General features: G+C 65.7%; 108 protein-coding genes (1 of these 108 only partly in view). 49 read left to right on the top strand and 59 right to left on the bottom strand.

From position 1 onward, the window contains the following. A protein-coding gene (locus tag CAL19_RS07770; RefSeq protein WP_026641294.1) for an acyl-CoA dehydrogenase family protein crosses the window boundary here: on the top strand, nt 1-131 show its final stretch. The gene continues 1,030 nt to the left of window position 1, outside the view; only the last 131 of its 1,161 coding nucleotides appear in the window; its start codon lies beyond the left edge, outside the window; it ends in the stop codon at nt 129-131. Further along, nucleotides 131-1,507, top strand: coding sequence for an MmgE/PrpD family protein (locus CAL19_RS07765; protein WP_094796479.1), 1,377 nt, complete (start codon nt 131-133; stop codon nt 1,505-1,507). Before CAL19_RS07770 ends, CAL19_RS07765 begins: the two co-directional genes overlap by 1 nt. A gap of 241 nt (nt 1,508-1,748) precedes the next feature. Here the strand turns inward: CAL19_RS07765 and rph are convergent, their stop codons facing one another. Beyond that, nucleotides 1,749-2,492 (bottom strand): ribonuclease PH, encoded by a 744-nt coding sequence (gene rph, locus CAL19_RS07760; RefSeq protein ID WP_094796478.1) that lies wholly within the window; start codon nt 2,490-2,492, stop codon nt 1,749-1,751. 120 nt (nt 2,493-2,612) lie between these two features. Between rph and CAL19_RS07755 the strand changes: the two genes are divergently transcribed. Both CAL19_RS07755 and CAL19_RS07750 read left to right on the top strand, forming a co-directional pair. After that, nucleotides 2,613-3,545 carry a YicC/YloC family endoribonuclease gene (locus CAL19_RS07755; RefSeq protein WP_026641291.1) on the top strand — a complete coding sequence of 311 codons (933 nt, stop codon included), beginning with the start codon at nt 2,613-2,615 and terminating at the stop codon, nt 3,543-3,545. A 128-nt stretch (nt 3,546-3,673) separates the two neighbouring features. Next, nucleotides 3,674-4,654: a Bug family tripartite tricarboxylate transporter substrate binding protein gene (locus CAL19_RS07750; RefSeq protein WP_170941510.1), complete on the top strand. Its 981-nt coding sequence runs from the start codon at nt 3,674-3,676 to the stop codon at nt 4,652-4,654. Nucleotides 4,655-4,725: 71 nt separating this feature from the next. Here CAL19_RS07750 and CAL19_RS07745 read toward each other — a convergent pair whose 3' ends face one another. Then, nucleotides 4,726-5,241, bottom strand: a complete 516-nt coding sequence (locus tag CAL19_RS07745) for a hemerythrin domain-containing protein (RefSeq protein WP_094796476.1) — start codon at nt 5,239-5,241, stop codon at nt 4,726-4,728. A 148-nt stretch (nt 5,242-5,389) separates the two neighbouring features. Here CAL19_RS07745 and norR point away from each other — a divergent pair, with 148 nt between their 5' ends. Next, nucleotides 5,390-6,910 (top strand): nitric oxide reductase transcriptional regulator NorR, encoded by a 1,521-nt coding sequence (norR, locus tag CAL19_RS07740; RefSeq protein ID WP_094796475.1) that lies wholly within the window; start codon nt 5,390-5,392, stop codon nt 6,908-6,910. A gap of 36 nt (nt 6,911-6,946) precedes the next feature. On the opposite strand, the gene CAL19_RS07735 is transcribed toward norR, so the two are convergent. The 8 genes from CAL19_RS07735 to galU all read right to left on the bottom strand — a co-directional run bounded on the left by CAL19_RS07735 (nt 6,947) and on the right by galU (nt 17,856). Further along, nucleotides 6,947-7,510 (bottom strand): SecDF P1 head subdomain-containing protein, encoded by a 564-nt coding sequence (locus tag CAL19_RS07735; RefSeq protein ID WP_141214365.1) that lies wholly within the window; start codon nt 7,508-7,510, stop codon nt 6,947-6,949. An 11-nt stretch (nt 7,511-7,521) separates the two neighbouring features. After that, the gene (gene bamE, locus CAL19_RS07730) at nt 7,522-8,061 is read right to left on the bottom strand and encodes an outer membrane protein assembly factor BamE (protein ID WP_081745780.1); all 540 of its coding nucleotides are present in this window, start codon (nt 8,059-8,061) and stop codon (nt 7,522-7,524) included. A 103-nt stretch (nt 8,062-8,164) separates the two neighbouring features. Continuing rightward, nucleotides 8,165-14,089: a YadA-like family protein gene (locus CAL19_RS07725; RefSeq protein WP_170941509.1), complete on the bottom strand. Its 5,925-nt coding sequence runs from the start codon at nt 14,087-14,089 to the stop codon at nt 8,165-8,167. Between the two features lie 385 nt (nt 14,090-14,474). Further along, nucleotides 14,475-15,182, bottom strand: a complete 708-nt coding sequence (locus tag CAL19_RS07720; protein WP_249276288.1) for a helix-turn-helix transcriptional regulator — start codon at nt 15,180-15,182, stop codon at nt 14,475-14,477. A 577-nt stretch (nt 15,183-15,759) separates the two neighbouring features. Beyond that, on the bottom strand, nt 15,760-15,957 hold the full coding sequence (locus CAL19_RS19585; RefSeq protein WP_141214363.1) for a hypothetical protein: 198 nt from the start codon (nt 15,955-15,957) through the stop codon (nt 15,760-15,762). 44 nt (nt 15,958-16,001) lie between these two features. Continuing rightward, a complete protein-coding gene (locus CAL19_RS07715) occupies nt 16,002-16,406 on the bottom strand; it encodes a hypothetical protein (protein ID WP_094796471.1) in 405 nt (134 codons plus the stop codon). A 44-nt stretch (nt 16,407-16,450) separates the two neighbouring features. Further along, the gene (locus CAL19_RS07710) at nt 16,451-16,930 is read right to left on the bottom strand and encodes a low affinity iron permease family protein (protein ID WP_094796470.1); all 480 of its coding nucleotides are present in this window, start codon (nt 16,928-16,930) and stop codon (nt 16,451-16,453) included. A 56-nt stretch (nt 16,931-16,986) separates the two neighbouring features. Then, on the bottom strand, nt 16,987-17,856 hold the full coding sequence (gene galU, locus CAL19_RS07705) for a UTP--glucose-1-phosphate uridylyltransferase GalU (protein WP_026641284.1): 870 nt from the start codon (nt 17,854-17,856) through the stop codon (nt 16,987-16,989). 201 nt (nt 17,857-18,057) lie between these two features. On the opposite strand from galU, the gene CAL19_RS07700 reads away from it, so the two are divergent. Both CAL19_RS07700 and CAL19_RS07695 read left to right on the top strand, forming a co-directional pair. Further along, entirely contained in the window at nt 18,058-19,023 is a 966-nt protein-coding gene (locus CAL19_RS07700) for a Bug family tripartite tricarboxylate transporter substrate binding protein (protein ID WP_094796469.1), read from the top strand. A 35-nt stretch (nt 19,024-19,058) separates the two neighbouring features. After that, nucleotides 19,059-19,964: an NAD(P)-dependent oxidoreductase gene (locus CAL19_RS07695; RefSeq protein WP_094796468.1), complete on the top strand. Its 906-nt coding sequence runs from the start codon at nt 19,059-19,061 to the stop codon at nt 19,962-19,964. A 40-nt stretch (nt 19,965-20,004) separates the two neighbouring features. Here the strand turns inward: CAL19_RS07695 and CAL19_RS07690 are convergent, their stop codons facing one another. Further along, a complete protein-coding gene (locus tag CAL19_RS07690) occupies nt 20,005-20,946 on the bottom strand; it encodes a LysR substrate-binding domain-containing protein (protein WP_094796744.1) in 942 nt (313 codons plus the stop codon). A 134-nt stretch (nt 20,947-21,080) separates the two neighbouring features. Here CAL19_RS07690 and CAL19_RS07685 point away from each other — a divergent pair, with 134 nt between their 5' ends. Next, nucleotides 21,081-21,956, top strand: coding sequence for a hypothetical protein (locus tag CAL19_RS07685; protein WP_094796467.1), 876 nt, complete (start codon nt 21,081-21,083; stop codon nt 21,954-21,956). A gap of 19 nt (nt 21,957-21,975) precedes the next feature. On the opposite strand, the gene CAL19_RS07680 is transcribed toward CAL19_RS07685, so the two are convergent. The 3 genes from CAL19_RS07680 to CAL19_RS07670 form a co-directional block, all read right to left on the bottom strand. Beyond that, nucleotides 21,976-23,340: a type II toxin-antitoxin system HipA family toxin gene (locus CAL19_RS07680; protein WP_094796466.1), complete on the bottom strand. Its 1,365-nt coding sequence runs from the start codon at nt 23,338-23,340 to the stop codon at nt 21,976-21,978. After that, a complete protein-coding gene (locus CAL19_RS07675; RefSeq protein ID WP_051423905.1) occupies nt 23,337-23,636 on the bottom strand; it encodes a helix-turn-helix domain-containing protein in 300 nt (99 codons plus the stop codon). Before CAL19_RS07675 ends, CAL19_RS07680 begins: the two co-directional genes overlap by 4 nt. 115 nt (nt 23,637-23,751) lie before the next feature. Then, on the bottom strand, nt 23,752-25,248 hold the full coding sequence (locus tag CAL19_RS07670) for an AMP nucleosidase (RefSeq protein WP_026641278.1): 1,497 nt from the start codon (nt 25,246-25,248) through the stop codon (nt 23,752-23,754). A 238-nt stretch (nt 25,249-25,486) separates the two neighbouring features. Between CAL19_RS07670 and CAL19_RS07665 the strand changes: the two genes are divergently transcribed. Next, nucleotides 25,487-26,089: a C40 family peptidase gene (locus CAL19_RS07665; protein ID WP_094796465.1), complete on the top strand. Its 603-nt coding sequence runs from the start codon at nt 25,487-25,489 to the stop codon at nt 26,087-26,089. Nucleotides 26,090-26,126: 37 nt separating this feature from the next. Here CAL19_RS07665 and CAL19_RS07660 read toward each other — a convergent pair whose 3' ends face one another. Then, on the bottom strand, nt 26,127-27,038 hold the full coding sequence (locus CAL19_RS07660; RefSeq protein ID WP_094796464.1) for a LysR family transcriptional regulator: 912 nt from the start codon (nt 27,036-27,038) through the stop codon (nt 26,127-26,129). Nucleotides 27,039-27,157: 119 nt separating this feature from the next. Between CAL19_RS07660 and CAL19_RS07655 the strand changes: the two genes are divergently transcribed. Together CAL19_RS07655 and CAL19_RS07650 are read left to right on the top strand one after the other, a co-directional pair. Next, nucleotides 27,158-30,601 carry a molybdopterin-dependent oxidoreductase gene (locus CAL19_RS07655; RefSeq protein ID WP_094796463.1) on the top strand — a complete coding sequence of 1,148 codons (3,444 nt, stop codon included), beginning with the start codon at nt 27,158-27,160 and terminating at the stop codon, nt 30,599-30,601. Nucleotides 30,602-30,767: 166 nt separating this feature from the next. Beyond that, entirely contained in the window at nt 30,768-32,138 is a 1,371-nt protein-coding gene (locus CAL19_RS07650) for a short-chain fatty acid transporter (RefSeq protein ID WP_212589893.1), read from the top strand. An 86-nt stretch (nt 32,139-32,224) separates the two neighbouring features. Here CAL19_RS07650 and CAL19_RS07645 read toward each other — a convergent pair whose 3' ends face one another. After that, complete coding sequence (locus CAL19_RS07645; protein ID WP_026641273.1) at nt 32,225-32,995, bottom strand: SDR family oxidoreductase; 771 nt, start codon at nt 32,993-32,995, stop codon at nt 32,225-32,227. A gap of 193 nt (nt 32,996-33,188) precedes the next feature. On the opposite strand from CAL19_RS07645, the gene gmk reads away from it, so the two are divergent. The 3 genes from gmk to CAL19_RS07630 are packed head-to-tail and all read left to right on the top strand — an operon-like array spanning nt 33,189 to nt 36,382. After that, complete coding sequence (gmk, locus tag CAL19_RS07640) at nt 33,189-33,821, top strand: guanylate kinase (protein ID WP_094796461.1); 633 nt, start codon at nt 33,189-33,191, stop codon at nt 33,819-33,821. Between the two features lie 41 nt (nt 33,822-33,862). After that, nucleotides 33,863-34,066 (top strand): DNA-directed RNA polymerase subunit omega, encoded by a 204-nt coding sequence (rpoZ, locus tag CAL19_RS07635; protein WP_026641271.1) that lies wholly within the window; start codon nt 33,863-33,865, stop codon nt 34,064-34,066. A 21-nt stretch (nt 34,067-34,087) separates the two neighbouring features. Further along, nucleotides 34,088-36,382, top strand: a complete 2,295-nt coding sequence (locus CAL19_RS07630) for a RelA/SpoT family protein (RefSeq protein WP_094796460.1) — start codon at nt 34,088-34,090, stop codon at nt 36,380-36,382. 26 nt (nt 36,383-36,408) lie between these two features. Here the strand turns inward: CAL19_RS07630 and glnQ are convergent, their stop codons facing one another. From glnQ to glnH, 3 genes are all read right to left on the bottom strand, one after another. Beyond that, on the bottom strand, nt 36,409-37,137 hold the full coding sequence (gene glnQ / locus CAL19_RS07625; RefSeq protein WP_026641269.1) for a glutamine ABC transporter ATP-binding protein GlnQ: 729 nt from the start codon (nt 37,135-37,137) through the stop codon (nt 36,409-36,411). After that, on the bottom strand, nt 37,134-37,793 hold the full coding sequence (gene glnP, locus CAL19_RS07620; RefSeq protein ID WP_026641268.1) for a glutamine ABC transporter permease GlnP: 660 nt from the start codon (nt 37,791-37,793) through the stop codon (nt 37,134-37,136). Before glnP ends, glnQ begins: the two co-directional genes overlap by 4 nt. A 103-nt stretch (nt 37,794-37,896) precedes the next feature. Continuing rightward, on the bottom strand, nt 37,897-38,643 hold the full coding sequence (gene glnH / locus CAL19_RS07615; protein ID WP_026641267.1) for a glutamine ABC transporter substrate-binding protein GlnH: 747 nt from the start codon (nt 38,641-38,643) through the stop codon (nt 37,897-37,899). Nucleotides 38,644-38,807: 164 nt separating this feature from the next. On the opposite strand from glnH, the gene CAL19_RS07610 reads away from it, so the two are divergent. Further along, nucleotides 38,808-39,830, top strand: a complete 1,023-nt coding sequence (locus CAL19_RS07610) for a C45 family autoproteolytic acyltransferase/hydolase (RefSeq protein ID WP_026641266.1) — start codon at nt 38,808-38,810, stop codon at nt 39,828-39,830. A 264-nt stretch (nt 39,831-40,094) separates the two neighbouring features. On the opposite strand, the gene CAL19_RS07605 is transcribed toward CAL19_RS07610, so the two are convergent. Both CAL19_RS07605 and CAL19_RS07600 read right to left on the bottom strand, forming a co-directional pair. Further along, nucleotides 40,095-43,718: a hydantoinase B/oxoprolinase family protein gene (locus CAL19_RS07605; protein WP_094796459.1), complete on the bottom strand. Its 3,624-nt coding sequence runs from the start codon at nt 43,716-43,718 to the stop codon at nt 40,095-40,097. A 61-nt stretch (nt 43,719-43,779) separates the two neighbouring features. Further along, the gene (locus CAL19_RS07600; RefSeq protein ID WP_094796458.1) at nt 43,780-44,289 is read right to left on the bottom strand and encodes a winged helix DNA-binding protein; all 510 of its coding nucleotides are present in this window, start codon (nt 44,287-44,289) and stop codon (nt 43,780-43,782) included. Between the two features lie 306 nt (nt 44,290-44,595). Between CAL19_RS07600 and CAL19_RS07595 the strand changes: the two genes are divergently transcribed. From CAL19_RS07595 to CAL19_RS07585, 3 genes are read left to right on the top strand one after another with little or no spacing between them, the layout of a single operon-like run. Continuing rightward, nucleotides 44,596-45,570: a TRAP transporter substrate-binding protein gene (locus CAL19_RS07595; RefSeq protein ID WP_094796457.1), complete on the top strand. Its 975-nt coding sequence runs from the start codon at nt 44,596-44,598 to the stop codon at nt 45,568-45,570. 6 nt (nt 45,571-45,576) lie between these two features. After that, a complete protein-coding gene (locus tag CAL19_RS07590) occupies nt 45,577-46,077 on the top strand; it encodes a TRAP transporter small permease (RefSeq protein WP_094796456.1) in 501 nt (166 codons plus the stop codon). Further along, on the top strand, nt 46,070-47,371 hold the full coding sequence (locus CAL19_RS07585; RefSeq protein WP_094796455.1) for a TRAP transporter large permease: 1,302 nt from the start codon (nt 46,070-46,072) through the stop codon (nt 47,369-47,371). The genes CAL19_RS07590 and CAL19_RS07585 overlap by 8 nt, the downstream gene beginning before the upstream one ends. Before the next feature lie 266 nt (nt 47,372-47,637). On the opposite strand, the gene CAL19_RS07580 is transcribed toward CAL19_RS07585, so the two are convergent. From CAL19_RS07580 to CAL19_RS07550, 7 genes are all read right to left on the bottom strand, one after another. Further along, nucleotides 47,638-48,432, bottom strand: coding sequence for a putative hydro-lyase (locus CAL19_RS07580; protein ID WP_094796454.1), 795 nt, complete (start codon nt 48,430-48,432; stop codon nt 47,638-47,640). A gap of 44 nt (nt 48,433-48,476) precedes the next feature. Further along, nucleotides 48,477-49,823: an amidase gene (locus tag CAL19_RS07575; protein ID WP_094796453.1), complete on the bottom strand. Its 1,347-nt coding sequence runs from the start codon at nt 49,821-49,823 to the stop codon at nt 48,477-48,479. 64 nt (nt 49,824-49,887) lie between these two features. Next, on the bottom strand, nt 49,888-50,571 hold the full coding sequence (locus CAL19_RS07570; protein ID WP_094796452.1) for a DUF2848 domain-containing protein: 684 nt from the start codon (nt 50,569-50,571) through the stop codon (nt 49,888-49,890). Nucleotides 50,572-50,614: 43 nt separating this feature from the next. Further along, on the bottom strand, nt 50,615-51,898 hold the full coding sequence (locus tag CAL19_RS07565; RefSeq protein WP_094796451.1) for a TRAP transporter large permease: 1,284 nt from the start codon (nt 51,896-51,898) through the stop codon (nt 50,615-50,617). Continuing rightward, nucleotides 51,895-52,515, bottom strand: coding sequence for a TRAP transporter small permease subunit (locus tag CAL19_RS07560; protein ID WP_094796450.1), 621 nt, complete (start codon nt 52,513-52,515; stop codon nt 51,895-51,897). The genes CAL19_RS07565 and CAL19_RS07560 overlap by 4 nt, the downstream gene beginning before the upstream one ends. A 75-nt stretch (nt 52,516-52,590) precedes the next feature. Then, a complete protein-coding gene (locus tag CAL19_RS07555; protein ID WP_026639617.1) occupies nt 52,591-53,631 on the bottom strand; it encodes a TRAP transporter substrate-binding protein in 1,041 nt (346 codons plus the stop codon). A gap of 339 nt (nt 53,632-53,970) precedes the next feature. Further along, nucleotides 53,971-54,882 (bottom strand): LysR family transcriptional regulator, encoded by a 912-nt coding sequence (locus CAL19_RS07550; RefSeq protein ID WP_094796449.1) that lies wholly within the window; start codon nt 54,880-54,882, stop codon nt 53,971-53,973. 93 nt (nt 54,883-54,975) lie between these two features. Between CAL19_RS07550 and CAL19_RS07545 the strand changes: the two genes are divergently transcribed. Beyond that, entirely contained in the window at nt 54,976-55,932 is a 957-nt protein-coding gene (locus CAL19_RS07545; RefSeq protein ID WP_026639619.1) for a DMT family transporter, read from the top strand. 53 nt (nt 55,933-55,985) lie between these two features. On the opposite strand, the gene CAL19_RS07540 is transcribed toward CAL19_RS07545, so the two are convergent. Further along, entirely contained in the window at nt 55,986-56,657 is a 672-nt protein-coding gene (locus CAL19_RS07540; RefSeq protein ID WP_038852327.1) for an ABC transporter ATP-binding protein, read from the bottom strand. On the opposite strand from CAL19_RS07540, the gene CAL19_RS07535 reads away from it, so the two are divergent. After that, nucleotides 56,656-57,324: an arylesterase gene (locus CAL19_RS07535; protein ID WP_094796743.1), complete on the top strand. Its 669-nt coding sequence runs from the start codon at nt 56,656-56,658 to the stop codon at nt 57,322-57,324. The two genes, CAL19_RS07540 and CAL19_RS07535, sit on opposite strands and share 2 nt — an antisense overlap. Here CAL19_RS07535 and CAL19_RS07530 read toward each other — a convergent pair. Then, entirely contained in the window at nt 57,309-59,270 is a 1,962-nt protein-coding gene (locus tag CAL19_RS07530) for a SurA N-terminal domain-containing protein (RefSeq protein WP_026639621.1), read from the bottom strand. The genes CAL19_RS07535 and CAL19_RS07530 overlap by 16 nt on opposite strands. 235 nt (nt 59,271-59,505) lie before the next feature. Here CAL19_RS07530 and ugpQ point away from each other — a divergent pair, with 235 nt between their 5' ends. After that, nucleotides 59,506-60,246 carry a glycerophosphodiester phosphodiesterase gene (gene ugpQ, locus CAL19_RS07525; protein ID WP_026639622.1) on the top strand — a complete coding sequence of 247 codons (741 nt, stop codon included), beginning with the start codon at nt 59,506-59,508 and terminating at the stop codon, nt 60,244-60,246. Between the two features lie 15 nt (nt 60,247-60,261). Further along, a complete protein-coding gene (locus tag CAL19_RS07520) occupies nt 60,262-61,119 on the top strand; it encodes a 23S rRNA (adenine(2030)-N(6))-methyltransferase RlmJ (RefSeq protein WP_094796448.1) in 858 nt (285 codons plus the stop codon). A 21-nt stretch (nt 61,120-61,140) separates the two neighbouring features. On the opposite strand, the gene CAL19_RS07515 is transcribed toward CAL19_RS07520, so the two are convergent. From CAL19_RS07515 to folC, 5 genes are all read right to left on the bottom strand, one after another. Next, complete coding sequence (locus tag CAL19_RS07515; RefSeq protein ID WP_094796447.1) at nt 61,141-61,611, bottom strand: disulfide bond formation protein B; 471 nt, start codon at nt 61,609-61,611, stop codon at nt 61,141-61,143. A gap of 73 nt (nt 61,612-61,684) precedes the next feature. Then, complete coding sequence (gene purF / locus CAL19_RS07510; protein ID WP_094796446.1) at nt 61,685-63,205, bottom strand: amidophosphoribosyltransferase; 1,521 nt, start codon at nt 63,203-63,205, stop codon at nt 61,685-61,687. A 23-nt stretch (nt 63,206-63,228) separates the two neighbouring features. Next, a complete protein-coding gene (locus CAL19_RS07505; RefSeq protein WP_026639626.1) occupies nt 63,229-63,717 on the bottom strand; it encodes a CvpA family protein in 489 nt (162 codons plus the stop codon). Beyond that, entirely contained in the window at nt 63,714-64,499 is a 786-nt protein-coding gene (locus tag CAL19_RS07500; protein WP_026639627.1) for an SPOR domain-containing protein, read from the bottom strand. The genes CAL19_RS07505 and CAL19_RS07500 overlap by 4 nt, the downstream gene beginning before the upstream one ends. A 51-nt stretch (nt 64,500-64,550) precedes the next feature. Continuing rightward, the gene (gene folC, locus CAL19_RS07495) at nt 64,551-65,858 is read right to left on the bottom strand and encodes a bifunctional tetrahydrofolate synthase/dihydrofolate synthase (protein ID WP_026639628.1); all 1,308 of its coding nucleotides are present in this window, start codon (nt 65,856-65,858) and stop codon (nt 64,551-64,553) included. Between the two features lie 160 nt (nt 65,859-66,018). Here folC and CAL19_RS07490 point away from each other — a divergent pair, with 160 nt between their 5' ends. Genes CAL19_RS07490 through CAL19_RS07475 form a run of 4 tightly spaced genes read left to right on the top strand, consistent with a single transcriptional unit; the run spans nt 66,019 to nt 69,837 of the window. Continuing rightward, complete coding sequence (locus CAL19_RS07490) at nt 66,019-66,429, top strand: cupin domain-containing protein (protein ID WP_094796445.1); 411 nt, start codon at nt 66,019-66,021, stop codon at nt 66,427-66,429. A gap of 59 nt (nt 66,430-66,488) precedes the next feature. Then, complete coding sequence (locus tag CAL19_RS07485; RefSeq protein WP_026639630.1) at nt 66,489-67,454, top strand: Bug family tripartite tricarboxylate transporter substrate binding protein; 966 nt, start codon at nt 66,489-66,491, stop codon at nt 67,452-67,454. Beyond that, nucleotides 67,451-68,671 (top strand): CaiB/BaiF CoA transferase family protein, encoded by a 1,221-nt coding sequence (locus CAL19_RS07480; protein ID WP_026639631.1) that lies wholly within the window; start codon nt 67,451-67,453, stop codon nt 68,669-68,671. Before CAL19_RS07485 ends, CAL19_RS07480 begins: the two co-directional genes overlap by 4 nt. Further along, entirely contained in the window at nt 68,671-69,837 is a 1,167-nt protein-coding gene (locus CAL19_RS07475) for an acyl-CoA dehydrogenase family protein (protein WP_026639632.1), read from the top strand. Before CAL19_RS07480 ends, CAL19_RS07475 begins: the two co-directional genes overlap by 1 nt. A 24-nt stretch (nt 69,838-69,861) precedes the next feature. On the opposite strand, the gene CAL19_RS07470 is transcribed toward CAL19_RS07475, so the two are convergent. After that, nucleotides 69,862-70,596, bottom strand: a complete 735-nt coding sequence (locus tag CAL19_RS07470; RefSeq protein WP_026639633.1) for an IclR family transcriptional regulator — start codon at nt 70,594-70,596, stop codon at nt 69,862-69,864. Between the two features lie 123 nt (nt 70,597-70,719). Between CAL19_RS07470 and CAL19_RS07465 the strand changes: the two genes are divergently transcribed. The 7 genes from CAL19_RS07465 to CAL19_RS07435 all read left to right on the top strand — a co-directional run bounded on the left by CAL19_RS07465 (nt 70,720) and on the right by CAL19_RS07435 (nt 75,419). Then, nucleotides 70,720-71,094, top strand: coding sequence for a flagellar protein FlaG (locus CAL19_RS07465; RefSeq protein WP_026639634.1), 375 nt, complete (start codon nt 70,720-70,722; stop codon nt 71,092-71,094). An 89-nt stretch (nt 71,095-71,183) separates the two neighbouring features. After that, the gene (gene fliD, locus CAL19_RS07460) at nt 71,184-72,563 is read left to right on the top strand and encodes a flagellar filament capping protein FliD (protein WP_026639635.1); all 1,380 of its coding nucleotides are present in this window, start codon (nt 71,184-71,186) and stop codon (nt 72,561-72,563) included. 18 nt (nt 72,564-72,581) lie between these two features. Then, nucleotides 72,582-73,007 (top strand): flagellar export chaperone FliS, encoded by a 426-nt coding sequence (gene fliS / locus CAL19_RS07455; RefSeq protein WP_026639636.1) that lies wholly within the window; start codon nt 72,582-72,584, stop codon nt 73,005-73,007. 49 nt (nt 73,008-73,056) lie between these two features. Next, nucleotides 73,057-73,404 (top strand): flagellar protein FliT, encoded by a 348-nt coding sequence (locus CAL19_RS07450; RefSeq protein WP_026639637.1) that lies wholly within the window; start codon nt 73,057-73,059, stop codon nt 73,402-73,404. Nucleotides 73,405-73,444: 40 nt separating this feature from the next. Then, nucleotides 73,445-74,680 (top strand): flagellar hook-length control protein FliK, encoded by a 1,236-nt coding sequence (locus tag CAL19_RS07445; RefSeq protein ID WP_026639638.1) that lies wholly within the window; start codon nt 73,445-73,447, stop codon nt 74,678-74,680. Next, on the top strand, nt 74,677-75,021 hold the full coding sequence (locus tag CAL19_RS07440; protein ID WP_094796444.1) for an EscU/YscU/HrcU family type III secretion system export apparatus switch protein: 345 nt from the start codon (nt 74,677-74,679) through the stop codon (nt 75,019-75,021). Before CAL19_RS07445 ends, CAL19_RS07440 begins: the two co-directional genes overlap by 4 nt. After that, nucleotides 75,018-75,419, top strand: a complete 402-nt coding sequence (locus CAL19_RS07435) for a hypothetical protein (protein WP_094796443.1) — start codon at nt 75,018-75,020, stop codon at nt 75,417-75,419. Before CAL19_RS07440 ends, CAL19_RS07435 begins: the two co-directional genes overlap by 4 nt. 14 nt (nt 75,420-75,433) lie before the next feature. Here CAL19_RS07435 and fliE read toward each other — a convergent pair whose 3' ends face one another. Beyond that, a complete protein-coding gene (gene fliE / locus CAL19_RS07430; protein ID WP_026639641.1) occupies nt 75,434-75,766 on the bottom strand; it encodes a flagellar hook-basal body complex protein FliE in 333 nt (110 codons plus the stop codon). 325 nt (nt 75,767-76,091) lie between these two features. On the opposite strand from fliE, the gene fliF reads away from it, so the two are divergent. The 13 genes from fliF to fliR all read left to right on the top strand — a co-directional run bounded on the left by fliF (nt 76,092) and on the right by fliR (nt 87,230). After that, nucleotides 76,092-77,747 carry a flagellar basal-body MS-ring/collar protein FliF gene (gene fliF / locus CAL19_RS07425; protein ID WP_094796442.1) on the top strand — a complete coding sequence of 552 codons (1,656 nt, stop codon included), beginning with the start codon at nt 76,092-76,094 and terminating at the stop codon, nt 77,745-77,747. Continuing rightward, nucleotides 77,737-78,747 (top strand): flagellar motor switch protein FliG, encoded by a 1,011-nt coding sequence (gene fliG, locus CAL19_RS07420; RefSeq protein WP_026639643.1) that lies wholly within the window; start codon nt 77,737-77,739, stop codon nt 78,745-78,747. Before fliF ends, fliG begins: the two co-directional genes overlap by 11 nt. Beyond that, a complete protein-coding gene (gene fliH, locus CAL19_RS07415) occupies nt 78,740-79,489 on the top strand; it encodes a flagellar assembly protein FliH (RefSeq protein WP_094796441.1) in 750 nt (249 codons plus the stop codon). The genes fliG and fliH overlap by 8 nt, the downstream gene beginning before the upstream one ends. After that, complete coding sequence (gene fliI / locus CAL19_RS07410; protein ID WP_170940294.1) at nt 79,486-80,940, top strand: flagellar protein export ATPase FliI; 1,455 nt, start codon at nt 79,486-79,488, stop codon at nt 80,938-80,940. Before fliH ends, fliI begins: the two co-directional genes overlap by 4 nt. Then, the gene (gene fliJ, locus CAL19_RS07405) at nt 80,933-81,379 is read left to right on the top strand and encodes a flagellar export protein FliJ (RefSeq protein ID WP_094796439.1); all 447 of its coding nucleotides are present in this window, start codon (nt 80,933-80,935) and stop codon (nt 81,377-81,379) included. Before fliI ends, fliJ begins: the two co-directional genes overlap by 8 nt. 24 nt (nt 81,380-81,403) lie before the next feature. Further along, entirely contained in the window at nt 81,404-82,702 is a 1,299-nt protein-coding gene (locus tag CAL19_RS07400; protein WP_094796438.1) for a flagellar hook-length control protein FliK, read from the top strand. Nucleotides 82,703-82,871: 169 nt separating this feature from the next. After that, nucleotides 82,872-83,456: a flagellar basal body-associated FliL family protein gene (locus tag CAL19_RS07395; RefSeq protein WP_094796437.1), complete on the top strand. Its 585-nt coding sequence runs from the start codon at nt 82,872-82,874 to the stop codon at nt 83,454-83,456. Between the two features lie 2 nt (nt 83,457-83,458). Continuing rightward, complete coding sequence (gene fliM, locus CAL19_RS07390) at nt 83,459-84,466, top strand: flagellar motor switch protein FliM (protein ID WP_026639649.1); 1,008 nt, start codon at nt 83,459-83,461, stop codon at nt 84,464-84,466. Then, entirely contained in the window at nt 84,459-85,004 is a 546-nt protein-coding gene (fliN, locus tag CAL19_RS07385) for a flagellar motor switch protein FliN (protein WP_026639650.1), read from the top strand. Before fliM ends, fliN begins: the two co-directional genes overlap by 8 nt. 5 nt (nt 85,005-85,009) lie before the next feature. Next, nucleotides 85,010-85,333, top strand: coding sequence for a flagellar biosynthetic protein FliO (gene fliO / locus CAL19_RS07380; RefSeq protein WP_026639651.1), 324 nt, complete (start codon nt 85,010-85,012; stop codon nt 85,331-85,333). Nucleotides 85,334-85,349: 16 nt separating this feature from the next. Next, nucleotides 85,350-86,129 carry a flagellar type III secretion system pore protein FliP gene (fliP, locus tag CAL19_RS07375; protein WP_094796436.1) on the top strand — a complete coding sequence of 260 codons (780 nt, stop codon included), beginning with the start codon at nt 85,350-85,352 and terminating at the stop codon, nt 86,127-86,129. Between the two features lie 12 nt (nt 86,130-86,141). Further along, nucleotides 86,142-86,411 (top strand): flagellar biosynthesis protein FliQ, encoded by a 270-nt coding sequence (fliQ, locus tag CAL19_RS07370; protein ID WP_026639653.1) that lies wholly within the window; start codon nt 86,142-86,144, stop codon nt 86,409-86,411. Between the two features lie 27 nt (nt 86,412-86,438). After that, nucleotides 86,439-87,230, top strand: coding sequence for a flagellar biosynthetic protein FliR (fliR, locus tag CAL19_RS07365; RefSeq protein WP_026639654.1), 792 nt, complete (start codon nt 86,439-86,441; stop codon nt 87,228-87,230). Between the two features lie 98 nt (nt 87,231-87,328). Here fliR and CAL19_RS07360 read toward each other — a convergent pair whose 3' ends face one another. From CAL19_RS07360 to flgB, 14 genes are all read right to left on the bottom strand, one after another. Next, nucleotides 87,329-89,053, bottom strand: coding sequence for a methyl-accepting chemotaxis protein (locus CAL19_RS07360; RefSeq protein WP_094796435.1), 1,725 nt, complete (start codon nt 89,051-89,053; stop codon nt 87,329-87,331). Between the two features lie 91 nt (nt 89,054-89,144). Further along, nucleotides 89,145-89,555: a hypothetical protein gene (locus CAL19_RS07355; protein WP_094796742.1), complete on the bottom strand. Its 411-nt coding sequence runs from the start codon at nt 89,553-89,555 to the stop codon at nt 89,145-89,147. 41 nt (nt 89,556-89,596) lie between these two features. Further along, nucleotides 89,597-91,510: a methyl-accepting chemotaxis protein gene (locus tag CAL19_RS07350; RefSeq protein ID WP_094796434.1), complete on the bottom strand. Its 1,914-nt coding sequence runs from the start codon at nt 91,508-91,510 to the stop codon at nt 89,597-89,599. Nucleotides 91,511-91,554: 44 nt separating this feature from the next. Next, complete coding sequence (gene flgL / locus CAL19_RS07345; RefSeq protein WP_094796433.1) at nt 91,555-92,781, bottom strand: flagellar hook-associated protein FlgL; 1,227 nt, start codon at nt 92,779-92,781, stop codon at nt 91,555-91,557. A 43-nt stretch (nt 92,782-92,824) separates the two neighbouring features. Beyond that, nucleotides 92,825-94,471 (bottom strand): flagellar hook-associated protein FlgK, encoded by a 1,647-nt coding sequence (gene flgK / locus CAL19_RS07340; RefSeq protein WP_094796432.1) that lies wholly within the window; start codon nt 94,469-94,471, stop codon nt 92,825-92,827. A gap of 69 nt (nt 94,472-94,540) precedes the next feature. Beyond that, nucleotides 94,541-95,497 carry a flagellar assembly peptidoglycan hydrolase FlgJ gene (gene flgJ, locus CAL19_RS07335; protein ID WP_094796431.1) on the bottom strand — a complete coding sequence of 319 codons (957 nt, stop codon included), beginning with the start codon at nt 95,495-95,497 and terminating at the stop codon, nt 94,541-94,543. Further along, nucleotides 95,497-96,630, bottom strand: coding sequence for a flagellar basal body P-ring protein FlgI (locus CAL19_RS07330; protein ID WP_026639834.1), 1,134 nt, complete (start codon nt 96,628-96,630; stop codon nt 95,497-95,499). Before CAL19_RS07330 ends, flgJ begins: the two co-directional genes overlap by 1 nt. A gap of 2 nt (nt 96,631-96,632) precedes the next feature. Continuing rightward, the gene (locus CAL19_RS07325; RefSeq protein WP_094796430.1) at nt 96,633-97,322 is read right to left on the bottom strand and encodes a flagellar basal body L-ring protein FlgH; all 690 of its coding nucleotides are present in this window, start codon (nt 97,320-97,322) and stop codon (nt 96,633-96,635) included. Continuing rightward, nucleotides 97,322-98,107, bottom strand: coding sequence for a flagellar basal-body rod protein FlgG (gene flgG / locus CAL19_RS07320; protein ID WP_026639836.1), 786 nt, complete (start codon nt 98,105-98,107; stop codon nt 97,322-97,324). The genes CAL19_RS07325 and flgG overlap by 1 nt, the downstream gene beginning before the upstream one ends. Before the next feature lie 63 nt (nt 98,108-98,170). Next, the gene (locus CAL19_RS07315) at nt 98,171-98,929 is read right to left on the bottom strand and encodes a flagellar basal body rod protein FlgF (protein ID WP_026639837.1); all 759 of its coding nucleotides are present in this window, start codon (nt 98,927-98,929) and stop codon (nt 98,171-98,173) included. Nucleotides 98,930-98,957: 28 nt separating this feature from the next. Further along, nucleotides 98,958-100,190, bottom strand: coding sequence for a flagellar hook protein FlgE (flgE, locus tag CAL19_RS07310; protein ID WP_026639838.1), 1,233 nt, complete (start codon nt 100,188-100,190; stop codon nt 98,958-98,960). Between the two features lie 72 nt (nt 100,191-100,262). Beyond that, nucleotides 100,263-100,961 carry a flagellar hook capping FlgD N-terminal domain-containing protein gene (locus CAL19_RS07305; RefSeq protein ID WP_026639839.1) on the bottom strand — a complete coding sequence of 233 codons (699 nt, stop codon included), beginning with the start codon at nt 100,959-100,961 and terminating at the stop codon, nt 100,263-100,265. A gap of 20 nt (nt 100,962-100,981) precedes the next feature. Continuing rightward, nucleotides 100,982-101,401, bottom strand: coding sequence for a flagellar basal body rod protein FlgC (gene flgC / locus CAL19_RS07300; protein ID WP_026639840.1), 420 nt, complete (start codon nt 101,399-101,401; stop codon nt 100,982-100,984). Between the two features lie 8 nt (nt 101,402-101,409). Then, nucleotides 101,410-101,817, bottom strand: coding sequence for a flagellar basal body rod protein FlgB (flgB, locus tag CAL19_RS07295; RefSeq protein ID WP_094796429.1), 408 nt, complete (start codon nt 101,815-101,817; stop codon nt 101,410-101,412). Between the two features lie 180 nt (nt 101,818-101,997). Here flgB and flgA point away from each other — a divergent pair, with 180 nt between their 5' ends. From flgA to CAL19_RS07280, 3 genes are all read left to right on the top strand, one after another. After that, on the top strand, nt 101,998-102,702 hold the full coding sequence (flgA, locus tag CAL19_RS07290) for a flagellar basal body P-ring formation chaperone FlgA (protein ID WP_038852365.1): 705 nt from the start codon (nt 101,998-102,000) through the stop codon (nt 102,700-102,702). Nucleotides 102,703-102,826: 124 nt separating this feature from the next. Further along, nucleotides 102,827-103,117, top strand: a complete 291-nt coding sequence (gene flgM, locus CAL19_RS07285; protein ID WP_094796428.1) for a flagellar biosynthesis anti-sigma factor FlgM — start codon at nt 102,827-102,829, stop codon at nt 103,115-103,117. Between the two features lie 25 nt (nt 103,118-103,142). Then, nucleotides 103,143-103,616: a flagella synthesis protein FlgN gene (locus tag CAL19_RS07280; protein ID WP_051423778.1), complete on the top strand. Its 474-nt coding sequence runs from the start codon at nt 103,143-103,145 to the stop codon at nt 103,614-103,616. Between the two features lie 2 nt (nt 103,617-103,618). Here the strand turns inward: CAL19_RS07280 and flhF are convergent, their stop codons facing one another. The 8 genes from flhF to CAL19_RS07240 all read right to left on the bottom strand — a co-directional run. Next, complete coding sequence (gene flhF / locus CAL19_RS07275) at nt 103,619-105,931, bottom strand: flagellar biosynthesis protein FlhF (RefSeq protein ID WP_094796427.1); 2,313 nt, start codon at nt 105,929-105,931, stop codon at nt 103,619-103,621. Further along, a complete protein-coding gene (gene flhA / locus CAL19_RS07270) occupies nt 105,928-108,045 on the bottom strand; it encodes a flagellar biosynthesis protein FlhA (RefSeq protein WP_094796426.1) in 2,118 nt (705 codons plus the stop codon). Before flhA ends, flhF begins: the two co-directional genes overlap by 4 nt. 27 nt (nt 108,046-108,072) lie before the next feature. After that, entirely contained in the window at nt 108,073-109,212 is a 1,140-nt protein-coding gene (gene flhB, locus CAL19_RS07265) for a flagellar biosynthesis protein FlhB (protein WP_026639847.1), read from the bottom strand. 126 nt (nt 109,213-109,338) lie between these two features. Further along, a complete protein-coding gene (gene cheZ, locus CAL19_RS07260; protein WP_026639848.1) occupies nt 109,339-109,971 on the bottom strand; it encodes a protein phosphatase CheZ in 633 nt (210 codons plus the stop codon). Between the two features lie 8 nt (nt 109,972-109,979). Further along, nucleotides 109,980-110,369 carry a chemotaxis response regulator CheY gene (cheY, locus tag CAL19_RS07255; protein ID WP_026639849.1) on the bottom strand — a complete coding sequence of 130 codons (390 nt, stop codon included), beginning with the start codon at nt 110,367-110,369 and terminating at the stop codon, nt 109,980-109,982. Between the two features lie 95 nt (nt 110,370-110,464). After that, nucleotides 110,465-111,520: a protein-glutamate methylesterase/protein-glutamine glutaminase gene (locus CAL19_RS07250; RefSeq protein ID WP_094796741.1), complete on the bottom strand. Its 1,056-nt coding sequence runs from the start codon at nt 111,518-111,520 to the stop codon at nt 110,465-110,467. Between the two features lie 10 nt (nt 111,521-111,530). Further along, entirely contained in the window at nt 111,531-112,391 is an 861-nt protein-coding gene (locus tag CAL19_RS07245; protein ID WP_026639851.1) for a CheR family methyltransferase, read from the bottom strand. Between the two features lie 4 nt (nt 112,392-112,395). Beyond that, on the bottom strand, nt 112,396-113,355 hold a 960-nt coding region (locus CAL19_RS07240; RefSeq protein WP_249276272.1), incomplete at its 5' end, for a methyl-accepting chemotaxis protein.

Here is a 113,355-nt window from a genome sequence, read left to right as displayed (position 1 = left end):
GCTTTGCCAATGAATACGATGTCGAGCGCAAATTCCGCGAAACCCGCCTGTACCAGGTTGCCCCGATTTCCACCAACCTGATTCTTGCCTATGTGGCCGAGCACGTGCTGGGCCTGCCCCGTTCATTCTGATGACTATGGCCGACCACCACTCCCACCCCAGCGCCGCGCTCGCGGAATTCGCCGCCAACCTGCGCTTTGAAGATATCCCTGCCGCCGTATTGCGGCGAGCCGAAGACCTGCTGCTTGACTGCCTGGGTTCGATACTGGCGGGCGCGGGCGCGCGGGCGGTGCAGGCCATCGAGCGCTATGCGGCGGCCATGGGGCCATCCGACGGGCCATCGCAAGTACTGATCACGCGGCGGCAGACCTCGCCATTGTTCGCCGCCATGGTCAACGCTGCGGCGGCACACGTGGTGGAACAAGACGACGTGCACAACGGTTCGGTGTTCCACCCTGCCGCCGTGGTGTTTCCGCCCGCGCTGGCGGTAGCCCAGGCGCTGGGCAGCTCGGGCAAGGACCTGCTCGTGGCTTCGGTGGCGGGCTACGAAGTGGGCATACGCGTAGGCGAATTCCTGGGGCGCTCGCACTACAAGATCTTCCACACCACCGGCACGGTGGGCACGCTGGCGGCGGCCGTCACGGTGGGCCGGCTGCTGGGCCTGAGTGCCGAACAGATGCTGCACGCCCTGGGCTCGGCCGGCACGCAGGCCGCCGGCTTGTGGGAATTCCTGCGCGATGCGGCCGATTCCAAGCAATTGCACACTGCCAAGGCGGCGGCCGACGGCCTGACCGCGGCCTACCTTGCCCAGGAAGGCTTCACGGGGGCGCGGCGCATCCTGGAAGGCGCCCAGGGCATGGCCGCCGGCATGTCCAGTGACGCGGACCCTGCTCGCCTGCTGGATCGCCTGGGCCAGCGCTGGGCCCTGGCGGAAACGTCATTCAAGTTCCATGCGTCGTGCCGTCACACACATCCCGCGGCAGACGCGCTGCAGTCGGCCATGCGCGAGCATGATCTGCGCGCCGAGGACCTGGCCGAAGTCATCGCGCATGTGCACCAGGGCGCCATTGACGTGCTGGGCCCGGTGGTCGACCCCAAGACGGTGCATCAATCCAAGTTTTCGATGGGTACGGTGCTGGGGCTGATCGCGCGCAGCGGGCGGGCGGGCCTGGCCGAGTTCGACGCGGCGCTGGGCGACCCGGACATCGCGGCGCTGCGCGGCAAGTTCCGCATGGAACTCGACGCCGAGGTCGACGGCGCCTACCCCGAACGCTGGATCGGCAAGGTCACCGTGCGCACCACCGACGGACGTGTGCTGCACGCGCGGGTCGACGAACCCAAGGGCGATCCAGGCAATACACTGAGTCGTCCGGAGATCGAAGAAAAGACGCTGCAGCTGGGGGTCTATGCACAGGCCGCCACCGAAGCCGAAGTGCGAAGCCTGATCGAATCGGTATGGGGGCTGGAAAACCTGCCGCGCGTGCAATCGCTGCTGCCGGCGAAGTGATGTTTCGCATGTAGGTGTCTGACACCCTCCGGGAGTCAGACACCGGCAATGGATACGCTGTGCAGGTTGGGCGTCTGACACCCCAAAATGTCAGACACCGCGCTCTTCGCATGTAGGTGTCTGACACCCTTCGGGAGTCAGACACCGGCAACGGAGACGCTGCTCAGATTGGTGTCTGACACCCATAGGGTGTCTGCCACCGCCGCTTCGGGAACCGCCCGTCGCGCTGCGATATGGCGGCTTATTGCTTCAGGGCGGTGCGCTGTTGGTGCACCAATTGCGCGATGCCTTGTTCGGCCAGCGCCAGCATGGCGTCCAGCTCGGCGCGGGTGAAGGTAGCGCCTTCGCCGGTGCCCTGCACTTCGACAAATGCGCCCGACCCCGTCATTACGACATTCACGTCAGCCTCGCACGCTGAGTCTTCTTCGTAGTCCAGGTCGAGCACCGGCCGGCCCGACACCAAGCCGACCGAGACGGCCGCCACGGCGTCGCGGATGGGGTTGACGGCCAGGTCTCCACGCTGCATCAACAGCGCCACGGCGTCGGCCGCCGCCACCCAGGCTCCCGTGATGCTGGCGCAGCGCGTGCCGCCGTCTGCCTGCAAGACGTCGCAATCCAGGTGCAGGGTGCGTTCGCCCAGCGCTTTCATATCGAACACGGCGCGCAGGCTGCGACCGATCAGGCGCTGGATTTCCTGGGTGCGCCCGCTTTGCTTGCCGCGCGCCGCCTCGCGGTCGCCGCGCGTATGCGTCGCACGCGGCAGCATGCCGTACTCGGCCGTCACCCAACCTTCGCCGCGGCCTTTCAGAAACGGCGGAACCTTATCGAGCACGCTGGCCGTGCACAGCACGTGCGTGTCGCCCGCGCGCACCAGCACGGACCCTTCTGCATAGCGGGTATAGCTGCGCTGCAGGCTGAACGGGCGCAGTTGGTCGGCCAGGCGGCCCGAGGGACGGGGCACGGCCGAGGCGGAAGTCGAGGTCACGGGGCAGACTCCTTAAAACGGGGATGTTGCGCCGCATTGTACGTGGAGGTTTGAGGTATCCTGCCGGAAACCGGGGCCATGCCCGCCCTGCTCTATTGCTTAATTCACCAGGACATCCTCATGATCCGCAGCATGACTGCTTTCGGCAACGCCCGCGCCGACCTCGAACAGGGCACCCTTGCCCTGGAACTGCGCAGCGTCAACAGCCGCTACCTGGACCTGTACTTTCGCCTGCCCGACGAACTGAGGCATGTCGAAACCCCGCTGCGCGAATTGCTTACCGCGAACCTCGGGCGTGGCAAGGTCGAGGTGCGGGTCTCGTATACGCGCAACGCCGGCGCCGACCTCGCCAAGCTGGACCCGGCCTGGCTTGAGCACCTGGCCGGGCAGTTGCAGGCGGCCCGCGACATACTGCCCGACGTTGCGGCGCCGCGCCTGGCCGAGCTCTTCAACTGGCCGGGGCAGCGCGGCAATGATGCGCTGGATCCGCAGATCTGGGGCGCCGCCTGCCTGCAGGCGGCCAAACAGGCGCTGACCCAATTGCAGGAAGGCCGCGAACGCGAAGGCCAGCGGCTGGCCGCCGCGATGCTGGAATGCGCCCAGGGCGTGGGCCGCATCGTCGAATCCGTTGAAGCACATCTGCCGCAATTATTGGCGGATCACCGTGAAAAGCTCGCGATCAAATTGCGCGAATCCGTAGAGGCGGCCTTTCCCGGCGGCTTCGCGCATATCACCGGCCCCGAGCTTTCCGAACGCCTGGCGCAAGAGGCCAACCTGTTCGCGCTGCGCGTGGATGTCGCCGAAGAACTGGCGCGGCTGCGCTCGCACCTGGAAGAACTGCGCCACCTGCTGGGCGGCGATGAAAAAGCCAAGGCGGGCGGCAAGCGCGGCGGCGGCAGCGCCGGCAAGCGCCTGGATTTTCTGTTCCAGGAAATGAACCGCGAGGCCAATACGCTGGGGTCCAAGGCGGGCAGCATGGACGTCACACGCGCTGCCATGGATCTGAAATTGCTGATCGAGCAGATGCGAGAGCAGGCGCAGAACATTGAATGACGCGGCACTTTCCGGCGCACGGCCTGCATAAGTTCACGCTGTGAAAAAGTACCGCGATTGCCCGATTCAAATCGCGCGGCTTCGGGGATATGGTGAGTCTCTATATTCTAAGAACCAGGAGAGACACTATGTTCAGCAAGTGGGTGGGGGCCGGCATTGCCGGGCTGGCGCTGGCACTGGGCAACGCCGCGCTGGCCGCGCAAGATTATCCCGACAAGCCGGTCAAGTTCATTGTGGCATCGGGCACCGCCAGCAGCCCCGATTCCATCAGCCGCCTCGTGGCCGAAAAATTGTCGGCCAAGTGGGGCCAGCCCGTGGTCATCGAGAACGCCGCCGGCCTGGGCGGCATTATCGGCACGGAACGCGCGTCGCGCGCCACCCCTGATGGCTATACGTTGGTGGTAAGCACCATCGGCGCCATGGCGGTGGGGGTCAGCCTGATGGACAACCTGCCCTACGACCCGGTCAAAGACTTCGAGCCGGTGACCATGCTCATGGCGATGCCCAACCTGTTTGTCGTGCATCCGAGCGTACCCGTGAAGAACTTGCAGGAACTGGTCGCCTATGTAAAGCAGAACCCCGGCAAACTTCGCTATGGGCACCCTGGCATCGGCACCACGCCGCATCTTTCGGCCGAACTGCTCAAGCAGATGACCGGCATCCAGATGGAAGGCATTCCGTACAAGGCCAGCTCGCAGATGACCACCGACTTTCTGTCGGGACAATACGAGGTGTTGTTTCACAACGCCTCGGTGCTGTTGCCCTACGTAAAGGCCGGCAAGGCAACGCTAATGGGCATAACCAGCCCCAAGCGCGTGCGCGCCCTGCCCGATGTGCCTACGGTGGCCGAGGCCGACACCGAATTGGCCGACTTCTCGGTACATGCCTGGTGGGGCCTGCACGCGCCGGCCGGTACGCCCGATGCCATCGTGCAGAAGGCCAGCAAGGACGTCGCCGAAATCCTGGCGCAGGCCGAGGTGACCAAGTGGGTAGAAGACCGGGGCGGTGAAGTGGGCGGCGGCACGCCGCAGGATCTTCGTGCCTACCAGGCCGCCGAGACCGAAAAATGGCGCAAGCTGATCAAGGAAGCCGGGATCAAGGCAAACTAAGACTGCCACGCTGCCTGCCGGCGCCTGATCCGGTTCATGAACCGGGCAGGCGCCGGCTTCCTTTTGCGTGGTCAGGCCGTGCGCCCATTCAATGCATTGGGAAACAGCACGGTATTTTCCAGACGGATATGGTCGACCAGGTCTTGCTTGAAGGTTCGCAGCTCGTCGTATAGCCTGGTCCATGTGCCGCATGCGCCGGCGGGCAGGTTCAGGCCGCCGGTAAGCCTGTCCAGGCGCACCAATGCATCGGCATGCTGGTCGTGTTCCATGCGCATGACGGTAATGGGAGCGCCCGCCTGCGGGCCGCGGCCCTGGGTGATGAGCGGAAACAGTACCTGTTCTTCCTTGCGCATATGGCTTTCGAGCTCTTGCAACATATCGTGCAAGTGCTCGGCGAGGCCCTGCGGGCAATCGGCATGGTCGTCATGCACCTGCTCGACTTTCAGCGCGAGTTCGATGGCCAGGCGCAGTTGCTCGCGATGGCGCTCGTGATAGCGCTGCAGAATGTGCGCAACCAGCTCGGCCAGGGGGGCATTGGACCATTGTTCGGCGGTGGGAGTGGAAATGAGATCAGCGGCTTGGTTCATGAAAACTCCGTCAGAAATTGCCTCTACGCTATAGCGAACGCCATGCCAGGAAAATCTCCTGGAAAATCAAGAGGAAAGTTCCAATACGGTCAAAAATACCCGCCTCGCTCAGGGTTTTTGATACCCCATCAGGGTAGACTTCACCCTTATGGAAACGCTATTGATCGCGGATCTGGTTGCCGATTTGCCCCCCGCCGTGCGCTCGCAACGGCTGGTATCCAGCCTGCGCGCACATTTCGGCTGCGGCGCCGTGGCTTTGCTGCGGCTTGAAGAAGATCACCTGCGGCCCGTCGCGGTGGACGGCCTGGTGCAGGACGCGCTGGGCCGCCGGTATGCGGTCAGCCAGCATCCCCGGCTGGCTGCCATTCTCAGCCGGCGCACCGTTACTTGCTTTCACCACGACAGCGACCTGCCCGACCCATACGACGGCCTGCTGGCTGATGTGCCAGGCCCATTACCGGTGCACGACTGTATGGGCGTCAGCCTGCATATAGAGGGCCAGCCATGGGGTGTGCTGACTTTGGACGCCTTGCAGGTAGGCGCCTTCGGCGCAGAGGCGCGCGCCGAGCTGCAGCGCCTGGCCACGCTTGTGGAAGCCGCCGTGCGTACCACGCGCCTGGAAGCGGAGATCCGCGCGCTGCGGGCTGTGCGCGGGCCGGCAGCCGGCGATGCCGCCGCGAATGTGGCCGCCGCAGAAGTGTTGGGACAAAGCCCCGCCATTGCCCACCTGCTGCATGAGCTGCAAGTGGTGGCCGATTCCGAATTGCCCGTGCTGCTCCTGGGCGAAACAGGGGTGGGCAAGGAACTGTTTGCGCATCGGCTGCACCGCTTGTCTCGGCGGCACGCACGTCCGCTGGTGCATGTAAATTGCGCGGCGCTGCCGGAATCGCTGGCAGAAAGCGAATTGTTCGGCCACGCCAAAGGCGCGTTCTCGGGCGCCATCACGGAACGGCCGGGCCGTTTCGAGGCCGCCAACCACGGCACGCTGTTCCTGGACGAAGTGGGCGAGCTGCCGTTGCCGGTGCAGGCGAAATTGCTGCGCGTCCTGCAGAACGGCGAGATCCAGCGCCTGGGCGACGATCGGCCGCGCCATGTCGATGTTCGTATCGTGGCGGCCACCAATCGCAACTTGCGCGACCTGGTCAGCGTAGGCGCATTCCGTGCGGACCTTTATCATCGCCTTTCGGTATACCCCATCCCCATCCCTCCTTTGCGCGATCGCGGCGATGATGTGTTGTTGCTGGCCGGCCGCTTCCTGGAAATCAACCGCGCCCGTCTCGGGTTGCGCAGCCTGAGGCTTTCGGGCACAGCCCAGGACGCACTGCGCCGCTATCGATGGCCGGGCAATGTGCGCGAACTGGAACATGTGATCAGCCGCGCCACCATCAAGGCGGTGAGTCGCGGCTTGCGCGCCAATGAAATCGTTACCCTGGAAGCCGGGCTGCTGGACCTGGACGGCCCGCCGCCCTCGCCCGCCCTGCCCGCGCCAGGGGTCGTCGAGGCCGCCGAGGGCCTGACCCTGCGCCAGGCGGTCGACGACGCGCAACGGGCAAGCATCCGTGTAGCGCTGGCTCGCCATGGCGGCAATTGGGCGCGGGCGGCGCGCGCGCTGGACATCGATTCGAGCAACCTGCACAAGCTGGCGCGCCGGCTCGGACTGAAGCAATAGCGAAGAACGGGTCGCCGGGCGGGCTCGGCGGCTTGTTCAGCCCGCAGCCTGGCGCAGCAGCCGGACCACCGATTGCGCCTCTTCCACGCTGTCAAATGGCACCGGGAATGAGCCGTCTTCATGTGCCGTCTGGATGCGCGGAATAGCCACCAGTCTGCCGCGGATGCTTAGCAGCAAGTAGTTGCCGATAGCGGCCCTTGTCACCTGCGCCAGTTTTTCCGACCCGCGCTGATTGAATTCAAAGCGCAGAAATACCTGGCCCCGACTGTCTTGGACGGGAATCACCTGGCGCAGGTCGGCCTGTGTGAACACCGGCTGGCGCGCCGCGTACAGGCTGACCTGGGGATTCGGCTGCACACGCGCCAGGCCCTCGGCGGGTTGCAGTTGCGCCAGGTGAAACGTCACGACAGGCGCCCCATTGACCGCGGGTTGCGCCATCGCCGCGCCGCCCGCCGTGCTGCCGGCGGGGGTTGCGGCTTGCGTTGCTGCAGCCACGCGGTCGCCGCGAGGCGGCGCGGCGTGCTGGCATGCCGTGAGCGCGATCAGCCCTATTGCAGCAGCCACGCTGCTCGTCAATCGTCGTGCGAAGGTGGTTTTCATCAAACAGCCCCTTATCGCTCGACCGTCCCCGCGCGCTGCAGAGCGGTGGCGATTTCGGCAATGCGAGTCTGTCCGGCCGGCGCGAGCGTCGCGCCGCCGAACCCGAACGACACATCGCTGCCCAAAGTGAAATTCCGGGATGAAAGCCTGGCGGCCGCGCCTGTGGGGCGGCAGTCGTCTGGCGCCCAATAGAAGCTGCGTGCGATCTTGTCATCGTCGAACAGCACTTTGAATTGGCAAGTGCGCACGCCCTGTGGGGTATGGAAGTGGAACAGGTAGTCCCACTCGCGCACCTGGAAGCCTTCGGCGAAATGCGGACGGCCGACAAGATCGTATACCTGGTCGCGGGTCGCGCCCGGCTGCAGCTGGGCAAGATTCTGCAGATTGGGATATGTGCCGGATTCGAGCGCGACCTTGGCGCGATCCGGAAAAACTGGCTGCTGCGTCGTGCCGTCGCGGCTGACATTGCTCAACGTGCCGCATCCGGCCAGCAACACGGCGGCTGCGCCGCAGGCAAGCCACGTCGTGCGGGGGGTAGTAGCGGTTTTCATGCATTGTTCCTTTGAGATCGAGTGTGGCTCATATCCGCCGCGCCGTGCGAAGGCGATCGCGGCGGCCCCGGGCGGCCGCACCGGGGTCACGTCCTGGCCCGGCTTACCATTGGTAGCCCACCCCTACCGCGCCGCCATAATCGCCACGCGAGTTGGTATTGCCCGACAGCTTCAGTACCCACTTGCCGTTGTCGGATACGGTTGAAACGCCCAAGGCAAAGCCCGATTCGCCGTTATAGGTTCCGCCCGCGACCGCCGCCATGCTCTTGCCGGGCAAGTACGCCTGCGGAAGACCGGCGGTCGCCATGGCCGCCGCTACCCCAGCACTGAGCTTGTTGTTCAGCCGGCTCATGTCGCCCTTGACCTGGTTGATCTGGTTCTGCAGGCTGCCGGTGGCCGACTGCAGCTGGCCCAGGTTGACCGCATCGGTAGGCGCCGTGCCGGCGGCGACATTGGTGATCTTTTTATTGTTCATGTTGATGCCGCCCTGATTGATCGTGGGGCCGTTCTCGATCGCGACTTCCTTGGCTCTTACCGTATCGGCCTTGACTTCCTTGGCCGTAACCGAATTGACCGTGATGTCTTGCGACATGCTTACCTTGATCGTGTTGTTGCCGTCCGCCGAGGTACTGCGGGTGATCTCGACGTTGTCGCCGTTGACGAATTCGACCGTCTTGCCTGGCGCAACCTTGGAGGCTCCGTCGCCATTGGCTTCGATCTGCCAGCCGGCGTTGGCGATTTGCTCGACGTTCTCGATCTTGTCCGTCAGGTCGTTGTTTACGCCGTTCAGGGCGTCGTTGACATTGTTGTAGGTCTTACTGCCCACGTTCAGTTCCGTCACCAGCTTGCCGTTTTCATATTTCGAATTGCCGCCCAGCGCATCGGCCACCTGCGTGCCCTGCTCGTGCAGTTGAGCGCCGTTCACCGCATCGGTACTGGTTTCCGAAATCTCGCCCTGGGCCAGATTCGTGATCTTCGTGCCGCCGGTCTTGCCGCCATCGGTCGAGACGTCGCCCTCGAGCGTAATCGAGCTCTTCGGATCACCGATGTTGCCGTCATACTTCACGGCGCGATCGTTCAGGTCGGAGACGTTCTGCTCAACGTCGCGCAGCTGGCTGACGTTGACCGCGTCGGTGGGATCGGTGCCGGCCGCGACATTGGTGATCTTGAACCCACCGGCGTTGATGCCGGTGCTGGCCGAGATGATGACATTGCCGGCGCGCAGCCCGTCATTGCCGACGAACACGTTGCTGCCTACACCGAGGCCCGCGGCAGTCAAGGTGACGTCGTCTCCGACCTTCACCCCGCTGTCATCGAGTACGGTGTCGCCTGCCGTAACGGAGTCGACGACCAAGTCGGGATTCAGGTTTACCTTGACGTCATTGCCGTTCTTGGCGATGACCACGTTGCCGTCGTCGTTGGCGAAGTCGACCACTTCGCCAGGCTTGACCTGCGTCTGGTCGCCCGCCGCGTTCCCGTTGACCGACAACTGCCATCCCGTACGCGCAACATTTTCAATGCCCTTGAGCTGGCTGACGTTGACGGCATCGGTGTCGTTCACCCCCGCCGCCACATTGACGATGGCGCTGCCGCCTGCGTCGATGCCGCTATGGGTGATGCTGGGGCCGCCTGTGATAGTCAGCCCGCTGGACGCCAGGGTGGCATCGCCGAGCTTGATACTGCCGTCTGGCCCCAGGTCCAGGTTGCGGGCCAGCGCGATCTTCACGCCGCCTGCGGTAGTCTCGGTACGGATATTCGCATCCGCGCCGGTAAACGATACCGCCTCGCCGAGTTTGCGTTCCAGCGGGGCGCCCGCGTCGGCCGTAAAGCTCAGCGGCCTGTTGGCCAGTTCGGTCAGCTGGTCCACGTTCACCGCGTCGGTGCCCGCCTCGCCCCGGGCCACATTGGTGACCTTGTTGCCGCCCATGTTCACCGTGGTGTTGCCACCCACGGCGAGCTCGCCCGGCCTGACCACCAGCGTGTTGTTGCCCAGGTTGGTCGTGCCGCCCACGCTCAGGTTGTTGGACACCGTCACGTTGGACACGTTGATCTGGTCGGCCAGCGCAAACTTCACGTCCGCGTCGGCCGCGCCCTTGCTGATCACGATGTTGCCGTCGCTGGATGCCAGGTCCACGGTGGCGCCCGGCGCGACATTGGATGGGTTGCCGCCTTCGGCGGTCAGGTTCCACCCCGCATTGGCGACGTTCTCCACGACCTTGAGCTGATCCACGTTAACCGCATCGGTGCCATTGACGCCCGCCGCCACGTTGGTGATGGTCTTGCCGCCCGCGTTGATGCCGCCGGTTGTCACACTGGGGCCATTGGCAATGACCAGCCCCGTGTTGCCCAGGGCCACGTTCGGGCCCACCGCCACGCCGGCGTTATTGATCACCGTATCGCCCATCTTCACGCTGCCCGTCGTGCCCAGATCGAGGTTCTTCTTGAGCGCATAGTCAATGACGGTATTGCCATTGGCCGACGTCCGCGTAACGGTAAGGTTGTTCTCGCCATTGGCCAGGCCGATATCTACCGTGTTCCCCTGGCCGGTGCTGACGTGGGTCGCCGCATCGCCATCGGTGCGCACGTTCCACCCTGTTGCCTTCAGTTGCGCGACGTTGACCGCGTCCGTGTCGGCGGTACCTGCCGCCACGCCGGTTATCTGGCGTCGCGTGCCGTTGCCGCCCACGGCCACCGCGCCCGTCGTGCTGCGAGTGGCGACGATGGCATTGTTGGCGGCCGTGGCGTTGCCATTGGGCTGATAGCCGATCACGTTGGCGCCCGCTGCCGATTGACTGCCGCTGCCCAGGGCGACGCCGCCCGCGACAGTGACACTGGCCCGGTTGCCCATGATGAACGCGTCGGCCACCGCCAGCGAGTTGCCGTTGCCGATGATGCGGCTTCCGGCGGCGGCGCTGCCCAGCGTATTGTCGTTGCCGAACGCACCGGCATTGCCAGCCGCCACCAGATTGGCGTTGCCCACCACCTGGGTGTCATTGCCGCTGACCGTATTGCTGTTGCCCGTGGCGCCGGATCCTGCGCCGTTGATCGCATTGGCAGCGCCCAACGCCAGGCCTTTCTCTGCGGTGACGGAATTGCCTGCGCCCAGCGCGCTGGCCTGCCTGCCGCTTACTGCCGAACCATCGCCAATTGCCAGTGCCTGCTCTGCCGTGGCGCTGGCGGCGCGGCCCAGCGAGGTCGCGTTCTTCGCATTTGCCAGGGCGCCCGTGCCGATGGCTATGGCATCGACGTTATTGGCGATCTCGTCGGGGCGCGGCGCGGCCTGGCCTGCCTGCGCGCCACGACCCATCGCGATGCCGTTCTGTGCATAGCCCTTGGCGTTCGTGCCGGATGCGATGGCGCTTTCCCCCGATGCGATGGCATTCGTGCCGCTGGCCGACGCGTCTGCCGCGGATGCATGGGCATTGCTGCCCACGGCCGTGGCATCGCGCGCCGAAGCTTCGGCGTTATAACCCTGGGCGATGCCGCGCACATCGGAAGCAAGGGCGCTCTGGCCTATTGCCACGCCATTGTCGGCTGTCGATTCTGCTTCTGTGCCGATGACGACCGAGTTGTCGACAGTCTGGCCCGGGCTCTTGATGTCGGCCTGGGCATTGGTGCCGATGACGATCGAGTTGTCTCCCTGGCTGCGCGCCGAGTCGCCGATCGCCACGCCGCTCTCGCCGTAGGCAAAGGAGTTGTTGCCTACCACCGTCGTATTGGCGCCCAGGGCATTGGTGTTGTAGCCCAGCGCCACTGCCCGGTCAGACTGGGAATAAGCCTGGTGGCCCATCGCCAGCGAGGAATTGCCCAGTGCGCTGGCCACGGGGCCGATGGCCATGGCGTCGTAGCCGGTTGCGCTCGTATTGCCGCGATTGCCCGGCAGGCTGGAATTCACGCTGTAGTAGCGAGCCGCATTGGCATCGATGGTTTCGTTCAATTGCTGCAGGTTCACGGCCTCGCCCGCGCTCTTGGCGGCCGCCACATTCAGTGTGCCGTCCGCGTTGTACTTGGCGGCTTCGGGCGGCAGCACGCTGATGCCGCCGCTGGTAACAGCGCCCAGCGCGTCGACTACGGTGTTGTACTTGTGCTCCACCCCTCCGGCGTCCACCAGGGTGATTTCGCTGTAGGCGCCGTCGGGTCCAACCGCCACCTGGCCACCTACCAGGTCAGCGACCTTTTGCTGCGCATTGCGCAGCTGCCCCACGTTGACCGCGTCGTAGGTCGCCGACCCGTCTGCCACGTTGACAATGCGACGCTTGCTGCCTGTAGCGGTATTGCCCACCGACACCACACTGCCACCGGGGAAAGTGCTGCCGGTCAGATAGCCCACGCCGTTGGCGTCGCTGGCCAGCGCAGCCGAATTCGCGCCCAGCGCCACGCCGGCTCCGTCGGAAACCGCATTCTTGCCCAGCGCGACGCCCTGGCCGCTCGTCACGCGCGCCTGCGTGCCCAGCGCGACCGAGCCTTCGCCTTGCGCGCTGGCCTGGTAGCCCAGGGCCGCCGCGTCGCGCTCAGCGTAGGTGTTCGAGCCCACGGCCGTCGCGTGGTCGACCTCGTTGGCGTTGCGATTGGCCTGGTACCCAATAGCGACGTTCAGGTCGCCGTCTACACCGGCGCCGGCCTGCGAGCCGATCGCGATGTTCTGGTCGCCCTGCACGCCCGAGCCGGCCTCGTAGCCCAGCGCGATGGTCTGATTGCCCACAACGTCCCGGCCCGCACGGGTGCCGATGGCAATGTGCGAAGTCCGGTCATTGCCTGCGGTTCCCAGGGTATTGACGCCCGCGCCGGTGCCCAGCGCGATGCTGTTGGCCGCATGCGCTTGCGCGCCGGTGCCGGCAGCCAGCGCATTGCCGCCCTGCGCACTGGCCGCGCCCAACGCAACCGAGTTCGTGCCGGATGCCGCGGCGTCCGCCCCAACGGCTACCGCGTTGGCGGCGCTGGCATCGGCCCGCGCACCGATAGCCGTAGCCCCGCTGCTGTAGTCGCCGCTTATCGCGGCGTCCGTGCCCATGGCCAGTGCGTCCTCCACGAATTCCGATTCGACCCGCGCCCCGTCGCCAAGCGCAACCGTACCCTTGCCGGCGGCGGCAGCCTGCCGGCCGATCGCGATGGCGCCTTCCCCTTCAGCCTGCGTGCTGGCGCCATCGCCCATGGCGATGCTGGAAGCCCCGGCAGCGCTGGCCGCCGGCCCTACGGCAACGGCTTCCTGGCCGTCGGCCGCCGCGTCAGCCGCAGCGGACTTGACGCGAAAATATTTGACTCCCGAGTACGTCGCAGCAACGCTGCCCAGTCCGAGCTTGGCCAGATGCTGATTGATGGTGTTGACTTCCTGGTTGGTCACAAACAGTTGGCCCCCTGTCACGGCCTCTTTGCTGCCGGCGGCCAGCGAACCGTTCTGCAGGTTGGTGATCCTGGCATTCTGCAAGTCCACGGCCGTCTTGCCCGCGTTGAACTTCACCGCGCTCGCATCCAGCGTCGTGATCGCGGACTGCGCCGCCTGCGCCTTCTGGTCCACTGTGAAAAGCTGGCCGCCGGTGACGGCTTCTTTGCTGCCCGCAGCCACGGCGCCATTCTGCAAGTTGGTGATCCTGGCATTCTGCACGTCGATGGCGGTCTTGCCCGCATTGAACTTCACCGCACTGGCGTCCAGGGCATTGACGGAATCCTGCGCGGCCTGTGCCTTCTGGTCGACGGCGTAAACCTGGCGACCGGTCACGGCCTCGGTACTGGCGGCGTCCAGCGTGGCGTCGGTCAGGCCGGTTACGGTGCCGCCCTGGCTGAACACAATACTGCCGCTGCCGCCATCGAAAACAATTTGATTGCCGTCCCAGCCGCCCGGGTTGGTACTGTCGGGAATCGTCACGTCTGCGTACGAGACGCCTGCCGCGCCCGCCGCCAAGACCGCCAAAGCGGCACGGGACAGCAACCGGGCACCCGACGTACGCTTGCCCCGGGCCTTGACGTTTTCGCCAACAGCAACATAAGTGCCGGTCGATTCGCACCAAACCGTTCGGTAAGTCTTGTTCATGCTGATCTCTACTCTGTCAATGATCGCTGTGATCGCCGGACGCCAAAGTGCGCTGGGGACTGATCTGTTATCGGAAACAGGCAACACGACGCCTACGTCGCATGCAATGGCATGCGACGGTGAATGCATCAAACCTGCGATTTATTTGCGCGGCATGGCGAACTTCAGTCCCGCGTAAACCGGCGTTGTGCCCGCATTTATGCTGTTAAAGCATCTAATCCTGCGGTCGCCGATATATTCGCTTCACTGCGCTTGTGTGAATTAGTTCTAATGCGCATGAAACTAGCACTTACGTGATTAACAAACACAAACATTGTTAAGCGTGCCGAATTTCCGATGGTCTTCCCGTATCCAGAATATGAAAACAGCCCTGCGCCGAGCCTGATCACGATGCTGAATTGAAGCTATGGCGACGCGCCTGTCCGGGCGTCATGCCGAACTTTTCCCGGAATATCTTTCCGAAATAAACAGGGTCGGTGAAACCGCAGTTCCAGCAAATTTCGGAAATGTTCTGATGTGCGTAACGCGGATCGGCCAGCATCTCCATAGCGCGACAAAGACGCTTGTTGCGCACCAAGGCCACGAATGTCACGCCGTCGCCATAGCGCGAGAACAGGTTCTGCACGTAGCGCGGCGACACCTGAAAATGATCGGCGGCCAATTCGCTGCTTATCTCGGCCATCGCGAAGTTATCTTCCACCCACGCGCAAATGTTCCGGTACAGGAGCTCCCCGCGGCTCTGGGCCCGCTCAGGGGACGCGCAGCGCTGCAGCCATGGCCTGGCCCCGCCGGCTCTCTCGCGCAGGGCGCGCCGAAGCAGGCTCATGATCTGCTGTTCTATCAAGGCGCCGCCCGATTCTTCACGGCCAATGAAAGCCAGTGTGGCCGCGTCGAGCGCGCCCAGATACGCCATCAGCAACCGCGCCCAGGCGCTGTCGAAACGCACATCGGCCGGGCGCTGCGCCAGGAGTTTGCGGTCCTGCGGCGACATGGCGGTATCGTGCATCAGCAACAAGGTGCCGTGGAAGTCCTGGAAGCTTCCGCAGTTGATCTCCTGGCCACGCAGCAGTACCAGCTGGAACTCGGGCAGCACCAACAATGCGCCTCTGCATAACACGGTAAGGCGCTGGCGCGCATACGCCAGCAGCCAGGAATCCGATGTGATCAATCGCTGCAGCGCCACGCCGGCGCTGGCATGGCGCTGGGCGTCAGGCGCCGCCTGCCGACGGGGTTCGGCGGGGTCGGAGGCGTCGAAACCATTGCACAGCAGTAAATGGGCCCCGCCTTGGCGAAACTTGAATACCAATGCGCCCGGCCCGTTGGCCGGGTCCCGCACGGACGAGTTTGCCGGATAACCAATAAGCGCCTGCACAATAGCCTACCCTTCCGCAAGTTTCGAGGAATAAGTAAACAGCCGAGGCTGTAACTCTGCGTATCAATATCTATCCTCGGAAGAGTGGGTCATTATGTGCAACAGGGAATAGATTAATCCTCCTGAATTTGCGTCTATATGCGCGTTGAAAGCAAACAAATGCAAATTCATATTACATGCAGTCATTCTAAGCATGAAATAACCGCAATATTCGCCCTATCCCATTTAGCGCAGTCGTTTTATTCCTGGATTACTAAAGTGATGGAATAAAGAGGGGGGCAGCCCGGAACCTTCGCAGTCAGGCGATATCGATTCCGTCGGGGGATGACGGGTTGGGGCCCTGGGGCGTTCCGGGAACGCGATCGGGGTCGTAAGGCGGGGGGTGCGTATCCGGCGTGGGTTCCTCCGGAGCGGGCTGGCCGGGCCAGTTGGGCTCGCCGGGCGGGACGCCCGGCGGGCCAGCCGGTTCTCGGTGCACGAGGGTGAAGTTATTCATGGGATGCCTCCTGTCATAAGGTTCGCCACGGACGGCAGGCGCGGCTAACGGCCAGAACCATGTTTGTGACCGCCGGAGCCGGCGCGCCCGCCGGGTATCTGCCCGTTCCCGTCGGGGCCCTGTTGCCCCGATTTCACCTGGCCCTGACCGCCGGGCATCGGCTGGGGATCGGCCTGCGCCGGCACGGGCTTCTGCTGCTCGGGCTGGGTAGGCGGCCGCAGCCGCTCGCCGGGGCTCGCGCTGGGCCGCTTGGGGTTTGAGTCGCTCTGCGCCTGCGTGGCCGAATCACCATCGCGCATGCGGCTGCTGTCTGGCATCGGGTGCGTACCCGGCTCCGTGGAACCGGCGCCGGGCGCAAGGGGCGCCTGGCTGGCCAGCGCCACAGGCACGGCTAGCAGGCACGCGGCCAACAACCCGGCACAGCGGGGTGTAAACGGAAAAACTTGCATAGTCGTCTCCTTGGCAGGTGATCGCCGCAGCAAGCGACATGCCGCTACTTGAGCGATTTGCGTTTGCGCGCGGCCAGCGCCAGCTGGCGGTACCGCTCGACCACTTCGTCGAGTTCGTCCTCTTCCATTTCTTCAATGTCCACTAGCTTCTCGTTCGCCCCTTTCAGGGCCATCAGCAGTTCGTCCAACTTGACGTGCAGCGCCCGGCTGTCCTTGTTCTGGTTCTGCTGGATAAGGAAGACCATCAGGAAGGTGATGATCGTGGTGCCGGTGTTCACCACCAGCTGCCAGACTTCCGAAAACCCTGCCCACGGGCCGGCGATCGCCCACAGTACGATCAGTGCGACAGCCATGCCAAAAGCGATAGGCGACCCGGTGGCGCGCGCCACCGCGGTAGCGAAATGGTCGAACATGCGGGCCGCCGAAGACTGCGGCCGCGCCTGCCTGGGTTCCGGCCGGCTCTGTCGAGCGGCCCGCCTGCGGCCGCCACGTTCGAGCTTGCCGCTACGAGTACGAGGCTTCATGACTGCTCCCGGACTGGAGATGCGCTGGCATACCCTTGGCTGAGCCACCGGCTCGGTCAGTCGCCCATCGCCAGGGCGGCCTCATCCGCCGTGACGCCAAGTCCATGGTATTTGCGGCCCAGGTCCATCGTGGCCTGGAAGAACCCCGCCTTGCTTCCGCAGTCGTAGCGCACCCCTTCGTACCGATATCCGAAGACGCTGCGCTCGCGCAGTAATTGGGCGATGCCGTCGGTCAACTGGATTTCTCCGCCCACGCCAGCCTGGGTGGCGCGCAACAAGTCGAAGATCCGCGGTTCAAGCACGTACCGTCCGACCACGGCAAGCGTGGTGGGCGCGCGCGCGGGTTGGGGTTTTTCTACGATGTCCTGCAACTGGGTGGTGCGCCCGTCGACACGATGGCCCGAGATGATCCCGTACTTGTCGGTCTGGTCGCGCGGCACGTTCTGGATGGCCAGCACACTGCCATCGTGCCGGCGGGCAGCGTCGATGAGCTGCGCGGTGGCCGACACGTCGGCGTCGATCAGGTCGTCGGCCAATAGCACCGCAAACGGCTCGTCTCCCACGATGTGCTGCGCGCACAGCACGGCGTGGCCCAGCCCCAGCGGGGCCGGCTGGCGGGTATAGATGCATGTGACGTGCGGCGGGATGACATTGCGCACCGCTTCGAGCAATGCGGTCTTGTGCTTGGCCAGCAACCCCGCCTCGAGCTCGGGAACGCTGTCGAAATGATCCTCGATGGCCCGCTTGTTCCGCCCCGTAACAAAAATCAGCTCGGTGATGCCGGCCTGCACCGCCTCTTCGACCGCATATTGAATCAGCGGCTTGTCCACGATGGGCAGCATTTCCTTAGGCATGGCCTTGGTGGCCGGCAAAAAACGGGTGCCCATGCCCGCGACGGGAAAAACGGCTTTGCGGATCGGCTTCATGACGCTCTCGATGAGTAGATAGTGCGGCGCATTGAGCAAATGGCGTGCCCGCCTACTATGCGCAAAATGTCAAGGCTGGTATGTCGGCATCATGGGCACTGTCAGGCGCTTGGCTGGCTAGTATCAGGGCAGCCCCCCGAAGGGCAGCTGCCCGCCGCGCCATCCAACGGCGGGCCGACAGACAAACCAAGGAGACCCGTCATGTTGCGCTTTTTTGCAGGTTGCCTGACCACCTTGTTGATCGCCGGCGCGGCGTGGGCGCAGGAATTTCCATCCCGCCCGATTACGATGATTGTCGGCGTGGCGCCCGGCGGCACGCTGGACACGCTGGCGCGGCTGATCGGCAATTCGCTGTCGAAGACGCTGGGGCAGCCGGTGGTGGTCGAAAACACCACCGGCGCCGGCGGCTTGATCGGCATGCAACGGCTGATGAAGTCCGAACCGGACGGCTACACCCTGATGTTCAGCAACTTGTCGATGGCCATCATCCCTCTGCTGAATCCGGACGCGGGGGTCGACCCGGTGCGCGACCTGGCCACGGTAAGCACGGTCGCCACGGTGCCGATGGTGCTGGCGGTCAGCAACAAGAGCGGCATCAAGGCCCTGCCCGACATGCTGACCCGCATGAAGTCTGCCCCCCGGCTGAATTTCGGGTCCGGCGGGCCGGGCACGACCGCGCATCTGGCCGAGGGCATGTTCCTGCATCTGTCCGGGTCGGAAGGCGAATTGATCCAGTATCGTGGCTCCGGCCCGGCGCTGACTGACCTGATGGCCGGGGTCATCGACGGCGTGCTGGACCAGACGGTGACCATCATGCCCTTGCACAAAGACGGGCGCGTGCGGGCGGTGGCAGTGTCCACGCCGCAGCGCCTGCCCCAAATGCCCGACGTTCCCACCTTCGCCGAAGGCGGATTGCCGCAGTTCGACCTGGCGATCTGGAACGGCGTGGTGGCGCCCAAGGGTACGCCGCGGCCCGTCATCGACAAGCTGGCCGAGGCATTGTCGGTAGTGATAGACAGCCCCGAATTCAAGGACCGGCTCGAACAGCTGGCCGCCCAGGCGCCCACCAGCGCGCAACGCGGCCCCGACCCGTTCGCGAAACTGCTGGCCCAGGACACCAAGCGCGTGGCAGACCTGGCCCAGCAGATCGGCCTGCGCCCCCGTTGAATCCGCCCTACCCTCGGCAAACAGAAGGAAACGTCATGCCTGACTTTACATATGGCTTTATCGGCCTGGGCAATATGGGGGGCCCCATGGCAGGCCGGCTGCTCGATGCCGGCTACGCACTGGCGGTCTATGACAGCAATGGCGCCGCCATCGAGGCGCTGCGCCAGCGCGGAGCGCGCCCCTGCGCCAGCATCCGCGAATTGTGCGATAGCGTCGACACGGTTTTCCTGAGTCTGCCCACCCCGGAGATCGTGCAGCAGGTCACGCTGGGCGCCGACGGCGTGATCGGCGGCACGCGCGTGAATCGCGTGGTGGACTTATCCACCATCGGGCCGCGCACGGCCCGCCTGGTGGCGCGCAGCCTGGCCGAGCGCAATATCACTTATATCGACGCCCCGGTCAGCGGCGGCGTGGGCGGCGCGCGGCGCGGCACGCTGGCCGTCATGGCCGCCTGCGAGCGCAGCCATTACGACCTGCTGGCGCCCACGCTCAAGCACTTCGGTCCGGCGTTCTACCTGGGTGCCGAGCCCGGCATGGGCCAGACGATGAAGCTGGCGAACAACCTGCTGTCGGCGGCGGCCGTGGCCATTACATCTGAGGCAATGGCCATGGGGGTGAAGGCCGGCCTGGACCCTGCGGTGATGCTCGACGTCATCAATGCCGGGTCGGGCCGCAATACCGCCACGCAAGACAAGTTCCCGAAGGCCGTGCTGACGGGCACCTTCGACATCGGATTCGCCGCCCGCCTGGCATACAAAGACGTGCGCCTGTGCGTGGATGAATCCGAAGCCATCGGCGTGCCCATGGTGGTGGGGTCGGCGGTGCGCGAAATGCTGCTGCTGACCACGGCGCTCTGCGGCGACGACGCCGACTTCACGCACGTGGCCAAGGTGCTCGAAACCTGGGGCGGCGTGCCCATCCGGGCGCGCGGCGGCAGTTGAGTACGGCCGGCCTCGGCCCCCGCCGTGTCGGCGCCGTGCTTCAGGAAAACACGGCGGGATCGGGGGTCCAGCGTCCTTGCTCGACGAGATCCTGGATCTGGCGACGCAGGATGGTGCCCAGCGCGCGCACTGCGTGGGTCGAAGGCCGCTGTGTCGAGGTGGCGATCACCAGCGACCGGGTGATGGTGGGCTGCACGATGCGCCAGATACGCATGCGTCGTTGCGCGATCTGCGAAGCCACGCATGCATACGACAGGACGGCGTAGCCCAGGCCGCTTTCCACCAGGCGCAGCATGGAATGCATGGCGTCGATTTCCAGTTCCACGTTGGGCGTCAGCCCGATACTGGCGAGCGACTCGTCGACCAGCACACGTATACCGTGCGGCCGGCTGGGCAGGATCATGGGAATGCGGCTCAGCCGTGCCGCCGGCACGGGGCCCGCGCCCACGCCCGCCGGATCGCCGGCCGGCCCCAGCAAGAAGAGTTCGTCGGTCAGCAAAGCCTCTGTGGGCAGGGTCGGGATGCCGAGTCGCGGCGCATCGTACAGCACCGAAATGTCGGTGCGGCCCGCCGCCAGCCATTCGAGCACATGGCCGCTGTAGCCTTCCATGAACTTCAGCGACATGCCCGGAAATGCGCGCCGGAACGCTTCGATCAACGACACGGACAGCACGGTCGATATGGAGGCCGGCATGCCCAGCACCACCGGCCCGGTGGGCGCACCGCCCAGGGCCTTGACGGCGACGGCCGCATCGCGGGCCGTATCGACCAGGCCGCGCGCATATTGCTCAAGCAAGGCGCCCGCCTGTGTCAATGTGACCCCTCGGCCGGTGCGATGGAACAGCGCCACGCCCAGCTCATCTTCCAGCGCCCTGATCTGCCGGCTGAGAATCGGCTGGCTGATCGACATGCGCATCGCCGCCCGCGAATACGCCCCAGCCTCGGCAATGCCGATGAAGAGTTCCAATTGCCGCAATTCCATGGCGCGCCCCATCCCGCGAAACGTGTCATCTTAGAGGAACCACGGCGCTCCGGAACAGGCACCGGCCTGCGGCACAGCATGGACCCGGCTATAGATTACGATGCTGACTGCTGGGCAACCCTGTCTTTGCCGCGATGACTCCTTTCGACCTGCTGATGGCCGCCTATTACCGGGCGGTCGACCCGGTGCTGACGCGCCTGCGCAAGCCGGCAAGACTACGCGGCTGGCCGGCCGAACTGCCCCTGCCGGTGCTGCCCCTGGCCGTTCGTGCCCGGATGGCCCACGGCAAGGCCGCGCAGCAGGCCTTGCGCCGCTTCTTGCGAGTGGCACGGCGTTACGACATGCGCACGGCCGACGAGCCCATCACAGCCGGCGCATCGCGGGCGGCTCCCATGATGCTGGATCTGTCGCGGTGCGGCTCACGGGCCGGCTTCGAAGCCCTGCTGCGCCAACGTTCACGACGCACCCTGCCCAAAATCCGCCATGCCCAACGCCTGGGCTACCTGGCCGAACGGTTTGCTCTGCCCATGCACGTGCATGATGTACATGCCGTGAAAACCTCAATGGCCGTACGCAGCGGCGGCCCCGTGCTGGCGCGCTGGCTGCTCAAGCCGGCGCACATTGCCTCGCCCGCCTCGGGCCCCATGCCCGTTCCCGTCCCGGCTTGCGCGACGCATTGGACCACCTGGTGGGGCGTGTTTCTGCCCGAGCCAGGCCATCACAACGGCGCACTGCGCACCGACCGCCGGCTGGTCGCGTATGTGAAGCTGACCCGGTGCGCTGACGTGGTGCATTACCTGGACATCATGGGCCACAAAGACCATCTGCCGCATGGCGTCATGCCCTTCATGCATGCCGCCATCGTGAACTGGCTGCTTGACGCGGCCGAACCGTGCGCAGCGGGCGTGCGCGCAGTCTGGTACGGGGCCCTGGAACACGGCGGGCCGGGCCTGCTGACCTGGAAAAAGCGCGCCGGCTTTGAACCGGTGCGCGTCATGCTGCTGCCCTGACAGGCATCGCGCAGGGGTGCTAGTTGCGCGGCCTGGCTGCCGCGCGCCGCGCGGACTGCACCATGGGATGCGCTAGAAAGTGGTCCAGCAGGTTCTGCCGCTGCCTGGGTGTGAGCGGCGAGTCGCCGATCAGGCCGGGCCAGCGGTCGCAGGCCGCCCTGACGCAATCGGCCACGGCCCTGGCCGCAGGCTTTTCAGGAATGCCCAGGCTTGCGCAGAAAGCGCGCAATATCGCCGGCGAAAGGCCCGGTTTTGCGCCGCCCGGTTGCCCCGCCCTGGCGCGCGGCAGCATGTCTGGTGGCATGATGTGCAGCGCGTGGCCCTGGCAGGGGTAATAGGCCGCGTAGCCGACGATATCGTAGGCGGGCGCCAGTTGGGGTGTCTCGCCGTCGCCATATACCACGCCCAGGTTCTTCAGGTGCATGTCCGGGTTGCCCAGCATCTCGTTGACGACCATGCGGCGCAGCAGTTCATGCACGGCAGATTCGCCCATCGATTCGAAGGCCAGCATGACGGCGGCCACGTCGAGATAACTGGCCGCGCGGTACTTTTCTTCGGGCATCGCCCCCAGAATCTGCGCGAAATCCTCGCAATGGATGCGATGGCCAGGTTGGCGGTCGTAGCGCACCACGGCCAGGAACTGCGTCCGGGCGTCGGCCTCGCCCAGGTCATAACCGTGCTCGACCGCGAGGCTCGCCAGAGGCTCGAGATACGCCTGGCAGACCTGGACGCCGGCCGCCCGCGCCAGCGCCAGCGACAGGGCCTCCAGCTCTGGCAGCAGCGGCTGGCCCACCACGGGCAGCTTGGCGATGATGTGAGTGTCATGGTCGCGCGTGCGGCCCACGTAGCGTTCCCCCTGCTTGATGACGCCCAACTTGGGCTGCACCCCCGACAGTGACACGCCCTGTTCCATGGGGTCGGCGGTAACCGTCATTTCGAGCGCGTCCTGGTCTTGCGTGACGTAATGCGCCAGGGCGTCGCGCGACAGTTCGACAGGCCGTGCGTATACGTTGCCGGGCAAGTCACCCCCGCAGGCCGCCAGCATTTCGAAATGGTCTTGGGGGTCGCATCCGCGGATACGCGCCACGTGATCGCGGAACACGCCTTCGGGCAGCAGGTTCTGGAAAAATGCCGGCAGCAGCCAGCCGTTCTGCGGCGAATGGCGTCCGTTCAGCGGCACGCTGCGCACGTCGGCCCAGAACGCAGCCTGGTCTTGCGGCGACGCAGCCAGATAGGCGGCCGACAGCACCGGGACGTCGATGCCGCGCGCGTAGGCGTCATCGGCGACAAAACGGGTGATGACCTCGGCGCCGGGCATCCGGTACTGGAACAGCACGCCCACCCGCAACGAACCAATGAAAATCGCGAGCGCCTGGACGTTCATTGCGATGCCTTTGTCACCGAGCGGCGCGCCAGTTCGATCCGGGTAGGCACTCTGGGCGGCGCCGGCTCGCCGGCCTGCACTGCAGGCGCGGCGCCCTTGGGCACCAGCAGCAGTTCCAGGCCCAGCCGATCGGCCAAGGCAAGCAGCGTGCTTACCTTGAAATCCTGATCACCGCTGAGCACATTGGTCAGTGTGCGCTGGGCGATGCCGGCCGCGTCACGCAGGGATGCCTGCGTCATGCCCTGCTCCCGCAGCCGCGCCCGCAGGATACTGGCGATTTCTGGCAGAGTGATCATGGCAATAAAGTAGTATTTCTTATGAGTTCACTACTATATTACCATCTGCGTGGGGATCGTGGTAATAAAATGGCATTAAAGTAGTGGAAAATCGAATTTCACTACTTTATTACTGTTACTGAAATGCCGTCTCCATGAAGGTGCGAAGCTTGCGCGAGTGCAGGCGCTCCGGGGGCATGTCGCGCAGTCGCTCCAACGCGCGAATCCCGATCTCGAGATGCTGGTTCACCTGGTTGCGATAGAACGCGCTGGCCATGCCGGGAAGCTTCAGCTCGCCATGCAGCGGTTTGTCCGACACGCACAACAGCGTGCCGTATGGCACCCGGAACCGGAAACCATTGGCGGCGATAGTGGCCGATTCCATGTCCAGCGCAATCGCGCGGGACTGGGTAAAGCGCTGCACCAGTTCATCGTGGTCGCGCAGTTCCCAATTGCGGTTATCGATACTGGCCACGGTGCCGGTGCGCATGATGCGCTTGAGTTCCCAGCCCGACAGCCCGGCCACCTCTTCCACAGCCTGTTCCAGCGCCACCTGCACCTCTGCCAGCGGAGGAACCGGCACCCAGGTGGGCAGGTCGTCATCGAGCACGTGATCTTCCCGCACGTAGCCGTGCGCCAGCACATAATCGCCAAGCCGCTGCGAATCGCGCAGGCCGGCGCAATGGCCCAGCATCAGCCAGGCATGGGGGCGCAGCACCGCAATGTGATCCGTGATGGTCTTGGCGTTGGAAGGCCCCACCCCGATGTTCACCAACGTAATTCCCGAGTGGTTGGGCCGCACCAGGTGATAAGCCGGCATCTGCGGTAGCCGCGGGGCGGCGCCAGGGGGCGACTGCGCGGTGGTATCGCCCCGATGGGTGACGCGGTTGCCGGGCTCGACCAGCGCGTCATAGTCGCCGCTGCCGCTGGCCATCAAGGCGCGGGCCCGCGCGCAGAACTCATCTACATAGAACTGATAGTTGGTGAACAGCACGAAGTTCTGAAAGAACGACGGCGCGGTGGCCGTGTAGTGCTGCAGGCGGTGCAGGGAATAATCCACCCGCGTTGCGGTGAACGGCGCCAGCGGGCGCGGCTCGCCATGCCTGCCCCGCCAGGATCCATTGACGATTGCGTCGTCGGTGACGGCCAGGTCGGGCACGTCGAACACGTCTCGCAAGGGCCGGCGCAAGCTTTCCAGTCGCTCGCCTTCAACATATGCCCCTTCAGGAAAGGCAAAATGCAAAGGGATGGGCGTGTCGGATTCCCCTACCTCTACGGGCACACCATGGTTCTGCAATAGCAGCCCTATCTGCTCCACCAGATAATCGCGAAACAGGTCCGGCTGCGTCACCGTGGTCTGGTACACCCCCGGTTCGGCGACGTGGCCGAACGACAGCCGGGTATCGATGGGGTCGTAGGTAGCCACCGCAAGGCGTATGGCCGGATAGCAGGCCCGGGCGGGGCCAGCCAGGTCACGCCCGTTGACTACGTCCTGGAAGGCGGCGCGGATATGGGCGGTATTGCGGGCGTAGATCTCGATGAGCCTGTTCACGGCCGCCCGCGCGTCGTGAAAGGGCTCGAAGGCCAGGGGCTCGGGGCGTTGGACAAAAGCGGCTGAAAAGTCAACTGTCATATGTGCATCCTGGGTGAAAACCAAGCTCGGGCGGCCTGTGGTCGATTATGCCGCAAGCGCATTGCCGCTTTGAGCAAGCTGCAAGCTGCCGGCATTTGCATGCATTTCCCTAGTAATAACCCCACAATGCAAAAAAACGTCAATACGTTAAAATGCCGCGTGCCCGTTGCAATAACGCCACATCTGCCGGCCTGACGCAGTCAGCCATTCCGCCCACTCCGCAATCTGAAGTGTCGCAATGACTCCACCGACGCGAAAAGTCCGTCCGTACCTACCCTCACTCCTGGCTGCTCCTCTTCTTGCGATCAGCCTGTCCTGGTCCCCCCCCGCTCAAGCCTCCATCGTTACAGACGCCATCGCCTCTTTGCAAGGGTTGCGCCTGTTCGACCCGCTGACTGTTCCGTCGTTGTCCGAAATGGTCGTGCGTGCGGGCCTGGACACCCTGGGCACGCCCTACGTATGGGGCGGCGACGACCCCGAGGACGGCTTTGATTGCAGCGGCCTGACCCAATTTGTGTATCGCGAGATCGCCGGGGTGGAATTGCCGCGCACCGCTCGCGCCCAACGCCGGGCCGGCACGGCCGTCAGCAAAAAACAGCTGCAACCCGGGGACCTGGTGTTTTTCACCACCCGGCGGCGCGGCGGCGTGTCGCACGTAGGCATCTACATCGGCCAGAACCAGTTCGTGCATGCCCCCACGCGCGGGGCCAAGGTTCGCATCGACAGCCTGGACAACCGTTATTGGTCGCGCAATTACGTCGCGGCGCGCCGCTACCTGGACACGGCGCCGGCCGGCGGGCCGCAGGGCCAATTGCTGGCTTCCGCAGACCAGGCGCACTGACATCCGGCCAGCCCCGGCTAGGGGCGCGCCTGGCACCTTATTCCTGCGTCATCGCCTTGATCGACGCGTGCAGGAACCGCAGGACGATCTCGCGATTCTTGCAACGCTGCGTACCCTTGCGCCATACCGCGCCGATATCCATCGTGGGCACGACCTCACTGACGTTGCAGCGGACGATCCGCCGCCCTTCCAGCGACCAGGGGCGGTACACCAGGTCGGACAGAATCGCCACCCCCTTCTGGAACGCAACCAGGCTGCGCACGGCTTCCAGCGACTTGCTCTGGAAATAGACATTGGGCCGCAGCTGGTGCCGGCGCCAGTACCGTTCCATGGTGTGGATATGCTCGTCCATGTCCAGCAGGATGTAGTCATACTGGGCCACATCATGCAGGCTGACTTTGGACCGCTGCTGCAAGGGGTGGTCCGGATGTGTCCAGAGCCGCCTGGGCGACTTGAGCATGATGTCGTATTCCAGTTCGTCACGCTCGGTCAGGTTGGACACGATCAGCAGCGCAAGGTCGATGCTGCCGTCCAGCAAAGCGCCTTCGATGCTGGGGCGGTCGCTCTCGATCATCTGGATGTGCAGATGCGGAAAATACTGTTCTGCCGTGGACAGCACGCTGGGCACCAGGTACGCCGAGATGGTTTCGGTCACGCCGATCCGCAGGCGGCCGCTCAGTTCGCTGGGCGCCGCGCGTATGTCCTGGATTGCCCGGGAAGCCGCATTTGTGACATTGCGCGCGTGCGACACGAACCGCTCGCCCGTTTCGGTCAGGCGCAACCCCTTGGCATGCCGCACGAACAGCGATACGCCCAGTGTCTGTTCCATGGCGCGCAATGCCACCGTTACCGAAGACTGCGACACGTTGCACCGCAGGGCCGCCTTGGAAACCTGCCCCGTCTCAGCCAGCGCGAGAAAGTACTCGAATTGCCGTAGCGTCAGCTGCATCTTTCCCGCCTTAAATATACATGTTATCTATATTGCATCTTACATAATATATATTAGCAATACTTCGATAGATCTCTTAGGATACGGGCCGTAGTTATAAGACCAGGGGGTGCATCACTATGTCCGCGCAAATCAGCGGCTTCTGTACGCTATGCCGTTCGCGCTGCGGGACGTTGAACACGGTTCGCGGCGATTCGCTAGTCCGCGTCCAGGCCGACCCCCGGCATCCCACCGGCAGCGCAACGTGCCCCAAGGGCCGCGCCGCGCCCGAACTGGTGCACAGCCCGCATCGCATTCTGCATCCCATGCGGCGCACGGCGCCCAAAGGGGCGGCCGACCCGGGCTGGCAACGTATCAGTTGGGATGAGGCGCTGGACGAAATCGCCACCCGCTTTGGCAAGATAAGAGAAGAAAGCGGCGCCGAGGCCGTGGCCTTCGGGGTCACCACCCCCAGCGGCACGCCTTTGTCCGACAGTATCGACTGGATCGAGCGCTTCGTGCGCGCCTTCGGCAGCCCCAACATTGCCTACGGCACGGAAGTCTGCAACTGGCACAAAGACCACGCGCACGCGTTCACCTTCGGCTGCGGCATCCCGGTGGCGGACTACGCCAATGCCGACCTGATCATGCTGTGGGGCCACAACCCGACCAATACCTGGCTCGCACAGGCCAACGCCATCGGCGAAGGACGGCGCGCCGGAGCGCGCCTGCTGGTGGTAGACCCACAGCGCACGGCGCTGGCCGCGCAGGCCGACGCGTGGCTGCCGGTCAGGCCAGGCACGGATGCCGCGCTGGCGCTCGGATTGGCCCACCAATTATTGTCCACCGGTCGCTATAACCGGGCATTTGTGCGCGACTGGACCAATGCGCCGCTGCTGGTTCGGGCGGATACCGGCAGGCTGGTGCGCGCCGGCGACATCTGGCCGCACTGCCCCACGCCGCAAGCCTGGGTGGCCTGGAACCTGGACGGCCAAGGCCCAGCACCCTACAACACCGAGTATTCTGCCGGCACGCAAGGCGCCGGATCATTCGCCCTGGAAGGTGAATACATCGTCGAGATCGACGGGCAACCCGTACGCTGCCATACCGTGCTGCAGGCCCTGGCCCAACGCTGCGCACAGTACACGCCCGTACACGTCGAAGCGGTGACGGGCGTGACGGCTGCGAGCTTGCTGGCTGCGGCCGATCTCATCGCACAAAGCCCGGCCATCGCGTACCACTCGTGGTCGGGCGTCGCCCAGAGCACCAACGCCACCCAGACGGACCGCGCCATCGCCGTGCTGTATGCGCTGACGGGCTGCTTCGACACACCCGGCGCGAACCGCCTCTATCCCAAGCCGGCGACCAACCCCGTCAACGGGCTCGACCTCATCCCTGCCGCGCAACGAGTCAAGGCGCTGGGCCTGCCGCAGCGGCCGCTAGGCCCGGCCGCCATGGGTTGGGTGATCGCACGTGACTTGTACCAGGCCATTCTTACCGGCCAGCCCTACCGTGTGCGGGCCTTCATGGGCTTCGGCACCAACCAGCTGGCGTCGCAAGCCGATGTGGAAATGGCACAGGCCGCGCTGCGCGAACTGGAATTCCACGTACATTGCGATCTGTTCGAGACCCCTACGGCCCGCTACGCGGATATTCTGCTGCCGGTCAACACACCATGGGAGCGCGAAGGCCTGCGCATCGGTTTCGAGATCACCCATGCCGCCCAGGAACGCGTACAGTTGCGTCCGCGCATGGTGACGCCGCGCGGCGAATCCCGTTCGGATAACGACATTGTGTTCAGCCTGGCGTGCCGCCTGGGCATGCAATCCATGTTCTTCGACGGCGAACTGGACCGGGCATGGAACCACCAACTGGCGCCGCTGGGCATCACCGTGGCAGACTTGCGCGGCACTCCGGACGGCAGCCTGCGCGTGCCGATGGTCCATCACGACCGCAAATATGGCCGGCCTCGCGCTGGCGCATCCGATGACGCCCAGGGCAGCCCCGTAACCGGCTTCGACACCCAGACCCGGCGCGTTGAACTGTATTCGGAACTGCTGCTGCGCCATGGGTACGACCCGCTACCCGCCCATGACAACCTGCTGGCGGCGGCAGGCGAGGATCGCGCCGCCTATCCGCTGACCATTACGTCGCGCAAGAACGGCAACTTCTGCCACAGCCAGCATCGCGCCCTGCCCTCGCTGCGCAAGCGGTCAAGGCAGCCGCAAGCGGTGCTCAACCCGCAACTGGCGGCGGAAAAAGGCATCGAGGCCGGCGATTGGGTTCGCGTCACCACGCCGGCCGGCTCCGCGCGCTTCGTGGCGGAGGTGGACCCCTATCTGAGCAAGGATGTGGTCTACGCCGAAGTGGGATGGTGGCAGGCCTGCCCGGAACTTGGCGAGCCCGGCTACGATGTCCGCGGGGACGACAACAGCAACTACAACGGGCTGATCTCGGCCCAGCGCGTAGACCCGATCAGCGGATCGGTGCCCATGCGCCAGTTCCCTTGCAATATCGAGCGCGATGCCGCGTTCGACGTGACGCAACGCCGCTGGGCCGGCCAGCGCGAGTTCGCCGTGGCCGCCGCGAACCGCGTGGCCGATGGCGTGCTGGAACTCGCCCTGGCCCCGCAAGACGGCGGCGCCCTGCCGGATTACCGCCCGGGCCAACATATCACCATCGAAGTGCCGATCGAAAACGGCGGCGCCCTGCAGCGCAGTTATTCGCTGATCGGCCCGGCCCGCCTGCGCTCGCGGCGCGAGTACCGCATTGCGGTGCGCCACCAGCGTGGCCGGGACGGTACCGGGCAAGCCTGGGAAGGCGCGATGTCGGGATTTCTGCATGCCCATGCCCGCGCCGGCATGCGCATCGGGGTGGCGGCCCCCGCGGGAACGTTCATTCTTCCCGAACAATCGCCCCAGCCCGTCGTGCTGTTTGCCGGCGGCATCGGCATTACGCCGTTTCTTTCATACCTTGAATCACTGCTGGATGCGCAAGACCCGCCCGCAGTCTGGCTGCACTATGCCAACCGCAGCGCACGCACCAAGGCATACGACGCTCGATTGCGCGAGCTTGGGGCACAATTGCCCGGCCTGACCATCCGGGATTATTTCGGCCAGCCTGGCGACGGCGGCGACCCCGCCCGCCTGTTGGGCGCCCATGTGGTGTCCGATGCGCTGATCGCCGCCCGCGCGCGCTTCTACATGTGCGGCCCGCCCGCCATGATGGACAGCCTGCGCGAAGGCCTGTGCGCACGGGGCGTACCCGCGTTCGACATATTCAGCGAGATTTTCCGCTCGCCGCCCGCCGTCGATGCGGACGATGCCGCGCGGCACCGGGTCCGCTTCAGCCGCTCGGGCGACATCCAGGCCGACTGGACCGCCGACCGCGGCACTCTGCTTGGGTTTGGCGAAAGCCTGGGGCTGACGATGCCCAGCGGTTGCCGCGTGGGGCAGTGCGAAAGCTGTGCGGTAACCATTGTTTCCGGACAGGTGCGCCACCTGCACGGCGAAGAACCCGAGGACGCAACGGTATGCCTGACCTGCCAGGCCGTGCCAGCCAGCGACCTGGTGCTGGATATTTGAAGGGCGGCAAGCAACGAGAACATCCGAAAACCTGCCGTCTACAGTCGTATTGACCATTAAAGGAGGGCTAGCCGCTGCAGCGACGGTTCACAAACAGGGGAGCGGAATCGATTATCCTCCGGTTCCGCAGTGAATTTAGGTACTTCAATAATCACAAGGCACGCACATGTCTCAACATAGCAACCACGCGGGCGCCCGGTCTTCCGGACTGATGGGCCCGATCAACAACTTTCTGGAACGGTGGATCCCGTCGGCGATGACCTTCGCCATGGCCCTGACCCTTATCGTGGCCATCATGGCGCTGTTCTGGACCGACACCGCGCCGACCGACATCGTCCGGTTCTGGGGCAACGGCCTGTCAGGCATCCTGGCGTTCATGACGCAGATGTGTCTGATTCTGCTGCTCGGCCACATCCTTGCCAACACGGGCCCTGTCCGCAAGGTGCTCATCGCCCTGGCGCGCGTTCCTTCGAGCCCGGCAGCCGCCTACATGTTCGTGTTCGTCATCAGCGCTGTGCTCTGCTTCTTCATCTGGGGCCTGGGCCTGATCGCGGGCGCCGTGCTGGCCCGCGAAGTCGCCGTGCAGGGCCGCGAGCGCGGCATCAAGCTGCATTTTCCGCTGCTGGTGGCCGCCGGGTATTCGGGGTTCATCGTCTGGCACATGGGTTATTCGGGCTCCGGCCCGCTCACGGCCGCCACCGAAGGCTCGTTCCTGGCCAAGGCGCTGGGCGGCACCACCATCCCGGTGTCGGAAACCATCTTCGCGCCGTGGAACCTGGCCGCCGTGGCGTTGACCATGATCGTGTGCGCCGTGCTGTTCTGGCTGGTCGCCCCCAAAGACGAATCGCGCGTGTACGAGCTGCCTGCCGACGTCGGTTCCGAAGAGCTCAGCGAAGCGAAGTACGAAGTCGTCACGCCGGGCGACCGCATCGACGCCTCGCGCATCCTGGTGTTCCTCTTCGGCCTGGCGCTGGTGGCATACCTGGTCATCCACTTCTCGCGCGGCGGCACCATTACGCTGGACATCGTCAACTGGTCGCTGCTGGCCCTGGTGCTGCTCTTTACCAAGAACGTGTTTGAGCTCATCCACCTGACGCGCAACGCGGCATCCAGCGTGGGCGAAATTCTGCTGCAGTTCCCGCTGTACGCCGGTATCCTGGGCATCATGCAGCACAGCGGCCTGATCGCCCTGTTCTCGGATGCATTCGTCGCGATCTCGACGCAGCAGACCTTCGGCATGCTGGCCTTCCTGTCGGCCGGCATCGTGAACTTCTTCGTGCCGTCCGGCGGCGGCCAGTTCGCCGTGCAAGGCCCCATCATGCTCGAGGCCGCCCGCCAGCTGAACGTGGATCCGGCCATCGCCATCATGGCCGTGGCCTATGGCGACCAGTGGACCAACATGCTGCAGCCCTTCTGGGCCCTGCCCATCCTGGCCATCGCGGGCCTGAAGATGCGCGACATCCTGGGCTACACCATGGTGACCCTGGTGGGTTCCGGTGTGGTCATGTTTGGCGCGCTGTGGTTCGCGTCTATATAAGCTGCGCCGCCTGACCGGCGCTTCCAGCAAAAACCCCCGCAGGCGGCAGCGCTTGCGGGGGTTTTGTTGCGCGGGCTACCGCAAGGTCAGCCGCGGCCCACGAACGGCATGTTGGTCGCCATGATGGTCATGAATTGCACGTTGGCGTCCAGCGGCAGGCTGGCCATCGACAGCACCGCCTGCGCCACGTGCGCGACGTCCATGCGCGGCTCCACCCGCTTGGCGCCGTCGGCCTGCAGGATGCCCTCGGCCATGCGCTGCGTCATGTCGGTGGCGGCATTGCCGATATCGATCTGCCCGCAGGCGATGCCATAGCTGCGGCAATCCAGCGAAATCGACTTGGTCAGCCCGGTGACGGCATGCTTGGTCGCCGTATAGGCGATCGAGAACGGCCGCGGCGCGTGCGCCGAGATCGAACCATTGTTGATGATGCGGCCGCCCTGGGGCTGTTGCGCCTTCATGAGCCGGATGGCGGCTTGCGCGCACAGGAACATGCCGGTCAGGTTGACGTCGACCACTTCACGCCAGGTATCGACGGGCAGGTCTTCGATAGGCACGGCCGGAGCGTTGCGGCCGGCGTTGTTGAACAGTACATCCAGGCGGCCGTAGGCCCGCTGGGTTTCATCGAACAACTGGCGCACTGCCTGCTCGTCGCAGACATCGGCGGGCACCACCAGCGCCCGTACGCCATCGTCGCCCGCCGCTGTGCGGGTCTGCTCCAGCAATTCGCGGCGGCGGCCCGCCAGCACGACGCGATAGCCCTGGGCCAGGAATTCCAACGCCACGGCGCGGCCGATGCCTGTGCCGGCGCCGGTTACCAAGGCGACGCGTGCGCCCGAGTGTTCATTCGACTGCATCAGTTTCTCCCTATGAAGGAACCGCGCAATCCTAACGCAATTGGCGGCGCAGGATTGCAAGCGCCCTTGACCGGCCCCGGCCGGGCGGCCCGGGCACTGCCTATAATATTTGGGTTGCCGCCCACAGGCGCGATCGCCCTGTCGCCGGCATGGTTTGCTATTCTTCGCCTCTTATCTGTCTGCCTTCCTACTCATGTCCGAACACCCCGGCAACGTTTTCATGGTCGTGGCCCCCAGCGGCGCCGGCAAGTCCAGCCTGGTCAGGGCGCTGCTCGACAGCGACAAGTCCCTGGTCCTGTCCGTGTCGTGCACCACGCGCGCGCCTCGCCAGGGCGAGGTCGACGGACGGGAATACCGGTTCATTTCCGTCGAGCAGTTCGAAACACTGCGTCGCGACCACCAGTTGCTGGAATGGGCAGAAGTCCATGGCAACTTCTACGGCACGCCGCGCGACTTGATCGAGCAGTCCACCCGTGCGGGCAAAGACGTGCTGCTCGAAATCGACTGGCAGGGCGCGCGCCAGGTTCGCCAGCAATATCCGCAGGCCATCGGCATCTTCATCCTGCCTCCGTCAATCGAAGAACTCGAAAATCGCCTGAAGGCGCGGGGCCAGGACGCCCCCTCGGTGATAGCGCGCCGCCTGCTGGCGGCGGGCGGCGAAATCGCTCACGCGCCGGAATGCGAATATGTTATTATTAATCAAGAATTTAGCGTAGCCTTGGCGGAACTTTCGCAGATCATCAGCGCCGCCCGGCTACGTTTTTCGTCTCAGGCGGTCCGCCACGCGCCCCTGTTCGCCCAGTTGGGCATTCCGGCGGCGCACTGAAGCGACTTACTCATTTCCAGAAAACGTTCCAGGTGCAATCCATGGCCCGAATTACCGTCGAAGACTGTCTGAACCAGATTCCCAACCGCTTCAAGCTGACGCTGGCGGCCACCTATCGCGCCCGCGAACTGGCGCAAGGCCATGCCCCGCGCATCGACAGCAAAGACAAGCCCACCGTCACCGCCCTGCGCGAAATCGCCGGCGGCCACACCGGCCTGGAAATGCTGCGTAAAGTCCCGACCTGATCGAGGCCAGGGGGCGGCAACATGGCTTTTCCCCGGCTGAAGTATGCTTCCACGGGCCTGCTCGCGGCATTGCGCGCAGGGTCCCGGCTGGGGCGGCGCCCCGGCAAAAAAGGCACACCGGCTGCCCGGACCGCGCCTGCGGATGCGCCCGACGACGCTGCGGCGGGTTCGTCGCCCGTCGCCTCGCTGGCGCCGCTTACCGAAATCATCTCGGGCTATCTCGACAAAAAAGATGTCGAACGGGTGCGCGAGGCGTACCGCTATGCCGACCAGGCGCACCTGGGGCAATTCCGGGCCAGCGGGTCTCCTTATATATCGCACCCCATCGCGGTCACCGAAATCTGCGCAGGCTGGAAGCTCGACGCCAACGCACTCTCGGCCGCGCTGTTGCACGACGTCATTGAAGACCAGGGCGTCACCAAGCAGGAACTGGCAGAAAAGTTCGGCCCCGAAGTCGCCGAACTCGTAGATGGCCTGTCCAAGCTCGACCGGCTCGATTTCGCCACCAAGGCCGAGCAGCAGGCCGAGAGCTTTCGCAAGATGCTCCTGGCCATGGCGCGCGACGTGCGCGTCATCCTCATCAAGCTGGCCGATCGCCTGCACAACATGCGCACGCTGGATGCAGTCAATCCGGCAAAGCGCCGCCGCATCGCCCGCGAAACACTGGAAATCTACGCGCCCATCGCAAACCGCCTGGGCCTGAACGTGTTGTTTCGCGAACTGCAGGACTTGTGTTTCGCGGCCATGTATCCCAACCGCTACCAAGTACTGTACAAGGCAGTGCTGGCCGCGCGCGGCAACCGCCGCGAAGTCATCAGCAAGATCGGCGACGCGGTATGCGCCGCCCTGCCCGCCGCCGGCATCGAAGCCGAGGTTACAGGGCGCGAAAAAACGCTGTACGGCATCTATTCCAAGATGGTCGAGCAGAAAAAGTCGTTTTCCGAAGTGCTCGACATCTACGGTTTTCGGGTCATCGTGCACACGCTGCCCGAGTGCTACCTGGCCCTGGGCACGCTGCACCAGCTGTACCGGCCGGTGCCGGGCAAGTTCAAAGACTACATCGCCATTCCCAAGGTCAACGGCTACCAGTCGCTGCACACCACGCTGGTGGGGCCGTACGGCACGCCCGTGGAATTCCAGTTCCGCACGCGCGACATGCATCACATTGCCGAAGAAGGCGTGGCGTCGCACTGGCTGTACAAAAGCGCCGACGTGTCGCTCAACGACCTTCAGAAGCGCACGCACCAGTGGCTGCAGTCGCTGCTCGACATCCAGAGCCAGACCGGCGATTCCGGCGAATTCCTCGAGCACGTCAAGGTCGACTTGTTCCCGGATGCCGTCTATGTATTCACCCCGCGCGGCAAGATCATCTCGCTGCCGCGTGGCGCCACGCCGGTTGATTTCGCGTATGCCATCCATACCGATATCGGCAACCAGGCCGTGGCGGCCAAGGTCAACAACGAATTCGTTCCGCTGCGCACCGAGCTGAGCAGTGGCGACGCAGTCGAGATCATCACCTCGCCTGCTTCCCGCCCCAATGCCCAGTGGCTCAATTACGTGCGCACCGGCCGCGCGCGTTCGGAAATCCGCCATTACCTGCGCACGGTCAAGTACGAAGAGTCCGTGGCGTTCGGCGAACGCCTGCTCGAGCAGGCCCTGCAGGAACTGCACCTGGAACTGCCGGCCGCCGACGACCCCACCTGGCAAAAGCTGGCGCGCAGTACGGGCGCGAGTTCGCGCGACGAGATCCTGGCCGACATCGGGCTGGGCAAGCGGCTGGCCACGGTGGTGGCGCGGCGCTTTGCGCCCGAGCACCAACTGGTGGCCACCACTGCCGCCGACGTAGACGAAATAACCTCTGCGCGCAGCGCGCCAATTCTGATCCAGGGCAACGAAGGCCAGGCCGTGCAACTGGCGCCATGCTGTGGCCCCCTGCCGGGCGACCCCATCGTGGGCGGCCTGCGCCTGGGCCACGGGCTGGTGGTGCATACCGCCGACTGCCCGATCGCCGTGCGCCAGCGCTCGCGCGAACCCGAACGCTGGGTCGGGGTGGCATGGGACTCTCAGACCGCCAAGCACCTTTCAACGCGGCTCGACGTCATCACCCGCAATGAGCGCGGCGTGCTGGGCAGGCTGGCTGCGGAAGTCACGGCGGCCGACGCCAATATCGTGCAGATCACCATGCACGACGATGCCGTGTCTACCGTGTCGCTGCACCTGACCATCCAGGTCGACAGCCGCAAGCATCTGGCGCAAGTCATCCGCGCCATCCGGCATGTGCCCCAGGTACAGAAAATCGTGCGCGTGAAGGGCTAGCCGCGTACGCCGCGGCCTTTGCGCCTTTACGCCACGTGCTGCAGGAAATCGCGCAGGCGCTGGCTCGGCGGGTTGGACAGCAACTCGGCGGGCGGCCCGTCATGAGCCACCTTGCCCCCGTCGATGAAAATCAGCCGGCTGCCTACCCTGCGCGCGAACTCCATCTCGTGCGTGACGACCACCATGGTCATCCCTTCTTCGGCCAGATCCCGCATCACCTTCAGCACTTCATGACGCAATTCGGGGTCGAGCGCGGACGTGGGCTCGTCGAACAGCATCAGCTTGGGCTTGATGGCCAGGGCCCGGGCAATGGCCACGCGCTGCTGCTGGCCGCCCGAGAGCTCCGACGGATAATGGTTCATGCGCTCGGCCAGGCCCACCTTGCCCAGCAGTTCTTCGGCCTGCCGGCGCGCCTCCTGGCGCGTAGCGCCGCGGGTGTGCACGGGCCCGAACATGACGTTTTCCAGCGCGGTCATCTGCGGAAACAGATTGAACTGCTGGAACACCATGCCGGCCTCGCGGCGAATGGCACGCACCTGGGCGGCCGGCCCCTTGACACTCTGGCCATCCACCAGCAGGTCGCCGCCCTCGATGGTTTCCAGCACGTTGATGCAGCGCAGGAACGTCGACTTGCCCGAACCGGACGGCCCCACCACCACCACGACTTCGCCGGCATCGATATTCAAAGAGATGCCGTCGAGCACGGTGGACTCGCCAAAGCGTTTGGTGACGTTGCGGAATTCGACCATGCTCATAGAATGCGCATCCTTTTCTCGACCAGGCGCAGGGCCAGGGCCAGTGCGCCGGTGAGGATCAAGTAGATGATGGCCACGGCGGACCAGATCTCGACCGCGCGGAAGTTGCTTGCCATGATTTCCTGACCCTGGCGGGTCAGTTCGGCCACGCCGATCACAATGAACAGCGACGAGTCTTTCAGGCTGATGATGCACTGGTTGCCCAGCGGCGGAATCATGCGGCGGAAAGCCACCGGCCCGATGATGTGCAGCAGTATCTTGTAGAACGGCAGGCCCATGGCCTGCCCCGCTTCTTTCAGGCCCTTGTGCACCGACAGCAGCGAGCCGCGCACGATTTCGGCGATATAGGCCCCCGAATTGATGATCAAGGTTGCGATGGCTGCCCACACTGCATCGATGCGCAATCCGGGCACCATCAGCGGCAGCGCGAAATAAATGAACATGACCTGCACGACGATGGGCGTGCCGCGGATGACCGCGACATAGACTTGCGCCACGGCCGACAGCAGGCGCGGCCCATAGGCTCGGCATACGCCCGCCACGGCGCCGAGCACGAAACCGCCCACCAGCCCCCAGAACGTGATCTTGACGGTCATCAGTGTGCCGTCAAGCAGATTGGGCATAGATGCCCAGATGACAGACCAGTCGAATTGCACGCTCGTTCCCTTGTATGGTGTCCCCGGGACGCCCACGGCGCCCCGGGGGGGTCGGCGCATACGCTAGCGGCTACGCCGGCCGGTTATGCCGCAACAACAGCGCTCAGGGCTGCTTGCCGAACCACTTGGTATAGATGGCGTCGTACTGGCCGTTGGACTTCAGGGTGGCGAGCGCCTGGTTCACTTTGGCCACCAGGTCGCTGCCCTTGGGAAAGGCTATGCCGTAGAAGTCGCCGCTCTTGACGGTGCCCACCACTTTCACGCGGCCCTTGCCGGCCGTGTTGGCGTAATACTGCACGTTGGGCGTATCGTGCACGGCCGCATCCACGCGGCCGGTTGCCAGTTCCAGATAGGCGTTGTCGATATTCGGAAACAGGCGCAGTTTGGCCTCGGGAACCTGCTTCTTCATGAAGTCGACGGTGGCGGTGCCGGTTTTCACGGCCACGTCCTTGCCGGCCAAGTCTTTGGCGGCCTTGATGTCGTTGTTATTGTCGGCCACCAGGATGGCCAGGCCGCTCTCGTAATAGGGATCGGAAAAATCGATGACCTGTTTGCGGTCGTCGCGGATCGTGATGCCGGCCAGCGCGACGTCGATGTTGCGGGTTTGCAGGCCCGGAATGATGCCGTTGAAGTCCATCGGCTGAAGCTTGTACTTCAGGTTCAGTTCCTTGGCGATGGCGGCCCACAGATCGATGTCAAAGCCGGTATAGGTATTGCCCTGCTTGAACTCGAAGGGAACGAAGGCCGTGTCGGTCGCCACGATCAGTTCCTTGTCTTGCGCGGAGGCAGTAGCCATGATGCCGATCAGGCCCAGGCCTACCAGCGCAGCAGCGATTTTGCGCTTGATCATCGATATTCTCCTGTAGAGGCATAGAGAGGGCCGGCCCCTGCCGGCCCGCACAGAGGGCGCCACAAGCGGATCACCGGGCGCCCGGCGGTTCATCTTAACTCATCTGTCCCCATGGCAGGCACGGCTACGATAATTACAATCGGATCATCCCCGGGAGATTCGCCATGCCATACAAACCTGTACACATCGCCGGCACCCGCCGTGAAACCGGCCAGGCGCTGGGCAAGCTGGCTCGTCCGCTGATGTCCGCATACCTGGAGCAGAACGCCACGTGGCACGCCTTGCGCCCGTGGCGCGGCCATGCGTATCTGCAGGAACTGGCGGGCCATGTGCAGGAGGCGCTGCCCGAGATCTGGGAAGAGTTCGAAGGCCTGGCCGAGGGGCTGCGCATGCCGGCCGACGATCTGTTGCTGTGGCATTGCCGCGGCGACCTGCTGCACAAGAGCGCCGACGGCTGCACGTCGGTGGCCCTGCAATCGTCCGGCGGCAAACGCTGGATCGCACACAACGAAGACGGCGACCCGTATCTGTATGGGCGTTGCCACGTCGTGGACGTACGGCCGGCGGGGGCGCCGGGCTATGTCAGTTTTTACTACCCGGGCTCGCTGCCCGGACACACGTTCGGCGCCAGCCGCGCAGGGGTGGTGCAAACGATCAATAACCTGCGTATCCGCGCTCGCCGCGCAGGGGTGCCCCGCATGTTCCTGGCGCGGGCGGTGCTCGACTGCACCAGCCTGGATCAGGCGGCCGATCTGCTGGCGCATATGCCCCGCGCGGGCGGCTTTCACCATACCCTGGGCGCGGCTGGCGACGACCGCCTGCTCAGCGTGGAAGCTACGCCGGGCGCGTGTTCGGTGGAGACCGTGGCACGCCGCTACGGCCATGCCAATCACGCCATCCACCAGGGCACGCAGGATGTTCCGCAGCTCATCACCGAGTCGTCGCGCGCGCGCCAGAATCGCATCGATACGCTGGTGGACACGTGGAACGAGCAATCGGGCGAAGCCGAACTGGTCGGCGCGCTGCATGACTGCGAAGGCCCGCTGCCCATACTGCGCCGCGCGCCCGACGACCCCGACGAAGAAAATACCCTGGCCACCGCCGTGTTCGAGCTGGACGACGATCACGTCACCCTGCGCATCTACGACCGCAAGCCCAAAGCCACACAGGAAATCGTCGTCGCGTAAATTGACGCCCGGTGTCAGACACCATTCACGTACCAGCGGTGTCAGACACCATTCACGTACCAGCGGTGTCAGACACCATTCACGTACCAGCGGTGTCAGACACCCTGCGGGAGTCAGACACCTGAGCATGCCCCGCCCCTGCCCTCGGTGTCTGACTCCCGCCAGGGTGTCAGACACCATTCAGGCACCGGCGGTGTCAGACACCTGACGACGCTCCTCCCCGCCCTGGATGTCTGACTCTGCCCGGCAGGCGAGCCGGCGTGTCTATGGCTGCCCGTACCCGCCGCCTCCCGGGGTTTCGACGACGAATACGTCGCCGGCCTTGAGTTCGGCGCTGTCCTGAGGGCCCAGGACTTGCACACTGCCATCGGCGCGCTCGATGTAGTTGCGGCCCACCTGCCCCGGGCTGCCGCCGGCCAGGCCGAACGGCGCGTGCACGCGGTTGTTGGACAGGATGGCGGCGGTCATGTCTTCCAGAAAGCGCACACGCCGCACACCGCCGTCGCCGCCCCGATACCTGCCTGCGCCGCCCGAACCGGGACGGATCTCGTACGATTCCAGACGTACCGGAAAGCGCAGTTCCAGCACTTCGGGATCGGTAAGCCGCGAGTTTGTCATGTGCGCCTGCACCACGGACGTCCCCCCGAAACCCTCGTCGCGCGGGCCTGTTGCGTCGATGCGCAGGGGGCCTGCGCCGGTGCCGCCCGAGATGGTTTCGTAGTACTGGTAGCGTGCGTTGCCGAACGTGAAGTTGTTCATGGTGCCCTGGCTGGCGGCCAACACCCCCAAGGCGCCATACAGCGCATTGACGATGCACATCGAGGTTTCGACGTTGCCCGCCACCACGGAGGCCGGCGGCTTGGGACGCAGCATCGAGCCTTCCGGCACGATGATCTCCAGCGGTTTCAGGCAGCCGGCGTTCAGCGGAATATCGTCATCGACCATGGTGCGGAACACATACAGCACGGCGGCCACGGCGATGGCGCCGGGCGCATTGAAGTTATTGTCCAATTGCGCCGACGTGCCGGTGAAATCGACCACCGCAGTACGCGCCTGCCGGTCGACCCGTACCGCCACGCGAATGACCGCGCCATTATCCAGCGGGTACTCGTAGCTGCCGTCCTTCAGGACGGAAATCACGCGGCGCACAGCCTCTTCGGCGTTGTCCTGCACATGACCCATGTAGGCGCGTACCACGTCCAGCCCGAAGTGCTCGCACATGCGCAGCAGTTCCTGCACGCCCTTCTCGTTGGCGGCGATCTGCGCGTGCAGGTCGGCGATGTTCTGATCGGGATTGCGCGCCGGCCAGCGGCCCGAGCCAAGGATCTCGCGCGCGGCGGCTTCGCGGAACTCGCCATCGCGCACCAGCTGGAAGTTGGTGAACAGCACTCCCTCGTCTTGCACCGTCCTGGAATCGGGGGGCATCGAGCCGGGCGTGGTGCCGCCGATGTCGGCATGGTGGCCGCGCGACCCCACGAAGAACAGAATCTCGCGGCCGTCCCGATCGAACACCGGCGTGATGACCGTTACGTCGGGCAGGTGCGTGCCGCCATGGTATGGATCGTTCACGACGTAGGCGTCGCCGGGCTGCATGCGGCCCGCGTTGGCCTGCATGATGGTCTTGATGGATTCTCCCATCGAGCCCAGGTGCACCGGCATGTGCGGGGCGTTGGCGATCAGGTTGCCATCGGCGTCGAAAATGGCGCAGGAAAAATCCAGGCGCTCTTTGATGTTGACCGAGTACGCCGTGTTCTGCAGCCGGTAGCCCATCTGCTCGGCAATGGACATAAACAGGTTGTTGAACACTTCCAGCATGACGGGATCGGCCTGCGTGCCCACGGCGCGGCGCTCCGGACGCGCCTGGACACGCCGGAGCACGATGTGGTCCAGCTCGGTAAGGTGCGCCTGCCAGCCCGGCTCGACCACGGTGGTCTGGTTCGGTTCGGAGATGATCGCAGGCCCCGGCAGCACGTCGCCGGGCACCAGGTCTGCGCGCACATACAGCGGCGTGTCGCGCCATGCGCCCTGCCCGTACATCTGCACGGTCTGGCGCGGCTGCGGCGCGCCGGCGCGCTGGCGCTGCGGCGGTGTCTCGTGCGCGGCCTCTCCGCCGCCGGTGGCTTCGACCGAAATCGTCTCGACCACCAGTTCGCGATCGGGCATCAGGAACGAGTAGCGCTGGCGATACGCGGACTCGAAGTCCTGCCGCACCTGCGCCAGGCTGCCATAGGGTATTTCGAGCGCGGTGTCGGTGCCGCGATATTTGACGTGCAGGCGGTGCTGCACCCGGATCTGCTCTGCCGGCACGTGCTGGCGCAGCAATTCGCCGCGCGCCTGATCGGCCAGTTCTTGCAGTTCGGCCTGCAATTGCGCCACCAGCGCCTCGTCCAGCACTTTCTCTACCGTTTTCTGCCGCATGTCGGCCTGGTCGGCCAGCCCCATGCCATAGGCCGACAGCACGCCGCCCAGGGGGTGCGCGAACACCGTGGTCATGCCCAGCGCATCGGCCACCAGGCAGGCATGCTGGCCGCCCGCGCCGCCGAACACCGTGAGCGCGTATTCCGTCACGTCGTGGCCGCGCTGCACCGAAATGCGCTTGATGGCCTCTGCCATATTGCCTACGGCAATTTCCAGGAACCCTTCGGCCAATTGCTCGGGGGTCATGTCGCGGCCCGTGGCGGTGCGCACCTCGGCTGCCATGGCCTCGAAGCCGCGTTGCACGGCCTCGCGGTCCAGCGGCTCGTCGGCGCCCGCCCCGAACACGCGGGGAAAGAAGTCAGGCTGGATCTTGCCCAACAGCACGTTGCAGTCCGTGACGGCCAGCGGCCCGCCCCGGCGATAGCACGCCGGACCGGGGTTGGCGCCCGCCGAATCAGGCCCCACGCGCAGGCGGGCGCCGTCAAAATGCAGGATCGAACCGCCGCCCGCCGCCACGGTGTGGATGCTCATCATGGGCGCGCGCATGCGCACGCCGGCCACCAGGGTTTCGAACTCGCGCTCGAACTCGCCGGCATAGTGAGATACGTCGGTGGACGTGCCGCCCATGTCGAAGCCGATAACTTGCTTGAAGCCCGCCAGTTCGCTGGTGCGCACCATGCCCACGATGCCGCCCGCCGGGCCGGACAAGATGGCGTCCTTGCCGCGGAAGCGATGTGCATCGGTCAGGCCGCCGCTGGACTGCATGAACATCAGGCGGATGCCGGGCAGCTCGGACGCCACCTGGTCGACGTAGCGCTTGAGAATGGGCGAAAGATAAGCATCGACCACGGTCGTATCGCCCCGCGACACGAACTTGATCAGCGGGCTGACTTCGTGCGACGCGGACACCTGCGTAAAGCCGATCTCGCGGGCCAGCGCCGCGGCGCGCTGTTCGTGCGCCGGCGCATGCCAGGCATGCATGAACACAATGGCCACGGCACGTATGCCGCTGTCATACGCTTGCCGCAGGCTCTGGCGCAGGCCGTCTTCGTCAAGGCCGCGCACTACCGTGCCGTCGGCATCGACGCGCTCGTCGGCCTCGGCCACGCTTTCGTACAGCATCTCGGGCAACAACACGTTGCGGTCGAACAGGCGCGGCCGGTTCTGGTACGCAATGCGCAAAGCGTCGCGGAACCCGCGGGTGGTCACCAGCAGCGTGCGTTCGCCCTTGCGTTCGAGCAGCGCGTTGGTGGCCACGGTGGTGCCCATTTTCACGCATTCGACCTGTTCGGCGGGCACCGGTTGACCGGGCAACAGCCCCAGCAGCCGGCGGATGCCCGCCACGGCCGCGTCGCGGTATTGCTCGGGGTTTTCCGACAACAGCTTTGCCGTCGCGGTGCCGCCGTCGGGGCGGCGGGCCACGATGTCGGTAAACGTGCCCCCACGGTCAATCCAGAATTGCCACTTCATAGTGTCCTCAGAAGGTAGATATCCCCGGCCGCGCACGCTGCGCCACCGGGTTGCCTGATGATTAAAGCGAGGTCGCCGCGCGGGCGGCCTGGTCATACAGCCCCGACAGCGCGCGCAGCGTCTTGGCCAGTTGACGATTGAACTCCACGCCCGATGGCGAGCCCGCCTCCAGCCCGTCGATCAGACATTGTTCGCGGATCTCGGTATAGCGCTTGATATAGGACGCGCCCTCGTCGGTCACGCTGTAGAACACTTCCTTGCCGTTGCGCTCGCCGGCGACGATGCCCAGGCGTTCGAGCTTCTTGAGCGAATAGTTGACGATGTGCGTGTCTTCGATGTTGAGCGTGAAGCAGATGTCGGCGAGCTTCTTGCTGCGCTGGCGGTGATGGACGTGGTGCAGCACCATGACGTCGTTGGCGGTAAGGTCGGGCAAACCCGCCGCCGCCATGCAGCGCACGATCCAGCGTTCGAACGCATGGCCCGCAATCATCAGGCCGAATTCCACTTCGGACAGGTCAGGCGCACGGCGGCTGACCAGGTGGGCGGACGAGGCGATGATCTGATTGGGCATAAGCAAAATTTCCGCAAAATCGATGCAGAGAAAATACTAATAATTTATCAACGTTTTATCAACATATAATTTTGGCGCCTGGCCGCTTGCTTCAGGCATCAAGCATTGGCGGCAAGGCTCATGGCGTGCGCGCGGCGCACACGGCCAGCCCCTAGGAATTACCCTAAGCGCGCCAATCTGCGGCCTGTGCGCGCTGTGTGCGCCTTAGAATTGCACGGTTTCTACAAAACCGCGGCAGGCATGCCACGGGGTCTTTCGCGCAAGCCGCCAGGCATGCGCCCATGAGTCGCTATAAGGGGATTTCTCATGAAAAAATATCTTTCACTGTTCGCCGGCAGCATTGCGCTGGCCTTCAGTGCCGGCGCCGCCGCCCAGACCACCTGGGACCTGCCCACGGCCTACCCTGCCAGCAACTTCCACGTCGAGAACCTGGTTGAATTCGCCAAAGAGGTGGACTCGCTGTCCAACGGCAAGCTGAAGATCACGCTGCACAACAACGCGTCGCTGTACAAGGCGCCCGAGATCAAGCGCGCAGTGCAAGGCAACCAGGCGCAGATCGGGGAAATCCTGCTGACCAACTTCGCCAACGAAGACCCGGTGTACGCGCTGGATGGCCTGCCTTTCCTGGCCACCGGTTACCCTGCGTCGTACAAGCTGTACCAGGCCCAGAAGCCCTTCCTGGAAAAGAAGCTGGCGTCGCAGGGCATGATGCTGCTGTACGCGGTGGCCTGGCCCCCGCAGGGCATCTTCGCCAACAAAGACCTCAAGACCATTGATGACCTGAAAGGCCTGAAGTGGCGCGCCTACAGCCCGGTCACGGCCAAGATCGCCGAACTGGTCGGCGCCCAGCCCGTTACCGTGCAACAGGCCGAACTGGCCCAGGCCATGGCCACCGGCGTGATCGATTCGTACATGTCGTCTGCTTCGACCGGATACGACACCAAGACCTACGAATACATCAAGAAGTGGTACGACACGCAGGCCTGGCTGCCCAAGAACGCCATCATCGTCAACAAGAAGGCGTTCGACGCGCTGGATCCCGCCACGCAGGAAGCCCTGAAGAAGGCCGGCGCACAGGCTGAAGAGCGCGGCTGGAAGATGTCGGAAGAAAAGAACAAGTGGTACCAGCAAGAGCTGACCAAGAACGGCCTGGAAATCATCACCCCCACGCCTGAGCTGCAATCGGCCCTGACCAAGGTGGGCGAACGCATGATCGAAGAATGGCTGCAGCGCGCCGGCCCGGACGGCAAAGCCATGGTCGACGCGTATCGCAAGATGTAATCACCCATGCGCCGATTTCTCGACACTTTGTACGGCATCGCCGGCCTGTTGGCCGGCGTATGCATGATCGGCGTGCTGGCCTCGGTGCTGGCCGCCATCGTGGCGCGCCAGATGGGCTGGAACATTCCCGGCACCGATGCCTACGCGGGCTACTTCATGGCCGCCGCCGGCTTCCTGGCGCTGGCCACCACCTTCAAGCACGGCGAACATATCCGCGTCACCCTGCTGCTGAACTCGCTGGCCGAGCGCAACGGCCGGCGCCTGGATATCTTCGCCCTGGCGGTGGGCACCGTGCTGGCAGCTGCGTTCGCGTATTTCAGCGCCAAGCTGGTCTACGACTCGCACCTCTATAACGACATTTCCACCGCCAACGACGCCACGCCGCTCTGGATTCCGCAGATCGCCATGGCCGTGGGCACCTTCCTGTTCCTGGTATCGCTGGTCGACGAACTGGTGCGCCGCCTGCGGGGCCTGCCCGCCCCCTCATCTCAGCAAACCCATGAATGAAGTCCTGGTAATTTCCCTGCTGGTCATTTCGATCTTCACTTTGCTGGGATGCGGTGTGTGGGTCGGGCTGACGCTGGCCGGCACCGCGTGGATAGGCATGGAGATTTTTTCGAGCCGCCCGGCCGGAGACGCCATGGCGGTCACGATCTGGGGCGCGGCATCGAGCTGGACGTTGACGGCCCTGCCGCTGTTTCTCTGGATGGGCGAGATCCTGTTCCGGACCCGGTTGTCCGAAGACCTGTTCAAGGGCCTGGCTCCATGGCTCAATCGCCTGCCCGGCCGGCTGCTGCATACCAACGTGATCGGCTGCGCGATCTTCGCAGCGGTATCGGGTTCCTCGGCAGCCACCGTCGCTACCGTGGGCAAGATGACCATTCCGGAACTCAAGCGCCGCGGCTACCCCGAAGACAAAGTCCTGGGCACGCTGTCCGGCGCGGGCACGCTGGGGCTGCTGATTCCGCCGTCGATCATCATGATCGTGTATGGGGTGGCGGCCGACGTGTCCATTGCGCGGCTGTTCATCGCGGGCATCGTGCCGGGCATCGTGCTGGCCGCCTTGTTCATGGGCTATATCGCGTGGTGGGCATGGCGCAACCCGGACAAGGTCCCTGCCGCGGACCAGTCCATGACGCTGGGCCAGAAGCTGTATCAGGCGCGGCACTTGATACCGGTGCTGTTGCTGATCGCGGCAGTGCTGGGTTCGATCTACATGGGCATTGCCACCGCCACCGAGGCCGCAGCCATCGGCGTGGTGGGCGCGCTGCTGCTGTCTCTTACGCAAGGGTCGTTGACGATCGAGTCGTTCAAGCAGTCGCTGACCGGCGCCACGCGCCTGTACTGCATGATCGCGCTGATTCTGGCCGGCGCGCAGTTCCTGACCCTGGCCATGGGCTACATCGGCCTGCCGCGCACGCTGGCCGAGTGGATCGGCGGCCTGGGCCTGTCGCAGTTCTGGCTGATCATGGCCTTGATGGTGTTCTTCATCGTGCTGGGCTGCTTCCTCGACGGGATTTCCATCGTGGTGCTGACCATGGGGGTGTTGTTGCCGACTGTGCAGGCGGCGGGCATTGACCTGATCTGGTTCGGCATATTCGTGGTGTTCGTGGTAGAAATGGCGCAGATCACGCCGCCGGTGGGCTTCAACCTGTTCGTACTGTCGGGCATGACCGGCCGCGAACTGCCCTACATCGCGCGAGCGTCGCTGCCGATGTTCGCGCTGATGATCGTGGCCGTGCTGCTCTTGTATATCGTGCCGGGCATCGCCACCTGGCTGCCTCAACATATGCGGATGTAAGCAGGCCGTCCGCCACGCGCATCATTGCATGTCCCGGTGTCTGACACCTTGCGGGAGTCAGACACCTTTCTTTTGGGGTTGCAGTGATGGGCTTGCGGGTGTCTGACTCCCGCAGGGTGTCAGACACCTTTCTTTTGGGGCTGCAGCGATGGGCTTGCAGGTGTCTGACTCCCGCAGGGTGTCAGACACCATCACGGCTGAAGAAACGGCGTGGGCCGCCGGCATGCGGGGGCAGAATTCCGGACGTCGGCGATGCCGCTGCCCCGCTACAGCACGGCCATGCGGCTGTTGAGCAGGTCGGTTACCAGCATGTGCCCGGGGGCGTGCGTGATGCAGAACTCGGGCTGCACGGCGGCCACTACCGACTGCGGCGTGACGCCGCAGGCCCAGAACACCGGAATTTCACCGGGCCGTATCTCTACCGCGTCGCCATAATCGGGCTGGTGGATATCGCGGATGCCGATCAGGGATGGGTCGCCCAGATGCACGGGCGCACCGTGCACCGAAGGAAAGCGCGAGGTGACCTGGATGGCGCGGATCGCATCCGCGGCCTTGAGCGGGCGCATCGACACAACCAGCGGCCCATGGAACGGCCCCGCCGGCTCGGTGGCTATGGACGTGCGATACATGGGCACGTTGCAGCCTTGCTCGATATGGCGCACCGGCAGACCGTTGTCGATCATGGCTTCTTCGAACGAAAACGAACAGCCGATCAGGAAGGCCACCAGGTCATCGCGCCACAGCGCGCGGACATCGGTGGGCTCGTCGACCAGATGGCCGTCGCGCCACACCCGGTAGCGCGGAATGTCGCTGCGCACATCGATATCCTTTCCGAGCGCAGGCAGAGAAGGATCGCCGGGTTCGGACACGGCCAGCAGCGGGCATGGCTTGGGATTGCGCTGGCAGAAGCGCAGAAAATCATTGGCCACGTCGGCGGGCAGGATGGCCAGGTTGGCCTGCACATGCCCCGGGGCAAGATTGGCCGTGGGGCCGGTAAGCTTGCCGGCCCGCGCATCGAGGCGCACCCGATGGGCCGCGCCGAGGTCTAGGGATTGCGTCATACGGGGTATTCCTGCGGCATGCCATGCATGCCGCGTCAGAGAAACTACAGTTGCAGCAGGTCTTCGACCGCCATGCCGATCGACAGAATGCGGCGGTCAGCGCCATTGGCGCCGGCAATCATCAAGCCCGCGGGCGCCGTGCCTGGTTCATGGCAAGGCACCGACACGGCGCAGCCATCCAGGAAGTTGATGAAAGTCGGGTTGCGCAGTATCAGGCCGTTGGCCGCGTAGTAGGCGTCGTCGCTGGCGGCAAGGTCTGCCACCTTGGGCGCGACCACGGGTACGGTGGGCATCAGCACCGCGTCGTATGCCGCGATACGGTGCTCCACCGCCGCGACCCAGGCTTCGCGCGCATCGAGCAGGTCCAGGTAATCGGCCGCCGACATCTCGGCGCCGCGGCGTATGCGCGAGACGACGCGAGGGTCGTAGCGATCGGCCGCGCGCGCGATCAGGTCGCGGTGCCAGGCCCAGGCTTCCGAGGCCGTGAAACCGCCCTTGGCATTGATGGCGGCCAACTGCGCAAACTCCGGCACTTCGATCTCGTCGATACGCGCGCCGGCTTCGGACAGACGCGACAACGCGGCAGAGAACGACCTGCCCACGTGCTCGTCAACGCCATCGAGCGCCAGCGTCGTGGGGACTGCCAGTCGCAGGCCTTCGAGCATGGCGGGCTGCCAATCGGCCACCTCGTCGCCCGCCAGGATGGCGTCCAGCGTCGCGCAGCAGCGCACCGTGGGAGCAAGCGGGCCGATGGAGTCCAGGCTGGTCGACAGCGGCAGCACGCCGGCCATGGACACGCGCCAGGCGCTGGGCTTGAACCCGGCCAGGCCGCACAGCGCGGCCGGGATGCGCACGGACCCCCCGGTGTCCGAGCCTATGGCGCCCAGCGCCATGCCATCGGTGACCGATACGGCGGCGCCGGACGAGGATCCGCCCGGGATGCGCGCGCTGGCGCGATCCCAGGGATTGAGCGGGGTGCCGTAGTGCGGATTGATGCCCAGGCCGGAATAGGCGAACTCCACCATGTTGGTGCGCCCGATGATGACCGCGCCGGCCGCGAGCAGGCGCTGCACCACCACGGCGTGCTCATCGGCCGCCGGCTCACCCTGGCGCGCCACCGAACCCGCAAGCGTGGTTTCGCCGGCCACATCGAACAAGTCTTTGATGGAAATGGGCAGCCCGTCGATGGGCGAGCGCGACAATCCGGCCGCACGCAAGGTGTCGGAGGCCTGCGCCGCGGCGCGCGCCTGTTGGGCGTACAGGCGCGTGTATACGCGGGCGCCCTCGCCCGCCGGATCCTGCGCGCGCGCCAGGGCGGATTCAGTCAATTCAGCAGAGCTGGAGCGGCCTTCGTGCAGGGCCGCTGCGGTGTCGTTCAAGGTAGGAAGCATGAAGTCCTCGTACCGCCGTGCGGGCGGGCTGGTCGATACACAATAAGTGCCGGCAGCCGCCGCTTCAGGCGACTTCGGGCAGCACCTCGACATCATAGCGGTGACGCAGCACACGCTGGCGGCGCGGGTCGGCCAGCTCCATGATGAAGGTAGTGGATGGACGGATGCCGCCGATGGCCGCGACGGTGCCGCAGGTCATGCCCGTGCCTTCGGGCAGCGGTTGGCCCTGCGTGTAGCCGGCGATCAATTCGCCGGGCGTGCGCAGCGTGGCCAGCGGACCTTCCTGATACAGCACCTCGGCGCCGTTCTCGACGATGTAGGCGCGCACCACCAGCTCGTCCCAGTACTCGGCCACATCGGCCAGGCGCCATGCCGTGGTTCCCACGGGCTTGGCGCATACTTGCTTGGACAGCGCGACGCTGTGCGCTTCGAGCTTGCGATCGGTATGATCGGACGCAATGCTGACAAACATGTCACCGCCGGCGGCGAAGACGAAGGTCTCGACCTCGCCCGAAGACGCGTCCCCTACTACCTGGATGCGGCTGGCCTGCGTCAACTGGTTCTCTGCGATGCGGTAATACAGCGGCACGCTGCTGGGCCGCGGCACGCCAAGAGCAGCAAGCTCTTCGATATGGTGTTCGATGGCCTCCCGGTCGCGCCCGGCCCAGCCGGCGACCACCAGGCTGCGGATGTCGGTCTCGACCGTGCGCGTGGCGCCGTCCGACTCCACTTGAAATACAGCTTTCATGATGAATCCTGGATGAAACTCGATAAAGAAATCCGCCGCGGCATCAGCCGAATACGCGCGGCAGCCACAAGGCCAGGTCGGGGAACACCGCCAGCAGGCCCAGCAACACGAACATGGCCAGCACGAACGGCAGGCTGCCGACGATGACGGCGCCCATGTTGCCGCTCTTGCGCAGGCTTTGCACCACGAACAGGTTCAGGCCCACTGGCGGCGTGATCAAGGCGGCCTCGACCAGCACGATGATGACGATGCCCAGCCAGATCGGGTCGTACCCCATCGCAATCATGATGGGCGCCACGATGGGAATCGTGGTGATCATCATGGACAGCGTTTCCATGAAGCAGCCCAGCACAAGATAGAACAGCACCAGGATCAGCAGCATCCACCCAGGCGACAGGCCCAGGCCCGTGATCGACTGCGTCAGCGCGTCGGTGATGCCGGTGGCCGACAAGACGAAATTCAGGAAACTGGCCGCGATCACGATCAGCATGATCATCGCCGTGGAACGCATGGTGCCTTCGATGGCTTCGCGCAGCATGGTCCACGTCAGCCGGCCAAAGCAGGCTGCAAGGATCAACGCCCCAAGCACGCCGAGCGCCGCCGCTTCGGTCGGCGTGGCCAGGCCCGCATAGATCGACCCCACCACCAGCAGGAAAATGCCCATGGGCGGCGCCAGGTGGATCAGGCTGGCCAGGCGTTGCGCCAGGCTGGCGCGGATCTTATGGCCGCCCCACTGCGGCTTGATGATGCACGCGACCGCCACGGTCAGCATGAACAGCGCCGCCAGCCCCAGGCCGGGCAGTATGCCGGCCAGGTACAGCTTGGGAACCGACGAATTGGTCAACACGCCGTAGATGACCAGGTTGATCGAAGGCGGAATCAGAATGCCCAGCGTGCCGCCGGCGGCCAGGCTGCCCAGGAACAGCGATTCGTTGTAGCCGTACTTTTTGATCTGCGGAAGGGCCACGGTGCCCACCGTGGCGGCCGTGGCGACACTCGAACCGGATGTGGCCGAGAACAAGGTGGATGCGCCGATGTTGGCGTGCATCAGGCCGCCCGGCAGCCAGGACAGCCACAGGCTCATGGCGCTGTACATGCGTTCGGCGAAACCCGAGCGCAGCAGCACTTCGCCGAGCATGATGAACAGCGGAATCGCCACCAGCAGGAACTCGTTGTTCGTGCTCCAGGAAATTTCGCCGATGGCCCGGGTAAGCGGCAGCATCGAATACAGCGGATCGAGGATCAGCCCCAGCAACCCCAGGGCCGCGCCTACGGGGATGGAAATGCCGATCAGCACCAGCAACAGGATAAGAGCGGTGGAAATCACGCTGCGCCCCCCTTGACCATACGTTCGCCGGCGGCGGCCTCGTCATCGGCCTCCTCTTGCGCCGAGCGCACGCCGCATATCTGCTTGACGAGGTCGATGTCGCCGGTGACCAGCGCGATCGAGGCGCGCACCAGCATCAGCGCAACCGTGATGCACATCCACAGCAGACCCAGCGCCCAGAGCCCCTGCGGTATCCACAAGGGCGTGGCCAGCGGCGTATTGGCCGCGGAATTCTGCCCCCATGACGTCTGTGCCATGCCCATGGCGAAGTAGGTCAGGTAGACCATGAAAATGCCCAATGCGACCAGCGACAGCCAGTCCAGCACGGCCGATACCCGCACCGGGAAATACTGGTACAGCACGTCCACGCGCACGTTGGCGCGCTGCAAGGTGGCAAACGCCAGCGCCCACGACGTGCTGATCGCAAACGCATAGCTGGACAATTCATCGGCTCCACCGGTGGTAAAACCAAAGAACTTGCGTGCCAGCACATCGAATGAGATCAACAGCACGCTGGCCACGGTAAGCGCGCCCCCTGCCCAGACCGCCACGCGCGAGAAGGACTCCGCGCGGCGCAGCAAGGCGCCGAGCGCCCGGATTTTTTCAGGTTCAGTCATAGTCATGCCCTTGAGGCTGCGTACGCCGCGCCAGGGCCCGAGGGTCCTGCGCGGCGTACGCCTTGACGCGGTGAATTACTTCTTGGCCTGCAGGCCCAGTTCTTTGCCGATGGTGGCGTTGAAGTCCTGGACGCATTGCGCGGAGCAGCGCGCGGCCCACTTCGGCAGCACGGCATCGTTGAGCGCCTTCTTCAGCAGTTCGCGATCGGCGTCAGTGGGTTGCACCAGCTTCATCTTGCCCTTGACCGGATACGGGCAGGCATCCGCGCCGGTGTTGCAGTCATAGCCTTCTTGCGTCTGGCGCGCAGCCGCATCCCAGATGTCGTCGACCAGCGTCTGGATATTGGTCTGCAGGAAACTGCGCACCTTGGGATCAAGCTTGTCCCAGGCTTTCTGGTTGACGGCGTGGATCTGCTGGTTCCAGTTGATGGGCAGCGCGTACAGGTGTGTCGACACCTCATACCATTTGGCCGAATAACCCGACAACGAACCGGTGATGGCGCAATCGACCACCTTGTTCTGAAGCGCCGGCACCACTTCGCCGAAAGCCATCGTGACGCTGGCGCCGCCCAGGGCCTCGACCAGTTCGGCGGTCGTGCGGCTGCTGGTGCGAACCTTCTTGCCCTTGACGTCGGCCAGGCTGTTGATCTCGGCGTTGCAGAACAGCACTTGTGCGGGATAGGTGGAAATGCCCAGCAGCTTCACATTGGCGCCATCGCCGTACACGCGGGCGTACACCGGCTCGAATGCCTTGGTGACGGCGCGCGCCGTCTTGACGTCGGGCGCCAGGCCTGCCAGGTCGATAGCCTCGTTGATGGGATTATCGCTGGCGAAGTACGACAGTGTGGCGGTGCCGAATTCGATGACGCCTTGCGACATCAGGCGCAGCAGTTCCGGGCCCTTCAGGCCCATTTCGTTAAAGCCCTTGATCTCGGCGGTGACCTGCCCGTTGGACAGTTCAGGCACGGTCTTGGTCCAGAAAGGTTTTTCGTAATCGTTATAGGCCGTCAGATTGCTCAGCCCGCCCACCACCTTGAGGTGGGTCTTGGGCAGGTCTTGCGCATGAGCGGCGGTTCCCAGTATTGCCAGGGCGGCGATGATCAAGGACTTCTTCATGGAGGATTCTCCTTGCAGGCGGGGTTCGATCGCGCGCCGGGCCCCGTTACCTGGTGGCGCGCTGCGGACTCATCAGGGCCTCGCCGTCCATGTCCGGACAGATGCGAGCCCATGCCGCGCATTGCACCGGGCGGCCGCAGGGCTGTCCAATCGTAAGTTGCGATGTCGAGACATAAATAATCTTTATGCCTACCGGCCCCCAGCAATGCCCACCGCCGCAAAGCCAGCATTCATGCGGGTTGCGGGACGACAAGCGACTATTGACGCAGCGCCGTTGCAGGGCCTCCGGCCGAGACGCAGTACCCGCCCATCAGGGAAAGCCCTAGCCTGCCGGCCGCGCTACAGAGGCGGCGAGATCCGCGTCAGCCGCCCCACGGCGGCATGCTGGGCCAACTGCGCAATGGTGCGCGCCATGTGGCTGTCGGGGCCCTGCACCCAGGTAGCGGTAAAGGCCAGATCGGGCAGAGGATCGCCCTGCACCTTCAACAGGCGCAATTCGCCGCTGGCCAGCTCTTTGTCCAGGAATACAGGCGCGATGACGCTGGTGCCGATGCAATCCAGCGTCATGCGCACCACCATGGATAGCGATGCGCTGCCGTACATGCGCGGCGACTGCACGCCGGCACGGGTCAACATATCGCGCACGAACAGATACGGGCTGCTGCTCGACGGGTAGGTGATGACAGGCAACGTTCCTATGCGCTGCAAGCTTATGGGCTCGGGCCCGAGCGCAAGCCGCGGGCTCGCCACCCAGGCCAGCGGATAGGCGCATAGCGGTACGTTCTCGAACCTGGCCTCGTGTATCGGGCCCATCAGGAAGGCCAGGTCGATCTGCCGGGACGTCAGGTGATTGCGCAGCACCGGTGTCGTGTCTACTTCGATCTGCAGCACCAGGGCCGGATAGGCTGCATGCAGGTGCTCGACAAGCCGGGGCAGCCAGGTCTGCACAATGGTTTCGGCCACGCCGATGCGCATCGGCCCGCGCATCACGTTCTGTTCACGCGCGGCTTGCAGCATGTCGCGGCGCAATTGCAGCATGCGCTCGGCATGCGAAACGAGTTCGTGCCCCTTGGCGGTAAGCGTCACGCCCCGCGCATCGCGCTCGAACAGGCGCACACCCAGGTCACGCTCGAGCGACGCGATGCGCTGCGACACGGCAGGCTGCGTCGTGTTGAGTTTTTCCGATGCCGCGCGGAAGCTGCCCAGCGTGGCCACCCAAAAAAAGGTCTCGATGTTTCGCAGATCTAGCATTGCCCGGTTCCGTGTCGCGGCGATCAGCGTATCATGTGCACCGCCTTGCATGGGTTGGCTGCCGCCGCCCCGCCCTTTGCTCCAGGAGACCGCATGACACGGGCTTTTACCGCGCCCGCCCCGACCGGCCCGCATTCCGGCGCCCGACCCACTCGCCCCTTGGTGGGCATCGTACTGTTGATTCTGTCGGCCTGGGTGCTGTCCTGCCTGGACGCCAGCGGCAAATGGGTAATGGAAGCCGGCGTGCCGCTGTGGCTGCTGTGCTGGGTGCGTTACCTGGTGCACCTGCTGCTGGTGCTTGCGCTGGTGCTGCCCCGCCGCGGCCTGGGGGTGCTGCGCAGTGTGCGCCCCCGCGAACAGCTGCTGCGCGGGGGATCGATGCTGCTGGCCACTCTGGCGTTCTTCACGACCCTGAGCTACATGCCGCAGGCCGAAGCCACGGCCATCAACTTTCTTGCCCCGCTGCTCGTGCTGGCGCTGGCGCCCTGGGTACTGAAAGAACCGCCCCGCATTTCCCGGTGGGTGGCCGCGGCCATCGCCTTCGGCGGCGTGCTGATCATCGTGCGGCCCGGTGGCGGCCTGCATCCGCTGGGCGTGATGTTCGGCTTGCTGACGGCGTGCTGCTTCGCGGCGCAATTCATCGCCACCCGCCGCGTGGCCCGCGATGACCCCTACACGTCCCTGATCTGGAGCGGCGCGGTGGGCACGGTGTGTCTGACACTGGCCCTGCCGGTCATCCTGCCGCCCGCCCTGCCGGTGCTGGCCGAGCTCAGCGCCGTGAACTGGCTGTTGCTGATATCCACGGGCGTGTCCGGCGCGCTGGGCCACCTGTTGCAGATCGGGGCGTACCGCAACGCGCCTGCCTCGACGCTTGCGCCCTTTGTCTACTTGCAGATTGTCAGCGCCACCGCGGTGGGCTGGATGTTCTGGGGGCATTTCCCCGATTCGCTGACCTGGCTGGGCATCGCCATCATCTGCACGAGCGGAATCGGCATCGGCGTGCTTGAATGGCGGCGCAGCCGCGTCGCCGCCCTGCGCCAGGCGGCCTGATCCGGTTCAGGCATAGCGCGCCCGCAAGCGGCAGGCCGACGCACCGCCGCGCGTCAGGCGGCCAGCCGCCCCGCCGCCAAGACTAGCTGGCGGCCGCAGCGCGCGGCCAGCTGCGCATCGTGGGTGACCAACACCAGCGTGGTGCCGTGCTCTCGGTGCAAATCGAACATCAGGTCAATGACGGTGGCGCCGGTGGCGGCGTCCAGGCTGCCCGTGGGCTCGTCGGCGAACAGCAGGTCGGGCTGCACGACGAAAGCGCGCGCCAGCGAAACGCGCTGTTGCTCGCCGCCCGACAAGGTACGGGGGTAGTGATGCAGCCGCTCGCCCAGCCCGACACGCTGCAACATGCTTTGCGCCGCTTCGCGGGCAGGCTGGCCCGCCAGCTCGAGCGGCAGCATGACGTTTTCGAGCGCGGTAAGGTTGGGCAGAAGCTGGAACGACTGGAATACAAAGCCCACGTGACGAGCCCGCAGGCGCGCCCGGCCGTCTTCGTCCAGCGCGAACAGGTCCTGCCCGGCCAGGCGCACCGTGCCCGAAGACGGAACATCCAGGCCCGCCATGAGTCCCAGCAGAGTGGACTTGCCGGACCCCGAACTGCCGGTGATGGCCACGGCGCTGCCGGCGGCCACCGTAAAATCGATTCCTTCCAGGATCGACAGCGTGCCGCCAGCGTCGGATACCTGCTTGCCCAGCCCTGCGACTTCGATCGAGACCTTACTATCCATGCGATTATTTTTCCGTTTGTTTGCCGCCGCCGCCATGGCCGCCGCCCTTGCCGTTCCCGCCGCCCAGGCTCAGACCGCCAATGACGCGCCCGGTTCCGCTGCCCGCACCTTGCTGGTAGTGGGCGACAGCCTTTCGGCCGAGTACGGCCTGGCCCGCGGCACGGGGTGGGTCGCGCTGCTTGCCGCGCGCATGGCAGAACAATACCCCAACTACCGGATTGTGAACGCCAGCATCAGCGGCGACACGACCAGCGGCGGCGCCAGCCGCCTGCCCGCCCTGCTCGACCGCCATCAGCCCGCCATCGTCATCCTGGAACTGGGCGCCAACGACGCCCTGCGAGGCCTGTCGCTGCAGATGACCGAACAGAATCTGCGCAACATGGCGCGCCGCTCGCGCGACGCCGGCGCCCGGGTGCTGATGGTGGGCATGCAGATCCCGCCCAACTACGGGCGCGATTACACCCAGCGCTTTGCAGATCTGTTCCCGGCCGTGGCCAAGGCCGAGCAGGCAGCGCTCGTGCCGTTCTTGATGGACGGCATGGCGACCGATCGGGCCATGTTCCAGGCCGACGGCATTCATCCCAACGAACAGGCGCAGCCGGCCCTGCTGGAAAACGTATGGGCCGCGTTGCGGCCCATGCTTGAACAGGATCAGCCGGCAGACTGATCGGAGCTTTGCAGCGCCGAGGCCGCCTCCGGCAGGATCTTCACCTGGTATTTGTCGCGCAGCATCTTCATGACCCCGGCGTCTTCGGCCTGGCCCCATGCGGCGCCCAGCTGGCGCGCCAGCATATCGCGCGCGGCTGCGTCGGCGGTGCCGGGCTCGATCTTGTCGAGCCGCACCACGACGTAGTCGTCGCCATCGGCCACGCCGGTGTAGGCGGGCAAGGGCTGGGCCGGCAACCGCATGGCGGCCTCCAGCACGGATTGCGAGAGCTGGCCGGGCTGCTGGCGCGACACCACGGTGGCTTCTGAAAAACCTTCGGGCACGGCGGCCGGGTCGGCCTTCCAGCCCTCGAGCGCGGCCGTGGCGGCCTGGCGCGCCGCTTCGGCGGCCCGCTCGTCGACCAGGCGGTCGCGGATAAGCTCGCTGACTTTTTCAAGCGGCGGAACGTGCTCGGGCTTTGATTCGCTGACGCGCACCGCCAGCATCGTGTCGGGCGACAGCTCGATCACGCCGGAGTTCTGCTTTTCGCGCAGCACTTCGGACGAAAAAAGCGCCTGGCGCACGCGCGGATTGTCGAGCAGTTGCGCATCGGGGCTGGCCGCCGCGGCGCCTTCGCCTGCCTGCTCGGCGGGCAACAGGCCGTCACGCGCGATGCCCGTGGCGGTGCGCAGTTTCAGGCCCAGTGCGTCGGCAGCCGGTTGCAGGCTGTCGCGCTGGTCGTACACGGTTTCGGTGAGCTTGGTGGCCATCTCGGCAAAGCGCGAGGCCGCGATCTGCTTGCGGATTTCGGCGGTGATCTCGTCGCGCACCTGGTCCAACGGCTTGAGGGCAGCAGGCTGCACTTCGGTGATTTTGACGATGTGCAGGCCGGACGGGCTTTCGACCACACCGGACACCTGGTCTTTGGACAGGCTCCAGATGGCTTTTTCGAGCGCCCCCGCGAGCATGCCAGGCGCCAGCCAGCCCAGGTCGCCGCCATTGTCGGCCGACCCTGCGTCCTGCGAATTGGCGCGCGCCAGTTCGGCAAACCGGGCGGGATCTGCCGCCGCCTGGCTGGCCAGGGCTTCGGCTTTGGCGCGCGCGGCCTTGCGCACGTCTTCGGACGCGCCCGCCGGCACTTCGATCATGATGTGGCTGGCGCGACGGCGCTCGGGCTGCCCGAAGCGCTGCTTGTTCTGCTCGTAATAGCTGGCGATGTCTTCGTCGTTTACCTGCACGCCTTGCGTGGCGGCCGCCTCGTCGAGCACCAGGTACTGTGCGGTGACGTGCTCGGGGACCACCAATTGCTGCTGGTTCGCGTCGTACCAGGCCTGGATATCCTGTTCGGACACCGACACCTGGGAACGATAGGCAGCGGCGTCAAAGCGGCGCAGTTGCACGGTACGGCGCTGCGTCAGGGCGGACTCGAGCGAGGCAATGACCGTGGCAGGGGCGGCGGCCGACTGCGAGATGGGGTCGAGCACCCTGGCCATGGCCAGGTCGCGGCGCAAGCCGGCCTCGAACGACGAGGGAGTCATGCCCTGGGCTGCCAGCACCTGGCGGTAACGCTCCGGCGAAAAGCGGCCGTTGTCCTGCACTTGCGGGATCGCGGCGATGGTATTGCGCAGCGTGCCGTCGGATACCGAGAACCGGTTGTCCGCCGCCACCTGCAGCAGCAGCCGTTGGTCGATAAGCTGGTTGAGCAGTTGTTCACGCATGGCCGGCGTGTCGACCAGGGCCGGGTCGAACTGGCTGCCGAGCTGCTGGCGGAACTGCTCGAGCTGGTTGCGGTGGGCCATATCGAATTCGCCCCGCGTGATGGGCTGGCCGGCAACCGTGGCCAGCTCGGGCTCGCGGCTCATGAAGCTGTCGTAGCCCTGTATGCCGACCAGGAAAAACGACGGCACGATCAGGATCAGCAGAATGAACTGCATCCAACGGCGGTGATTGCGAAATAGATCGAACATGGATTCCCTGGTTGCCGTATGCGCGCACAGGCCAGACGCCCCGCGCCGCATGAAAATGCATAAAAAAAGGCGAATCTGATCGCCCCTGCCGGGTGCCGGAACCGCACCTGCTCAGCGGCCGGAGTTTACCATTTTCGTCCTGGCGCTACAGGTGGCCGCCACGACCGCGCCGGCAGGCGGCAAAGGGGTTATTCTTGAAAGCCGCCTTCGAAAATACTTGATCACCGTCCACGGCATGCCCGCTCCCTGGCCCTACCCATCCCATATCGCCCATCGCGGCGGCGGCCTACTGGCCCCCGAAAATACCCTGGCCGCCATGCGCGCCGGCGCCCGGCACGGTTTCCGCATGGTCGAGTTCGACGTAAAGCTCAGCCGCGACGGGGTGCCCTTCCTGCTGCACGACGATACGCTGGATCGCACCACCGATGCCCAAGGGCCCGCCGCCGGGCTCGCGTATGCCGACCTGGCTCGCCTGGACGCGGGCGGCTGGCATTCGCCTGCCTACACGGGCGAGCCCGTGCCCACATTTCGCGCCGTAGCGCGCTACGCCATCGCCAATGGCATTGCGTGCAACGTCGAGATCAAGCCGAATCCCGGCCAGGAAACGCAGACCGGCACGGCCGTCGCGATGGCCGCGCGGCAATTGTGGCAAGATGTCGGCCCCGCTCCATTGCTGTCATCGTTTTCCGAGGCCGCGCTGGAAGCGGCGCGCGTGGCGGCCCCGGAACTGCCCCGTGCGCTGCTGGTAGAGGAAGTGCCGCAAGACTGGCTGCAGCGGCTGCGCCGCTACGAATGCGTTGCGCTGAATATCAACCACCGCGATGCCACGCCCGCGCTCATCGATGCTGTACACGAGGCCGGCTTTCGCATTGCAGCCTGGACCATCAACGACCCGGCGCGCGCCCGGCTGCTGTTGTCGTGGGGCCTGGATGGCATTTTCACCGACGCACTGGCCGATATCGCCCCGCCCAAATAAGCGCAGGATATTAATTTGTTCAGTTACCGACACGCCTTTCATGCCGGCAATCACGCGGACGTGCTCAAGCATGCCGTGCTGGTCCATAGCCTTGATTACCTGAACCGCAAAGATGCGCCCTATTGGGTGGTGGATACGCACGCCGGCGCGGGCCTTTATGCGCTGGATGGCGAATGGGCCGGCAAGAACGCGGAATTCGAAGACGGAATCGGCCGGCTGTGGCAAAGCGACGGACTGCCGCCGCTGCTGCATGAGTACGTGCAACGCATCCGCCGCTACAACCCGGGCCAGCGGCTGCGGCATTACCCCGGCTCCCCCTGGCTGACCCTGGATTCCCTGCGCGAACGCGACCGCCTGCGCCTGTTCGAGATGCACCCCACCGAATCCGAGGTGCTGGTCAAGAACCTGGAGCAGCTCGGCAGGACGGCGCTGCGCCAGACCACCATATATGGCGCGGACGGGTTCGAGGGCATGAAGGCGCTGCTGCCCCCTCCTACCCGGCGCGGCCTGGTGCTGATCGATCCGTCTTATGAAGACAAACAAGACTACAAGCGCACGCTCAATGCCGTAAAAGAAGGCCTGAAGCGTTTTGCCACCGGCACTTATGCCGTCTGGTACCCGCTGGTGCAGCGGCGCGAGGCCACCGAGCTGCCCCGACACCTGGAAAGCCTGCCGGTCAAGAACTGGCTGCACGTGACGCTCACAGTAAAAAAGCCGTCGGGCGACGGCTTCGGGCTGCATGGCAGCGGCATGTACGTGGTGAACCCGCCCTGGACGCTGCACGCCGCCCTGCAGGAAGCCATGCCGGCGCTTACCCGGCTGCTGGCGCAGGACGACCGCGCATCGTTCACCTTGCAGCATCGGGCAGCCTGACGCCGGCCGCCGCGGCCGGCGTCAGCGGCGCCCCAACGCGCCGCGCGCTCCCAGTATTACCAGCACACCGAAGAGCGCCAGGCTCCACAAGGCGTACTCCACGCCCAGCACTTCGACACTGGCATCCATGCAGGTGGCATAGATGCCGAACAGCCACGGCACCGCCCCGTCCAGCCCCGTGCCGCTCATGAACCGGTCGGCGAAGGTCTGGTCGCACGAAAACATGCGCGCCGCGACGTCGTACTGATACCAGGCCGCGGCAATGCCCCCGGCAGCCAGCACGGCGCAAGCGGCCGCGCAGACGCGTGCGAGCGCCGTTGCGCACGCCCCCGCCAGGGCCACTACCCCGATGACCAGATAGATCAGGCGCTGCAGCACGCACCATGCGCACGGGGGCATGTCGAATACGTGCTGCGATACCAGCGCCGCCGCAACAGCGCCAAAGCACAGCAGAGCGATAAGCAGCAACAGGCGCTGGCCAGGGATAAGCATGATGTAGACCGTGGTAAGTAAAACGGATCGCCGCGCCGGGAACCGCGCCCGGCGGCGCGGGCGGGCCGCGCCTTCAGCTGCCGTTGGACCGGTACCCCAGGTTGAACTGCAGGCCGCCGGCGGATTCTTCGTCGCTCGAGCTGCCGCGCGCCTGGCCCAGGCGTTCGAGGTACTCGGGCGTGATGTCACCGGTAATGTACTGGCCGTCGAAGCAAGAAGCCTCGAAGCGGGCCAGGGCCGGATTGATATCGGTCACGGCCTGCTGCATGTCGCGCAGGTCCTGGTAGATGAGCCCGTCGGCGCCTATGGTGCGCGCGATCTCTTCGTCCGAACGGCCCGTGGCGATGAGTTCGCTCTGCGTGGGCATGTCGATGCCGTACACGTTCGGAAAGCGCACCGGCGGCGCGGCAGAGGCGAGATAAACCTTGTTGGCGCCGGCAGCGCGCGCCATGTCGACGATCTCGCGGCTGGTCGTGCCGCGCACGATGGAATCGTCGACCAGCAGCACGTTCTTGCCCTTGAATTCCACGCCTATGGCGTTGAGCTTCTGGCGCACCGATTTGCGGCGCACCGCCTGCCCCGGCATGATGAAGGTGCGACCGACGTAGCGGTTCTTGATCAGCCCTTCACGGTAGTCGAGGTTCAGGCGTGCGGCCAGTTGCATGGCGGCCGGCCGCGACGAATCGGGGATGGGCATGACCACGTCGATGTCCCCCAGGCGCATGCTGCGAGCCACCTTGTCGGCCAGGTACTCGCCCATACGCAGGCGCGCGCCGTACACCGACACGCCGTCGATCAGCGAATCGGGCCGGGCAAAGTACACATATTCGAAGATGCACGGCACCAGTTGCGGGCTGTCGGCGCACTGGCGGCTGACCATGCGGCCGTCCAGATCGACAAACACGGCTTCGCCCGGCTGGACATCGCGCAGAAACTCGAACCCGCTGCCCTCCAGGGCCACGGACTCGGAAGCCACCATCCATTCGACGCCTTCATCGGTTTCCTGGCGGCCGATACACAAGGGCCGGATGCCATGCGGGTCGCGGAATGCCAGCATGCCGTAGCCGGAAATTTGCGCCACGACTGCATAGGCGCCGCGCACGCGCTTGTGCAGCGCCGCCACCGCGCGGAACATCGCGTCCTCGTCGAGCGATACGCCGTTGGCCGCCAGCTGCAGCTCGTGGGCCAGCACGTTGAGCAGGACTTCGGAGTCGGAATTGGTGTTGATATGGCGGCGGTCCACCCGATACAGCGATTCGCGCAGCTCGCGCCAGTTGGTCAGGTTGCCATTGTGGGCGAACGTGATGCCGAATGGCGCATTCACGTAGAACGGCTGCGCTTCTTCTTCGCTCTGGCTGGAGCCCGCAGTGGGATAACGCACGTGACCCAGGCCGCTGGTGCCGGGAAGCGAGCGCATGTTGCGTGTGCGGAATACGTCGCGCACCAGGCCATGCGCCTTGAACATATTGAAGTGGCTGCCGTGCGAGGTAGCTATGCCGGCCGCGTCCTGGCCACGATGCTGCAGCAGCAGCAAACCATCGTAGAGCAGCTGGTTGACTGGCCCGCGCCCCACGACCCCGATGATTCCACACATGGTGATTTCCCGTTTAACGAAACTTAGTATGGCAGCCACGTCGCAAGCGACGGGGGCAGCCATGACTTGATATGCCTGACGGCCTCGGTGGCCGAATGCGAAAACATGGCGTCCTGCCACCAGGGTTCTTGCGGCAGCGGCGTATATCCGCCCAATGCCACCAGGACCAGCACGAACAGCAGGCCGCGCGCCAACCCGAAGATGGCTCCCAGGCCATGGTCGGCGGGCGTGAGCCCCGTGGTGCGGATAAGCGCGGCCAGGGTCATGTTGACCAGCCCTACGCTCAGCAGCACCACGATGAACACCGCCGCATAAGCCACGCCCATGCGCAGCATCGCGGTTTCAATATAGGTTTCGAGCCAGCCATACACGGTAGGACCCCACCAGATGGCGGCCACGAAAGCCAGCACGAACGCCAGCAGCGACAGCACTTCTTTGAGCAGGCCGCGCACCAGGCCCAGCAGCGCCGACACTGCGAGGATGGCCAGGACGACGAAGTCGAAGCCGGTCACTGGCTGGCAATGAAACCGTTGTCGTAGCCCAGGGTGCGCAGGCGCGCCTGGGCCGCCTGCGCGGCATCGCGCGAGGGGAACGGCCCGACACGCAGGCGGTACTGCTGCTTGCCGCCCACCGACGCCTGCTCGACAAATGCATTGGTGACGCCTGCCTGGTGCAGTTTGGTGCGGCGCGACTGCGCGTCGGCCTGGCTGCTGTACGAGGCTATCTGCAGAACGTAGTTGCCTTTGGCGGTGCGGCTGGCCGGCTGGCTGGCCGACTCGGGCGCGCGGCCTTCAAGCAGCGCCAGTGCGCGCGCTCCATCGTCGTCGCGCGGCGGTTTGGCAGGCGGCTTGGGCGGCGCCGCAGGCGGGGCTGCCGGCGGTTGTTCGGGTTGCGCCTGCGCAGAAGCCGGCGGCGCGGCCGGGACAGGTTGCGAGGCCAGGTCGGGCGGCGCCGGCGGCTCGGCCGACGGCTGCGCACCGGAGGATTCCCCCTGCTGCGGCCCCGGGGCCTCGGGGGTGCCGGCGTCGGCCACTACGGGCGGCGACACATTGGGCTGATACGGCGTATTGCGGTCGGGAATGCGGATGGGAATGTCATCGGCCACGGGCACGGGCTCGGAGTCGAGCACCATGGGCAGCACGATGACGGCGGCCAGCACCAGAGCGACGGCGCCCGCCAGCCGGCGCCGGGCGCGCGCACGGAGTTCCGCCGCCTGGGCTTCGCTGGAGACCGACGGACGCGGCCGGGTTGGCGATGCCTGCGAGGCGGAATCTTTGCGAGAAAACAATCCCATGGACAGGAATTCCTTGACCTGGGCGAGGCCGGCGCCCCGCCTGCCCGAGACCTATGGTTTGCGGCCCAACGACTGCAAAACCGAGGCAACGGTGAGAAATGAGCCGAACACCACGATTCTATCACCCTCGCCCGCCCGGGCGCGCGCCGCGGCATAGGCCGCCGCGGGGTCTGGATAGGTCTGCACGGTGGGGGCCTCGTCGGCGGCGGGTGCGTTCCGGAGGGCGGCCGAGACATGCGAGGCCAGCGCTTCGCCCGAGCCGCCGCGCGCACCAGGCAGCGCGGCGCAATACCAGTGATCGATGCGGCTGGCGAGCTTGGCGATCACCCCATCGATATCCTTGTCGTTGAGCATGCCCACCACCGCATGGGTATAGGGGTGAAAACCCATGTTGTCGAGGTTCTGCGCCAGGACGGCGGCGGCATGCGGGTTGTGCGCCACGTCCAGGATGACCGCAGGCTGGCCCGGCAGAATCTGGAAGCGGCCGGGCAGCGAAGCCTGCAGCAGGCCGACGCGCACTGCCTGCTGGGGCACCGGCAGCCGATCGCGCACGGCTTCGAGCGCCGCCAGCGCTGCCGCGGCGTTGAGCAGCTGGTTGGCGCCGCGCAAGGCCGGGTAGGCAAGCGCGTTGCGACGCTGGCCGCGGCCGCCATAGGCCCATTGCTGGCGGTCGCCCGAATAATTGAAATCGTGGCCGAACCGCCAGAGGTCGGCGCCGATGGCCTGTGCGTGGTCGATCAGCGACTGCGGCGGCTGCGGGTCGCTGCAGATGGCCGGCTTGCCGGCGCGATAGATGTGCGCCTTTTCGAGACCGATCTGTTCGCGCGTGTCGCCCAGGTAGTCTGTATGGTCGATATCGACGCTGGTAATGATGGAACAGTCGGCGTCGACAATATTGACCGCATCGAGTCGCCCGCCCAGGCCGACTTCGAGCACCACCGCATCCAGCCGCGCCTGCGAGAACAGCCGCAGGATGGCCAGCGTGGTGAATTCGAAGTAAGTCAGCGTGACGGCGCCGCGCGCCGCCTCGACCGCCGCGAACTGTTCGGCAAGTTCGGCGTCGCTGGCCAATTGCCCGTTGATGCGGGCGCGCTCGTTGAAATCGATGAGATGCGGCGATGTGTACAGGCCGACCCGGTAGCCCGCCGCGAGCAGCATGGATTCGAGCATCGCGCAGGTGGAGCCTTTGCCATTGGTGCCGCCCACCACGAACTTCACGGCATCGAGCCGCAGCGCCAGGCGATCGGCCACCTGCCTGACTCGATCGAGCCCCAGGTCGATGGCCTTGCCATGGATGGACTCGAGATACTGCAGCCACTGCGGCAACGGAGATGTGGCATCGAGACAGGGGGCAGACATGACAACACACATAAATGGCAGACGCGGCAGTTTAGCAGCCAGGCAGGGCCTGCCCCCGCGATACCCCGCACGCCGACCCTGCCATCAGGAAAAATCTACTTGCCATGTGTTTTCACATGCATGAAAATGAATTCACAGTATCGAATACAGGAGACTGGGTATGCCCGACTATCCCCGCTGGCTGGTGCGCGAGTCCGACGTGCCGGGCTACCACCCCGCCAACCACACCGGCACCCTGAACCGCCGCCTGATCGGCGCCGATACGGTAGGCGCCCGCCAGCTCGAAGTGCTTGTGGGAGTGATAGAAAAGGGACAAGGCGCGCTGCCTCATTCGCACCCGGGCATCGAACAGGTGTGCTACCTGCTATCGGGCACGGCGCGCGCTCAGGTTGGCGACGAGTCGGCCGAAATGGTGCCCGGCGATTGCTGCTATTTCCCGCCCGATATTCCCCACGTATTCACCGTTACCAGCGAACAGCCCGCGCGCTTGCTGGTGATTTATGCGCCCCCTTATGAAGAATCGCCCGACCGCGTCATGCGCGGCAACGCGGCGCCCGCCGGCGCGGCCTGACCCCCGCGCCCCTGCCAGACAGGCGGCCGACAGACGCCGCCCATATCAGGAGACTCACCATGCTTTTACGCACGTTGCGCGCCGCCGCCCTTGCCGGCGCGGCCCTGGCGGCGGCCGGCCCCGCGCCGGCGGCCTACCCTGACAAACCGATCAGCCTGGTGGTGCCTTTTCCGGCAGGCTCGGGCACCGACGCCGTGGGCCGCATTTTTGCCGCCGAACTGGGCAACATTCTGGGCCAGCAGGTGGTGGTGGAAAACAAGCCCGGCGCCAACGCGACGATTGCCGCGCAGTATGTCGCGCGCGCCAAGCCGGACGGATACACGCTGTTCGTCACGACCAACACGTCGCACTCGGCCGTCCCGTTCCTGATGAAGAACGTATCGTACGACCCGGTAAAAGACTTCACGCCCATTGCGCGTGGCGGCAACCTGCCCTTTTTGCTGGTGGTCAACCCCCAGCGCCCCTACAAGAGCGTGCAGGAATTGATACGCCATGCCCGCGAGAACCCCGGGCGGGTGACCTACGCCACCGGCAACAGCACGGGCATTGTGGCCGGCGCCACGCTGGCCCGCCGCGCCGGCATCGACATTCTGCACGTGCCCTATAAGGGCACGCCGCAGGCCCTGACCGACCTGGTCGGCGGGCAGGTGGACTTCATGTTCACCGACCTGGCGTCCGGCCTGCCGTTCGTGCAGTCGGGGCAACTGCGCGCGCTGGCGGTATCGACGGCGCAGCGCAGCAGCATCGCGCCCGATCTGCCTTCGATGCGCGAAGCGGGAGTAAAAGACTTCGACCTGAATTCCTGGAACGGCTATTTCGGGCCGGCCGGCATGCCTCCGGAAATCGTGGCCCGGCTGAATGCGGCGATCAACCAGATCGTGTCCGACCCTCAGGTGCGGCAACGCCTGGCGGGCCTGGGTTTTGATGCCTTCAGCGGCACGCCCGAGAGTTTTGCGACGTTCGTGTCCGAGCAGCTCGACCTCTGGGGTACGTTGATCAAGGACGCAGGTATCCAGCCACAATGACTACATCCGCCGATACCGCCGGCCCCTTGGCCGGCGTACGCATACTGGATCTGAGTTCCGTTGTCATGGGCCCCTACTGCACGCAGGTACTGGCGGACCTGGGGGCCGACGTGATCAAGGTCGAATCTCCGTCGGGCGACAACATGCGCGCGGTGGGCCCCATGCGCAACAGCGGCATGGGGCATCTGTACTTGCACCTGAACCGCAACAAGAGGTCCATCGTGCTGGACCTGAAAACGCCCGCCGGGCGCGAGGCCTGCCTGAAGCTGGCGCAAGGCTGCGATGCGCTGCTGTATAACATCCGCCCCCGCGCCATGGCGCGGCTGGGGCTATCGTACGAGGAAGTGGCCGCGCGCAACCCGCGCATTGTGTATATCGGCGCCTACGGATTCAGCGAAGCCGGCCCCTATGCCGGCAGGCCCGCCTACGATGACCTGATCCAGGGACAGACCGGCATTGCCCACCTGTTCCGGCGCCAGGGGGCCGACCTGCCGCGCTACGCCCCATTGACGCTGGCCGATCGTGCGGTGGGCCTGCAGGTGGCGGTCGCGCTGGTGTCGGCCGTGCTGCACGCGCGCGGCCAGGGGCATGGCCAGGCGGTGGAGATTCCCATGTTCGAAGGCATGGCCCACATGGTGCTGGGCGACCACCTGGGCGGCCAGACGTTCGACCCGCCGCTGGGGCCAACGGGCTATGCGCGCCTGCTTTCGGCACATCGGCGTCCCTATGCCACCGCCGACGGCTACCTGTGCCTGCTGATCTACAACGACAAACACTGGCGCCGCTTCTTTACCCTGATCGGCCGCCCCGAGCTGGAACACGACCCGCGTTTCTGCTCGCATACGGCGCGGGCCTGTCATATCGACGAGGCATACGCCTTCGTGGCGGAAGTCATCCGCACGCGCACCACCAGCCAATGGCTGGACGATCTGGCGCGCGTCGACATTCCGGCGGCGCGCCTGTATTCCGTCGACGATCTGCTCGACGATGCGCACTTGCAGGCCACCGATTTCGTGCGCCAGGTCGAGCACCCCAGCGAGGGACGACTGCGCACCCCTGCTCCGCTAGGACGCTACGCCCGCACCCCGCTCGCCATCCGCCGGCCCGCGCCACGGCTGGGCGAGCACAGCCGCGAAATTCTGCGCGAGGCCGGCTGTACCGACGAAGAAATCGACGCCATGATTGCCGCGCGCGCCACTCTGGAAGGATCTGCCTGATGGATTTTGAGTTTTCTTCGGACCAGCTGACATTGCGCGATGCGATCAGCCGGGTCTGCGAACGATTTCCCGACGATTACTGGCTCACGCGCGACCGCGAAGGCGGTTTCCCGCACGAATTCCATGCGGCGCTGGCCAGCGACGGCTGGCTGGGCATCGCCATGCCGCAGGAGTATGGCGGCGCCGGCCTGGGCATGACCGAAGCCGCGCTCATGATGCAGACCATTGCGGCCTCGGGCGCAGGGTTCGCGGGTGCCTCAGCCGTGCACATGAACATCTTCGGGCTTAACCCCGTTGTCGTGTTCGGCACCGATGCGCAGCGCCGCCGCTGGCTGGAGCCCCTGATCGCCGGACGCGAAAAGGCCTGTTTCGCCGTCACCGAGCCCGATGCCGGGCTGGACACCACCAGGCTGTCGACGCTGGCTCGCCGCGAGGGTGACCAATACGTGGTGCATGGCCGCAAGATATGGATATCGACCGCGCAGGTCGCCCACAAGATGCTGCTGCTCGCGCGCACCACGCCGCTGGCCCAGGTATCCAGACCCACCGAGGGGCTGTCGCTGTTCTATACCGACCTGGACCGGAACAAGGTTGAGGTCCGCGAAATCGACAAGATGGGCCGCAAGGCCGTCGATTCGAACATGCTGTTCATCGACGGGCTGCGTATTCCGGTTGCCGACCGCATCGGCGAGGAAGGCCGGGGCTTCGAATATATCCTGCACGGCCTGAACCCCGAACGCATCCTGATTGCCGCGGAAGCGGTAGGAATCGGGCAGGCGGCGCTGGCCCGCGCGGTGCAGTACGCCGGCGAGCGCACCGTATTCGGCCGGCCCATCGGGCAGAACCAGGGGGTGCAGCATCCGCTGGCCCAGGCGTGGATGCAGCTGGAAGCCGCAAATCTGATGGTGTACCGGGCGGCGAGCCTGTACGACGCCGGCCTGCCCTGCGGCCCTTACGCCAACAGCGCCAAATACCTGGGCGCAGAAGCCGGCCACAACGCCTGCCAGACCGCCGTACTCACCCTGGGTGGCATGGGCTATGCCAAGGAATATCACGTGGAGCGCCTGCTGCGCGAAAGTTACATTGCGCGCATCGCGCCCGTGAGTCCGCAACTGATCATGTGCTTCATTGCGGAAAAGGTGCTGGGCCTGCCCAAGTCGTATTGACCGGCAGCGGGTATCGCACGCGGGTCAACCGCGTTGCTCCAGCGCGGTGCATGCCGCGCGCAGAATGCGCGCATACTCTTGCTGTTGCGGCTCGATGCGATAGATGGGGCCGCCCACCGATATGGCGTAGATTTCGCCGGACAGCGTCACGGGCCATGAAATGGCGCATACGTCGGGGATGGACTCGCCCAGGTTCATGAACCAGCCGCGCTGGCGCGACAACTCGAGATCGGCCTCCAGGGCCTGTACGGTCGTCAGCGTGCGTTCGTTGTGGCGCGTCAGGGGGCTGCGCCCCAGCAGGGCATGACGCGCATCCGGCTCCAGCATGGACATCAGCGCCTTGCCGAGGGAATTGGCGTGCAATTCCCGGAACTCGCCCGCCACGGGCGCATAACGGATGGTGTGCGGGGAATCGAGCACATCCAGGTATACGACCCTGGCTTCGCTCAGCTTGCCGAACACAATGGTTTCCTGGGTGGCGTCGCGCAGTTCCAACAGGCTGGGATAAACGCGGTCGAGCACCGGATCGGCGCGCGCGATGCGCTGCGCCATGGCCAGCAGGCGGCCGGTGGGGTAATAGCCCTGGCGCCGGCCGGTTTCGTAAAGGTAGCCCAGCTGGGACAGGGTGCGGATCAGCGCCAGGCAACTGGATACCGGCACGCCCAGCAACCGCGCCAGCTCGGACAGCGGCAGGGGCCGCCGTTCGCGGGCGTAGGTCTCGATGATTTCGATGACGCGCAGGGCCGTCTTGACGCTCATGGGTGAATCAAACCGAAAAAAGGGGCCGCGGCCTAAAGTTCCCCGTGGGGGTGCCGTAATGGTAGCTGAGAATTTCCCATATAACCCCGCGCGGCGCATACGCGCCGGTCCAATGGAGTGAACATGGCTGTCAGCCCGCTCGCCCCCGCGCTTGTTGCGCTGCCCACCGTGACTGTCCCGCCGGCTCCGGCAGAGCCGGCCATTGCTGTCACGCCGGCAGCCGCGTCCGCCGACAGCGGCGGCGCGCAGGATGCGGCGGCACATCCTGGCCGGCCTGCGCTGCCCCTGGAGCGTGTGCTGGACGAACTGAATGACCAGCTGCGCGCCTGGAAAACCCAGCTGCAGTTCGAGATCGACCCCCACGTGCACCAGGTGGTGGTCACCATCGTCGATTCGGAAACCGGCGAAGCCATCCGGACCATCCCTTCGGAAACGCTGCTGCGGGTCGCCCGGATGATCGTGCAGATGCAGGGCAACGCCGTGCAGACCACGGCGTGAAACGCCAAATTAGGCAGGCGTTCGGCCTTTGCCCGGCCAATCGCATGACGCGCCGCTTTGAAACAATCAGCTAGCTCGCAAGGAACGATATGGCCTCTATTACCTCATTGGGCGTCGGTTCGGGTCTGACCAACCTGGAAGACCTGCTCAAAAATCTCCGCACATCCGAAGAACTGCGCCTGAACCGCATCACGTCGCAACAGAACAGCTATAAATCGCGCATTTCGGCGTTCAGCAAGATCCAGGGAGGCGTCGAGGCCGTACAGAAGGCGGCTGCGGCATTGGCCGATCCGGCGACGCTGGGCGCAGTCAAGCATACCGTCAGCGGCGATGGCCTGACCGTGAAAACGGCGGCCGGCGCCGTAGCGGGCGACTATAAGATCGCCATCAGCCAGCTGGCTGTCGCCCAGACGTTGAAATCGGGCGCCGTGGAAAGCCGCACCACGCAGCTGGGTTCCGGAGGCGCCATCGAGATCGCTCTGCAGAATGGCGAAAGCGCCAAGGTAGAGCTGGGCACCGACACGTCCCTGAACGGGATTGCCAAAGCCATCAACGGCAGCGACGACGTGGGCGTGCGCGCCACCATCATTACCGACGGCAACGGCGAAAGCTACCTCATGCTTACCAGCAAGGCCACCGGCGAAAAGGCGGCCGTGCAGAGCATCACCTCGGACAACACCGCCGTACAGGGGGTGGTGGGTTATCAGGCTGGCGCGGCCTCGCCCATGAGCGAGCAGCAGGAAGCGAAAAACGCGCTTATCACGATCAATGGCATTGCGGTCGAAAGCCAGTCGAACACCATCGCCGACGCCATCGACGGCGTCACGCTGGAACTCGCGGATACCACCGAGCCTGGCGAGTTCGTCACCGTGTCGGTCACGAGCGACCCTGCGGCCCTGTCCAAGGCCGTCAAGGGGTTCGTCGATGCCTACAACGGCCTGCAAGCCACGATCGGCAGCCTGACGGCATTTGATGTCGAAGAACAGACGCAGAGCGCGCTCACCGGCGACAGCACCACGCGCGCGATTCAGTCGTCGCTGGCCGCGGCGCTGCGCGTGGCGACCAGCGAAGGCGCGCTGCGCACGTTGACCCAGCTGGGCGTGACCACCAATCCGACCTCGGGCAACCTGCAGCTGGACCAGGCCAAGCTGGACGAAGCCCTGGCGGCCAACCCCGGGGATGTGGCGCGCGTGCTGAGCGGCACGGGCGGCCTGGCTGAGAAATTCAAGGCCGCCACGGACGGCATCCTGGGCGCAAACGGATCGATCAAGACACGCAGCGAAGGCCTGCAGAAAACCGTGGACACCCTGCAGAGCCAGTACGACAGCACCAAGGAATCGATCGAGGCGACGATGAGCATCTATCGAGCCCAGTTCACGCGCCTGGACGCCCTGGTCACCCAGATGAACAGCATGAGCACGTACCTGACCCAACAGTTTGCCGCGCTCAGCGGCAACAGCAACAAGTAACCTTTCGGGTCCGCAACCATGACCTACGCCGCACGCCGCCCTGCCGGATATTCGGCCCGCTCGTACACCGATATCGGCCTGGAAACCCAGGTCATGAGCGCCAGCCCCGAACGTCTGATCACCCTGTTGTTCAATGGCGCACGGGCAGCCATCGCGCAGGCCCGCCTGCATCTGGAATCGGGCCGCATCGCCGAGCGCGGCGCGGCCATTTCCAAGGCCATCCGCATCGTGGACGAAGGCCTGAAGATGGGCCTGGACATGGAGGCCGGCGGCGACATGGCGGCCAACCTGGCCGATCTGTACGACTATATCGTCCGCGCTCTGCTACAGGCCAACTTGAAGGGCGACGCGGCTCAGCTGGAAACAGCCGACCGCCTGCTGTCAGACCTGGCGCAAGCCTGGCAAGCCGCCACCGACACCTCTGCCGGCCCCGTGCCGGCCTGACCCGCAGGGCCGCTTCCCACGGCCGTATCGCCACCTGCGCGAGACCTCTATGACGTCCCCCCAGCACCCATCGATCCTGGACATTTACCGGGAGATCGCCGATCTCACAGACGCAATGCTCTCGTCGGCCCAGTCGGGCGACTGGAGCGCTGTGCTGGCGCAGGGCCAACGCTATTGCGAATGTGTCGAACGACTGCGCGGCCTCGAACCCAAGCCCCCGCTGGACGACGCTGGCCGGGAGACCAAATATGAACTGCTGGTGCGCATCCTGGAAAACGACGCGGCGACACGCGACCTGGCGATTCCCCAGATGGCGCGCCTGAGCGATCTGCTGGGTCGCCTGAAGCGCCAGCGATCGCTGCTGTCGGCTTACGGCACGCGCGCCCCGGCCGCATGAGCGCGCTGGCGGTCGCATACCGGCATGACCGGGGGCCTGTATGAGTATCGGCCCATCTGCATTGGGCACAGTGCTGGTGCAACGGCTGGACGCCGTGCTGGGCACCACCATGGCCGCGCATGCCAACCTGGTTTCCGGCGCGCGGCCCGATGCCGTCGCCCAGCCCGGCGAGGCCGTGCGGCCCGGGCAGGCAGAGCATGCCGGCCGCTCGCCCCGCCAGCCGCTGGACCCCGCCGCGCGCGGACAGCGGGATGCCACCGTCGCAAATTCGAAAGACGCGGAAGCATCCGGGCAGCCGGCGCGCAGCCAGGTCACGCGTACCGATGCGACGGCCTCCGCGCCCACCACGCTGGGCCAGACGGCCCGCACCATCCTGGCGCTGCTGGCCCAGTACCCCGACCGGCCGCCGCCGGCGCGGGGCCAGGCCCCGCTATGGCCCGGACCCACGTCGCCCGCGGAGGGCGCCGCCCCCCCACGTTTGGCCGACGGCCACGCTCCGCTGCCCGGCGACGCACCGGCTCGGGGTGCCGCCGGACTGGCGGCAGCCCGGCCGGACGCTGCGGGCAATGCTCCCATGCCAGGCGCGCGGCCCGGCCATCCCGTTGCGGGCGTTGCGGCGCCGGCCATGACCGGCCTGCGCCTGCCTGCCGCGGCAACGCTGGCGGCCGCCCTGCGCCATGCCTTGCAGAACAGCGGCCTGTTCTATGAGTCGCACCTGAGCGATCTGGCCTACGGCCAGCGCACCGCCGACCAGCTGCGTGCGCAGCCGCAGGCATTGCTGCCCCGCGCGGCCCTGCCGCCCCATGAATCCGCCGGGCGGCCGCCCTTGCCTGCGCAAGGCGCCACACCGGGCGATGCGCCGGCAAGCACGCAGGCGCCTTCCCCTGGGCCGACGGGTATTCATCCGGAAGCCGCGCCGCTGGTGCGCCAGCAACTCGATATCCTCGCCAATCAGACGTTGGTCTGGCAGGGCCAGGCATGGCCGGGCACGCCCCTGGAATGGGAGGTCCGCCGCGACCGCCATGGCGAGGCCGACGAGGCCGGCACGCACTGGGCCACCCGTCTGACCCTAGACCTGCCCCGACTCGGACAAGTGCAGGCCCGGCTGACCCTGGCCAATGACCAGCTGGTCCTGCAATTGCTGGCGCCCCGCAGTGCGCGCGAGATCAACGCGGCCGCGCAGGCGCTGCGTGCAAACTTGCAGCGCGCCGGGCTGACGCTGACCCACCTGTCGGTGGATGCGGTGGCCGCGCACACGCCGCAGGCCACGCCATGAGCGCAGGCACGAACGACCATCCCGGCGCCGCGCGCAGTTCGGCGGTCGCGCTAAGCTACGGCGAACAAGACGCCGCGCCGCGCGTGGTCGCAAAAGGGTACGGACGGGTCGCGGACGCCATCGTGCGCACTGCACGCGACCATGGGCTGTATGTCCATGAATCGCGCGAGTTGGTCAGCTTGCTGATGCAGGTGGACCTGGATGCGCACATCCCCCCGCAGCTATACGCCGCAGTGGCAGAACTGCTCGCCTGGCTGTATCGTCTGGAGACCGGGGCCGCCGCCGACGACGACCCCGCTGCACCTGCCCCTCCCGGCCCAGATTCCGCCGCCCATCCATGACACCGGCCGCAGCCCCCGCCCTGCTTCGCCGCACCGACGAGATACGCTCGATATTGCGAACGCTGTCGCATCGGCAAAGCGGTGTATATGTGTGCAACGCGCTGGCCGAGCCAGACAGCGACGCGTGCGAGTCGCGCATCCTGGGGCCCGACTGGCGCCTGCCTCACTTTTTCTGGCGCCCGGAGGACATCCGGCACTGTCCGGCCCATCTGCGCGACTTACTGCCGGCGGGCGAAATATTGCTGGACTTCTCGGCAGTGACGCCGCAGGGCGACGAGGTGCGTTTCCGCGTCGCCCGCTCTATGACGGTGCATTTTCCGGATAGCAGCGCCGCCCTGCTGAGCGGCTTTCCGGACGTCGTGCAATATCTGCCCGCCGAACGACCGGTCGAGGCCTGACGACCCAACCCCCGCTACACCGCCATGGACGATATTTCTTTATAGGCGGCAACCAGGCGGTTACGCACCTGCACTGCCGTCTGGAACGCGATGGAGCTCTTTTGCAGGTCGATCATCACGTCGTTCAGCGATATGTCGGGCGCCCCGAGTTCGTATGCCTTGGCCTGATTGCTGGCCGAGGTCTGCGTCGCCGAAATCCGCTGCAGCGAACGTTGCAGCTCGGCGGCGAAGCTGGCGGGCTGGGGCGACAAGTCTGCGGCGGTGACGCCGTTGCTCTGGGCAGCCTGCACTACGGCGCGCATCTGCTGCAACATGCTTTCGATACCTGACAAACCCGATACGGCCATGGCCTCTCGCTTCCTTGCTGGTCAATAACAAAACAGATTGCAAGGGTACGCCTGCGCGGCTGGCGCCATAGCGTGCAATAGCCGGCAAAACACCCGGCACTTCAGCATATGCAGCAGGGGTTGCGCCCGGGTGGGCGCGCCCCGGAAATATGCAGGGCATAGCGGCACAAGTAACGCCAAAAAACGCTTGTTTTCGTCGATTGGAAGGGGATGGCTCGCCGCCATAATTCACGCTCCCCCGATACCAAGCACGTTGCATGCGTAACTTGCCACACCTGCCCATGTTGTCCGACTTCACGCTCTGCGAAGCCTGCCGGAGCCCCCGATGAACCAGCAGGCTACTCTAGGCGCCTCGCTGCTTACCAAGTTTCCCGCACTGGACAAAGTGCGCGCCCTGCCCAAGCCCCTGCTGCTGGGCGCGGCGGCCGCGCTGGTGGCCGTTATTGCCGTGCTTGCGCTATGGAGCCGGGAACCGGACTACAAGGTGCTGTTCTCGAACCTGGACGACCGTGACGGCGGCGCCATTGTCAGCGCATTGGGGCAAATGAACGTCCCGTACCGCTTCAGCGCGGATGGCAGCGCGTTGATGGTGCCCGCCGAACGCGTATATGCCACGCGCATGCAACTGGCCGGCCAAGGCCTGCCGCGCGGCGGCTCCGTGGGCTTCGAACTGCTGGACAACACGCGCTTCGGCGCGAGCCAGTTTGCGGAACAAGTGAATTACCAGCGGGGCCTGGAAGGCGAGCTGGCACGTTCCATCGAGGCCATGCATACTGTCCAGAATGCACGGGTGCATCTGGCCCTGCCCCGGCAGTCGCTGTTTGTGCGCGACCGGCAGGCCCCCACCGCTTCGGTGCTGCTGCACCTGCATCCGGGCCGCAGCCTGAGCGACGCGCAAGTCGCCGCGGTGGCATGGCTGGTGGCTTCCAGCGTGCCCGACCTGACCGCCGAGAACATTTCCATCGTCGACCAGAATGGCCGCCTGCTGTCCGCTCCGCTGGGTGAAGGCCGCGGCATGGACGCCGACCAGTCGCGGCTGCGGCGCGACATCGAGCAGCGCACCGTCGAGCGCATTCTCACCATCCTGAATCCGCTGGTCGGTCCGGGCAACGTGCAGGCCCAGGCCAGCGCCGAAATGGATTTCGCACGGCGCGAACAGACGTCCGAAGTCTATCGGCCCAATCAGGAACCCGGGCAGGCTGCGGTGCGCAGCAAGCAGACCAGCGATTCGCTGCAAACCGGCGACGACGTGGCGCGCGGTGTGCCGGGCGCCTTGAGCAACCAGCCGCCGGCCGCTGCCCAGGCTCCCATCGTCAACCCGCCACCGCCGCCGGCACAGCCCGGCCAGGCCGCACCCAATGCCGCTCAGGCCGTCGCCACGCCGGCGGCCACGGCGCTGCCCACCAGCAACCGCAGCGACGCCACCATCAACTATGAAGTCGACCGCACCATCAGCCATGTGAAGCAGCCCGTCGGGCAGCTCAAGCGGCTGTCGGTCGCCGTCGTGGTGAACTACCTGCCCGATGACCAGGGCGAACCGAAGCCGTTGCCGCCCGAAGAGCTCAGCAAGCTTACCAACCTGGTACGCGAGGCCATGGGCTATTCCGAGGCCCGCGGCGATTCCCTGAATCTGGTCAACAGCCAGTTCAACGACCAGCCTGTCCAGCCGCCCTTCTACCGCGACGCCGAACTGATCGATCTGGTCAAGACGGTACTGGCATGGGTGCTGGGCCTGGCACTGGCTATCTGGCTGTACCGCAGGTTTGCGCCGATGGTCAGCAACTATCTGAACCCCCCGGTTGACCCCGAGGAAGCAGAAGCCCGGCGCCTGGAGGCCCAGCGCGAAGCCCAGGCGGCCGCCCGCGCCAAGGAAGTGGATCGCTACGAAGACAACCTGCAGCGCGCCCGCGATATGGCCACCAAGGACCCGCGCGCGGTTGCCATGGTGATGCGTGCATGGATGACCAAAGATGAGAAATGATGGAAAACCGCTGGACGGCATCACGCGCAGCGCAGTGCTGATGATGTCGCTGGGCGAAGACGCCGCTGCGGAAGTCTTCAAGTACCTGACGGCACGCGAAGTCCAGCAGGTCGGCGCGTCAATGGCCAACCTGAAGCAGGTGACCCGCGGGGACGTGGCCGTGGTGCTCGAAGAGTTCCGCCAGGAGGCCGACCAGTTCATGGCCGTCACACTGGGTTCGGACGAATACATCCGGACCGTGCTGACCAAGGCGCTGGGCAGCGATCGCGCGGCGGGGCTGATCGAAGACATCCTGGAAGCCGGCGAAGGCGCCAGCGGCATCGACGCACTGAACTGGCTGGATCCTCATACGGTGGCCGAGCTGATCGGCGACGAACATCCGCAGATCATCGCCACCATCCTGGTACACCTGGAACGCGACCGCGCCGCCGGTGTGCTGGCGCTGCTTACCGACCGCCTGCGCAACGACGTCATGCTGCGCATCGCAACGTTCGGCGGCGTGCAGCCTGCCGCCCTGTCGGAGCTGACCGATGTGCTCAACGCCGTCCTGGCCGGCCAGGGCGCCAAGCGCAGCAAGATGGGCGGCGTGCGCACGGCGGCCGAGATCCTGAACATGATGAATTCGGCCGATGAAGAAGCCGTGGTGGAAAGCCTGCGCGAGCGCGACAGCGACCTGGCGCAGAAGATCGTCGACGAAATGTTTGTTTTCGACAACCTGATCGATGTCGAAGACCGTGCGCTGCAACTCATCCTCAAGGAAGTGGACAACGACAGCCTGATGGTGGCGCTCAAGGGCGCATCGGAAGAGCTGCGCAACAAGTTCCTGCGCAATATGTCGAGCCGCGCCGCCGACATCCTGCGCGAAGACCTGGAGGCGCAAGGTCCGATCCGCATGTCGAAAGTCGAGGGCGAGCAGAAGAAAATCCTGCAGATTGCCCGCCGCCTGGCCGAGAGCGGCCAGATCGTGCTGGGCAGCCAGGGAGACGACGCGTATGTCTGAGGCCCGGCGGCCGGGAAACGACGTGCTGCCGCGCGCTGCCTGGCGGCGGTGGCAGATGTCGTCGTTCGACCTGCCGGTCGAGGATATTGTCGAGGTCGCCACCAGCGAACCCGAGCCCGATCCCGGCCCCGACCGTGAAGCCATGCTGCGTGAAGCGCTGGCGCAGGCCCGCGAAGAAGGCCTGAGCGCAGGCATGGCGCAAGGCCGGGAACAGGGCTTGCGCGAAGGGCGCGAGACGGGCCACGCCGAAGGCCTGGAGGCCGGCCGTCGGGCCGGCTACGACGAGGGCCTGGCCCAGGGACGCGAGCAGGCCCGCCAGGAAGCGCTGCAGCTGCATAGCCTGGCCGATGCCTGCGCGAAGTCTGTGGCGGCGCTGGAAGCGCAAATGGGGCAGGCGTTGCTGACGCTGGCGCTGGATATTGCCGGCCAGGTGCTGCGCACCACGCTGGCCGAGCAGCCCGAAGCCATGCTGGCGGGCGTGCGCGAAGTGCTGCACATCAATCCGGCGTCCACGGGCGCCATGCGCCTGTGGGTGCATCCCGCCGACCTGGAACTGGTGCGCCTGCACCTGGCCGACGAACTGCGCGAGGGTGGCTGGCGCGTGGTGGCCGACGAGTCCATTACGCGCGGGGGGTGCCGCGCCGAAACGCCGTATGGCGATATCGACGCCACCCTGCAGACCCGCTGGCGCCGCATCGCTGCGTCGCTTGGCCGCAGCGTGACATGGGACGCGGCGCCATGAGCGCCGTCGCCGCGAGCGTGCCGGCGATCGAGCGCTGGGATGCCCAGCTGCGCATCGGGTCGATACGCGCCGCCGCGACGGAACCCTGGCTCGCCAGCGGCCGCATCACCCGGGCCACGGGCCTGGTGCTGCATGCCACGGGCCTGCGACTGCCGGTGGGCGCGGCGTGCCGCATCGAACTGGCGCGCGGCCACGATCTGTGGGCCGACGCCGAGGTGGTCGGATTTGACGGCCACACGCTTTTTCTGATGCCTCAGGCAGACATTTCCGGCTTGCCGCCCGGGGCCCGGGTGGTGCCGGGCGAACCGCCGGTGCAGCGCGCCATCCCCCTGCCCCGCACCGCCGAGCTCAATGGCAATGCCAAACCGCAGGTTGGGCGGCACCTGCCGGTGGGCAACGCGCTGCTCGGGCGCGTGCTGGACGGGGCGGGTCGGCCACTGGACGGGCTTGGTCCGCTTGCGGGAGCGGAACTGGCGCCTCTTTCCGCGCAGCCCATCAACCCGTTGTCGCGCGCGCCTATCGACACGGTGCTGGACGTAGGCGTGCGCGCCATCAACGGACTGCTGACGGTGGGCCGAGGCCAGCGCATGGGCCTGTTCGCCGGGTCGGGGGTGGGCAAGAGCGTGCTGCTGGGCATGATGGCCCGCTATACGCGAGCCGATGTCATCGTCGTCGGCCTGATCGGCGAGCGCGGCCGCGAAGTCAAGGAATTCATCGAACATAACCTCGGCGCCGACGGGCTGGCGCGGTCCGTCGTGGTGGCTGCCCCCGCCGACGTATCGCCTTTGCTGCGCCTGCAGGGCGCGGCCTATGCCACACGCCTGGCGGAGCACTTCCGCGACCAGGGGCAGGACGTCCTGTTGATCATGGACTCGCTGACCCGGTATGCGATGGCACAGCGGGAAATCGCGCTGGCCATTGGCGAACCGCCGGCCACCAAGGGATACCCGCCGTCGGTGTTCGCGCGGCTGCCCGCGCTGGTAGAGCGCGCCGGCATGGGCGCGGCGGGCCCGGGGGGCAAGGCGGGCTCCATTACCGCTTTCTATACGGTGCTGGCCGAGGGCGACGACCAGCAGGACCCCATTGCGGATTCTGCGCGAGCGATCCTGGATGGGCACGTGGTGCTGTCGCGTCACCTGGCCGAAGCCGGCCACTACCCCGCCATCGATATCGAGGCCTCGATATCGCGCGCCATGACCTCGCTGATTCCCGATGCACAGTACGCCGCCGTACGGCGCTTCAAGCAGACCCTGTCGCGCTACCAGCGCAATCGCGACCTGATCGCGGTGGGCGCCTACACCGCGGGCAATGACCCGCAGCTCGACGACGCCATCGCACGGTACCCGCGCCTGGAAGCCTTCCTGCAGCAGAACATCGGCGACAGCGTCTCGTACGAAGACGCCATCGACCAGTTGCGCGCCACATTCGAGACCAAGGAAGTGTATGTCTAGTCAACTGCCGCTGGATACGTTGATCGAACTGGCCAAGGAAAACGCCGACGATGCCGCCCGCGCGCTGGGCCGCCTCAGCACCGAACGCAATCGGGCCGAACAGCAACTGGCCATGTTGCAGGACTACCGCCAGGACTACCTGCAACGCCTGCAGGCCGCAATGCAGTCGGGCATGTCGGCAGCCGATTGCCACAACTATCAACGCTTTATCGGCACGCTGGACGATGCCATCAGCCAGCAGGGGGCCGTGCTGCGCCAGGCCGACGCGCAATTGGCGCAGGGCAAGCTGCATTGGCAGCAGCAACAGCGGAGACTGAACTCATTCGACGCGCTAGCCCAGCGCGAGCGGCGCGCGCATGCTTTGCGCGAGACGCGGCGCGAACAGCGCGCCAGCGACGAATTCGCCGCACGCCGGGCCTACCGCCACTTTCCGCTTTAACCGAACGTCGATCAGGATGCATCAATGACCGCGACCTCGCCCTCTCCTTTGCCCGTTACCGGCGCCGCCCCGGCCGCGCCATCGCGCCCCGGCACGCCGGCCGCAGCGAAGACTGCAGAGAGCTTCGCCCAGCAGCTGGCGCGGCGGCGCCATGCGGCCGACGAAGACGCTCGCGCCGCGGCATCGGCCGGGCCTTCCGCGCCTGCCAGGACGGATAGCGGCCTGCCGGCGGCCGACTCCGCGCCCGCCGCCTCGCCGCATGACTCTATCGTCGACGCAGCTGTCGCGCCGCCCGCCGAGCTTGGCGCTCTGGCCGCCGCGGCGGCCCCGGCTGCTTTGCCTGTGCAGTTGCCCGGCCAGGCGCTCGACATCGCCGCGCAGGCCGCGCAACTGCAGCAGCTGGCCGCGGCGCCGCTGCCAGCCGCCGCGCAAGGCGGCGATACGGCCCTGGCAACCGTCATGGCGCTGCCAGACACCGCCGCGCCCGAGACGGCCGCAACCAGGCCCGAGCAACTGGCGGCCGCGGCTGCATCACCCGCCCCGGCACCGAAGGCCGGGCATGCAGCCGGCGCCCCACCCGTGATGCCGGCGACGCCGCCTGCTATCGACGCCCGCAGCGTCACCGCCCCGCGCGATGCGCAGCACGGCTTCGTGCCCACGCCTTTGCCGCCGGGCCCCGACGAAGCCGCTGCCGATGCCGAATTGGCCCATGCAGCGCGTGCGCCTGTGCTGGAACCCGCCTGGCAGGATACCGGCCCGGCAAATACCGACGCTTACCAATTAATGGCGAGCCACGTCGGCGCCGGCCAGGCCGCTGCCCGCCCGGATCCTGGCCAGGCCTGGAACCAGGCGACCCACTCCGGGCCGCTCTCGCTGGGCGTGTTCACGCCGGTGGCGGCCACGCCTGCCTGGGGAGCCGACCTGGGGCGTCAGCTCGTGACCTTGAGTCACGACGCGGGGCAAGGCCGCCACACCGCCGAGCTTCGGCTGGACCCGCCCGATCTGGGCCCGCTGCGCGTCACGCTCAGCGTTAGCGACGGCGTAGCCAGCGCCAGCTTTGTTTCCGCCCACGCGGCCGTGCGCCACGCGGTGGAATCTGCACTGCCTCAGCTGCAGCAGGCGCTTGCCCAGGCCGGGCTGTCGCTCGGCCAGGCCAGTGTGGGCGAACACGGCAGCCAGCCTGGTTTCGACATGCAGCAACAGTCGCAGCAGCGCGGACAAGGCCGAGACGCCATGGCTGCGTCTGGCGACGGCCCTGCAACGACGCAGACGGCGCCCGTCACCTCTCACCGCGCGGATGGACTGGTGGACACCTTCGCCTAGCGTGTGCGCGGGCCCGCGCGCACGGCGCGGGCGCTGCCGGCCCCGTCATGACCCGATGACAGTCCGGCGCGCAATAGGCTGAGTTACGCGGGTTTCATCCTGTTTTTCCCGGGCAATCGCCGTTGGACTTTGCGGCAGAATCCCTTCAATTCCTAGCATCGATACCCTGATGGCCACTTCCAAGAATCCTTCCATGCCGGCGCGCTCCAGCCTGCCGCTGCGCACCACTGGCGGCAGCTCCATCATGCGAGGCCTGTTCTGGCTGCTGGCGCTGGCCATCGTGGCCTCGGCCAGCGTTGCCGTGACCTGGTTCATCATGCAGCGCCAGCATGCCGACACACTGGCGCAGGTACGGCTTGGCGTCGGCCAGCCCGACGCCGGATCGGCGCCGACGCCGACCGTGTTCGTCGCCCCGCCGGCCAAGCCCGCTCAGGTGCCGGCGCCCATCTTCATCCCGCTGGAAGCGTTTACGGTGACGCTGCTCAATGGCGACACCGAACGCCTGCTGCATGTGGGCATCACGCTGCGCGCCAATGACGAGCAGACGCGCATGCGCATCGAGAAGTACATGCCGGAAGTGCGCAGCCGCATCCTGATGGTGCTGTCGTCGCAGTCACCGGCCGCCGTCCAGACCCTGCAGGGCAAGGCCGATATGGCGCGCGCCATCGTCAACGCGGTAAACCAGCCGTTCCTGCCCCTGCCCGACGGCCAGCACGTCAGCGACGCCCTGTTCACCGCTTTTGTGGTTCAGTAAGCATGGCCTACGAGGCGTTTCTTTCGCAGGACGAAGTCGATGCCCTGCTGGCGGGCGTAACCGGCGAGGCAGACAGTAAAGAACGCGAGGCCGCCGACCCGCATGGCGCTCGCGCCTATGACCTGAGTTCGCCCGATCGTGTCGTGCGCCGGCGGATGCAGACGCTGGAGCTGATCAACGAACGCTTTGCGCGGCACTTGCGCAGCCTGCTGCTGAACTTCATGCGGCGCAACGCCGACATCACGGTCGGGTCGATCAAGATACTGAAGTACGCCGATTTCGAACGCAACCTGCCGGTACCCAGCAACCTGAACATGGTGCAGATGAAGCCGCTGCGCGGCACGGCCCTGTTCACCTACGACCCGACGCTGGTTTTCCTGGTGATCGACAGTCTGTTCGGCGGGGACGGCCGCTATCACACGCGGGTGGAAGGGCGTGATTTCACGACGACCGAACAGCGCATCATCCGCAGGCTGCTCAACCTCACGCTCGAGAGCTACGGCAAATCGTGGGAAGCGGTGTACCCCGTCGAGTTCGAGTATGTGCGCTCGGAGATGCATACCAAGTTCGCCAGCATCACCGGCAACAATGAAGTCGTGGTGGTGTCTTCATTCCACATAGAATTCGGCGCGACGGGCGGCGAGCTGAACATCTGCCTGCCCTATTCCATGATCGAGCCGGTGCGCGACCTGCTGACGCGGCCGCTGCAGGAAACCACGCTGGAAGAAGTCGACCAGCGCTGGACTCAGCAGCTGTCGCGCCAGGTGCGCAGCGCCGATGTGGATCTTGCGGCCGAATTCGCGACGATTCCTTCGTCCATAGGCGAACTGATGCGCCTGCAGGTGGGCGACATACTGCCCATCGAAGTGCCCGAGACCGTGATCGCCAGCGTCGACGGCGTGCCGCTGATGGAATGCGCCTACGGCGTCTTCAACGGGCAATACGCGCTGCGCGTGCAAAACCTGTTTTCCTACGATACCGATACAAACGAGGCTCCCGATCATGACTGACACGAACACGCCCGGCCAGACCGGCGCCGGTTCGTCCGCCAACCCGGCCGACGACTGGGCCGATGCGCTCGCCGAGCAATCCGCGGCGGCGCAGCCTCCCACCCAGGCCGACGGCCTGAAACCGCAGGACGACTGGGCCGGCGCCCTTGCAGAGCAGGCCGCCGCGCCGGCGACGATGCCCGCGGGGTCGCCGGCCGCGGGGTCGCCCGCCGCACTACCCGCAGGTGGGTCGGTGTTCAAGCCGTTGGCCAACGACATGGGCGGCAAGGGCAGCGACATCGACCTGATCATGGACGTGCCCGTCCAACTGACTGTGGAACTGGGACGCACTCGCCTGACAATCAAGAACCTGCTGCAACTGGGCCAGGGCTCGGTCGTCGAACTCGACGGGCTGGCCGGCGAACCCATGGACATCTTCGTCAACGGCTACTTGATCGCACAGGGCGAGGTTGTCGTCGTCGAAGACAAATATGGCATACGCCTGACGGACATCATCACGCCGTCCGAGCGCATCAACCGCCTGAACAACCGCCGCTGAGCGCCATGACCGAATCGGGCGTGCTGCGCGTGGTGCTGGGATTGCTGCTGGTCCTGGCCGCCATTCTGCTATCGGCCTGGCTGGCGCGCCGCGCTGGCCTTGCAGGCCGCACCCAGGGCGGACCGCTGCGCCAGGTGGCCAGCCTGACGCTCGGGCCGCGCCAGAGCGTCGCGCTGTTGCAGGTCGAGGATACCTGGCTGGTAGTGGGCGTAACCCCCAACCAGATCTCCACATTGCACACCTTGCCAGCCGGCGCACTGCCGCCGGCGGCCAACGAACTCGGCGCTTTCGCCGGCAAACTGGCCCAGGCATTGAAACGCCGCGCATGACGCCGGCCCCCCGCTCATGATGCAGCAATTCTCACTCCGCCGCCGCGGCCTGCCGCCGGCACTCGCAGCCCTGGCGCTGGCCGGCCTGGCGCTGTTTCCGGCCAGCGGTTTAGCGCAGGCCACCCTGCCCGCCCTGACCGCCACGCCGGGCCCCGGGGGCGCGCAAACGTATTCACTCAGCATGCAGACGCTGCTGCTGATGACCTCGCTGTCTTTCCTGCCGGCGGCCTTGCTGATGATGACGGGCTTCACGCGCATCATCATCGTGCTGGGCTTGCTGCGCAGCGCCATGGGCACCGCCATGTCGCCGCCGAACCACGTGCTGATCGGCCTGGCCCTGTTCCTGACGTTCTACACGATGTCCCCGGTGTTCGACCGCATCTATACCGAGGCCTATCAGCCGTTGTCCGAGGGAACGATCCCGTTCGAGACGGCCGTCGATCGCGCCGCCGCGCCGCTGCATACTTTCATGCTGCACCAGACCCGCGAGAATGACCTGACGCTGTTCGCCAATCTGGCCAACTTGCCCGCGCTGGAGGATCCCTCGCAGGTGCCGCTGAAGATCCTGGTGCCGGCCTTCATCACCAGCGAGCTCAAGACCGCTTTCCAGATCGGCTTTACGATCTTCATTCCGTTTCTGATCATCGACCTGGTGGTGGCCAGCGTGCTGATGGCGTTGGGCATGATGATGGTGCCGCCCGTCACGGTCGCGCTGCCCTTCAAGTTGATGCTCTTCGTGCTGGCCGATGGCTGGAACCTGCTGCTCGGATCGCTGGCCGGCAGTTTCTATCAATGACCGGAGCAAGCCGTGACTCCTGAAACCGTCATGTCCATGACCTACCAGGCGCTCAAGGTGGCGCTGGCCATGGCCGGCCCGCTGCTGCTCGTGACGATGGTGGTCGGCCTGGTGATCGCCATATTCCAGGCCGCGACGCAGATCAACGAAATGACACTGTCGTTCATTCCCAAGCTGGTGGCCATGTGCGGCGTACTGGTGCTGCTGGGCCCGTGGCTGCTCGGCCTGATGACGGACTACATCCGCCAGCTGATCGGCCAGATTCCGTTGCTGGTGTCGTAGCGCCGCCACGCCGTCCGCGCTGTAGAGATGATTGCCTTCACCCAGCAACAGCTAGATGGCTGGCTGCTGCAATTCCTGTGGCCTTTCGTGCGCATCCTGGCATTGGTGGGCACGGCTCCCCTTTTTTCCGAATCCAGCGTGCCCGTGCGGGTCAAGGTGGGACTGGCATTCGTGCTGACCGTCGCCATCGTGCCCGGCCTGCCCGCGCCGCCGCCCATTCCGCCGGGGTCGTTTGCCGGGTTGTGGCTGCTGGCGCAGCAGGTGCTGATCGGGCTGGCCATGGGCTTTACCATGCGCGTGGTGTTCGCTGCGGTGCAGACCGCGGGCGAGTTCGTAGGGCTGCAGATGGGGCTGTCCTTCGCCTCGTTCTTCGATCCGGGCACGGGCGCCAATACTGCCGTGCTGTCGCGCCTGTTCAATATCGTGACGATGCTGGTGTTCCTGGCGCTCGATGGACACCTGCTGGTATTGGCGGGGCTGGTTCATTCGTTCGATACCCTGCCCCTGGCCGACCTGTCGCTGCACCGGGAAGGCTGGGCGGTCGTGGCGCAATGGGGCCAGACCATCTTCGTATCGGGACTGTTGCTGGCCCTGCCGCTGATATGCGCGCTGCTCACCATCAACCTGGCGATGGGCATACTGAATCGCGCGTCTCCCCAGTTGTCGGTTTTTGCCGTGGGGTTCCCGGTCAGTCTCATCACCGGCCTGTTGCTGCTGACCGCCGTCCTGCCCCAGTCTGCGGGATTCCTGGAAGGCCTGATACGGGACGGCCTGCATACGATGGGTGAAGTGGTGGCCAGGCTGGCCGGTTTGGGCTGACCGGCGCTGCCCATGACGGGCATTGTGCCGGCGGTGCCTGACTTCACGGAAGCCAGGCACCCGTGGCGCGCACCCGCATCGCGCGGGGCACGCCCGGCTTAGCCCTGCGCCACCATGGGCGCTGCGTAGCCGCTCAACTGCTGCGCGGGCACTTCGATGACTTCGCCGGTATTGATCTTGAACACCGCCACGGCTTCGGCCAGGCGCTGCGCCTGCTCCTGCAGCGAACCCGCCGCCGCGGCCGCTTCCTCGACCAGCGCCGCGTTCTGCTGCGTCACCTCGTCCATCTGCGACACCGCGCGGTTGACCTGCTCGATACCGCCCGACTGCTCCTCCGAGGCCGCCGATATCTCGCCCATGATGTCCGTCACCCGCTTGACCGACGCCACAATCTCCTGCATCGTCGAACCGGCCCGCTCCACCTGCTGCGAGCCCGTGCCCACCTTGCTCACCGAGTCCTCGATCAGCACCTTGATCTCTTTGGCCGCCTGCGCGCTGCGCTGCGCCAGCGAACGAACCTCGCCGGCCACCACCGCAAAGCCCTTGCCCTGCTCGCCCGCGCGCGCCGCTTCCACCGCCGCATTCAGCGCCAGTATGTTCGTCTGGAACGCAATGCCGTCAATCACCGACACAATCTCGGAAATCTTGCGCGAACTCGCCGAGATCGCCTCCATCGTGTTGACCACCTCCGACACCGCCTCGCCGCCACGCTCGGCAACGTCCGAGGCGCTGGCCGCCAGCTGATTGGCCTGGCGCGCGTTGTCCGCATTCTGCTTGACCGTCGAGGCCAGCTCCTCCATCGACGCGGCCGTCTCCTCCAGCGACGCGGCCTGCTGCTCCGTGCGGCTGCTCAGGTCCGTGTTGCCCGCCGATATCTCCCGCGAACCCACGTTGATCTCGTCAACCCCGCGACGAACCTGCGACACCGTGCGCGCCAGGTTCTCCTGCATCCGCTTGAGCGCCGCAAACAACTGGCCTATCTCGTTGCTGTTGCGAACCTCTACCCGCGCCGTCAGGTCCCCGTTGGCAATCTTGTCAAAGTGCTGGCCAGCCTCGACCAGGGGACGCACGACCAGCCGGCCGAACACCATGCGCGCTACCAGCATCAACACCAGCGCCAGCGCCACCGCCACGCCGACCGCAGCCACCGCGCGCTGGAAGTTGGCCTGCGCCGCCGCCACGTTGGCGCTCTGCTGCGCCTGGATATAGTCGCTGAACTCCGCGATAGCCTCGATGAAGGTCGCGCTGCGCGGCGTGCCATACTCATTGTTGACCATGTAAAAGGTCGAATAGTCTTCGCTGCGCAGGGCTTCGACCATCGTATCGACCCCATCATCGATATACGCGCGGTAGCGGCGTACCAGGTTCATCGACAGACGGCGGCCGGTGTCGTCTTCCAGCATATTCTGCTGGAAGTCCGAGAAGCGCTTGCGCACGCCATCAAGGCGGGTGGTGGCGGAATCGAGCGCTTCCTTGGCGCCTTGCGCCGCGCTTTCGCCCGACCCCCAGCCAGACTCCTGCAAATAGCGCGCAGCCACCATCAGGTCGACGCGTGCGCGCAGCATGTCGCTGTTGATGATCTCGACCTGTTTGGCGCGGTCCGTCAGGTCCTGGATCCGGCGGATCGATTCATAGTTGGTCTGCAGGAAGTACGCCGCCAGCACGCCCACGGCTGCAATCAGCAGCGCGAAGAAGGCCATTACCGCCAGCAGCAAGGTGCCCACCCGCGCGTCGCGGATCTTCCAGGATCGTTTCTGTTTCGGGGCGCGCGCCCGCTTCTTGGTCTTGGCCGGCTTGGTACCGGCGTCGTAACTCGCTTCCATAGCTTCCCCGTCCATCACGAATATTCGGAAAAACACACATCGCCGGCGTGCGCCGGCGTCCGTTAGACCCTGGCTGATCGCGCCACTGCGGTCATTGCGCCGGCGGCGCCGGCACTGCAGCCCAGGGAGCGCCGGCGGGCCCATCCAGCCGCGCCGGCGGCGGACCCAGCAACTTGCGCCGCTCCCACGGCTCCAGCAAAACGTTGGTGCTGTCCACCAGGCCCAGCAGTCGGCCGTCGGGGCCGAAACGCAACAAGGCCTGCTTGCGGCCGTACAGACCGTCGGTCACCCAGGTAGCGTGGTACGACCACAGTGCCAGGGTGCTTCCGTCGGATTGGCCGTACAGCGTCTGCGGCGCGGCCCCCAATGCATAGGCGGCCTCGTCCATGGTCGACACGCCCGGCGTCAGCGCCGACAACTGCGACGCGTCGAAGTTTCGGCCGGTAGTCATGCAGCCCGACAGCAGGGCCGCCATGGCCAGTACCGCCGTCGCCATGCGCATACCCGTTTGCGCCAGGCGAACGCGCATCATCTGCGCATGCATCAGAAGGATTCCCAATCGTCGTCGGCCGACGATGCGCGCGGGTTCGCCTGCGAGCCCGCCGCCGCCCGTTGCGGCGTGAAAGCGCGCGCGGACCTAGGCGCCACGGCGCCATCGGAAGCCTGGTGCGCGGCAACCTTGCGCCGAGCCTGCGGGGCAGCCCCGGCGGCCGGCGCGGCGGCCGCTTGCGGACGCGTCGCCGCGCGGGCAGGTTCCTGTGCAGGCTGGGCGGCCTTCAGCTGCCGCGGCGCCGACTCGGGCATGGCCTGCCTGGGCTGGCCAGGGGCAGCGGGCGGGCGCGCGCCATCGGCCACGCGCGGCGCGCGCTGCGCGCTCAACTGCTGCGCGGGCACTTCGATGACTTCGCCGGTATTGATCTTGAACACCGCCACGGCTTCGGCCAGGCGCTGCGCCTGCTCCTGCAGCGAACCCGCCGCCGCGGCCGCTTCCTCGACCTGCGCCGCGTTCTGCTGCGTCACCTCGTCCATCTGCGACACCGCGCGGTTGACCTGCTCGATACCGCCCGACTGCTCCTCCGAGGCCGCCGATATCTCGCCCATGATGTCCGTCACCCGCTTGACCGACGCCACAATCTCCTGCATCGTCGAACCGGCCCGCTCCACCTGCTGCGAGCCCGTGCCCACCTTGCTCACCGAGTCCTCGATCAGCACCTTGATCTCTTTGGCCGCCTGCGCGCTGCGCTGCGCCAGCGAACGAACCTCGCCGGCCACCACCGCAAAGCCCTTGCCCTGCTCGCCCGCGCGCGCCGCTTCCACCGCCGCATTCAGCGCCAGTATGTTCGTCTGGAACGCAATGCCGTCAATCACCGACACAATCTCGGAAATCTTGCGCGAACTCGCCGAGATCGCCTCCATCGTGTTGACCACCTCCGACACCGCCTCGCCGCCACGCTCGGCAACGTCCGAGGCGCTGGCCGCCAGCTGATTGGCCTGGCGCGCGTTGTCCGCATTCTGCTTGACCGTCGAGGCCAGCTCCTCCATCGACGCGGCCGTCTCCTCCAGCGACGCGGCCTGCTGCTCCGTGCGGCTGCTCAGGTCCGTGTTGCCCGCCGATATCTCCCGCGAACCCACGTTGATCTCGTCAACCCCGCGACGAACCTGCGACACCGTGCGCGCCAGGTTCTCCTGCATCCGCTTGAGCGCCGCAAACAACTGGCCTATCTCGTTGCTGTTGCGAACCTCTACCCGCGCCGTCAGGTCCCCGTTGGCAATCTTGTCAAAGTGCTGGCCAGCTTCCCGCAGGGGCCGGAGCACGCTGCGTTGCATAAAGACCCAGCACAGGCCGGCCAGCACGAGCGAAATCAGCACCAGTGCAATGGACACCGTGCGCGACAGCATGTAGTCGGCTCTGGCATCGACTACGAGCTGGTCAGTGCGCGTATTGACGAACTGGAGATAATCCGAGAACGCCTGGTCGAAGGCCGCCGCCGCGGCCTGCGTACCGGTATTCTGTTCGATGAAAGCGCGCAGGTCCTGCCTGTCCATCGCATCGAACTGTCGCGCTGCGCTGCCGGCATAGCGCTGGTAGGCGGCATTCAGCGCCTGGGCTTTCTGCTCCAGCGCCTCGCTCTTGGTCATGTCCATGAACGCGGTGATCAGCCGCGCCGCACTCGCGCTGGCCGTACGCGCCTCATTCAGCGACTGGCTCGATTCGCGCAGGCGGCCCTCCTGCAGTTCAACGAGCGACGCAGATCCGCTCAAGCGGGCGCGCTGCAGCAGCGTGACCGCCTGGTATACCGGCGTCACCTGATTGGAGTACACGGCGTTGACCCGGTCGAGCTTGTCGTTGCTGGAGTACATGGCCAACCACGCAGCCGCGTTGGACACCAGCAGCGCCAGCAACAATACGCCGAGCACAAGCAGTATGCCGGTGCGAACTTTCAAATTTGACAGCATGATCCTGGGTCTATAAAGAGATAAACAGTAAAGCGCCAAAGGGCTCAACGCCCGCGGCTGAACAGGCTGGAACCCTGGATGGTCGAGAACGACGCCGCTGCGGCGTCCAGCGCCACCTTGCGCAGCAACAGCTGGGAAGTCACGCTATAGACGTCGACGTCTTCCAGGTCGGACAGCTGCTTGGTATACGACAACGTGCGTTGCGCGCCCACCGAGTCCAGGGCGTCGAGCTCGTTCAGGCGCGCGCCCACCGAGGCCTGCACGGTCAGCACGTTGTCCAGCGTCAGTGACAGTTTGCGGTTGGCGGTGGCCAGCATGTTGTTGATGGCCGTCATCGCCGCCGGGTCGTCCATGGCGGGCGTGGCCAGGGTGTCGATCAGGTCGCCGAGCGTCTCGAACATATCCATGTTCGATGCCTTGGGCGTTTGCACCGTGTAGGTATCCCCCGCAGCGGGCTGCCCCGAGATGCTGGCCCTGACGCCGCCCATGTCTATGGTCTGCCCTTCCACGAACGGCACCGGCGCCGGCGCAGGCACCGAACCCGGCACCGTGTCGGCCGTGTAGCTCAGCACGCCGCCCACGTCCGAGAATGTAATGATGAAGTCCTGCCCCACGTTGTTGCCAGCGGCCGGGGCGTCGAATGACACCTTGCCGAACTGCCCGGTTCCCGTGTTGGCGGCCCCGGCCTGCATGATGTAGGCCATCGATCCGCTGGCCGCCTTGCCGAAGATATCGGCGATCACATCGCTGCCGGCCATCTGGCGGCTCTGGTCTACCTGGATGATGCGCTGGCCATTGTCGCCGCCATAAGTGACCGAACCATCGGCATTGAGTGTCACCGGTTGCGCGTAACCGTCGTGGCCCGAAAACAGGTATTGCCCGTTGCCGTCCGTGGCGTTGGCCAGGCCCACCAGTTGCTCGCGCGCGGCCTGGAGCTCGGCCACCAGCGCCTGGCGGTCAGGGTCGCTGAGCGTGCCGCCCGCCTGCACAACCCGTTGCAGCACCGACTGCAGCGTGGTCACCGAGGACGCCAGGGCATTGCTTTCCAGGCCCAGGGTCTGCTTGGCCGTATCGCGGTTGTTCGCGTAGGTCGCATTCATGCTCGATGTCTGCGACACATTCACCGCCAGCGAGGCGGCAAGCGGATCATCGGCCGGCGTCAGCACGCGGCGGCCGCTGGCCAGCTGTTCCTGCAGGCGCGACAACGTCGCTTCTTGCTTGAGGATGCCGTTCAGGCCGTTCTGGTAGATAAGAGAAGTGCTCAGGCGCATGGTAAAAGCTCCGGTCCGTATCAGTCAGCTGCAATCAACCGCATCAGCGCAGGCCGAGCAAGGTGTCGAACACCGTGCTGGCCACATCCAGGATCCGGGCGCTGGCCTGGTACTGTTCCTGGTAGATCGTCAGGTTGACGTATTCCTCGTTGAGGTTCACGCCGGAAACCGACAGGTATGCCGAGGTCTGCTGTGTGATCAGGTTGCCCTGGGCCGTGTTGGCAGTCTTGATCTGCTGGGTCTGTACACCCACGTTGTTGATCAGCTGCGAAAACTGCCCGGCCAGGCTCAGCGTGCCGCCAGCCAGCACCTTCGTGGTCTGCAGCTTGGCGAGTTCCAGGCCGTTCGCGCCATTGGTCGTGCCCCCGGTCGCGTCGGCCAGGGCGATCTTGGCCGGGTCCGTGATCAACATGCTCAGATCGCGGGCGGCGTCGCGCATGGGCTGCAGCGTCCAGCTGTCGCCGGCCATGGCGGTGCCGCCCAGCTCCAGGCTCATGCCGTCGATCTCGATCGACGGCGGCGCGCCGGCCGGCGTCAAGGTCTGCGTCGCGCCGTCCGAGCGGCGGGTGACCTGGTAATTGGCGCCATCGAACACTATGTCGTACGAGGTCGCTCGCAACGCGCCCGCGTCGGTGAATGCGGCCGTCAGCGTGCCATCGCCGCCGTTTCCGGCCTTGGGAATGCCTGTGTGCACACCCAGGCCGAACATGGGCCCGCCAGGATCGCCGTTCAGGTCCAGCCCCGCCTCGTGTTGCGCATTGAACGCCAGCGCCAGCCCCACAGCCAGCTGGCCCAGCTGATCTTGCGCCGCGTCCAGCGATGCGCTGCGGAACTGCAGGAAGCCTCCCAGCTTTCCGCCGCTGATCTGGCTGTCGGCAAGCTCCACTTTTATCGTCGTGCCGCCGCCCGATGGCAGTGAATAGGCCAGTGCCATGCGCGTGGGATCGGCCGCCGACTGCACGGCCGCCAGCGGATACACGGTCGTGCCCGACAACAGCGTCTGTCCGCTTTGCAGGGTGATGTTCAGTGTGTCGCCCTGCTGGTAATAACGTACGCCCACCAGTTGGTTGAGCTCCGACAGCGCCTGGTCGCGCTGGTCCAGCAAGTCGTTAGGCGCATGGCCCGACTTGCCCTGCGCGACGACGATCTGCTGGTTCAGGTCGTTGATGCGCTCCAGGTAGCTGTTGACCTGCTCAACCGTGGTCGAGATCTGCGTATTGACCCCGTCGCGCAGATTCTGCAGCTCGCGATAGGCCGTATTGATCTGCGTGACCAGCGAGTTGGTTTTGCCTATCATGTCCTGGCGCACCGCAGGGTCGGCAGGGCTGCTCGCGCCGGCGTTCACACTGGCGAAAAAGCCCTCCAGCGCCGGCGTGATGCCTACGGTGCGGTCGGCGAACAGGTTGTTGATCTGCGATATCTGGTCGTAGTGGGTGGCCAGCTGGGCGCCCGAACCCTGGGCGCCTACCATCTGGCGATACAGGAAGCTGTCGTACTGGCGCTTGACGGTATCGACCTGCACGCCGCGGCCGAAGTAACCCTGCCCCGTCTCGGTGGCGCCGGCTGTCGAGGTGATCACGCGCTGGCGGCTGTAGCCGACCGTTGCCGAGTTGTTGATGTTGTGGCTGGTGACTTCCAGCCCCGCCTGCGAGGCATTCAACCCGGTGAGCGCCAAGTTGTACAGATTCATATTGCCGATATCCCGTAGAAAACCGCATTCGGTCCAGATACCGGGTTAACGGCACGCGCCCCGCCGAATTTAGCGCGCACCGTCAAATTCCCCGGCGCCTGCGCCGCCAAGCTGCGCCATCACCGCAATCAGCTTGTCGGCATATGCCGGGTCGGTGGCATAGCCGGCCGCCTGGATGCGCCGCGCGGCCTCGACCTCGTCGCGCGCGTGCAGAACAGATTCGTAACGCGGGCTTTCGCCGATCAGGCGCGCATAATCGGCAAACGATTCCTCATACGACCCGTAGGCGCGGAATGGCTCCACGACCTTGCGGGGCACGCCGTCCTGGTATTCGGTGGTCATCACGCTGACCACCTTGCCGCGCCAGCCCGCGCCGGCCTTGATGCCGAACAGGTTGTGGCTGGTGGCGCCGTTTTCGTATTTCAGTTCGCGCCGGCCCCACCCCGATTCCAGGGCCGCCTGGCCCAGGATCAGGCGCGCCGGCAGCCCCGTCTGGCGCGCCGCATGTTCGGCTGGCCCGGCCATGCGCGACACAAAGTCCACCACGTGCGCAGGAGCGCCATCGGCCACGGCCAACTCTCGCTCGCGCGCACGGTTGTTGCGCATCAGTTCCAGCAATGCCGCCACCTGGCGCGGGGCGCGCGCCGAGCCGTCGGCTGGCGCGGCGGCCAGGGCCGGATCCAGCGCCGCGTCGGCGCCCGCTGCCCGGCCCTGCTGCATCTGCTTCAGCATGGCCTGGGCCAGGCCGACACCCGGATCGGCCAACTGCAGCGCCAGTTGCTCGTCCGTCATGGTGCGCAGCATCTGCGACTGCTGGGAGTCGAACAGCCCTCCCTTGGGCGTGGCCTCGCGCATGCGCTTGAGCATCATCTGCAGAAACAGCGCTTCCACTTGCGTAGCAACCTGCTTCTGCGCACCGGCATCGTCGGGCCTTGAAGCGGCGCCGCGCTTGAGGTCAGCCAGGCGTCCCATGTCGAAGACCGACTGCTGAGAACCCGGTCGCGGCGTATAACTGACAAAAGCCATCAGATAATTTCCAGGTCGGCGCGCAGCGCGCCCGCCGATTTCATGGCCTGCAGGATGGCCAGCAGGTCCTGTGGCGTGGCGCCCAGCGCGTTCAACGCCTTTACAACGTCTGCCAGGTTGGCGCTGGTGCGCACGCGGTGCAGCGCGCCGTCTTCCTGGCGCACCTCGATCTGCGTGTTGGGCACCACCACCGTCTGCCCGCCGCCGAAGGGGGTGTCGGGCTGCGACACCTGCGCCTGGCGGTTGATGATGACGGACAGGCTGCCGTGCGCCACGGCCGCTTCGTCGATCATTACGGTCTGGTTCATCACCACCGACCCCGTGCGGGCGTTGATAATGACTTTGGCTGTGGCGGGCGCGCGCCGTACCTGCAGGTTCTCTACCTTGGCCAGGAAAGCGGCCTGCGCCGCTGCGTCGGCCGGCCCCCTGACCTGCACGACCCGGCCATCGACGGCCTCGGCCGTGCCTGGACCGAATGCCTGGTTCAGCGCCGCCACCACATTCTGGGTTGTGCCGAAGTCGGTCACATCCATTTCCAGGTAGATGCTGCCGTCGTGTGCGAACGAGGTAGGCACCGCGCGCTCGACAATCGCCCCGTCGGTAATGCGCCCGCCATTGAGCTGGTTGATCTGCACACTTGAGCCGCCCGCGGACGCCCCGGCCCCGCCCACCAGGATGTTGCCCTGGGCGATCGCATACACCTGGCTGTCGGCCCCCTTCAATGGCGTCATCAACAGCGTGCCGCCGCGCAGGCTCTTGGCATTGCCCATCGACGACACCACCACGTCCAGGCGCTGGCCGGGGCGCGCAAACGGCGGCAGCGTGGCCGTCACCATGACGGCGGCCACGTTCTTCAATTGCATGTTGCTGCCCGGCGGCACCGTAATGCCCAATTGCGAGAGCATGTTGGTCAGGCTTTGCTGGGTGAAAGGTGTCTGCCGCACCTGGTCGCCGCTGCCGTCCAGCCCGACCACCAGGCCATAGCCGATCAGCATATTGCCGCGCACCCCCTGTATGGAGGCCAGGTCCTTGATGCGTTCGGCATGCGCCGCGCCGCCCAGCGTCAGCAATGCCGCCAAGGCCAATGGGCCGGCGCGGCGCAGCAAAGCGGAAAACAGAGGAAAGAAAGTCATGGTCAGAACGGCGATGCGATCAGGAAAAAGCGCTGCAGCCAGCCCATGGTCTGCACTTCATCCATGACTCCCTTGCTGCGATACTCGATGCGGGCGTCGGCAACCTGGGTCGAAGACACCGAATTGGCGCCCGTTATCGAGCGTGGATCCACCACGCCGGAAAAGCGCACATATTCGCTGCCCCGGTTGATGGCGATCTGCTTTTCGCCCGCAACCTGCAGATTGCCGTTGGGCAGCACGCCTATCACCGTGGTGGTGATCGTGCCCGTGAACGTATTGTTGGCGCTTGTATCGCCCTTGCCCGATGCCTGGTTCGACCCCGACGCATCCGTGTCGAGCTTGGCATTGGCCCAGCTGTCCATGAAGCCGGGGGTGGCGGCAATACCCAGGCCAACGCTGCCGCTGCGGTTGGTATTGGTGGCGACGTTCTTGGCCGCGTTCGTGCGCTCGTTCAGCACGATGGTGACGATATCGCCCACGTTGCGGGGCCGCCGGTCTTCGAACAAGGGGTAATTGCCGTAGACCCTCGGCTGGTAAATGGCGCCATTGGGCTGCGCCGCCGCCATGGGCGGCGGCGGGGGCACGGCCGTGACGGGGCCGCTGACTATCGGTTCGGGCGGAATCATCGCACACCCGACAGCCGCCACTGCCAACATGGCCGCAAACAGCAGACGCAGCACATTCATGGGCATCACAACTGCGTCAGGCGAGCCAGCATTTCATCCGAGGTCTTCACAGCCTTGCTGTTCATCTCGTACGCGCGCTGCGTGGTGATCATGTTGACCAGCTCTTCGGCGACGTTCACATTGGACGTCTCGACATACTGCTGCAGGATGGAGCCCGCGCCATCGATGCCAGGCTGCAGAACGTTGGCCGGGCCCGACGAATCGGTTTCCAGGTACAGGTTTTCGCCTATGCTCTGCAGCCCGGGCGGATTGATGAAGGTCGCCAGCTGCAACTGGCCGATCTGCACGTTCAGGCCCGCAGCGCCCGGCTGGGTCACCGAAACGGTGCCGTCCTTGCCTATGGTCAGCGACAGCGCATTGTCCGGCACGTTGATAGGCGGCTGGACCACATAACCGCCCGCCGTGGTCAGCTGGCCGTTCTGGTCGACCTGCAGGGCGCCGTCACGCGTGTAGGCCTGCGTGCCATCGGGCAGCTCCACCTGCAGAAAACCCTTGCCGTCGATGGCGATATCCAGCTCGCCGCCGGTGTTGTTCATATTGCCCTGCGTGAACACCCGTTCGGTCGAGGCGACACGCACACCCGTGCCCAGCTGCAGGCCGGTGGGCAGCTGGTTGGCGTCACCCACCTGAGCGCCGGGCTGGCGCAGCGTCTGGTACATCAAGTCCTGGAAGATCGCCCGGCCCCGCTTGAAGCCGTTGGTCTGGACGTTGGCCAGGTTATTGGAAATGACGTCCATCGAAGTCTGCTGACCTTCGAGACCCGTCTTGGCAATCCACAGCGAACGCATCATGATGGAAACTCCTGGTGCAAGCCGGCGCCTGGGCCGGCTCGCATAGATAAAATTGAATCAGCCTCAGTTCATCGACAGCAGGCTGTTGGCCCGCTCGGCGTTCTGGTCTGCCTCGCTGATAACCTGCATCTGCATTTCGAACCGCCGGGCGTTCTCGATCATCCCTACCATCGCCTTGATGGGGCTGGCGTTGCTGCCTTCCAGCACCCCTGCCATGATGCGCATCGCCGGGTCGGCCGGCAGGGGCGGCGCGGGCTGGCCGCCCAACGGCGCCATGCGGAACACGCCGTCGTCGCCGCGCACCAGCTGCTCTGGCGGCGGGTTCACCAGTTTCAGGCGTCCCAGGTTGAGAATGTTGTTGGGAGGGTCGCCGGCCCCCAGAGCGGTAATGGTGCCGTCGCTGGCGATCGTCAACGTCGCCAGTTCCGGCACATCGACGATCCCGTTCTGGTCCGACAGCACGGGCTGCCCTTGCGCGGTCTGCAGCACACCATTGACTCCCACCTGCAGGTTGCCGGCGCGCGTGTAGGCCTCGCCTTGCGGCGTCTGCACTGCGAACCAGCCCGGGCCCGCGATGGCGACGTCCAGCGCGCGCCCGGTGGTTTCCATATTGCCCATCTCGAAATTGCTGCCGGGCGTGGACGCCACGGTGGAAACGCGAGTGGGCAGCGACGTGCCGTCCAGTACCGGCACCGACCGATACAGCGCGAGCTGCTCGCGAAAGCCCGGCGTGCTTACATTGGCCATGTTGTTGCTCAGCGCGGCCTGGTGCTCGCCGATGCGTGCCGCGCCGCTCATGGCGGTATAGATGATTCGGTCCATGCCTGATTTCCGTGCCTGGCGCCGCGCCTTAGCGCATGTTCATCAGCACTTGCATGATCTCGTCCTGCGTCTTGATCGTCTGCGCATTGGCCTGGTAGGTGCGTTGCGCGATGATCATGTTGACCAGTTCGCGGCTCATATCCACGTTGGATGCCTCCAGCGCCTGCCCCACCACCGGCGCCAGGCCGTTGGTGCCCGGCTGGCCCAGCGTGGCCTGGCCCGACGCGGCCGTTTCCGCCCAAGCGTTGTTGCCCACCGGCTGCAGCCCCTGCACATTGTTGAAGTTCGCCAGCGCCAGCACGCCCACCACCGCGCTCTCGCCATTGGAATAGTTGGCAAGCAGCGTGCCGTCCGAACCCACCGAAATGCCGCTGAATTCTCCGCTGGAATAGCCGTTCTGCACGACCTTCGGCGAGAAATCGCTGCCGTACTGGGTAACGCCGTCGTAGCTCATCGTGATGGCAAGCGGCTCGGCCGGCGAGGTCGCGCCGCCCGGCGTGGCAAAACTCAAGGCCACGGTGGGGGCCGACGTCAGGCGCCCTGCCGAGTCAAAGGTCAGCTGTTGGCCGCCGCCCCACACGCCGCCCGCTTCGGTGCTGGGCGCCATGGCCTGGCCGTCGAGGCTGTAGTACACCTCGTAGACGCTCTCGGTGGCGGTGCCCGGCCGCTTCACGAAGTACTGCATCATTTGATGCGAGTTGCCCAGCGAGTCGTACACCGTGGTGGGCACGGAGTCTGTATAGGTGGAAGCCAGCGTGGGATCAAAGGCCACCGCCGGATCGATGACGTCCGCATTCGCGTTCAAGTTGGACTGCAGCCCCGCCGTCGTGGTCGCGCTGGGCGCGATATTGCCTTGCGGCAGTCGCAGATCCACAGGCGCCGCCCCTACCGCGCCCGCGGCGTAGCCGGTCAGGCGAAAGCCCTGCGCATTGACGACGTAGAAATCCTTGTCGACCAGAAATTCGCCGTTGCGGGAATAAAACACCCCGCCGCTCTGGTCCGTCAGTCGGAAAAATCCCTTGGGACCGTCGATGGCGATGTCATATTCCCCGCCCGTGACACTGATGTTGCCCACCGAGAAGCGCTGGTTGATGGCCGACACTTTCACGCCCAGGCCTACGCGGGAACTCGCGTACACGTCGGCGAACGAGGCGGTGGCAGACTTGAAGCCCACCGTGCCCGAGTTGGCGATGTTGTTGCCGATGACGTCCAGATTCTGCGTCGCAGCGTTCAGGCCGCTCAATCCTTGTCCGAAACCCATGTGTTTTCTCGCTTGTTTGTATGTATCGAATCGATCGGCCGGCGTCAGGCCGCCAGCCCCCGCCTTGCGCCGTCAGGTGCCCAGCACCTTGCGCACATCCAGCACGCTGATCTGCCCTGCCAGGCCCAGGTCCAGCCTCAGCCCTTCTGTGGAATAAGCCACGCTCTTCACCTGGCCATATGTCAGGGCTTCGGCCTTGACCTTCTTGCCGTCGGCGTCGGTCGCCACGACGTTGACCGTGTACTTGCCGTCCACCAGCGCCTGGCCGCCGTCGTTCGTGCCGTCCCAGTTCAGCGTCAGCACGCCGGCGTCCTGTTCGCCCAGTTCGATAGTGCGCACCACGGCGCCCGAAGCGTCCACGATCTTTACGGTCACTTTTGCGGCGTCGCCCTGCACGTCCACGCCGAAGGGCGTCGCTACACGCTTGGATGGATCGCTCGCGTCGGTGCCCAGCGAGATCTTGTTGCCCGGAATCAGCACGCCCTTGCCTATCATCGCCACGGCGTTCATCGACTGCGACACGTCGATCTGGCCGCTGATGGCCAATAGCGTGTTCTTCAGATTGTTGATGCCCTCTACGGTGGAGATCTGTGCAAGCTGCGAAGTCAGCTCGGCGTTCTCCATGGGATTGAGCGGATCCTGGTTCTTCAGCTGCGTCACGAGCAGCGTCAGGAAGCGGTCCTGCAGGCCTTGCGCGCTGCTGGCGCTGTTGGCGGCGGTTTGCGCAAGCGCCAGCGCGGTGGGGTCGGGGGAATTGTTGACCGTGGTCATCCGGTGCTCCGATCAGGGGGTCACGACTGACCGATGGTCAGCGTCTTCATCATCAGTTGCTTGGCCGTGTTGAGCACCTCGACATTTGCCTGGTACGAACGCGATGCGGCGATCATATTGACCGTCTCGGCCACGGGATCGACGTTGGGCATGGTCACGTAGCCTTGCGCATCGGCCAGCGGGTGGGCCGGGTCGTAGACGCGCTTGGGCGGCGACGCGTCCTGGACGACGCCCGCCACGCGCACGCCGCCGATTTCCCGGCCGTACGGCTGGCCGGCGGCCGGATCGACCTGGAACACCACCTGGCGGGCGCGGTACGGCTGGCCGTCCGGGCCTACGACGCTGTCGGCATTGGCCAGATTGCTGGCTGCCACATTCATGCGCTGCGATTGCGCCTGCAGTGCCGAGCCGGATATTGCGAAGATGCTGGTCAGAGACATAACCTGGCCTACTCCTGAATGGCGGACATCATCGAGCGGATACGCCCGGAAACCAGCTGCAACGTGCTCTGGTAATGCATGGTGTTGTCTGCGAACCGCACGCGCTCGGCGTCCATATCCACCGTATTGCCATCTACGCTCGGCTGGTACGGCAGCCGATACTGCAGCTCCGTGGGATTGGGCATGGCGGCCTTGCCCGGGATATGACGCGCAGAGGTCAGCGCCAGATGGGTGTCGGGCAAGCGCATGCGGGTATCCAGCGCGTCGCGCATGGCGGCCTGGAAATCGAAATCCCGCGCTTTATAGTTGGGCGTGTCGGCGTTGGCGATATTCGAAGACAGCACCTCCTGCCGCTGCGCACGCAACGCGAGCGCCTGCTGGTAGAAGCGGAAATCCTCATTGAGCCGGTCTAGCATCCTGGAAGCGTCCTGCGCAAGAAAAGATGGGGACGAACAGAATGGCGGCCTGTCCGCCACTCCTTTTTGCATGACGGCATCTTAGGGGCGGCGCGCGCCACACAATCAACCAAATAAACCGTCATTTTTGAGTCAATTCGCCCCTTGCCCGCGTGGGCCGGCTCCTACAATGCCTGCATCATGCAAACGCTACCGCGCTTCTTCGCAGGCCTGGCAGTGGCCGCCTTGCTGCCATGCGCCACGGCTGCCCCGGCCGCGCCCGCCACGGCGGACGCCGCGGCCATCGGGCGGGCGGCCGAAGCGTTCCTGCGCGAGCAGGTGGGCCCCGTGCCAGGCGACTTATCCATCGCGCTTGACCCGATCGACACCGGCCGCACGCCGGCCTGTGACGCGCTGGCGCCGTTTCTGCCTTCGGCGTTGCGCCTGCGCTCGCGCATGACCATCGGCGTGCGCTGCACCGCGCCGCAACCCTGGACCCTTTATCTGCAGGCCAGCGTAAGCGTGCGGGGCACCTACTATGCGGCCGCGCATACCATCCGGCCCGGGCAAGCCATCCGGCCCCACGACCTGGCGCCGCGCAACGGCGACCTGGTGACGCTGCCGCCCGGCGTGGTAACCGACCCGGAATCAGCCATAGGCATGCGGGCGCGCTACCGCATTACCGCCGGCCAGACAATGAAAATCTCGGCGCTGCGCAGCGCCGACGCCATTACCCGCGGGCAGCAGGTCCGCATCACCGCGCGGGGCCGCGGCTTCGTGGTCAGCAGCGACGGACAGGCCCTGGCCGATGCTGCGCCGGGCGCCACGGTGCAGGTACGCACCAGCTCGGGCCAGGTCGTCAGCGGCATCGTCCGCAGCGCCAGCCTGGTAGAGGTGGCCCTATGACAAGGCCCTGCGCTGATGGGCGCCGCGAATCCGCGCTAAAGTTCTCCATCCGGCCGCCGTTACAACAACCAGAGCCGGCCACCATGTTGCGCGCCTGCCGGCGCCAAGCCCTGCGGAGAACCTCTTGAAAATCACGACACCTGCTTCCCGTCCGATCGGCCCCCAGGCGCCGACGGGGCGCACCGACGCCGCGGGCCACCCGGCGCAGGGAGCCGGCGCATCCGGACCGTCGAGCGCCCAGGTCGCCTTGAGCCCGGCCTCGCGCCAATTGCTGGCATTGCAGTCGGGCGACAACGATATCGACGTCGAACGCGTGGCGGCCATCCGCACGGCGATCGCGTCCGGCCAATTGCAGATCGACACGGGCCGCATCGCCGACAGCCTGATCGCCAGCGCCCGCGACCTGCTCAAGTAACCTCCCCTTTCTGTACGGCCTCGCCATGGAACTGCCCGATAGCCTGCTCGATTGCCTGGTGCGCGAAACCGCGCTGGTGTCCGAATTCTCGGTACTGCTCGAAGCGGAAACACAGGCATTGGTAAATCGCGAGGCATTCGACCAGTTGCCCGGGCTCGCGCAGCAAAAAGAAGAGCTGGCCTTAAGGCTTGCGGCACTGAGCGATCACCGCGACAGCTTGCTCGCACGCCTGGGCTTGCCCGCCGGACACGAAGGCACCGGCCAGGCAGCCGCGCAGGATGCCCGACTGTCCGAAACCTGGCAGGTTCTGCTGGCCCGGGCCGCCAAGGCGCGCGAGCTGAACGACCGCAACAGCGCGCTGGTCGAGCTCAGCCTGCGCTATACGCGGCAATCGCTCGATGCGCTGCGCGAGCTCAGCGGCGTGGCCACCGCAGGCACATACGATGCGCAGGGCCGCGGCCGCCGCGCCTACGGCGGCAAGAACATCGTCGCGGCCTGAGTTCAGGCCGCCATTTCCAGCATCGCAAAGATCTTCAGCAGCGCAGCCGGCGCCGCGCGCGGCGTCAGTTTGCGGCCACGCGCCAGCGCGCTCTGCAGCATGGCGTCCAGTACGCCGGCGCCGGGCGCCTGGGCTATCTGCCAGCATGCCGTCCCCAGTTGCGCGGCCACGGCCGCACGTGCCGCCGGATCCGACGCGTCCATCATTCCGGACAAGGCCGCCCACGCCCACGCCATATCGCGAAACGCGCGGCGCGCCTGGTCTTGCCGCACCAGCCAGCGGGCAACGACTGCGGCGTCGGCATCGGCCGCCGACAAACTGGTCAAGGCAAACAGTTGACGCAGCAGAGTGCCGTCGGCGGCAACGACCCTGGCGCACACCAGCCGCGCGTTCTGGGGCGGCGTGCCGCGTCGCGGCAAAGCCACTTCCGTGCCCGATGCCCAGAGCCCGGCAAGGCCGGCATCGCCTGCGCCCGCCGGGCGCAGCGCCGGCACGCCGGCCATGGCCGGCACAGGGCCGACGGGCAAGTATCCCAGCGATTTGCCCACGGCATTCAAGTGGGTAGGGCAATCGTCATGCAGGACTTTCAGCGCGCCCGCCTGGCGCATCACCCAGGCGGATCCTGGCGGCAAGACCCGCCACGGCGGTTCGTGGCCCGAGTCCAGCACATGCACCAGGGGAATGTTGGGCAGCCCGCCGGCCAACGCCGCCGCCACGTCGGCTGCGGCGCGGTCGGCGCGCGCGACGGCTTTCGGATCCGCCACGGCAGCCGCCCTCCGCGCCCAATGCACGGTGGCCTGCGCCGCGCCCAGTGCGTCGCCCCGGTCGCTCATGAGCACGGTGGCCCGCAAACCCGCTCCGGGCAAGCCGACGCCATTGAGGGAGGCCTCGCCATGCACCGCCAGCAGCCAACGTTCGCACGCCGCCGGAAATGCGCGCCGGATTGCCGCCAGGTCCTGATCGGCGCCCTGCCCCGCAGGGTCCCGAGCCTGGCCCAGGCCGCGCCACCTGTCGCGAGCCTGCCCGCTGGCCACATCCCGCTCAAGCCAGTCGCAAGCCTGGCCAAGCAGCGCCCGGCCATCGTCGCGCCCCGGCAGCAATGCCGCAGCCAACCACTGCCTGCGGCGCAGCGCGCCCGTGTCTGACGCAACGGCGCTGCTGGCGCGCCACAGTGTCGCCATATCGGCTTCGCTGGGCGCATACAGTGCCGGCGCGCGGGCCGGCGCGGCCAGCGCGCGGTCCACCAGTTCATCGGCGCGCGCCAGCGCCAGGTGCTCGGGCACCTTCTGCCCCACGCAGACGTAATGCACAGGCAGCCGGTGGCGGATGGCGGTATCCAGCGCCGGCCCCAGGCGCGAGGCTTCGTCCAGCTTGGTCAGGATGCAGCCGGCCACGTCTTCGCCGGCGCCGTTGCGGTACGCATGCGCCACTTCATCCAGCGTTTCGCCCTGGCTGGCCGCATTCAGTACCAGCAGGCGCCGCACTGGCCGCCCGGCGCCGCACAGCAACGCCGCCTGCGCGGCCACCTGGCGATCACGCTGGCTGATGCCGGTAGTATCGATGAGGATAATCTTGCGGTCCCCCAGTTCGGTCAGGGTGGCGCGCAACTCGGCCACATCCCGCACCGAGCGCGCCGGCACGCCCATCAGGCGTCCGTATATCTGCAATTGCTCGAGGGCCCCGATACGAAAATTGTCGGTGGTCAGCATTGCGACCCGCTGCCTGCCTTCGCGCGCTACACAGCGCGCGGCCAGCTTGGCCAGGGTCGTCGTCTTGCCCACGCCGGTCGGGCCTACCAGGGCGAAGACTCCGCCCTGGGCAAGCAAGTCGTCTTCGCATGCCAGTACGGGCAGGTGGGTCACCAGTTCATTGCGGGCCCACGACTGCGCCTGGCGCAGTTCCAGGCCGGCGGGCAGGCGTTCGAGCATGGCGCGCACCAGCCGCGCGCTGAATCCCGCGTCCAGCAGTGCGCGAAACAGCGCGGCGCGCTGCGGTTCGCGCCCCGGCGCCTCGACGCCACCCCACAACAGCCCGTCCAGGCGGCTTTCCAGCGCGCCGCGCAACGCGCCAATGGCCGCTTCCAGTGCGCCAGCTGATTCTGCGGCCGATGTCGGCGGCGCCGCCTGCACGACGGGCAGGCTTGCCTCTGGCAACGGCGCGGGCTGATCCGCCGGCGGGTCGTCCAGCGTGGCCAGCACTTCTATGCCCTCGGGCACGCTGCGGTTCGATACGATCAGCGCGTCGCTGCCGAGTGTCTCGCGCACCTGGCGCATGACGTCCCGGCTGGTGGCGCCTACAAAACGGCTGAGTTTCATGCGCCAGCCCCGATCAAGGCCGTGACGCGCAGCCTGCGTTCATCCGGAATTTCCGCGTTGGACAGTACGCCCAGCTGCGGCATGTGATGCCGCAGGAATCGCGCCAGCGGCGCCCGCAGCGGCGGCGACACCACCAGCACCGGCGCGTCGCCCTGCGCCTCCTGCCGGGCCACGCAACTCTGCGCTTCGCGTAGCAGCGTATCGGCCAGGCCTGGCTCCAGGCCGCCGCTGGTCGTCAGCGCCTGCACCAGCACGCGTTCGAGCTTGACGTCCAGGCCAATCACTCGAAGTTCACCGTCGCCCGGGAACCACTGCTGGGTGATGGCCCGCCCCAGCGCGCGACGCGTCAGGGCCACCAGTTCCGACACCACATCCATCTGCGCGCCGGCCGAGGCGGCCTGCGCGGCAAGGCGGGGAGCGTGCTCGGACAACGTATCGATAATCGAGCGCATGTCGCGGATGGGCACTTCTTCGGCCAACAGCCCCTGCAGCACTTTCTGCAACGTTGTCAGCGACAGGGTCTTGGGCACCAGGTCCTCTGCCAGCTTGGGCGCTTCGGCGGAAATGCGGTCCAGCAATTGCTGGGTTTCCTGGCGACCCAGCAGGCTGTCCCCATGGCGGTGCATCATATGGTTCAGGTGCGTGGCGACCACGGTGCTGGCGTCGACCACCGTGTACCCGGCCGCCTGCGCCGAATCGCGCTCGGCGCTGTCGATCCAGGTTGCCGGCAGGCCGAATGCCGGGTCTGTCGTGGACGTTCCCTTCAGGGGCGTGGTGACGCCGCCCGGGTCGATCGCCAGCCACTGGTTGGGCATGGCGGTCCCCCGGCCGATCTCGACCCCCGACAGCAGAATGCGATAGTCGTTCGGCTTGAGTTCCAGATTGTCGCGGATATGCACCACAGGGGGCAGGAAGCCCACATCCTGGGCAAACTTCTTGCGCAGACTGCGGATGCGATGCAGGAGCTCGCCGTTCTGGGCATGGTCAACCAGGGGTATCAGCCGGTATCCGACCTCCAGCCCCAGCGGATCGACCATCGACACGTCTTCCCAGCTTGCCTCGGCGGCCGCGGCCTGGGCCTGCGCCGCTGCTTGCGACGGCTGGGCGGCTTGCGCGCGGGCCGCCTCCCTGGCCCGCTGGCGCAGCGTCCATCCCGTACCCGCCAGAATAGCGGCCAACGTCAGGAAGGCCAGGTGCGGCATATTGGGTATCAGCCCCATGATGCCGATGATGGCAGCCGTCAGGAACAACACGCTGGGGTTGGAAAACAGCTGCGTGAGTATCTGCTGCCCCACGTCCTGGTCGGTCGCCACGCGCGAAACCACCACGCCGGCAGCGGTAGAAATCACCAGCGCCGGAATCTGCGCCACCAGGCCGTCGCCGATAGTCAGGAGGGTATAGACGCGCGCTGCGTCGCCGACAGCCATGTCGTGCTGCGCCATGCCGACGATCAAGCCGCCGATGACGTTGATCACCATGATCAGCAGGCCCGCGATAGCGTCACCGCGCACAAACTTGCTGGCGCCATCCATCGAGCCGAAGAAATCGGCCTCCTGGGCGACTTCACCGCGACGCCGCCGCGCTTCTTCCTCGCCGATCAGGCCGGCATTCAGGTCGGCGTCGATGGCCATCTGCTTGCCCGGCATCGCATCCAGGGTGAAGCGCGCGCCAACCTCGGCGATACGCCCTGCGCCCTTGGTGATGACGATGAAGTTGATGATGGTAAGAATGATGAACAGGATGATGCCGACCGCGAAGTTGCCGCCCACCAGAAAGTGCCCGAAAGCCTCGATCACCTTGCCGGCCGCGTCCGGCCCCGTATGGCCATTGAGCAGCACCACGCGGGTGGATGCCACGTTCAGCGACAGCCGCAACAAGGTGGCAAACAGCAGCACCGACGGAAATGCGGCAAAGTCCAGCGGCTTGCGAGTGAACATCGCCACCAGCAGAATCATCACCGACAACGCGATATTGAACGTAAACAGCAGGTCGAGCAGGAAGGTGGGCAGGGGCAACACCATCATGCCCAGCACCAGCACGATCAGCACCGGGCCTGCCAGCAGGCGCGCATTGGCCGCGCCGTGGGATTTCAAAGCGGAAAGCAATTGGCTCATGCGTATGACTCTTATAGGCGGCCCGCGCTATCGCGCGTGTGCCAGCGGATCCAGTTCGGCCGGTACCGGCAGGCTGGCCGGCGCGTCGGGCTCTGCGCCCCACTCTGCCCGCCAGCTGCGCAGCTGGAACACCCAGGCCAGGACTTCGGCCACGGCGGTGTAGAGCGCGGCGGGAATTTCCTGTCCGATCTCAACATGTTGGTGCAACGCTCGCGCCAGGGGCGGCGCCTGGAGCAGCGGCACGCGGTGCTCGCCGGCCAGCTCGCGTATGCGCGCGGCGATCAGCCCGGCCCCCTTGGCCACGACGCGCGGCGCGGCTTCCCCTTCGCCGTACCGCAGCGCCACGGCATAGTGCGTGGGGTTGGTCACCACCACGTCGGCGCGCGGCACCTCGCTCATCATGCGACGCCGCGCCATCGCGCGCTGCTGCTGGCGGATGCGCGCCTTGACGTGCGGGTCGCCTTCGCTTTCCTTGTGTTCCTGGCGCACATCCTCCTTGGACATGCGCAGCTTCTTCAAATGGCTCCATATCTGCCACGGCACGTCCAGCGCCACGATGATGGCCAGCGATGCCACGATCAGCGCCGCGCAGAACACCACCAGACCCAGCGCCTTGGCCAGCGCCGCCGTAGGCGCGACATGCATCAACCCCAGCATCTCGTCGCGATGCGCCGAGATGACGGCTACCGCCACGCCGCCAACCAGCAGCGCCTTGGCCAGCGCCTTGAACAACTCCACGGCGGTCTGTGCGGAAAACATGCGCTTGATGCCGGACAATAGGCTCAGCTTCGAAAAATTGGGCTGCAGCGGCTTGGTCGAAAACACAAAGCCGCCCAACAGCACGCTGCTGAGCACGGCGACCGCCATCAGCACGCCAAACAGCGGCAAGAGCACCAGCAAGACCTGGCCCGCGCCATCCACGGCCTGTTCGACCATGACGCCGGCATCGCGGCCTATCCGCGCATCGAACCCCAGCCCATTGCGCAATACACCCGCAATGCCGCGATAAAGCCACGCGCCGCTCAGCCACAGCCCGCCCGTCCCGGCGGCCAGCAGCAGAAACGTGCCAAGCTCGCGCGAACGCGCAATCTGCCCCTCTTCCCGCGCCTTTTCCAGGCGCCGGGGAGAGGCGGCTTCAGTTTTTTCAAGGTCGCTATCGTCGGCCATGCTCGCGGAGTCATCTGCCGCCCGCGTGGCAAAACGGAACGGCCCGCCGAGATTCTAGGGGGCCGCGCACCTGGCCGATCAGCCAAGAAGCAGGGAGAAACCGCGGCTATTCCATGCCGCGCACGCCTAGAATCCCAGGCTGGCAAGCAGGTCGTCGACCTGGTCCTGGCTGGTTACCACGTCGGCCTTGCCGGCAGGGTTGACCTGGGGGCCGTTGAGCAGCGACTGCGCTTCCTCGCGCCGCTCCTGGGGCACGTTGTCCAGCAACACCTGCAGCAGTTCACGCTCGATGGCGCCCACCACGTCCATCATGCGCATGATCACCTGCCCCGTCAGGTCCTGGAAATCCTGCGCCATCACGATTTCCATCAGGTGACCCTGGGTCTGCTGGGCAAGCGCGGGCACGCCCCCCAGGAACGCGCGCGTGTCCTTGACCAGTTCGCGCGCCTCGGGCAACTCCAGCGGCTGGTCGAACCATTGTTGCCAGCGGGCATCCAGCTGCGATGCCGTGCGCGACAGGTTGTCCTGGAGCGGTCCGGCCGCGTCGGTGGCGTTCAGCACGCGGGTAGCCGCCTGCTCGGTCATCTGCGCGACGTAGCGCAGCCTGTCTCGGGCGTCCGGAATCGCCTGGGCCGCGTCCTTGATCGCCTGGTCCAGCCCCAGTTCCCGCATACTGTCGCGCAGCATGCGCGTAAGCGACGCGATACGGTGTATCAGGTCGTTGGGGTCGGCGCTGCTGCCTGGTTCCATTGCGCTCATCGTGCACCTCAGCCGGCCAGTTTCTCGAAGATCTTGTTCAGCTTTTCTTCCAGCGTCGCCGCGGTGAAAGGCTTGACCACATAGCCGCTGGCGCCAGCCTGCGCAGCCGCGACGATGTTCTCCTTCTTGGCCTCGGCCGTGACCATGAGCACCGGCAACGATTTCAGCGCCGCATCCGCCCGGATCTGCTTGAGCATTTCCAGGCCGTCCAGATTGGGCATGTTCCAGTCCGACACCACGAACTGGAAATCGCCATTGCGCAGCTTCTCCAGGCCGATGGCCCCGTCTTCTGCTTCGTCCACGTTCTCGAAACCCAGCTCCTTGAGCAGGTTTCGAATAATGCGCCGCATGGTGGGAAAGTCGTCCACCACCAGAATCTTCATGCCCTTGTCTATCATTTCCACTCCAGAAGATTTACTCATTCAATATTGCGAGGCCGAAGGCGGGATCGCGTAAATGGCGCAGATGTCTGACTCCCACGGATGTCAGACACCTACACCCGCGTAGCGCGGTCGCCCAGCCTCGTCAAAATCCGTTCACTCATTTCCCACAGCGACACCACCTCGGCGGCCGCCCCCAGCGCGATGGCCTCGCGGGGCATGCCGAAAACGACGCAGCTGGCTTCATCCTGTGCAAGCGTATGCGCCCCCGCCTGCCGCATGGCCAGCAGGCCCGCGGCGCCATCCTTGCCCATGCCCGTCAGGATCACGCCGATGGCATTGCTCCCCGCCGCCTGGGCGGCCGAATTGAACAGCACATCCACCGACGGGCGATGGCGGTTCACCGGCGCGCTGTCCTCCAGCTCGATCACGTAGTTCGCGCCGCTGCGCCCCAGCTTCATGTGCGTGTCACCCCCCGGAGCCAGGTACACGTGCCCGGGCAGTACCCGCTCGCCGTGCGCCGCCTCACGCACCGTCACGGCGCACAGGGCATCCAGACGCTGCGCGAACGAACGCGTAAACCCGGCAGGCATATGCTGCGTAATGAGTATGGCGGGGCTGTCGGGCGGCATGGGCCGCAGCACCTCGCGGATCGCCTCCGTCCCGCCAGTGGACGCGCCCATCATGACCAGCTTCTCCGAACTGGCGTAAGGCGTACGCAGGCGGGCGGCAGGAGCTGACGGCGAGACAGTCGCCGTGACGCGCAGGCGCGCGCGGGCCGCGACCCGGATCTTGTCCGCGATCAGTTCGGAATACTCGAGCATGCCGTGCCGTATGCCCAGTTTGGGCTTGGTCACGTAGTCAATGGCGCCCAGCTCCAGTGCACGCAACGTGGTTTCGCCGCCCCGCTCGGTCAGCGACGACACCATCACTACAGGCATCGGGCGCAGCCGCATGAGCTTTTCGAGAAAATCGAGCCCGTCCATCCGCGGCATTTCCACATCCAGCGTCAGGACATCGGGGTTATGTTGCTTGATCAGCTCTCGGGCAACCAGCGGATCGGGCGCTACCGCCACCACTTCCATATCCGCGTGGCTATTGATGATCTCTGTCATCAGGCCGCGCACCAGCGCCGAATCGTCCACACACAGGACGCGTATCTTGCTCATCATTGCCACCTCACTGCTGGCCGGAAGCGCTCACGCATTCGTAGACGGTCTGCCCCTGCAGGCGAAAATCCCGGCTGATGTACGTGAAGTTTTCCGAGTGCCCGGCGAACAGCAGTCCCCCGTCTTTCAACATCGGGACAAACCGCTTCAAGATGCGCGCCTGGGTGGGTTTATCGAAATAAATCATGACGTTGCGGCAGAAAATCGCATCAAAGCGCTCACCGATCGGCCACACCGGCGCCAACAGATTCAACGGTTCGAACCGCACCATTCTCGCCAGTTCGCCACGCACGCGCACCTGCCCTTCGTTGGCTCCTCGTCCACGCAGAAAAAATCGCTTCAGGCGGGCGGGCTCCATCCGGGCCACCCGTTCGGCGGCATATATCCCGGCGCGAGCCCGGCTCAACACCTGAGTGTCGATGTCCGTGGCCAGCACGCTCGCCCGCGCCGCGCGCTGCCCCAGCGCTTCGGCCAGGGTCATGGCGATCGAATAGGGCTCTTCGCCCGTAGAAGCCGCGCAGCACCACACCGACACCGGGTCGCCCCGCCCCCGCACGAAGGCCTCCAGAATCGGAAAGTGGTGGGCCTCGCGAAAAAACGCGGTCAGGTTGGTCGTCAGCGCGTTGACGAAATCTTCCCATTCCGGCGAAGCCGGCTGGCGTTCCAGTTGATCGAGATAGCCCGAAAAATCCTGCCGACCCAGCGCGCGCAGGCGGCGGGTCAGCCGGCTATAGACCATTTCACGCTTGTGCTCGCCCAGCGAAATGCCGGCGCGCTCGTGGATCATGCGCCGCACTCGCGCGAAATCGGCGTCGCGGAACTCGAACTGCCGTTCCGCCTGGAAAGGAGTACCGGTGGCTGGACTGCACACAGCGTCACGACTGCAAGGCCAGTGCGCCCGGCGCGGGCGGGTGCGCGCCATCGGCCACGCGCGGCGCGCGCTGCGCGCTCAACTGCTGCGCGGGCACTTCGATGACTTCGCCGGTATTGATCTTGAACACCGCCACGGCTTCGGCCAGGCGCTGCGCCTGCTCCTGCAGCGAACCCGCCGCCGCGGCCGCTTCCTCGACCAGCGCCGCGTTCTGCTGCGTCACCTCGTCCATCTGCGACACCGCGCGGTTGACCTGCTCGATACCGCCCGACTGCTCCTCCGAGGCCGCCGATATCTCGCCCATGATGTCCGTCACCCGCTTGACCGACGCCACAATCTCCTGCATCGTCGAACCGGCCCGCTCCACCTGCTGCGAGCCCGTGCCCACCTTGCTCACCGAGTCCTCGATCAGCACCTTGATCTCTTTGGCCGCCTGCGCGCTGCGCTGCGCCAGCGAACGAACCTCGCCGGCCACCACCGCAAAGCCCTTGCCCTGCTCGCCCGCGCGCGCCGCTTCCACCGCCGCATTCAGCGCCAGTATGTTCGTCTGGAACGCAATGCCGTCAATCACCGACACAATCTCGGAAATCTTGCGCGAACTCGCCGAGATCGCCTCCATCGTGTTGACCACCTCCGACACCGCCTCGCCGCCACGCTCGGCAACGTCCGAGGCGCTGGCCGCCAGCTGATTGGCCTGGCGCGCGTTGTCCGCATTCTGCTTGACCGTCGAGGCCAGCTCCTCCATCGACGCGGCCGTCTCCTCCAGCGACGCGGCCTGCTGCTCCGTGCGGCTGCTCAGGTCCGTGTTGCCCGCCGATATCTCCCGCGAACCCACGTTGATCTCGTCAACCCCGCGACGAACCTGCGACACCGTGCGCGCCAGGTTCTCCTGCATCCGCTTGAGCGCCGCAAACAACTGGCCTATCTCGTTGCTGTTGCGAACCTCTACCCGCGCCGTCAGGTC

This window comes from Bordetella genomosp. 7 (genome assembly GCF_002261265.1).
In the GTDB taxonomy this organism is placed as follows: Bacteria; Pseudomonadota; Gammaproteobacteria; order Burkholderiales; family Burkholderiaceae_B; genus Bordetella_A.
This window is presented reverse-complemented; position numbering and strand designations above follow the sequence as displayed.

Bases quoted from the DNA above. Each gene is read 5' to 3' on its own strand.
- CAL19_RS07765 (WP_094796479.1), top strand. From the start codon at position 131: ATGACTATGGCCGACCACCACTCCCACCCCAGCGCCGCGCTCGCGGAA.
- CAL19_RS07755 (WP_026641291.1), top strand. From the start codon at position 2,613: ATGATCCGCAGCATGACTGCTTTCGGCAACGCCCGCGCCGACCTCGAA.
- CAL19_RS07750 (WP_170941510.1), top strand. From the start codon at position 3,674: ATGTTCAGCAAGTGGGTGGGGGCCGGCATTGCCGGGCTGGCGCTGGCA.
- CAL19_RS07745 (WP_094796476.1), bottom strand. From the start codon at position 5,241: ATGAACCAAGCCGCTGATCTCATTTCCACTCCCACCGCCGAACAATGG.
- norR (WP_094796475.1), top strand. From the start codon at position 5,390: ATGGAAACGCTATTGATCGCGGATCTGGTTGCCGATTTGCCCCCCGCC.
- CAL19_RS07735 (WP_141214365.1), bottom strand. From the start codon at position 7,510: ATGAAAACCACCTTCGCACGACGATTGACGAGCAGCGTGGCTGCTGCA.
- bamE (WP_081745780.1), bottom strand. From the start codon at position 8,061: ATGAAAACCGCTACTACCCCCCGCACGACGTGGCTTGCCTGCGGCGCA.
- CAL19_RS07725 (WP_170941509.1), bottom strand. From the start codon at position 14,089: ATGAACAAGACTTACCGAACGGTTTGGTGCGAATCGACCGGCACTTAT.
- CAL19_RS19585 (WP_141214363.1), bottom strand. From the start codon at position 15,957: ATGAATAACTTCACCCTCGTGCACCGAGAACCGGCTGGCCCGCCGGGC.
- CAL19_RS07715 (WP_094796471.1), bottom strand. From the start codon at position 16,406: ATGCAAGTTTTTCCGTTTACACCCCGCTGTGCCGGGTTGTTGGCCGCG.
- CAL19_RS07710 (WP_094796470.1), bottom strand. From the start codon at position 16,930: ATGAAGCCTCGTACTCGTAGCGGCAAGCTCGAACGTGGCGGCCGCAGG.
- galU (WP_026641284.1), bottom strand. From the start codon at position 17,856: ATGAAGCCGATCCGCAAAGCCGTTTTTCCCGTCGCGGGCATGGGCACC.
- CAL19_RS07700 (WP_094796469.1), top strand. From the start codon at position 18,058: ATGTTGCGCTTTTTTGCAGGTTGCCTGACCACCTTGTTGATCGCCGGC.
- CAL19_RS07695 (WP_094796468.1), top strand. From the start codon at position 19,059: ATGCCTGACTTTACATATGGCTTTATCGGCCTGGGCAATATGGGGGGC.
- CAL19_RS07690 (WP_094796744.1), bottom strand. From the start codon at position 20,946: ATGGAATTGCGGCAATTGGAACTCTTCATCGGCATTGCCGAGGCTGGG.
- CAL19_RS07685 (WP_094796467.1), top strand. From the start codon at position 21,081: ATGACTCCTTTCGACCTGCTGATGGCCGCCTATTACCGGGCGGTCGAC.
- CAL19_RS07680 (WP_094796466.1), bottom strand. From the start codon at position 23,340: ATGAACGTCCAGGCGCTCGCGATTTTCATTGGTTCGTTGCGGGTGGGC.
- CAL19_RS07675 (WP_051423905.1), bottom strand. From the start codon at position 23,636: ATGATCACTCTGCCAGAAATCGCCAGTATCCTGCGGGCGCGGCTGCGG.
- CAL19_RS07670 (WP_026641278.1), bottom strand. From the start codon at position 25,248: ATGACAGTTGACTTTTCAGCCGCTTTTGTCCAACGCCCCGAGCCCCTG.
- CAL19_RS07665 (WP_094796465.1), top strand. From the start codon at position 25,487: ATGACTCCACCGACGCGAAAAGTCCGTCCGTACCTACCCTCACTCCTG.
- CAL19_RS07660 (WP_094796464.1), bottom strand. From the start codon at position 27,038: ATGCAGCTGACGCTACGGCAATTCGAGTACTTTCTCGCGCTGGCTGAG.
- CAL19_RS07655 (WP_094796463.1), top strand. From the start codon at position 27,158: ATGTCCGCGCAAATCAGCGGCTTCTGTACGCTATGCCGTTCGCGCTGC.
- CAL19_RS07650 (WP_212589893.1), top strand. From the start codon at position 30,768: ATGTCTCAACATAGCAACCACGCGGGCGCCCGGTCTTCCGGACTGATG.
- CAL19_RS07645 (WP_026641273.1), bottom strand. From the start codon at position 32,995: ATGCAGTCGAATGAACACTCGGGCGCACGCGTCGCCTTGGTAACCGGC.
- gmk (WP_094796461.1), top strand. From the start codon at position 33,189: ATGTCCGAACACCCCGGCAACGTTTTCATGGTCGTGGCCCCCAGCGGC.
- rpoZ (WP_026641271.1), top strand. From the start codon at position 33,863: ATGGCCCGAATTACCGTCGAAGACTGTCTGAACCAGATTCCCAACCGC.
- CAL19_RS07630 (WP_094796460.1), top strand. From the start codon at position 34,088: ATGGCTTTTCCCCGGCTGAAGTATGCTTCCACGGGCCTGCTCGCGGCA.
- glnQ (WP_026641269.1), bottom strand. From the start codon at position 37,137: ATGAGCATGGTCGAATTCCGCAACGTCACCAAACGCTTTGGCGAGTCC.
- glnH (WP_026641267.1), bottom strand. From the start codon at position 38,643: ATGATCAAGCGCAAAATCGCTGCTGCGCTGGTAGGCCTGGGCCTGATC.
- CAL19_RS07610 (WP_026641266.1), top strand. From the start codon at position 38,808: ATGCCATACAAACCTGTACACATCGCCGGCACCCGCCGTGAAACCGGC.
- CAL19_RS07605 (WP_094796459.1), bottom strand. From the start codon at position 43,718: ATGAAGTGGCAATTCTGGATTGACCGTGGGGGCACGTTTACCGACATC.
- CAL19_RS07600 (WP_094796458.1), bottom strand. From the start codon at position 44,289: ATGCCCAATCAGATCATCGCCTCGTCCGCCCACCTGGTCAGCCGCCGT.
- CAL19_RS07595 (WP_094796457.1), top strand. From the start codon at position 44,596: ATGAAAAAATATCTTTCACTGTTCGCCGGCAGCATTGCGCTGGCCTTC.
- CAL19_RS07590 (WP_094796456.1), top strand. From the start codon at position 45,577: ATGCGCCGATTTCTCGACACTTTGTACGGCATCGCCGGCCTGTTGGCC.
- CAL19_RS07585 (WP_094796455.1), top strand. From the start codon at position 46,070: ATGAATGAAGTCCTGGTAATTTCCCTGCTGGTCATTTCGATCTTCACT.
- CAL19_RS07580 (WP_094796454.1), bottom strand. From the start codon at position 48,432: ATGACGCAATCCCTAGACCTCGGCGCGGCCCATCGGGTGCGCCTCGAT.
- CAL19_RS07575 (WP_094796453.1), bottom strand. From the start codon at position 49,823: ATGCTTCCTACCTTGAACGACACCGCAGCGGCCCTGCACGAAGGCCGC.
- CAL19_RS07570 (WP_094796452.1), bottom strand. From the start codon at position 50,571: ATGAAAGCTGTATTTCAAGTGGAGTCGGACGGCGCCACGCGCACGGTC.
- CAL19_RS07560 (WP_094796450.1), bottom strand. From the start codon at position 52,515: ATGACTGAACCTGAAAAAATCCGGGCGCTCGGCGCCTTGCTGCGCCGC.
- CAL19_RS07555 (WP_026639617.1), bottom strand. From the start codon at position 53,631: ATGAAGAAGTCCTTGATCATCGCCGCCCTGGCAATACTGGGAACCGCC.
- CAL19_RS07550 (WP_094796449.1), bottom strand. From the start codon at position 54,882: ATGCTAGATCTGCGAAACATCGAGACCTTTTTTTGGGTGGCCACGCTG.
- CAL19_RS07545 (WP_026639619.1), top strand. From the start codon at position 54,976: ATGACACGGGCTTTTACCGCGCCCGCCCCGACCGGCCCGCATTCCGGC.
- CAL19_RS07535 (WP_094796743.1), top strand. From the start codon at position 56,656: ATGCGATTATTTTTCCGTTTGTTTGCCGCCGCCGCCATGGCCGCCGCC.
- CAL19_RS07540 (WP_038852327.1), bottom strand. From the start codon at position 56,657: ATGGATAGTAAGGTCTCGATCGAAGTCGCAGGGCTGGGCAAGCAGGTA.
- CAL19_RS07530 (WP_026639621.1), bottom strand. From the start codon at position 59,270: ATGTTCGATCTATTTCGCAATCACCGCCGTTGGATGCAGTTCATTCTG.
- ugpQ (WP_026639622.1), top strand. From the start codon at position 59,506: ATGCCCGCTCCCTGGCCCTACCCATCCCATATCGCCCATCGCGGCGGC.
- CAL19_RS07515 (WP_094796447.1), bottom strand. From the start codon at position 61,611: ATGCTTATCCCTGGCCAGCGCCTGTTGCTGCTTATCGCTCTGCTGTGC.
- purF (WP_094796446.1), bottom strand. From the start codon at position 63,205: ATGTGTGGAATCATCGGGGTCGTGGGGCGCGGGCCAGTCAACCAGCTG.
- CAL19_RS07500 (WP_026639627.1), bottom strand. From the start codon at position 64,499: ATGGGATTGTTTTCTCGCAAAGATTCCGCCTCGCAGGCATCGCCAACC.
- folC (WP_026639628.1), bottom strand. From the start codon at position 65,858: ATGTCTGCCCCCTGTCTCGATGCCACATCTCCGTTGCCGCAGTGGCTG.
- CAL19_RS07490 (WP_094796445.1), top strand. From the start codon at position 66,019: ATGCCCGACTATCCCCGCTGGCTGGTGCGCGAGTCCGACGTGCCGGGC.
- CAL19_RS07485 (WP_026639630.1), top strand. From the start codon at position 66,489: ATGCTTTTACGCACGTTGCGCGCCGCCGCCCTTGCCGGCGCGGCCCTG.
- CAL19_RS07480 (WP_026639631.1), top strand. From the start codon at position 67,451: ATGACTACATCCGCCGATACCGCCGGCCCCTTGGCCGGCGTACGCATA.
- CAL19_RS07475 (WP_026639632.1), top strand. From the start codon at position 68,671: ATGGATTTTGAGTTTTCTTCGGACCAGCTGACATTGCGCGATGCGATC.
- CAL19_RS07470 (WP_026639633.1), bottom strand. From the start codon at position 70,596: ATGAGCGTCAAGACGGCCCTGCGCGTCATCGAAATCATCGAGACCTAC.
- CAL19_RS07465 (WP_026639634.1), top strand. From the start codon at position 70,720: ATGGCTGTCAGCCCGCTCGCCCCCGCGCTTGTTGCGCTGCCCACCGTG.
- fliD (WP_026639635.1), top strand. From the start codon at position 71,184: ATGGCCTCTATTACCTCATTGGGCGTCGGTTCGGGTCTGACCAACCTG.
- fliS (WP_026639636.1), top strand. From the start codon at position 72,582: ATGACCTACGCCGCACGCCGCCCTGCCGGATATTCGGCCCGCTCGTAC.
- CAL19_RS07450 (WP_026639637.1), top strand. From the start codon at position 73,057: ATGACGTCCCCCCAGCACCCATCGATCCTGGACATTTACCGGGAGATC.
- CAL19_RS07445 (WP_026639638.1), top strand. From the start codon at position 73,445: ATGAGTATCGGCCCATCTGCATTGGGCACAGTGCTGGTGCAACGGCTG.
- CAL19_RS07440 (WP_094796444.1), top strand. From the start codon at position 74,677: ATGAGCGCAGGCACGAACGACCATCCCGGCGCCGCGCGCAGTTCGGCG.
- CAL19_RS07435 (WP_094796443.1), top strand. From the start codon at position 75,018: ATGACACCGGCCGCAGCCCCCGCCCTGCTTCGCCGCACCGACGAGATA.
- fliE (WP_026639641.1), bottom strand. From the start codon at position 75,766: ATGGCCGTATCGGGTTTGTCAGGTATCGAAAGCATGTTGCAGCAGATG.
- fliF (WP_094796442.1), top strand. From the start codon at position 76,092: ATGAACCAGCAGGCTACTCTAGGCGCCTCGCTGCTTACCAAGTTTCCC.
- fliG (WP_026639643.1), top strand. From the start codon at position 77,737: ATGAGAAATGATGGAAAACCGCTGGACGGCATCACGCGCAGCGCAGTG.
- fliH (WP_094796441.1), top strand. From the start codon at position 78,740: ATGTCTGAGGCCCGGCGGCCGGGAAACGACGTGCTGCCGCGCGCTGCC.
- fliI (WP_170940294.1), top strand. From the start codon at position 79,486: ATGAGCGCCGTCGCCGCGAGCGTGCCGGCGATCGAGCGCTGGGATGCC.
- fliJ (WP_094796439.1), top strand. From the start codon at position 80,933: ATGTCTAGTCAACTGCCGCTGGATACGTTGATCGAACTGGCCAAGGAA.
- CAL19_RS07400 (WP_094796438.1), top strand. From the start codon at position 81,404: ATGACCGCGACCTCGCCCTCTCCTTTGCCCGTTACCGGCGCCGCCCCG.
- CAL19_RS07395 (WP_094796437.1), top strand. From the start codon at position 82,872: ATGGCCACTTCCAAGAATCCTTCCATGCCGGCGCGCTCCAGCCTGCCG.
- fliM (WP_026639649.1), top strand. From the start codon at position 83,459: ATGGCCTACGAGGCGTTTCTTTCGCAGGACGAAGTCGATGCCCTGCTG.
- fliN (WP_026639650.1), top strand. From the start codon at position 84,459: ATGACTGACACGAACACGCCCGGCCAGACCGGCGCCGGTTCGTCCGCC.
- fliO (WP_026639651.1), top strand. From the start codon at position 85,010: ATGACCGAATCGGGCGTGCTGCGCGTGGTGCTGGGATTGCTGCTGGTC.
- fliP (WP_094796436.1), top strand. From the start codon at position 85,350: ATGATGCAGCAATTCTCACTCCGCCGCCGCGGCCTGCCGCCGGCACTC.
- fliR (WP_026639654.1), top strand. From the start codon at position 86,439: ATGATTGCCTTCACCCAGCAACAGCTAGATGGCTGGCTGCTGCAATTC.
- CAL19_RS07360 (WP_094796435.1), bottom strand. From the start codon at position 89,053: ATGGAAGCGAGTTACGACGCCGGTACCAAGCCGGCCAAGACCAAGAAG.
- CAL19_RS07355 (WP_094796742.1), bottom strand. From the start codon at position 89,555: ATGCGCATGGCGACGGCGGTACTGGCCATGGCGGCCCTGCTGTCGGGC.
- CAL19_RS07350 (WP_094796434.1), bottom strand. From the start codon at position 91,510: ATGCTGTCAAATTTGAAAGTTCGCACCGGCATACTGCTTGTGCTCGGC.
- flgL (WP_094796433.1), bottom strand. From the start codon at position 92,781: ATGCGCCTGAGCACTTCTCTTATCTACCAGAACGGCCTGAACGGCATC.
- flgK (WP_094796432.1), bottom strand. From the start codon at position 94,471: ATGAATCTGTACAACTTGGCGCTCACCGGGTTGAATGCCTCGCAGGCG.
- flgJ (WP_094796431.1), bottom strand. From the start codon at position 95,497: ATGGCTTTTGTCAGTTATACGCCGCGACCGGGTTCTCAGCAGTCGGTC.
- CAL19_RS07330 (WP_026639834.1), bottom strand. From the start codon at position 96,630: ATGACTTTCTTTCCTCTGTTTTCCGCTTTGCTGCGCCGCGCCGGCCCA.
- CAL19_RS07325 (WP_094796430.1), bottom strand. From the start codon at position 97,322: ATGCCCATGAATGTGCTGCGTCTGCTGTTTGCGGCCATGTTGGCAGTG.
- flgG (WP_026639836.1), bottom strand. From the start codon at position 98,107: ATGATGCGTTCGCTGTGGATTGCCAAGACGGGTCTCGAAGGTCAGCAG.
- CAL19_RS07315 (WP_026639837.1), bottom strand. From the start codon at position 98,929: ATGGACCGAATCATCTATACCGCCATGAGCGGCGCGGCACGCATCGGC.
- flgE (WP_026639838.1), bottom strand. From the start codon at position 100,190: ATGGGTTTCGGACAAGGATTGAGCGGCCTGAACGCTGCGACGCAGAAT.
- CAL19_RS07305 (WP_026639839.1), bottom strand. From the start codon at position 100,961: ATGACCACGGTCAACAATTCCCCCGACCCCACCGCGCTGGCGCTTGCG.
- flgC (WP_026639840.1), bottom strand. From the start codon at position 101,401: ATGTCTCTGACCAGCATCTTCGCAATATCCGGCTCGGCACTGCAGGCG.
- flgB (WP_094796429.1), bottom strand. From the start codon at position 101,817: ATGCTAGACCGGCTCAATGAGGATTTCCGCTTCTACCAGCAGGCGCTC.
- flgA (WP_038852365.1), top strand. From the start codon at position 101,998: ATGCAAACGCTACCGCGCTTCTTCGCAGGCCTGGCAGTGGCCGCCTTG.
- CAL19_RS07280 (WP_051423778.1), top strand. From the start codon at position 103,143: ATGGAACTGCCCGATAGCCTGCTCGATTGCCTGGTGCGCGAAACCGCG.
- flhF (WP_094796427.1), bottom strand. From the start codon at position 105,931: ATGAAACTCAGCCGTTTTGTAGGCGCCACCAGCCGGGACGTCATGCGC.
- flhA (WP_094796426.1), bottom strand. From the start codon at position 108,045: ATGAGCCAATTGCTTTCCGCTTTGAAATCCCACGGCGCGGCCAATGCG.
- flhB (WP_026639847.1), bottom strand. From the start codon at position 109,212: ATGGCCGACGATAGCGACCTTGAAAAAACTGAAGCCGCCTCTCCCCGG.
- cheZ (WP_026639848.1), bottom strand. From the start codon at position 109,971: ATGAGCGCAATGGAACCAGGCAGCAGCGCCGACCCCAACGACCTGATA.
- cheY (WP_026639849.1), bottom strand. From the start codon at position 110,369: ATGATAGACAAGGGCATGAAGATTCTGGTGGTGGACGACTTTCCCACC.
- CAL19_RS07250 (WP_094796741.1), bottom strand. From the start codon at position 111,520: ATGAGCAAGATACGCGTCCTGTGTGTGGACGATTCGGCGCTGGTGCGC.